The 114,188-nt window shown below is 71.1% G+C and carries 103 protein-coding genes and 2 pseudogenes; 66 read left to right on the forward strand and 39 right to left on the reverse strand.

What is annotated here, in order from left to right:
- Window positions 1-196 precede the first annotated feature (196 nt).
- The gene (locus tag ACTWQC_RS23120; protein WP_443317698.1) at window positions 197-769 is read right to left on the reverse strand and encodes a DUF6542 domain-containing protein; all 573 of its coding nucleotides are present in this window, start codon (window positions 767-769) and stop codon (window positions 197-199) included.
- Between the two features lie 243 nt (window positions 770-1,012).
- Here ACTWQC_RS23120 and ychF point away from each other — a divergent pair, with 243 nt between their 5' ends.
- From ychF to ACTWQC_RS23150, 6 genes are all read left to right on the forward strand, one after another.
- Entirely contained in the window at window positions 1,013-2,101 is a 1,089-nt protein-coding gene (ychF, locus tag ACTWQC_RS23125) for a redox-regulated ATPase YchF (RefSeq protein WP_443317699.1), read from the forward strand.
- 1,750 nt (window positions 2,102-3,851) lie between these two features.
- Entirely contained in the window at window positions 3,852-5,162 is a 1,311-nt protein-coding gene (locus ACTWQC_RS23130; protein WP_443317700.1) for a helix-turn-helix domain-containing protein, read from the forward strand.
- Window positions 5,159-5,539 (forward strand): MFS transporter, encoded by a 381-nt coding sequence (locus ACTWQC_RS23135; RefSeq protein ID WP_443317701.1) that lies wholly within the window; start codon window positions 5,159-5,161, stop codon window positions 5,537-5,539. Before ACTWQC_RS23130 ends, ACTWQC_RS23135 begins: the two co-directional genes overlap by 4 nt.
- Window positions 5,500-6,399 carry an MFS transporter gene (locus tag ACTWQC_RS23140; RefSeq protein ID WP_443317702.1) on the forward strand — a complete coding sequence of 300 codons (900 nt, stop codon included), beginning with the start codon at window positions 5,500-5,502 and terminating at the stop codon, window positions 6,397-6,399. Before ACTWQC_RS23135 ends, ACTWQC_RS23140 begins: the two co-directional genes overlap by 40 nt.
- An 82-nt stretch (window positions 6,400-6,481) precedes the next feature.
- The gene (locus ACTWQC_RS23145; protein WP_443317703.1) at window positions 6,482-7,366 is read left to right on the forward strand and encodes a fumarylacetoacetate hydrolase family protein; all 885 of its coding nucleotides are present in this window, start codon (window positions 6,482-6,484) and stop codon (window positions 7,364-7,366) included.
- A gap of 215 nt (window positions 7,367-7,581) precedes the next feature.
- Complete coding sequence (locus tag ACTWQC_RS23150) at window positions 7,582-8,355, forward strand: SDR family oxidoreductase (protein WP_443317704.1); 774 nt, start codon at window positions 7,582-7,584, stop codon at window positions 8,353-8,355.
- Between the two features lie 172 nt (window positions 8,356-8,527).
- On the opposite strand, the gene ACTWQC_RS23155 is transcribed toward ACTWQC_RS23150, so the two are convergent.
- Window positions 8,528-9,553 (reverse strand): hypothetical protein, encoded by a 1,026-nt coding sequence (locus ACTWQC_RS23155; protein ID WP_443317705.1) that lies wholly within the window; start codon window positions 9,551-9,553, stop codon window positions 8,528-8,530.
- 346 nt (window positions 9,554-9,899) lie between these two features.
- Here ACTWQC_RS23155 and ACTWQC_RS23160 point away from each other — a divergent pair, with 346 nt between their 5' ends.
- From ACTWQC_RS23160 to ACTWQC_RS23170, 3 genes are all read left to right on the forward strand, one after another.
- Window positions 9,900-10,820 carry a phytanoyl-CoA dioxygenase family protein gene (locus ACTWQC_RS23160; protein ID WP_443317706.1) on the forward strand — a complete coding sequence of 307 codons (921 nt, stop codon included), beginning with the start codon at window positions 9,900-9,902 and terminating at the stop codon, window positions 10,818-10,820.
- Between the two features lie 141 nt (window positions 10,821-10,961).
- Complete coding sequence (locus ACTWQC_RS23165; protein ID WP_443317707.1) at window positions 10,962-11,744, forward strand: alpha/beta fold hydrolase; 783 nt, start codon at window positions 10,962-10,964, stop codon at window positions 11,742-11,744.
- Window positions 11,745-12,132: 388 nt separating this feature from the next.
- Window positions 12,133-13,299 (forward strand): MFS transporter, encoded by a 1,167-nt coding sequence (locus tag ACTWQC_RS23170; RefSeq protein WP_443317708.1) that lies wholly within the window; start codon window positions 12,133-12,135, stop codon window positions 13,297-13,299.
- A gap of 89 nt (window positions 13,300-13,388) precedes the next feature.
- Here ACTWQC_RS23170 and pdhA read toward each other — a convergent pair whose 3' ends face one another.
- From pdhA to ACTWQC_RS23220, 10 genes are read right to left on the reverse strand one after another with little or no spacing between them, the layout of a single operon-like run.
- Window positions 13,389-14,537 carry a pyruvate dehydrogenase (acetyl-transferring) E1 component subunit alpha gene (gene pdhA / locus ACTWQC_RS23175; RefSeq protein ID WP_443317709.1) on the reverse strand — a complete coding sequence of 383 codons (1,149 nt, stop codon included), beginning with the start codon at window positions 14,535-14,537 and terminating at the stop codon, window positions 13,389-13,391.
- Entirely contained in the window at window positions 14,518-15,699 is a 1,182-nt protein-coding gene (locus ACTWQC_RS23180; protein ID WP_443317710.1) for an LLM class flavin-dependent oxidoreductase, read from the reverse strand. Before ACTWQC_RS23180 ends, pdhA begins: the two co-directional genes overlap by 20 nt.
- A gap of 53 nt (window positions 15,700-15,752) precedes the next feature.
- Window positions 15,753-16,661, reverse strand: a complete 909-nt coding sequence (locus ACTWQC_RS23185; RefSeq protein ID WP_443317711.1) for an arylamine N-acetyltransferase family protein — start codon at window positions 16,659-16,661, stop codon at window positions 15,753-15,755.
- Between the two features lie 5 nt (window positions 16,662-16,666).
- Entirely contained in the window at window positions 16,667-17,917 is a 1,251-nt protein-coding gene (locus tag ACTWQC_RS23190) for an FAD-dependent oxidoreductase (RefSeq protein WP_443317712.1), read from the reverse strand.
- A gap of 5 nt (window positions 17,918-17,922) precedes the next feature.
- Entirely contained in the window at window positions 17,923-18,411 is a 489-nt protein-coding gene (locus ACTWQC_RS23195; RefSeq protein WP_443317713.1) for a PaaI family thioesterase, read from the reverse strand.
- On the reverse strand, window positions 18,408-19,169 hold the full coding sequence (locus tag ACTWQC_RS23200) for a ketosynthase (RefSeq protein WP_443317714.1): 762 nt from the start codon (window positions 19,167-19,169) through the stop codon (window positions 18,408-18,410). Before ACTWQC_RS23200 ends, ACTWQC_RS23195 begins: the two co-directional genes overlap by 4 nt.
- Window positions 19,166-20,374, reverse strand: a complete 1,209-nt coding sequence (locus ACTWQC_RS23205) for a beta-ketoacyl-[acyl-carrier-protein] synthase family protein (protein ID WP_443317715.1) — start codon at window positions 20,372-20,374, stop codon at window positions 19,166-19,168. Before ACTWQC_RS23205 ends, ACTWQC_RS23200 begins: the two co-directional genes overlap by 4 nt.
- The gene (locus ACTWQC_RS23210; RefSeq protein ID WP_443317717.1) at window positions 20,364-20,627 is read right to left on the reverse strand and encodes a hypothetical protein; all 264 of its coding nucleotides are present in this window, start codon (window positions 20,625-20,627) and stop codon (window positions 20,364-20,366) included. The genes ACTWQC_RS23205 and ACTWQC_RS23210 overlap by 11 nt, the downstream gene beginning before the upstream one ends.
- Window positions 20,624-20,896 (reverse strand): acyl carrier protein, encoded by a 273-nt coding sequence (locus ACTWQC_RS23215; RefSeq protein ID WP_443317718.1) that lies wholly within the window; start codon window positions 20,894-20,896, stop codon window positions 20,624-20,626. Before ACTWQC_RS23215 ends, ACTWQC_RS23210 begins: the two co-directional genes overlap by 4 nt.
- A 60-nt stretch (window positions 20,897-20,956) precedes the next feature.
- Window positions 20,957-21,796 (reverse strand): 2-amino-3,7-dideoxy-D-threo-hept-6-ulosonate synthase, encoded by an 840-nt coding sequence (locus ACTWQC_RS23220; protein ID WP_443317719.1) that lies wholly within the window; start codon window positions 21,794-21,796, stop codon window positions 20,957-20,959.
- Between the two features lie 423 nt (window positions 21,797-22,219).
- Here ACTWQC_RS23220 and ACTWQC_RS23225 point away from each other — a divergent pair, with 423 nt between their 5' ends.
- From ACTWQC_RS23225 to fabG, 7 genes are all read left to right on the forward strand, one after another.
- Complete coding sequence (locus ACTWQC_RS23225) at window positions 22,220-22,798, forward strand: flavin reductase family protein (RefSeq protein WP_443317720.1); 579 nt, start codon at window positions 22,220-22,222, stop codon at window positions 22,796-22,798.
- A gap of 22 nt (window positions 22,799-22,820) precedes the next feature.
- Window positions 22,821-23,861 (forward strand): 3-oxoacyl-ACP synthase III family protein, encoded by a 1,041-nt coding sequence (locus ACTWQC_RS23230; protein WP_443317721.1) that lies wholly within the window; start codon window positions 22,821-22,823, stop codon window positions 23,859-23,861.
- A gap of 121 nt (window positions 23,862-23,982) precedes the next feature.
- Window positions 23,983-24,366, forward strand: a complete 384-nt coding sequence (locus tag ACTWQC_RS23235) for an SRPBCC family protein (protein WP_443317722.1) — start codon at window positions 23,983-23,985, stop codon at window positions 24,364-24,366.
- A 123-nt stretch (window positions 24,367-24,489) separates the two neighbouring features.
- Complete coding sequence (locus ACTWQC_RS23240; protein ID WP_443317723.1) at window positions 24,490-25,605, forward strand: 3-dehydroquinate synthase II family protein; 1,116 nt, start codon at window positions 24,490-24,492, stop codon at window positions 25,603-25,605.
- Between the two features lie 168 nt (window positions 25,606-25,773).
- Complete coding sequence (locus tag ACTWQC_RS23245) at window positions 25,774-26,202, forward strand: MaoC family dehydratase N-terminal domain-containing protein (protein WP_443317724.1); 429 nt, start codon at window positions 25,774-25,776, stop codon at window positions 26,200-26,202.
- Entirely contained in the window at window positions 26,202-26,645 is a 444-nt protein-coding gene (locus tag ACTWQC_RS23250) for a MaoC/PaaZ C-terminal domain-containing protein (protein WP_443317725.1), read from the forward strand. Before ACTWQC_RS23245 ends, ACTWQC_RS23250 begins: the two co-directional genes overlap by 1 nt.
- A gap of 40 nt (window positions 26,646-26,685) precedes the next feature.
- Complete coding sequence (fabG, locus tag ACTWQC_RS23255; protein WP_443317726.1) at window positions 26,686-27,390, forward strand: 3-oxoacyl-ACP reductase FabG; 705 nt, start codon at window positions 26,686-26,688, stop codon at window positions 27,388-27,390.
- Window positions 27,391-27,517: 127 nt separating this feature from the next.
- On the opposite strand, the gene ACTWQC_RS23260 is transcribed toward fabG, so the two are convergent.
- Window positions 27,518-28,483: a zinc-binding dehydrogenase gene (locus ACTWQC_RS23260; RefSeq protein WP_443317727.1), complete on the reverse strand. Its 966-nt coding sequence runs from the start codon at window positions 28,481-28,483 to the stop codon at window positions 27,518-27,520.
- Window positions 28,484-28,844: 361 nt separating this feature from the next.
- Here ACTWQC_RS23260 and ACTWQC_RS23265 point away from each other — a divergent pair, with 361 nt between their 5' ends.
- From ACTWQC_RS23265 to ACTWQC_RS23340, 16 genes are all read left to right on the forward strand, one after another.
- Window positions 28,845-29,891, forward strand: coding sequence for a 3-oxoacyl-ACP synthase III family protein (locus tag ACTWQC_RS23265; protein ID WP_443317728.1), 1,047 nt, complete (start codon window positions 28,845-28,847; stop codon window positions 29,889-29,891).
- The gene (locus tag ACTWQC_RS23270) at window positions 29,892-30,671 is read left to right on the forward strand and encodes an SDR family NAD(P)-dependent oxidoreductase (protein WP_443317729.1); all 780 of its coding nucleotides are present in this window, start codon (window positions 29,892-29,894) and stop codon (window positions 30,669-30,671) included.
- Window positions 30,672-30,684: 13 nt separating this feature from the next.
- Complete coding sequence (locus tag ACTWQC_RS23275; protein WP_443317730.1) at window positions 30,685-32,091, forward strand: class I adenylate-forming enzyme family protein; 1,407 nt, start codon at window positions 30,685-30,687, stop codon at window positions 32,089-32,091.
- Between the two features lie 129 nt (window positions 32,092-32,220).
- Window positions 32,221-33,120, forward strand: coding sequence for a hypothetical protein (locus tag ACTWQC_RS23280; RefSeq protein WP_443317731.1), 900 nt, complete (start codon window positions 32,221-32,223; stop codon window positions 33,118-33,120).
- Window positions 33,121-33,347: 227 nt separating this feature from the next.
- Complete coding sequence (locus ACTWQC_RS23285) at window positions 33,348-34,043, forward strand: response regulator transcription factor (protein WP_443317732.1); 696 nt, start codon at window positions 33,348-33,350, stop codon at window positions 34,041-34,043.
- Window positions 34,036-34,707, forward strand: a complete 672-nt coding sequence (locus tag ACTWQC_RS23290) for a 4'-phosphopantetheinyl transferase family protein (RefSeq protein ID WP_443317733.1) — start codon at window positions 34,036-34,038, stop codon at window positions 34,705-34,707. The genes ACTWQC_RS23285 and ACTWQC_RS23290 overlap by 8 nt, the downstream gene beginning before the upstream one ends.
- A 77-nt stretch (window positions 34,708-34,784) precedes the next feature.
- Window positions 34,785-35,252: a pyridoxamine 5'-phosphate oxidase family protein gene (locus tag ACTWQC_RS23295; RefSeq protein WP_443317734.1), complete on the forward strand. Its 468-nt coding sequence runs from the start codon at window positions 34,785-34,787 to the stop codon at window positions 35,250-35,252.
- A 99-nt stretch (window positions 35,253-35,351) separates the two neighbouring features.
- On the forward strand, window positions 35,352-36,575 hold the full coding sequence (locus ACTWQC_RS23300) for an MFS transporter (RefSeq protein WP_443317735.1): 1,224 nt from the start codon (window positions 35,352-35,354) through the stop codon (window positions 36,573-36,575).
- A gap of 148 nt (window positions 36,576-36,723) precedes the next feature.
- Entirely contained in the window at window positions 36,724-38,982 is a 2,259-nt protein-coding gene (locus ACTWQC_RS23305) for an MMPL family transporter (protein ID WP_443317736.1), read from the forward strand.
- Between the two features lie 137 nt (window positions 38,983-39,119).
- Entirely contained in the window at window positions 39,120-41,765 is a 2,646-nt protein-coding gene (locus ACTWQC_RS23310) for a SpoIIE family protein phosphatase (RefSeq protein WP_443317737.1), read from the forward strand.
- Between the two features lie 165 nt (window positions 41,766-41,930).
- A complete protein-coding gene (locus ACTWQC_RS23315; RefSeq protein WP_443317738.1) occupies window positions 41,931-43,124 on the forward strand; it encodes an alpha/beta hydrolase fold domain-containing protein in 1,194 nt (397 codons plus the stop codon).
- Between the two features lie 99 nt (window positions 43,125-43,223).
- Window positions 43,224-43,979: a GntR family transcriptional regulator gene (locus ACTWQC_RS23320; RefSeq protein WP_443317739.1), complete on the forward strand. Its 756-nt coding sequence runs from the start codon at window positions 43,224-43,226 to the stop codon at window positions 43,977-43,979.
- A 459-nt stretch (window positions 43,980-44,438) separates the two neighbouring features.
- Complete coding sequence (locus ACTWQC_RS23325; RefSeq protein ID WP_443317740.1) at window positions 44,439-44,621, forward strand: SPOR domain-containing protein; 183 nt, start codon at window positions 44,439-44,441, stop codon at window positions 44,619-44,621.
- Between the two features lie 52 nt (window positions 44,622-44,673).
- Window positions 44,674-45,063, forward strand: a complete 390-nt coding sequence (locus ACTWQC_RS23330) for a (deoxy)nucleoside triphosphate pyrophosphohydrolase (protein ID WP_443317799.1) — start codon at window positions 44,674-44,676, stop codon at window positions 45,061-45,063.
- A gap of 176 nt (window positions 45,064-45,239) precedes the next feature.
- Window positions 45,240-45,686: an ATP-binding protein gene (locus ACTWQC_RS23335; protein ID WP_443317741.1), complete on the forward strand. Its 447-nt coding sequence runs from the start codon at window positions 45,240-45,242 to the stop codon at window positions 45,684-45,686.
- A 272-nt stretch (window positions 45,687-45,958) separates the two neighbouring features.
- Window positions 45,959-48,544, forward strand: coding sequence for a SpoIIE family protein phosphatase (locus tag ACTWQC_RS23340; RefSeq protein WP_443317800.1), 2,586 nt, complete (start codon window positions 45,959-45,961; stop codon window positions 48,542-48,544).
- 95 nt (window positions 48,545-48,639) lie between these two features.
- Here ACTWQC_RS23340 and ACTWQC_RS23345 read toward each other — a convergent pair whose 3' ends face one another.
- From ACTWQC_RS23345 to ACTWQC_RS23360, 4 genes are all read right to left on the reverse strand, one after another.
- Window positions 48,640-49,425: a succinate dehydrogenase/fumarate reductase iron-sulfur subunit gene (locus ACTWQC_RS23345; protein ID WP_443317742.1), complete on the reverse strand. Its 786-nt coding sequence runs from the start codon at window positions 49,423-49,425 to the stop codon at window positions 48,640-48,642.
- Complete coding sequence (locus tag ACTWQC_RS23350) at window positions 49,422-51,368, reverse strand: fumarate reductase/succinate dehydrogenase flavoprotein subunit (protein ID WP_443317743.1); 1,947 nt, start codon at window positions 51,366-51,368, stop codon at window positions 49,422-49,424. Before ACTWQC_RS23350 ends, ACTWQC_RS23345 begins: the two co-directional genes overlap by 4 nt.
- A gap of 31 nt (window positions 51,369-51,399) precedes the next feature.
- The gene (locus ACTWQC_RS23355; RefSeq protein WP_443317744.1) at window positions 51,400-52,242 is read right to left on the reverse strand and encodes a hypothetical protein; all 843 of its coding nucleotides are present in this window, start codon (window positions 52,240-52,242) and stop codon (window positions 51,400-51,402) included.
- Window positions 52,243-52,348: 106 nt separating this feature from the next.
- The gene (locus ACTWQC_RS23360) at window positions 52,349-52,645 is read right to left on the reverse strand and encodes a hypothetical protein (RefSeq protein WP_443317745.1); all 297 of its coding nucleotides are present in this window, start codon (window positions 52,643-52,645) and stop codon (window positions 52,349-52,351) included.
- Window positions 52,646-52,953: 308 nt separating this feature from the next.
- Between ACTWQC_RS23360 and ACTWQC_RS23365 the strand changes: the two genes are divergently transcribed.
- The 8 genes from ACTWQC_RS23365 to ACTWQC_RS23400 all read left to right on the forward strand — a co-directional run bounded on the left by ACTWQC_RS23365 (window position 52,954) and on the right by ACTWQC_RS23400 (window position 64,459).
- Window positions 52,954-54,981: an ABC transporter family substrate-binding protein gene (locus ACTWQC_RS23365; protein ID WP_443317746.1), complete on the forward strand. Its 2,028-nt coding sequence runs from the start codon at window positions 52,954-52,956 to the stop codon at window positions 54,979-54,981.
- Window positions 54,982-55,149: 168 nt separating this feature from the next.
- Window positions 55,150-57,051, forward strand: a complete 1,902-nt coding sequence (gene typA, locus ACTWQC_RS23370; protein ID WP_443317747.1) for a translational GTPase TypA — start codon at window positions 55,150-55,152, stop codon at window positions 57,049-57,051.
- Between the two features lie 116 nt (window positions 57,052-57,167).
- On the forward strand, window positions 57,168-57,761 hold the full coding sequence (locus tag ACTWQC_RS23375) for a DUF397 domain-containing protein (protein ID WP_443317748.1): 594 nt from the start codon (window positions 57,168-57,170) through the stop codon (window positions 57,759-57,761).
- A 1,178-nt stretch (window positions 57,762-58,939) separates the two neighbouring features.
- The gene (locus tag ACTWQC_RS23380; protein WP_443317749.1) at window positions 58,940-60,562 is read left to right on the forward strand and encodes a peptide ABC transporter substrate-binding protein; all 1,623 of its coding nucleotides are present in this window, start codon (window positions 58,940-58,942) and stop codon (window positions 60,560-60,562) included.
- Between the two features lie 5 nt (window positions 60,563-60,567).
- A complete protein-coding gene (locus tag ACTWQC_RS23385; RefSeq protein WP_443317750.1) occupies window positions 60,568-61,491 on the forward strand; it encodes an ABC transporter permease in 924 nt (307 codons plus the stop codon).
- Window positions 61,484-62,425, forward strand: coding sequence for an ABC transporter permease (locus ACTWQC_RS23390; RefSeq protein ID WP_443317751.1), 942 nt, complete (start codon window positions 61,484-61,486; stop codon window positions 62,423-62,425). Before ACTWQC_RS23385 ends, ACTWQC_RS23390 begins: the two co-directional genes overlap by 8 nt.
- An 11-nt stretch (window positions 62,426-62,436) precedes the next feature.
- Window positions 62,437-63,420, forward strand: coding sequence for an ABC transporter ATP-binding protein (locus tag ACTWQC_RS23395; RefSeq protein ID WP_443317752.1), 984 nt, complete (start codon window positions 62,437-62,439; stop codon window positions 63,418-63,420).
- Window positions 63,413-64,459 (forward strand): ABC transporter ATP-binding protein, encoded by a 1,047-nt coding sequence (locus ACTWQC_RS23400; protein ID WP_443317753.1) that lies wholly within the window; start codon window positions 63,413-63,415, stop codon window positions 64,457-64,459. The genes ACTWQC_RS23395 and ACTWQC_RS23400 overlap by 8 nt, the downstream gene beginning before the upstream one ends.
- Window positions 64,460-64,535: 76 nt before the next feature.
- Here the strand turns inward: ACTWQC_RS23400 and ACTWQC_RS23405 are convergent, their stop codons facing one another.
- The 5 genes from ACTWQC_RS23405 to ACTWQC_RS23425 all read right to left on the reverse strand — a co-directional run bounded on the left by ACTWQC_RS23405 (window position 64,536) and on the right by ACTWQC_RS23425 (window position 70,749).
- Window positions 64,536-65,645, reverse strand: coding sequence for an ABC transporter ATP-binding protein (locus ACTWQC_RS23405; RefSeq protein WP_443317754.1), 1,110 nt, complete (start codon window positions 65,643-65,645; stop codon window positions 64,536-64,538).
- Between the two features lie 11 nt (window positions 65,646-65,656).
- Window positions 65,657-66,718 (reverse strand): ABC transporter ATP-binding protein, encoded by a 1,062-nt coding sequence (locus ACTWQC_RS23410; RefSeq protein ID WP_443317755.1) that lies wholly within the window; start codon window positions 66,716-66,718, stop codon window positions 65,657-65,659.
- An 11-nt stretch (window positions 66,719-66,729) separates the two neighbouring features.
- A complete protein-coding gene (locus ACTWQC_RS23415; protein WP_443317756.1) occupies window positions 66,730-67,707 on the reverse strand; it encodes an ABC transporter permease in 978 nt (325 codons plus the stop codon).
- 99 nt (window positions 67,708-67,806) lie between these two features.
- Window positions 67,807-69,603: an ABC transporter substrate-binding protein gene (locus tag ACTWQC_RS23420; RefSeq protein ID WP_443317757.1), complete on the reverse strand. Its 1,797-nt coding sequence runs from the start codon at window positions 69,601-69,603 to the stop codon at window positions 67,807-67,809.
- A 117-nt stretch (window positions 69,604-69,720) separates the two neighbouring features.
- Window positions 69,721-70,749 carry an ABC transporter permease gene (locus tag ACTWQC_RS23425; protein WP_443317758.1) on the reverse strand — a complete coding sequence of 343 codons (1,029 nt, stop codon included), beginning with the start codon at window positions 70,747-70,749 and terminating at the stop codon, window positions 69,721-69,723.
- Window positions 70,750-71,238: 489 nt separating this feature from the next.
- On the opposite strand from ACTWQC_RS23425, the gene ACTWQC_RS23430 reads away from it, so the two are divergent.
- A complete protein-coding gene (locus tag ACTWQC_RS23430) occupies window positions 71,239-72,291 on the forward strand; it encodes a hypothetical protein (RefSeq protein WP_443317759.1) in 1,053 nt (350 codons plus the stop codon).
- 76 nt (window positions 72,292-72,367) lie between these two features.
- Here the strand turns inward: ACTWQC_RS23430 and ACTWQC_RS23435 are convergent, their stop codons facing one another.
- Complete coding sequence (locus ACTWQC_RS23435; protein ID WP_443317760.1) at window positions 72,368-74,506, reverse strand: prolyl oligopeptidase family serine peptidase; 2,139 nt, start codon at window positions 74,504-74,506, stop codon at window positions 72,368-72,370.
- A gap of 492 nt (window positions 74,507-74,998) precedes the next feature.
- On the opposite strand from ACTWQC_RS23435, the gene ACTWQC_RS23440 reads away from it, so the two are divergent.
- The 4 genes from ACTWQC_RS23440 to ACTWQC_RS23455 all read left to right on the forward strand — a co-directional run bounded on the left by ACTWQC_RS23440 (window position 74,999) and on the right by ACTWQC_RS23455 (window position 79,026).
- A complete protein-coding gene (locus ACTWQC_RS23440) occupies window positions 74,999-75,193 on the forward strand; it encodes a hypothetical protein (RefSeq protein WP_443317761.1) in 195 nt (64 codons plus the stop codon).
- 103 nt (window positions 75,194-75,296) lie between these two features.
- Entirely contained in the window at window positions 75,297-76,202 is a 906-nt protein-coding gene (gene mshB, locus ACTWQC_RS23445) for an N-acetyl-1-D-myo-inositol-2-amino-2-deoxy-alpha-D-glucopyranoside deacetylase (protein ID WP_443317762.1), read from the forward strand.
- Window positions 76,199-76,567, forward strand: coding sequence for a DUF6113 family protein (locus tag ACTWQC_RS23450; RefSeq protein ID WP_443317763.1), 369 nt, complete (start codon window positions 76,199-76,201; stop codon window positions 76,565-76,567). The genes mshB and ACTWQC_RS23450 overlap by 4 nt, the downstream gene beginning before the upstream one ends.
- A gap of 155 nt (window positions 76,568-76,722) precedes the next feature.
- On the forward strand, window positions 76,723-79,026 hold the full coding sequence (locus ACTWQC_RS23455; RefSeq protein WP_443317764.1) for a hypothetical protein: 2,304 nt from the start codon (window positions 76,723-76,725) through the stop codon (window positions 79,024-79,026).
- Window positions 79,027-79,108: 82 nt separating this feature from the next.
- Here ACTWQC_RS23455 and ACTWQC_RS23460 read toward each other — a convergent pair whose 3' ends face one another.
- Window positions 79,109-79,540, reverse strand: a complete 432-nt coding sequence (locus ACTWQC_RS23460; RefSeq protein ID WP_443317765.1) for a DUF2000 family protein — start codon at window positions 79,538-79,540, stop codon at window positions 79,109-79,111.
- Between the two features lie 62 nt (window positions 79,541-79,602).
- On the opposite strand from ACTWQC_RS23460, the gene ACTWQC_RS23465 reads away from it, so the two are divergent.
- Entirely contained in the window at window positions 79,603-80,424 is an 822-nt protein-coding gene (locus ACTWQC_RS23465) for an AraC family transcriptional regulator (RefSeq protein WP_443317766.1), read from the forward strand.
- A gap of 52 nt (window positions 80,425-80,476) precedes the next feature.
- On the opposite strand, the gene ACTWQC_RS23470 is transcribed toward ACTWQC_RS23465, so the two are convergent.
- Window positions 80,477-81,316 (reverse strand): transglutaminase-like domain-containing protein, encoded by an 840-nt coding sequence (locus ACTWQC_RS23470; RefSeq protein WP_443317767.1) that lies wholly within the window; start codon window positions 81,314-81,316, stop codon window positions 80,477-80,479.
- Between the two features lie 17 nt (window positions 81,317-81,333).
- The gene (locus ACTWQC_RS23475) at window positions 81,334-82,392 is read right to left on the reverse strand and encodes a GNAT family N-acetyltransferase (RefSeq protein WP_443317768.1); all 1,059 of its coding nucleotides are present in this window, start codon (window positions 82,390-82,392) and stop codon (window positions 81,334-81,336) included.
- 137 nt (window positions 82,393-82,529) lie between these two features.
- On the opposite strand from ACTWQC_RS23475, the gene fdxA reads away from it, so the two are divergent.
- Entirely contained in the window at window positions 82,530-82,850 is a 321-nt protein-coding gene (gene fdxA / locus ACTWQC_RS23480; protein WP_018089397.1) for a ferredoxin, read from the forward strand.
- Between the two features lie 200 nt (window positions 82,851-83,050).
- Entirely contained in the window at window positions 83,051-84,172 is a 1,122-nt protein-coding gene (dapC, locus tag ACTWQC_RS23485) for a succinyldiaminopimelate transaminase (protein WP_443317769.1), read from the forward strand.
- A 168-nt stretch (window positions 84,173-84,340) separates the two neighbouring features.
- On the opposite strand, the gene ACTWQC_RS23490 is transcribed toward dapC, so the two are convergent.
- Window positions 84,341-84,868, reverse strand: coding sequence for an ATP-binding protein (locus ACTWQC_RS23490; protein WP_443317770.1), 528 nt, complete (start codon window positions 84,866-84,868; stop codon window positions 84,341-84,343).
- Between the two features lie 385 nt (window positions 84,869-85,253).
- Complete coding sequence (locus ACTWQC_RS23495) at window positions 85,254-86,225, reverse strand: hypothetical protein (RefSeq protein ID WP_443317771.1); 972 nt, start codon at window positions 86,223-86,225, stop codon at window positions 85,254-85,256.
- Window positions 86,226-86,282: 57 nt separating this feature from the next.
- Between ACTWQC_RS23495 and dapE the strand changes: the two genes are divergently transcribed.
- Both dapE and ACTWQC_RS23505 read left to right on the forward strand, forming a co-directional pair.
- The gene (gene dapE, locus ACTWQC_RS23500) at window positions 86,283-87,353 is read left to right on the forward strand and encodes a succinyl-diaminopimelate desuccinylase (protein ID WP_443317772.1); all 1,071 of its coding nucleotides are present in this window, start codon (window positions 86,283-86,285) and stop codon (window positions 87,351-87,353) included.
- A gap of 95 nt (window positions 87,354-87,448) precedes the next feature.
- Window positions 87,449-88,273: a TIGR00730 family Rossman fold protein gene (locus ACTWQC_RS23505; protein WP_443317773.1), complete on the forward strand. Its 825-nt coding sequence runs from the start codon at window positions 87,449-87,451 to the stop codon at window positions 88,271-88,273.
- A 93-nt stretch (window positions 88,274-88,366) separates the two neighbouring features.
- Here ACTWQC_RS23505 and folP read toward each other — a convergent pair whose 3' ends face one another.
- Window positions 88,367-89,179: a dihydropteroate synthase gene (folP, locus tag ACTWQC_RS23510; protein ID WP_443317801.1), complete on the reverse strand. Its 813-nt coding sequence runs from the start codon at window positions 89,177-89,179 to the stop codon at window positions 88,367-88,369.
- Between the two features lie 240 nt (window positions 89,180-89,419).
- Here folP and ACTWQC_RS23515 point away from each other — a divergent pair.
- Both ACTWQC_RS23515 and ACTWQC_RS23520 read left to right on the forward strand, forming a co-directional pair.
- Window positions 89,420-89,785, forward strand: a pseudogene (locus ACTWQC_RS23515) (DivIVA domain-containing protein); the annotation flags it as partial.
- A 212-nt stretch (window positions 89,786-89,997) separates the two neighbouring features.
- A complete protein-coding gene (locus tag ACTWQC_RS23520) occupies window positions 89,998-90,591 on the forward strand; it encodes a DNA-3-methyladenine glycosylase I (protein WP_443317774.1) in 594 nt (197 codons plus the stop codon).
- A 73-nt stretch (window positions 90,592-90,664) separates the two neighbouring features.
- Here ACTWQC_RS23520 and ACTWQC_RS23525 read toward each other — a convergent pair whose 3' ends face one another.
- Window positions 90,665-91,465 (reverse strand): enoyl-CoA hydratase-related protein, encoded by an 801-nt coding sequence (locus ACTWQC_RS23525; protein WP_443317775.1) that lies wholly within the window; start codon window positions 91,463-91,465, stop codon window positions 90,665-90,667.
- Window positions 91,466-91,823: 358 nt separating this feature from the next.
- Between ACTWQC_RS23525 and ACTWQC_RS23530 the strand changes: the two genes are divergently transcribed.
- The gene (locus tag ACTWQC_RS23530; RefSeq protein WP_003966491.1) at window positions 91,824-91,991 is read left to right on the forward strand and encodes a DUF3117 domain-containing protein; all 168 of its coding nucleotides are present in this window, start codon (window positions 91,824-91,826) and stop codon (window positions 91,989-91,991) included.
- A gap of 209 nt (window positions 91,992-92,200) precedes the next feature.
- Here the strand turns inward: ACTWQC_RS23530 and ACTWQC_RS23535 are convergent, their stop codons facing one another.
- Complete coding sequence (locus ACTWQC_RS23535; protein ID WP_443317776.1) at window positions 92,201-92,866, reverse strand: O-methyltransferase; 666 nt, start codon at window positions 92,864-92,866, stop codon at window positions 92,201-92,203.
- Between the two features lie 139 nt (window positions 92,867-93,005).
- Between ACTWQC_RS23535 and sigE the strand changes: the two genes are divergently transcribed.
- The 5 genes from sigE to ACTWQC_RS23560 all read left to right on the forward strand — a co-directional run bounded on the left by sigE (window position 93,006) and on the right by ACTWQC_RS23560 (window position 98,631).
- Window positions 93,006-93,800 (forward strand): RNA polymerase sigma factor SigE, encoded by a 795-nt coding sequence (sigE, locus tag ACTWQC_RS23540; RefSeq protein ID WP_443317777.1) that lies wholly within the window; start codon window positions 93,006-93,008, stop codon window positions 93,798-93,800.
- A complete protein-coding gene (locus tag ACTWQC_RS23545) occupies window positions 93,797-94,681 on the forward strand; it encodes an anti-sigma factor family protein (RefSeq protein WP_443317778.1) in 885 nt (294 codons plus the stop codon). Before sigE ends, ACTWQC_RS23545 begins: the two co-directional genes overlap by 4 nt.
- A 419-nt stretch (window positions 94,682-95,100) precedes the next feature.
- Entirely contained in the window at window positions 95,101-97,068 is a 1,968-nt protein-coding gene (locus ACTWQC_RS23550) for a trypsin-like peptidase domain-containing protein (RefSeq protein WP_443317802.1), read from the forward strand.
- A gap of 243 nt (window positions 97,069-97,311) precedes the next feature.
- Window positions 97,312-97,776 carry a sec-independent translocase gene (locus ACTWQC_RS23555; RefSeq protein WP_443317779.1) on the forward strand — a complete coding sequence of 155 codons (465 nt, stop codon included), beginning with the start codon at window positions 97,312-97,314 and terminating at the stop codon, window positions 97,774-97,776.
- A gap of 117 nt (window positions 97,777-97,893) precedes the next feature.
- Window positions 97,894-98,631: a hypothetical protein gene (locus tag ACTWQC_RS23560; protein ID WP_443317780.1), complete on the forward strand. Its 738-nt coding sequence runs from the start codon at window positions 97,894-97,896 to the stop codon at window positions 98,629-98,631.
- A 133-nt stretch (window positions 98,632-98,764) separates the two neighbouring features.
- On the opposite strand, the gene ACTWQC_RS23565 is transcribed toward ACTWQC_RS23560, so the two are convergent.
- On the reverse strand, window positions 98,765-99,922 hold the full coding sequence (locus ACTWQC_RS23565) for an Mrp/NBP35 family ATP-binding protein (protein WP_443317781.1): 1,158 nt from the start codon (window positions 99,920-99,922) through the stop codon (window positions 98,765-98,767).
- Window positions 99,923-100,163: 241 nt separating this feature from the next.
- Between ACTWQC_RS23565 and ACTWQC_RS23570 the strand changes: the two genes are divergently transcribed.
- Window positions 100,164-100,922: a hypothetical protein gene (locus ACTWQC_RS23570; RefSeq protein WP_443317782.1), complete on the forward strand. Its 759-nt coding sequence runs from the start codon at window positions 100,164-100,166 to the stop codon at window positions 100,920-100,922.
- Window positions 100,923-101,001: 79 nt separating this feature from the next.
- On the opposite strand, the gene ACTWQC_RS23575 is transcribed toward ACTWQC_RS23570, so the two are convergent.
- Complete coding sequence (locus ACTWQC_RS23575) at window positions 101,002-101,532, reverse strand: hypothetical protein (RefSeq protein ID WP_443317783.1); 531 nt, start codon at window positions 101,530-101,532, stop codon at window positions 101,002-101,004.
- Window positions 101,533-102,129: 597 nt separating this feature from the next.
- On the opposite strand from ACTWQC_RS23575, the gene ACTWQC_RS23580 reads away from it, so the two are divergent.
- Window positions 102,130-103,035 carry a DMT family transporter gene (locus tag ACTWQC_RS23580; protein WP_443317784.1) on the forward strand — a complete coding sequence of 302 codons (906 nt, stop codon included), beginning with the start codon at window positions 102,130-102,132 and terminating at the stop codon, window positions 103,033-103,035.
- Window positions 103,036-103,069: 34 nt separating this feature from the next.
- On the opposite strand, the gene ACTWQC_RS23585 is transcribed toward ACTWQC_RS23580, so the two are convergent.
- Entirely contained in the window at window positions 103,070-104,179 is a 1,110-nt protein-coding gene (locus ACTWQC_RS23585; protein ID WP_443317785.1) for a magnesium and cobalt transport protein CorA, read from the reverse strand.
- A 503-nt stretch (window positions 104,180-104,682) separates the two neighbouring features.
- Between ACTWQC_RS23585 and ACTWQC_RS23590 the strand changes: the two genes are divergently transcribed.
- The 4 genes from ACTWQC_RS23590 (at window position 104,683) to ACTWQC_RS23605 (ending at window position 107,724) form a co-directional block, all read left to right on the forward strand.
- Window positions 104,683-105,279, forward strand: a complete 597-nt coding sequence (locus tag ACTWQC_RS23590) for a suppressor of fused domain protein (protein WP_443317786.1) — start codon at window positions 104,683-104,685, stop codon at window positions 105,277-105,279.
- A gap of 107 nt (window positions 105,280-105,386) precedes the next feature.
- The gene (locus ACTWQC_RS23595; protein WP_443317787.1) at window positions 105,387-106,025 is read left to right on the forward strand and encodes a DUF6758 family protein; all 639 of its coding nucleotides are present in this window, start codon (window positions 105,387-105,389) and stop codon (window positions 106,023-106,025) included.
- A gap of 148 nt (window positions 106,026-106,173) precedes the next feature.
- Complete coding sequence (locus ACTWQC_RS23600) at window positions 106,174-107,031, forward strand: PHP domain-containing protein (RefSeq protein ID WP_443317788.1); 858 nt, start codon at window positions 106,174-106,176, stop codon at window positions 107,029-107,031.
- An 87-nt stretch (window positions 107,032-107,118) separates the two neighbouring features.
- Window positions 107,119-107,724, forward strand: coding sequence for a MarC family protein (locus tag ACTWQC_RS23605; RefSeq protein WP_443317789.1), 606 nt, complete (start codon window positions 107,119-107,121; stop codon window positions 107,722-107,724).
- 108 nt (window positions 107,725-107,832) lie between these two features.
- On the opposite strand, the gene ACTWQC_RS23610 is transcribed toward ACTWQC_RS23605, so the two are convergent.
- On the reverse strand, window positions 107,833-107,985 hold the full coding sequence (locus ACTWQC_RS23610) for a hypothetical protein (RefSeq protein WP_443317790.1): 153 nt from the start codon (window positions 107,983-107,985) through the stop codon (window positions 107,833-107,835).
- A 258-nt stretch (window positions 107,986-108,243) separates the two neighbouring features.
- On the opposite strand from ACTWQC_RS23610, the gene ACTWQC_RS23615 reads away from it, so the two are divergent.
- The gene (locus tag ACTWQC_RS23615) at window positions 108,244-109,215 is read left to right on the forward strand and encodes an NYN domain-containing protein (protein ID WP_443317791.1); all 972 of its coding nucleotides are present in this window, start codon (window positions 108,244-108,246) and stop codon (window positions 109,213-109,215) included.
- 32 nt (window positions 109,216-109,247) lie between these two features.
- On the opposite strand, the gene ACTWQC_RS23620 is transcribed toward ACTWQC_RS23615, so the two are convergent.
- Together ACTWQC_RS23620 and ACTWQC_RS23625 are read right to left on the reverse strand one after the other, a co-directional pair.
- Window positions 109,248-110,186, reverse strand: a complete 939-nt coding sequence (locus ACTWQC_RS23620) for an alpha/beta fold hydrolase (protein ID WP_443317792.1) — start codon at window positions 110,184-110,186, stop codon at window positions 109,248-109,250.
- Between the two features lie 402 nt (window positions 110,187-110,588).
- Window positions 110,589-112,392 (reverse strand): annotated as a pseudogene (locus tag ACTWQC_RS23625) (DEAD/DEAH box helicase); the annotation flags it as partial.
- Window positions 112,393-112,651: 259 nt separating this feature from the next.
- Here ACTWQC_RS23625 and ACTWQC_RS23630 point away from each other — a divergent pair.
- Window positions 112,652-113,410, forward strand: coding sequence for a ferritin-like fold-containing protein (locus ACTWQC_RS23630; RefSeq protein ID WP_443317793.1), 759 nt, complete (start codon window positions 112,652-112,654; stop codon window positions 113,408-113,410).
- Window positions 113,411-113,501: 91 nt separating this feature from the next.
- Here the strand turns inward: ACTWQC_RS23630 and ACTWQC_RS23635 are convergent, their stop codons facing one another.
- Together ACTWQC_RS23635 and ACTWQC_RS23640 are read right to left on the reverse strand one after the other, a co-directional pair.
- Window positions 113,502-113,771 carry a hypothetical protein gene (locus ACTWQC_RS23635; RefSeq protein ID WP_443317794.1) on the reverse strand — a complete coding sequence of 90 codons (270 nt, stop codon included), beginning with the start codon at window positions 113,769-113,771 and terminating at the stop codon, window positions 113,502-113,504.
- Between the two features lie 178 nt (window positions 113,772-113,949).
- Window positions 113,950-114,177: a DUF3107 domain-containing protein gene (locus ACTWQC_RS23640; protein ID WP_443317795.1), complete on the reverse strand. Its 228-nt coding sequence runs from the start codon at window positions 114,175-114,177 to the stop codon at window positions 113,950-113,952.
- Window positions 114,178-114,188: the final 11 nt, after the last annotated feature.

Raw genomic sequence — 114,188 nt, forward strand, 5'->3', positions numbered from 1 at the left:
GGGACAACGAGGGCCTCCTGTGGACCGGTGAGAGATGTCGCAATCCACACCGAAACCAGAAGGCCCTCGCCCCATTCAAGGACCACTCAAGGCGTGTCGTCTGTCACCAACGTCCCCGGACAACACAGCTAGAGCCGGGTACGGGCACCGGCAGGCCTGCCCTGGCCAGGCGCGCTGAGGGAACGGCCGGGGGCTGTTACGCGCGCTGGGGGCGGTCGGCGGCCGACGCGCTCGCGGGCGTGCTCTGCGCGCGCCGGGCCGCCCGGTCCCCCAGCATCAGCACCTCCCGTACGGCCACCGTCGCGCCGGCCGCCAGCGTCCCGCCGTACAGCCACCCCGCCTGCAGCGCGAGCTGCGTGAACACCGCCACCACCGCACCGCCGAAGCCGCCCTCGCCACCGCTGATCGGCTGCAGCCCGGCGGTGAACGCGATCGGCGCGCTGATCGGCGCGGTGATCAGATCGGTGGGGCGCACCCAGAGCCCGCAGGCCACGCAGAGCAGCAGGAACAGCAGCCCGTACACGAAGGGCGAGCCGTCCAGCAGCCATGCGTCCAGCACGCCGACGACAAGCATGACCAGCATGGAGAGCAGGCCGCAGCCAAGTCCGGTCAGGCGGGGGCCCGGCACCCGCTCGAGCCGCCGCAGCCGGCGCAGGGTGGCCAGTACGGGAGGTGCGGACCGGCGGGGCGAGGCGCGGTAGACGGTCGCGGACTCCTGCTCGGGCGGTCGGGGCTTGCCCTGGGGCTTACGGGTGCTGGGATGCTCCACTGGACCAACCTAGGTCGCGGAGGAGCGGAAAACCGGCGATGGACACGCCGTTCGCCTGGCCGTGGTGTCTGTTCGACCGCGCCGTCCGCGCGGCGCGCTCGTGGCCGCCGGGGTGGCGGCTGTCAGCTCGCGCCCGCTGTGGCCTCACCGCGTACGGGGCCCGGCGCGCCGCCCGTAGACTGGATGACCGGTCCACCTGCGGGCCGGCCCCTTTCACACATGCTCGCTACGGGAAGTCGCCACGTGTCGCTCACGATCGGAATCGTCGGTCTGCCGAATGTCGGCAAGTCGACCCTGTTCAACGCCCTGACCAAGAACGACGTGCTGGCGGCCAACTACCCGTTCGCCACCATCGAGCCCCACGTGGGCGTCGTCGGCCTCCCCGACCCGCGTCTGGACAAGCTGGCCGAGGTCTTCGGCTCGGAGCGCACCCTCCCCGCCACCGTGGACTTCGTCGACATCGCGGGTCTCGTGCGCGGCGCCTCTGAGGGCGAGGGCCTGGGCAACAAGTTCCTCGCGAACATCCGCGAATCCGACGCGATCTGCCAGGTCATCCGCGCCTTCGAGGACGAGAACGTGGTCCACGTCGACGGCAAGGTCTCGCCCAAGGGCGACATCGAGACGATCAACACCGAGCTGATCCTCGCCGACCTCCAGACCATCGAGAAGATCCTCCCGCGCCTGACGAAGGACGCCCGGCTCCAGAAGGACAAGGTCGCGGTCCTCGCCGCCGTCGAAGCCGCCCAGAAGATCCTCGAGGCGGGCCGCACCCTCTTCTCCGCGGGCATCACGAAGGAGACCGAGCAGGGCGCGCTGCTGCGCGACCTCTTCCTGCTCACCACCAAGCCCTTCCTCTACGTCTTCAACGTCGACGAGCAGGAGCTCACCGACGAGGCCTTCAAGGAGGAGCAGCGCGCCCTCGTGGCCCCGGCCGAGGCGATCTTTCTCAACGCCAAGATCGAGTCCGAGCTGATCGAGCTCGACGACGACGAGGCGCTGGAACTGCTCCAGGCCATGGGCCAGGACGAGCCGGGCCTCGCCACCCTCGCCCGCGTCGGCTTCGAGACCCTCGGCCTCCAGACGTACCTCACGGCGGGCCCGAAGGAGGCCCGCGCCTGGACCATCAAGAAGGGCGCCACGGCCCCCGAGGCGGCCGGTGTGATCCACACCGACTTCCAGAAGGGCTTCATCAAGGCCGAGATCGTCTCGTACGACGACCTCCTCGCATGCGGCTCCGTCCAGGAGGCCCGCGCCAAGGGCAAGGCGCGCATGGAGGGCAAGGACTACGTGATGCAGGACGGGGACGTCGTCGAGTTCCGCTTCAACGTTTAGAGCACATTCAAGTTTCATCTTGGGTGGAGTCGCAATTCAGGGGCGGTCGATCACTTTTTGGTTGGCCGCTCCTGTTGCGTTCCGCTGAATTTCGCGGATTGCCCTGATGGTTCGTCAAGTGGGTCGGTGCAGGCCCGAGCCACGAGCCCAGGCTCTGGGGATGGTGTTCGGAAAACGGCGCTGGATCCGTGCTGGATGCCAACGATCTTTGCGGGAGGATTGGCTGAGCGCAGGCCGATGCCAGAATCCTGCCGTTGGCACTCGTCCGCCAGCGCGGCCACGCCGAATACGGCCAACACCGTACCCCGGCGTGAAGTACTGCTCCCGTGACTGTGTCCGCGCGCAAGCCCAGCGGGCCTTGCGCCGCCGACGCAAACAGGAGACCAACCGCTCGTAGGGGGTGGTACCCCCTCCCTGCAAACAGCAGCTGGGTGTCCAAATTGGAACAGCCCGCAGCGACATCAGCGACATCAGCGACATCGCACCGGAAGCCTTTACCCGCTACGGCGTCACCCGAACCGACGTCGAAACGGCCTTTGCGGCCTACAACGCGCTCCGCGCGGACGTCGACGGCCCGTGAGACCCCCGGCGCCCACCTCAGAGAGACAGAACCTGCATCACCGAACTGGGCCATGCCACCTCGGACCGCACCACCATGCGGAAGCACCGAGCTGCGGTTCGATGCCCCACCGCGGGACGATCCCAGCGAACCAGCCGCAGCCCGCGCCCGCCTTCCGTGAGCAGCCCGCTGCCACAGCAGCTGAGCGCTGGCGGCCGTGAAGGCAAAGCCAGTACGGCACGCCGAGGAACTTCCGGTCGGCGAGCACCAGCATGCCCTTACCGGTGGAACGCACCAGGCGGGCGGCCGTTGTCAGCTCCCCGATCCGGCAGGCGTCCAGAGTCGGGCTGTACCAAGCGCATGAACGCGGCCGGGCCGCCGATCTCGACGATGATCACCGAGGCGCTGGCCAGGCAGGTGATGACCTGGCAGACGCGGCCATCGACTTGCACAACCGTCAGGCGACGGCGCCGTGCCTATGCCCAGCTGAGAACTGGAATCGCGGGGTGATCGCGGAGCTACAGGGACCGAGCTCGCACGCCCGGCGAGGCTCGAAGCGTTTCGGCCCCGGCTGTGCGCCCACTCCCCGTTGTTGTGATCGGGCGTGCGGCTCCGGGTCGTGGGACCCCAGGCCCCGGCGCCGACAACAGGACCGTAGGCCCGTCCGTCAACCTGCAGGAATGGCCGCCGACGAAATCTCCGTACCATCGAGGCTTTCGAGGTAAAAATGATAGCAAGTCCAAATCTGCGTACGTGAACATGCTGACCGACAAGCCGGCCGGACTCTTGTCCGAAAACAATCCGCCCATCAAGAGTCCGTTGTTGACACATCGAAGAGCCGTGTCAAGAATGGTTGCTGCACCGAAAAGGTTGAATCCATTCTCTATTGGCAGGCCCGCATGTCCGATGTGGGTCCAGTGCGAACGACGCGGTGGTGCGCAGGCCTCTGAGGTCAGAGCGCGGGTTCCAGGCTCGGTTCGTGGCTGCAGTCCTCACCGTTTTCCTATGGCCCAGATTTCCGGCTGCCGGATGGCCACAGGTGGGTGTCCCGGCCGTGCTCGGCGGGGCTCGATATGACTTTGCCGGTACGACGTGACCGACTCTTGCACTGTGATGAGACATGGCGCCCGCTCGCCCGGCGCGATCAAGATGGGGGAAGTCCGTATGCATGCATGGGAAGTATGTGCCTCAATGGACAGGGACTCGGGGGCATTCGGGCCATCACTTCGTTCCCTTCGACTGCAGGCCGGGCTTTCCCAGAAGCAACTCGCGGACTTCAGCACGCTGAGCGTGCGGGCGATACGCGATCTCGAGAACGGAAGAGTCAAAAGCCCGCGCCGAGATACCATCCAGCTGCTCGGGAAGGCTCTCAACCTCGATGCCGTTCAACAGGACTGCTTGCGCGCGCTGGGCTCCATGGGCGCGCCGAGTGTGAGCATCGTCCCGCCGCTTGGCCCGGATCCCGTGCGTCCGCCGGTCGCCACTGGCCCGCTCATCGGAAGGGATCACGAGCTCGACACCCTGATGAACTTGTTCGGTGCCGAGCACCGTCGCTTGATCACCATCACGGGACTCGCGGGGGTCGGCAAGACGCGGCTCGCGCTCGAGTTTGCACGGGCGTTACATGTGCAAGAAGGCTCGTCGGTCCTTTGGGTCCCCCTGGCCGAAGAGTCGCGGCGGTGGAACAAGCAGTCGGCGGATACCGCGCTTCTTTCGGCCCGCATCCGCGATCTGATCCTTGCCGAGCGCAATGACGTGAAGTCCATCAGGGAACTCATAGGTCACGGAAGCACGTTGATCGCCCTCGACGGCAAAGAGGATACATTCGCGTTGACGGACGTCATCGCTCAACTTCTTGCCGAATTCCCTAGGTTGCGGATATTGATCACCGCGCGGAATTCCACGGGGGTGACTGCCGAATCGCTGTTCCCGCTGGCTCCCCTGCCCCTGCCAGAGGCCGACCCCGACATGGACCCGTCGAAAGCGGATCGCGTGGCCTCCGTAAAGATGTTTCTCATGCACATGAAGCAAGTGCGTCCCGACTTCGAGCTGAGCACCGGGAATGTAGCGGCGATCAGCCGTATCTGCCGGGCTCTCGACGGGCTGCCCGCCGCTTTGGAGCTCGGCGCGCGCTGGAGCCTGATGTACTCACCGCAGCAGATGGCGGATCTACTGGTCAATGACCCGATGATGGTGGCCACGCCATTGGACGGCGAAAAGCGGGATGTTTTAGGAATGTTCGCATCCATCCGCTCGATTATCACCTCCCTGACACAGCGCCAGCGGCGCTTGTTGTCCGTCATGGCACAACGTCCGGGTTACTGGTCGATCACCGACGTCGCGGCGTCGACCGGTATGGAAGTGGCAGATTTTGCAGACGACATGTACACCCTGCTGATGCATGGTCTGCTCCGTCGCAGGGATGAGACGGGCCAATCACGCTTCGAGGCGCTGAACATCGTGCGCAGTCTTCGGGGAGACGACGAGAGGGGGTTCTCGTGAGCCCACCTCAGAGCCGTCCCCTCGATCCGCCGACAAGCGGCTATCGCTGGGTGGTCCTGGCCATCGGGGCGAGTGCCCAGGGCGCCAACGCGATGATCTTCCTGGGACTGCCGGCAATCCTTCCCCAGCTCCGTGAGCATTTCAGGCTGGGCCTGCCAGCGGTGGGGCTCCTGCTGGGCTCCGTCAGCCTCGGCAACATGCTCGCCCTCATCGCCTGGGGGGCCGCGACGGACCGCCTTGGCGAGCGGCCGGTCATGGTCGTGGGACTGGTCGGAGCGGCCGGCTGTCTCTCGGTGCTGCCGCTCTGTGCCCTCGTGACTCCGCGATGGTCGCGGGTGTGGCTCTGCTCGGTGCCGGCGTCATGGGTGCGGCAGTGAACGGCGCCAGCGGACGAGCGGTGCTGACCTGGTTCGCGAGCGGTAAGCGGGGCATGGCCATGGGCATCCGGCAGACCGCGACACCGGTCGCGGCCGCCGTCGCGGCGGCGGTGCTGCCTGCGGTCGCGGTGGGCGCGGGGATCCCTGACGCCTTCTGGATCCTGGCGGCGCTCCACCTGTCCGTGGCCGTGGCCGTGGTCCTCTGGGTGCGCGACCCGCCGGGGGCAAGGCAAAAACGGGCGACCCGGGGTAGTGCCCGGGAACTCCTGAGGGACGGCCGACTGCTGCGGATGAGCCTTGCCAGCGGCCTGCTCATCGTTCCGCAGTTCACCGCGACGAGCCTGATGGTCGAACTGCTCTACGATCACCGGGGTTTGGGGGCCTCGTTAGCGGCGGCGCTGTTGGGCGTGGCGCAGATACTGGGTGGGGTGGGGCGCCTCGCCGCAGGTGCGTGGTCGGATGCCGTACGCAGTCGGTTCGGGCCCCTGCGGTTGATCGCGGTGGCTGTCGGCGTGGGCTTCGCCGCGTGTGCCGCGCTGGACCATGCACCCATCTGGCTCCTGTGCGCGGTGCTCCTCCCCACGGCGGGTCTGGCGATCTGCTGGACCGTGCTGCCCAACACCGCGGCAGGTGAGATCGCCCCGGCCGGCCTCAGCGGCATGGCCCTCGGTATCAACAACACGGCCATCTACCTCGTCGCGGCGATCACCCCGCCGGCCATCGGCTGGGTGGCGGTCGAAGTAGCTTGGCCCGTCGCCCTGATGGTCGCTGCGGCCAGCGCCGTCGTCGCTCGCCTCGTGTTGCGGGACCTGACTGAAGAAAGCCCCACTCGCGCCGCCGTGGCCCGTGTCCCCTCATGACGCCGACGCCTTCCGCGCCTCGGCACGTGTCCCGATGCATGGCACGGCCGAACCCTGACCATTGAACTCCAGACGAATACCTATGAAGGAGGACAACGTGAGACTGTGCAGCCTCAGGCTCGACAGCGGCGAGGACGTCGGTATCGCGGTGACCGAGGGAATCATTCTGCTGAGCTCAATCAATAAAGTGGCGGGGACGGATTTCGGTCCAAGCCTCCTCGAGATCATCACCGAAGGACAGGTCCATGGGCTGAACGCCGCACTGACGGATCCGGCCGTGCTGAGCACGGCCATCCCCGCAGAAGGGCTGTCCTTCGCTCCCCTCTACCGCAACCCGCCCAAGCTCTGGGGGGTGGGCCTGAATTACACCCGACATGCCGACGACCTCGAGGTGAAGCAGCCGACCGGCGCCCCCGGCTCGTATCTGAGGCCAAGCAGCACGGTCATCGGGGACGGGGACGATATCTTGCTCCCCAGCCAGTCACAGCGGGTCACCGCTGAGGCCGAGCTCGGCGTCGTCATAGGAACGACCTGCAAGGACGTATCAGCTGAGGCCGCACACTCGGTGATCTTCGGCTTCACCACAGTGCTCGACATGACTGCGGAGGACGCCATCCGCATCAATCCGCGCTACATCCCGTGGGCCAAGGCGTTCGATACCTTCTGCAGCCTCGGCCCGTGGGTGGTCACGCCTGATGAGATCCCGGACCTGTCGTCGGTTCGCATCTCCACTGTCGTCAACGGGCGGACGATCGCGCACAACCGGGTGTCCGCCATGATGCGCGATCCGTATTGGCAGGTCAGCTATTTCTCCGGCGGGATGGTGCTCGACGCCGGATCCGTCATCGCCACGGGCACCCCTGGTGCGGGTGTCATCCAGGACGGCGACACGGTCGAGGCTCTTGTCGAAGGCGTCGGGCGGCTCTGTAACGGGGTCAGGCTCGCGGCAGGGCCGTCCGGTAAGTGACCTTGTCCTGCGTCCGGGTCCGCCGTCAGACATCCGCTCGTCAAGAGCGGGCGGACCTGGACGCGGACGCAGACCATGGATCGGTCACATCCGTGATCTCCGCGGGGTTATGACGGTGCGCCCCGGTCGCGTGCGCCGGGTCGAGAGCCGACACCTGAACCCGTGGTCGGCCGCCCGCCGTCACCCCAGACATCATCACGAGGCAAGGACGAACCTTGGAGCTCGGAATACGAGGAAGGACGGCCATCGTCTGCGCGTCGACAGCCGGCCTGGGCAGGGCAACCGCCGAGTCGCTGGCGGGCGAGGGCGTGAACGTGGTTGTCTGCGGGCGGCGAGGAGAGCTGGCCGAAAGGATCGCCGCTGAGCTGCCCAGGGCCATTGGGGTGGGTGTGGATCTCCTGACCGCCGACGGGGCCGCTCGCCTCATGGAGGCGGCCACGGCCGCGTTCGGCTCGGTAGACATTCTTGTCCTCAACGGTCCGGGGCCACGGCCGGCCCGGGTCACGGAGATTCACCAGGCAGAGATCGGCGATGCCGTGGAATCGCTCGTGACGGCCCATCACGGACTGATCTCGATGGCCCTACCGACCATGCGCGAGCAGCGGTGGGGGCGAGTCCTCGCCATCGGATCGAGTGCCGTCGTCGCTCCCATCAGGGATCTCGCGCTGTCCGGGATCGGACGTACGGCGTTCGCGGCGTACCTCAAGATGCTTGCGGCAGAGGTTGGGGCCGATGGCGTCACAGTCAATATGCTGCTACCGGGCCGCGTCGCCACTGAGCGCGTCCGGCATCTCGACGCCGCGCGCGCAGCTCGGTCCGGGCGCGACGTCGAAGCCGTGACGGCGGCGTCGGTGGCGGACATTCCGATGAACAGATATGGCATGCCGAAGGAGTTCGGCGCCGTCGCGGCGTTCCTGTGCAGTGACCGTGCCTCCTACTTGACCGGAAGCGCGGTGCGTTGCGACGGCGGACTCTCGCCGGTTCTGTGATGCCGTCGGTTCTGTGATGCCGTCCGCGGCGACGCAGGCTCCAGGCCCGAGGCCGAGGACCTCGAAGGTGAGGCCCTCGGCCCTGCTGCCTGTCGGGTCAGATCGGCTCAACGCCCCCCGCCACTCCGGGCGGAGGCGGGCGAGGAAAGCCGTGAGGACCGGGAGCCTTCGCTCACCGCGTCGCCAGTGTCGCGGCGATTCCCATGGTCAGCTCTTCTGTCGGCTTCACCCGCTCGACGTCTGCCACCGCCGCCATCAGCTCGAAGACGTCAACGCCCTGGGCCTCGGCGCACTTGGTGATCAGCGGGAAGAAACTGGAGTGCGTCTGGGTCAGTCCACCGACTACCTGGTAGGTGCGGTCGTCGTGGAGCCGGGACAGCGGACGTACGACGGTCTCACTGAGCCGGGCCAGAGCCTGGTAGTCATATTCCGTGTCAGGGGTCTGGCTGTGCAGGATCGTGGCGAACACCTCGGTGACGGTGTTGCCGGCTCCCCTGCCGATGCCGTCGAGTGTCGCGTCGATGTACCTGGCTCCACCATGCGTCGCCGCGAGCGCGTTGGCATTGGCCAAGCCCAGGTTGTCGTGGCCGTGGAAGCCCAGGGGCACGCCGACCGATTGGCCGACCCGGCCGAACAGCTCCGTCACCTCGGATGGCAAGTAGCCTCCGACAGAGTCGACGAGATAGACGCTGTCGGCGCCGTACGCCGCACACTGACGGACCGCCGACGCGACGCCCTCGATGTCGAGCACGTTGGTCTTCATGAGGTTGGCGAATGTCTTCAGGCCGGACTCCTTCGCCAGCTTGATGAATTCCTCGGCTGGCGCCACGTCGGTGATGTCTACCCCGACACGGACGAGCCGCATGCCACCTGCGATAGCGCGCTTCAAATGGGACAGCTCGGCGACGCCGGGGATGCAGAACATGCCCCAGTCCGCGGCCCGGAGGGAGTCGACCGCGATCTCGAAGCATCGTTCGTCGGAGACCAGGGTCGGCTTGGATAAAGCCTCAGCAGCGTTGAGGCCGAGCCCGTGCCCGAGTTCGATGATCCGTATTCCTGAATTCTCGAGCCCGGTCAGCACCCTCCTGATGGTCTCTTCCGTGAACTGGAAGCCCACGGAATAGCTACCGTCCCTGAGCGTGCAGTCGAGGATCTCGACCGCATCCAGGCTCGTATTGGCGAGGGTCTCACGCGACAAACTTGTCATTGAACACCACCAATCTAAAGTCTCGGCGACCGAGGCGAAGAGAAAAGGACCAGTGCTGGGATGCAGCAGAAACAACGCCCCGTTGCTTGCGGATGCACCCTCCCTTGAGGCGACTTAGCCGGGAGGCAGTCTGCATATCAAGACTAGCTCGGCGGATAGAGGCCGAACGGCAGAAGGAGGGGCAGAAGGAGGGGCAGAAGGAGCAGATCAGAGGAAGTTGCGGCAGTTCAAAACTTCCTCCTGCGGGAGAGAGCAAATCCTTGTGCTTCTCCAGGGGTAAGTGCCACACTCCCTGTCAGCATGTCATTCAGTCGCTTGTCGGAAGGGAGTGGAATTGATGGGCAAGAGCCTCACCGATGATCAGGTGGAGTTCTATCGGGAGAACGGATTCTGCATCGCAGAGGGAATCATTGACAACAGTCTCGTCGAAAAGGCGCGGAATGTCATCGACAGGTTGATCTCGTCCCCCGAGGTCGGAGACGTTGCCGAACTGGAACCAGGGGATCAGACGAAGGCCCGTCGTATCTGGTCTCCGACCACGCGGGACGAGGTCTTCGCCCAGATCGCGGAGGACACCAGGCTGCTCGACGCCGCAGCCCAGCTGATCGGCGACGACATCGTCCTCCAGTACTCGAAGCTGAATGTCAAGCCGCCGCATGTGGGAAGTGTGGTCGAATGGCACCAGGACTTCTCGTACTACCCGCACACGAACACCGACCTGCTTGCCTGCCTCATTTACCTCGATGACGCGACTCGTGAGAATGCCTGCCTGAAGGTGGCGGCCGGGTCCCACCGCCGGGGTATTCTCAGTCACGATGTAGATGGATTCTTCGGAGGAAAGATCACATCCCTGGCGGACGTGGGTGTCGACGAAGCCACGGTGGTCGACTGCGAAGGTACCGCGGGAACGGTGGTCTTCCTGCATCCCCTCGCGGCACATGCATCGGCGAGGAATACATCGGACCGGTATCGTCGAGTGTTCATTCCCGCCTACCGCAGTGCGGACGCTCTGCCCATCTACTATGGTCCGCACGCCGCGCACAACGAGCCTACGGCGAAATTGGTGCGGGGAAAGCCGGCGATGACCGCGCGCTGCGAGAGCGGAGTGTGGCGCCTGCCGCTCGCCGCAGCTGAATTCAACTCGCTGTATGAAATACAGGAAGGATCTCATCTCGACGCGGACAAAACATCCACGGGATACTTCTCGCACGAGGTGAAAGCGGCCTCGGACGAGAGGGAGGCAAGTCCGGCCCGGTAAGCGCCCGACGGCCCGCGGCTTACCGAACAGGACAGGTCACACCCCTGGTAGCGATGGTCGGCGATTGTGGCACACCATGGTTCCTTACGATCGCCGACCATCGCCGACCATCGCCGAGCCCGGGCCGGAGGAACACACGCAGTGCCGCACGCCAAGACCCTGGACGGAACCCGTATCGCCTACCAGGCTCGGGGGAACGGTGCCCCCCTCGTCCTGCTCGCCGGTCAGGCCAACAGTCACCACTGGTGGGACACCGTCCGTGACGACTTTCACGGCTCTCGCCGCACCATCACGCTCGACTACCGCGGCACCGGCGACAGCGACAAGCCCGACGAGCCCTACAGCACCAAGTTGTTCGCGCAGGACGTGATCGCGGTCCTGGACGATCTCGGTGTTGACCGGGCCGATGTCTACGGCACTTCCATGGGCGGACGCGTCGCCCAGTGGCTCGCCGTCCACTACCCGCACCGTGTCCGCAGCCTCGTTCTCGGCTGCACATCGCCCGGCGGCTTACACAGCGTCGAACGTGACCACGACGTGCGCCGATCGCTGGCCCAGCCGGAGCCGACCGCGGCCAGGCGCGCCCTGCTCGAATTGATGTACACCCCGACGTGGGTCGCGACCCACCCCGGTCCGTACACCACGCTCGGTGACTCCGCCATGCCGGCCCACGCCAAGCGTCGGCACCTGGCGGCCAGCAATCGGCACGACGCATGGGACGCACTGCCCGACATCTCCGCGCCCACCCTCGTGATCCACGGCAGCGACGACCGCCTCAACCCCACCGCGAACGCGCCCCTGCTCGCGGACCGCATCCCCGGCGCCGGTCTGCGGCTGATCTCCGGTGCGCGGCATGCCTACTTCGAGGAGTTTCGCGCCATCGCCAGCCCACTCGTCCTTGCCTTCCTGAAGGAGCACCAGTGAGCCTGCCCACCATCGCTCATCCGACAACCGTAGGACCGGAAGACGTGTCACGTGCGTACAGGGTGAGCGAAGAGATGACCTTGATGTGTGAGCTCGCCGCCCCGCCCGCCGCGATCCGGGGTGGCGCCGGAAGGGCCGACCGCGTCGCTCTCATGAACCGTGCGCGAAGCGGCCACCCTCTCCCGTCCGGCGGCTCCACCGGCCGAGCCGACGGCGTCGCCGAGGGCCGCGCCCCGGCAGACTTCCGCTTCCGGGTCCGAACCCCCCACCGTTCTCCCCGCGCCTCCGCCGACCGCTGATCACAGCCTTGTCCCCGTCCCCCCGTCACCCTCACCCGGGCCCCGCGGTGGCCCGCACCGCGGCCACGGCGGGGAGCACCCGCCCAGCAGTGCCGCGAGCCGTTCTGCCCGCCCTGTGCGCCACCCAGATCACTAGCTGGGGCGTCCTTTATTACGCTTTCCCCGTCCTGCGGCCCGACATCACTGCCGACACCGGCTGGTCCTCCACCGCCATTACCGCGGCATTCTCCGCCGCGCTCCTCACTTCCGCCGCGGTCGGCATCCCCCTCGGCCGGGTCCTGGACCGCAAGGGCCCCCGCACCGTGATGACCAGCGGCTCCGTCATGGCGGTACTCGCTCTGCTGGCCGTAGCATTTGCCCCGGTACTCGGTGTCTTCATCGCTGCCTGGTTCGCCGTCGGCGCGGCCATGGCCGCCACCTTCTACCAGCCCGCGTTCGCCGCCGTCACCCGTTGGTGGGCGGAAGACCGCGTCAAGGCACTGACCGCCATCACCCTCACCGGTGGGTTCGCCTCCACCGTTTTCTCCCCCCTCACCGCGGCCATGGCCGGACCGCTGGGCTGGCGCACCACCTACGTCGCCCTCGCCGTGGTACTCGCCGCAGTCACCATTCCCGCGCATGCCCTCGCGCTTCGCGCCCCCTGGCCACCGCCCCCCGAGCCCATGACGCCGTCGCAGCGGCCCGAGGGGGCCAGGATCGCTCGTTCCCGCCCGTTCATTCTCCTCACGTGCGCCATGACACTGTCGGGATTCACCATCTGGGCCGTCCTCATCGGGCTGGTGCCGCTGATGATCGAACGCGGTGCCAGTACGTCGACCGCCGCGTGGGCCCTCGGCCTCTGTGGCGTCGGCCAGGCCCTCGGCCGTGCGTGCTACGCCACCGTCGTCCGTCGGACAGGTGTGACGGCCCGTTCGGTCGTCCTTATCGCTGCGGGGGGAGCCTCCACGGCTGCCCTCGGCCTCATCCCCGGCCCGCTGTGGCTCCTTGTGGTCCTCGCCGCTCTCGCAGGCATGGTCCGCGGCAACCTCACGCTCCTGCAGGCCACCGCCGTTGCCGACCGCTGGGGCACCGCCGCCTACGGCCGCCTTTCCGCTCTCTTGGCCGCGCCCGTAACCATTACCAGCGCCGTCACCCCCTTCGCCGCTGCCGCCCTCGCCCCGCCCCTGGGCGGGTACCCACAACTCTTCACCGGCCTGGCTCTCGTCTCCGCCCTTGCCGCGGTCCTCGCCACCGGGGCGAGCGCGGCGCGGCGGTGAGCTATGGGCGGGGCGGCCGACCTCGTTGGCGAGGCAGCGGGTCGGCGAGGTTGCTGGATCCATGCTGGATCGCGCCTCACGAGGGGTAATCAGCGCAGGTCACAGCGGAGCCGTCGATGTTCCGCTTCAACGTCCAGTGCGCGGCACGCGTTTTTACGCGATGTGGTCGCAGCCCACTTCGGAACGGACGCCCTACCATCGCGCCCGTCCGCGTACACGTTCTCGAAGATCTGCGTCGGGACGGGGGCCGGCATGGCGCGCCCGGACGCCCGGACGCGGTGGGCGAGTCGGTCGCTCTCCTCCTCCAGGGAGTCCAGGTACGCGCGGTCGGCCACGCCCCGCGAGGTGAGGTGGGCGGCGAGACGGCTGATGGGGTCTCTGCGCGCCCATTCCTCCACTTCCGTTGAGGTGCGGTAGCGGGTGGGGTCGTCGGAGGTGGTGTGGGCGCCCATGCGGTACGTGTACGCCTCGACGAGCGTCGGACCCTCACCGCTGCGGGCGCGTTCCAGCGCCCACTTGGTGACCGCGAGGCAGGCCAGCACATCGTTGCCGTCCACCCGTACGCCCGGGAAGCCGAAGCCCTGCGCGCGCTGGTAGAGCGGCGCACGGGTCTGGCGCTCGGTCGGCACCGAGATCGCCCACTGGTTGTTCTGGCAGAAGAACACGACTGGCGCGTTGTAGACCGCGGCGAAGTTGAACGACTCCATGGTGTCGCCCTGGCTGGAGGCGCCGTCACCGAAGTACGCGATGACGGCGGTGTCGGCGCCGTCCTTGGCCACGCCCATCGCGTAGCCCGTCGCGTGCAGGGTCTGGGAGCCGATGACGAGCGTGTAGAGATGGAAGCCGTTGCTGTTCGGGTCCCAGCCCCCGTTGTTCACGCCGCGGAACATCCCGAGCAGGTTGGTCGGGTCCACTCCGCGGCACCAGGCGACCCCGTGCTCCCGGTAGCTCGGGAACACGTGGTCGCCCGGCAGGACGGCCCGGGCCGAGCCCACCTGCGCGGCCTCCTGGCCGAACGAGGAGGGCCACAGGCCCAGCTCGCCCTGGCGCTGCAGGGAGGTGGCCTCGGCGTCGAAGCGGCGGGTGAGCACCATGTCGCGGTACAGGCCGCGCAACTCCTCGCGGCTGACGTCGAGTCCGTACGCCTGATGTTCGGTCCGCTCGCCCCGCGGAGTGAGCAGCTGGACGAGGTCCGGCTCTCCCGCCCTGGTCATCGTCTCAGCCACCCACCCGCACACTGCCGCTGTCCTCGATGGCCTTCTGCTGCGCCGCGAAGGCCGCGCCGAGGAACTCCTGACTGCGCTCGGCGGTCCACGCCTGTGACGCCTCGAGGCCGCGCACCGCACCGGTGAACCGCGGGGCCACGTACCGGGCGAGGAGTTCGAAGCTGCGCTTCACCTGCTCGTGGGAGGCCCAGTCCTGGACGTTGACAAGGAGCCGGCCGAAGCCGCCGGTGACCTCCTGGACCTGCTGGATCGCGGCGATGGCATCGTCCACGGAGCCGATGATCGCTCCGAGGTTGTCGACGGTCGACTCCAGCGCCTTGCGGGCATCCCCCGGGGACAGCGCGACCGGCAGGCCGAGGGTGTCCGCCCAGTACTCGTTGCGGTACCGCAGCCACCCGTCGAGCACCTGGCGGAAGGCCTCCTCGCGGGTCTCCGCGACGTGCAGCGGCAGCGTGACGCGCCACTCGGAGCGGTCCGGGGTGCGCCCGTGCGCCTCGGCGGCCTCTTCCAGGTGGCGCCACTGTTCCCTCAGGTCGCTCGGCCCGCTGCCGGGCCTGGGCGCGCCGAAGGAGAGCGGGGTGATGCCGTGCTGCCCGGCCAGCCGCATGCTGAACGGAGAGGTCGCACTGGACAGCGCGACCGGCACGCCGCCGCGCGACCAGGGCCGCAACTGCAGCCGCGCGTCCCGCAGCCGGTACCAGCCGCGGTCGACGGTCAGCGGTTCTTCGGAGCGCAGCAGATGCAGCACCGTCTCCAGCGCCTCGGCGGTCCGCTGCCGGGTCTCGGCCGGGGCGACGCCGAGCTGGTGCATGTCGGAGGGCAGGGAGCCCGCGCCCACGCCCAGGAGGAAGCGGCCCCGGGTCTGGTGGTCGAGCTGCACGGCACGCGCGGCCACCATGTACGGATGGTGGTACGGCAGGCTGATCACGCCCGTGCCCAGGTTGATGTGCCGGGTGCGTTCCGCCGCCGCCGCGATGAACAGCTCGGGGGAGGGGATGACCCCCCAGCCCGCGGAGTGGTGTTCCCCGACCCAGAACTCCTCGTACCCCAACTGATCGAGCCACTCGATGAGTTCGAGGTCCCGCCACATGGTCAGGGTGGGATCCTCGCCCAGCGGGTGCAGCGGGGAGAGGAACGCTCCGAACCCGAGGCGTCGTGAGGCTTCGGCTGTCATGTCTCTTCCTTCCGGGGGTGCTTCGGTTGTTCCGGGCAGTGGCCGCGGGGAGCTCACCAGTCGGAGGCGGCCACAGCCGGCGTGTCCGGCGCCGGGGCCGGTTCGGCCGCCTGTGCCGGGTCCGTGTCTTCGCTGAAGCGCTCCCGCCAGATCCGCCGGGCGCGGGCGGACAGCGGCGCGTGGCCCTCGAAGATCCGGTCGAGGAAGTCCGACGCCTCCTCCGCGTTACGGAGCCTGCGTACGGACTCCTCGCCCGGACGGGAGGTGATCAGCAGGTCGTTGATGACGGTGAGCTTGCCCTCGGGCAGCGTCCGCGCGCAGATGAGGGTGTTCATGATCTGCGAGCGGGAGTCCGGCCCCGACAGGTAGTCCAGGCACTCCTGGAACTCCCGTACTTCCCGCGGCTCGTCGGCGAACTTGTACAGCGGCACCCACTGGCCGTCCGCCCCGCGGCGCTCCACCACGTCGCAGTCGCCCTCGACACCCTCGCCGCCGGTGACGCCCGGCGCACTGACGATGCGGAAGTGCCACCCGCGCTGCTCGAACTCCCCGTAGGCGTGGGGGACGGGCTCGATGAACGTGTCGTGCGAGAAGCTCACGTCCACCAGCCAGTCCGTCTCCTCCAGACGGACCTTGAGCAGCATGTGCGCGAAGACCCGTGAGTACTCGTTGTGGTGCGGGCGCCACATGTACGCGCCGAGGAACGAGACCTCGAAGCCGATCTCGCGCAGCACCCGCTGGAAGAGGGTGTGGTTCTCGAAGCACGCTCCGCCGCGCCGGTCGGTGACGACCTTGTCGAAGAGCGAGTCGTCCTGGAGGAGCAGCCTGCCCCCTATCGCGTCCAGCGACTCGAACGGCACGCTCAGCGCGTGCGCGCGGCAGATGTCGCGCAGGACCGTGAGCGTCGGAGTGAGCGGACCCGAGTAGCCGATGCGCTGCGCATAGGCGTCCAGACGGAACACGTCGACTACCTCCCGTGCGGGGTGTCGTGCGCGGCCAGAAAGGCCGCGGCGTCGGAGATGCGGGAGCGTATGTGTGGCTGGCCGAGGGCGAGCACCTCGAACTCGGGGGCGCGCTCCTCCTCTGCGGCCGCCCTGGGAGGGGGCTGCTGAGTGTTGCTGACCTGGAGCGACTGGAAGGCCTCGATGAACGGGCGGCGTACGGACTCGTACTTCTCGATGCCCGCGCCGGAGCCGCCGCTCAGCGCCTCGTCGACCAGCCGGGCCAGGCACGCGGCGTCCTGCAACGAGGTGTTGAGGCCCTGGCCGCCGAAGGCGTGCATGCCGTGTGCGCTGTCGCCGACCAGGACGACGTTGCCCTGGCTCCACACCTTGGTGCGGACGAAGTGGTGCTGTACGCGGCGGACCTGCTCCCAGTCCGTGACGTGCTGCGCGATCCAGTCGGCCAGCCGGGGCACCACCCCGGACAGCGTCTCCACGAGGCGTTCGACGGGGCCCTCGGTCACCCGGGCCGCGGTCGCCGCGTCGGTGATCCACACCAGGACCAGGCCCTCCTCGGCGCGGCGGGTTTCCAGCAGGTAGCCGTGCGTCCCGAAGTACGCGCGTGCCATCCCGTCCCAGCCGGGCGGGCTCGGCACCACGACGTCCAGGTACGAACCGGTGGAGGGCACCACCTCGGCCGGGATGCCGGCCAGTTCGCGGATGGTGGAGGAGCGGCCGTCGGCGGCGAGCACGAACCGCGCGTCGACAGCAACGGTCTCGTCACCGGTGCGGACCGTGAGCGTGCTGCGCTCGCCCCCTTGGCCGGCGGTGAGCGTGTGTGTCTCCGCTTCCCAGAGCACCGTCACGTTCGGCAGTGCGGCGAGTTCGGCGAGGAGCAGCCGCACCAGGTCGAAGGACCGGATGGACAGCGCGTGCGGTACGGGGCAGCCGTCGAGCTCGTCGTAGCGGTGACGGGCCGCCAGATGACCGCCGAAGTAGATCTCCGCTCCGGGGATGACGCCTGCGCCCTCGGTCAGCCGCTCGAGCACTCCGAGCTGGTCGAGCAGGTGCAGGGTGACCGGCTGGACGATGTTCACCACGGCCGGGCCTGCGGGCGGCGGGCCGTCGGTGGCCGGTTCTGCGCGGCGTTCCAGCAGGGTGACTTGTCGGCCCCGGCGGCCCAGGGCCAGGGCGGCGAGCAGGCCCACGGGGCCGGCGCCCACCACACAGGCGTCCGTCGTGATCGTGCGGTCGGCAGCCGCTGACTCATCGGCCATGGGTGCTACCCCTTCTTCTCGGAGTCCGGGCCACGTACGCTGCGGCGCCGCAGTTGACAGGTGATGCGTCCGGTGGCGATGCGCCGGTCGCGCTGGTCGTGCACGGCGACCTCGTACGTCGCGACCGATGTGCCCACGAACAGGGGGGTGCAGATTCCGGTGACCGAGCCGGAGCCGCGTGCCGCCCGGTGATGGGTGACCGACAGCTCCTGTCCGAGGACCATGCCGCCGGTGCCCGCCTCCAGGACCGCGGCCAGGGAGCCCAGGGTCTCGACGAGGGCGGCGCTGGCCCCTCCGTGCAGGAAGCCGTAGTACTGGCGGCTGCCCTCCAGCGGCAGGCTGCCCACGAGTCGTTTCGGGTTCCAGTCCTCGACGACGATGCCGAGGCTGGTGGTCAGCAGATCCGGCCGGGTCAGCGTCTCCATGTCGAAAGGCGGCTCGAAGACGGCTCCGTCCTGGCGGAGTTCAGCGCCCTGTGCGGCGGTCGGGCTCATGCGGCCCTACCTGCTTTCGCACGGCCCGCGGCCACCAGACGGCTGAGCCAGCCGTACTCGGGTGCCGCGGGGCCGTCGGGTTCCGTGACGGCAGAGGCGAGCATTGCGGAGGGATCGGCGCCGGTTCCGGCCTTGCGCAGCAGTACGACGGCGGCGGCGTCGGAGACGGGCAGCGCACCCAGCGGCTCGCGGGCGTCCGTCAGACGGTCCTGCACCGAGCGGGCACGCTCGTTGGCCGCCGTCTCGACACCCACGACCACGACCTGGTCGGCGGCGTCCGCCTCGAGCAGCGAGTCGGCCAGCAGGAGCGCCTCGCCGCCGGGGTCGGTCAGATGGGACAGCGACGTCAGCGGGCCGGTGATCCCGTACTTCTTGGTGAGATGGCCGAGGATCGACGTGGTCACCGACTGGAAGAACAGCAGGGGACTGTGCACCTGCCCCTCGACCATCCGCGCGGTCGCCGTGTCGCCGGTGACGGTGTCCCCGTACATGGTGGCCAGCACCATCGCGGTGCGGTCTCCCGCGGAGCCGATCAGATTGTCCGGTGCCGCGGGGTCACCCAGGCACTTCACGACGGCCGCGTTGACGACGGGGCTGAACCGGGACAGGACGAAGCCGACGACCTTGGGGAGTTCCTCGGGGGCACCTCCCCGCACGCCCGCGGCCCGCTCGCCCCACGGCGCCAGACAGACGGCGCCGGCGACTTCACGGGGGCGGACGAAATCCTTGGCGGGTGGGATGTTCCTGGGTGCGCTCATGCTGTGTCCTCCGATGCGCGCTCCAGCACCAGGGCCGCGTTCACACCGCCGAAGGCGGCGTTGAGCGAGAGCGCGTACGTGATGTCGGCGGGCCGGGCGACGCCCGGTATGTAGTCCAGGTCGCAGGCCGGGTCCGCCTCCTGATAGCCGAGCGTGGGCGGCAGCAGCCCTTCGCACAGGGCCAGGATGGTGATGACGGCCTCGACCGCGCCGGTGGCCTCCAGCATGTGCCCGGTGCCGCTCTTGGTGGAGCTGACGGGCACCTTGGACGCGTGCGCGCCGAAGATACGGTGCAGTGCTGCGGTCTCGGCCACGTCGTTGAGCGGTGTGCCCGTGCCGTGCGCGTTGACGTAGCCGATCTGCTCCGGGGCGATGCCGGCCCGTCGGATGGCCGCGCCGGCGGCCGCGGCCATGCCCTCGCCCTGCGGGTGCGGCTGGATGACGTGGTACGCGTCGGCGGCCATGCCCCAGCCGGCCACCCTGGCCAGGACGTCGGCGCCCCGCTCGCGGGCGTGCCGTGCCGACTCCAGGACCAGGACGGCGACGCCGTCGCCCTGGAGGAGGCCCTTGCGTCCCTTGGCGAAGGGGCGTACGACGCCTTCCCTGCTCAGGGCCTTGCCCGAGTCGAACTTGGCGAAGACGTCCTCGGTGACGAGATACGCGCCGCCCGCCACGGCCACGTCGGCGCCGCCCCGGCTGATGAGTTCGGCGCCGTGTGCGATGGCGTTGGTCGACGCGACGCAGGCGTTCACGAACGACAGCCGCTGCCGGCCCAGGCCGAGTTCCTCGCCGAGCCGCTCGGCCAGGCGCGCCGGCAGGCTGTCGAGCACGCGCGGATCGACCGGCGTGCGGTCCGCGGCGACGTCCTCCCAGAAGCCCCGGTTGGCGGAGTGGTCACCCGCCGTGCCCAGGAACACCGGCGCGTCCGCTCCGTCGTGCCGAGCCATGGCCAGAGCGGCCAGGGCGCACGCCCGCAGGACTTCCGCCTGGCCGGGGGTGACGCCGGGCTTCACCGGGACGCCCGGGATCTCCGGCCCGTCTCCCTCGTACGTCGCCGCGCGGTCCGCGTGGTACGGCGTCGAGTCGAACCGGGTGACCGGGGTGAATCCGGCGCGGCCGGCGAAGAGCCCGTCACGCAGGGCCTGCGCACCGAAGCCGTACGCGGTGAAGACTCCGTATCCGGTGACGACCACGTCATGTGCCATGGGTTGCCTCTCCCTGTTCCACCCGGTCCGGGAAGTGCCGGGCCAGTACGGTCTGGGCGCCGCTCACCGAGGTGAATTCGACGAGATCCGCCTCCTCGGGCTCCCACGGGATGCCGTGCCGCTCCTCGAGGAGGTGCAGCATCCAGACGAGAGTGAGCGAGTCGACGACGAACTCGTCGGAGCCCTCGGGGCCGGGTTCGGGTGTGATTCCGCTTTCTGCGAGGAGCCGTTCGATGTCACCGCGCGTGATCAACGCCCGGCTCCCGCCACGGCCGTGCGACGGTCGACCACCACCTGGACCAGCTGGCCGAGGGTGCGCACTGTCTCGGGATCCACGTCCTCCTCCGGCAATTCGACGCCGTACTCGCCCTCCAGCTGCAGCAGCAGCTCGATCATGGCGAGTGACTCGATTTCGAGGCCGTCGGCACCGAGCGGCGTGTCCGCGTCGGCGCCTTGGGGGACGGGGAGGTTGATGACGTCGCGGATGACGGCGAGGACGAAGTCCCGGGTCTCTTCGTGCATGGTTTCGGCTCCCTTGCGGGTCATGGGGTTGGACGATCGAGGTGAGGGCCGGGGGCGGGCTCAGAGGGCGGGAACGCTCGCCCGGGAGTGCACTGAGGTGAGCGGCGGCAGTACCGGCGCGTGTGCGCCTGCCGGCCGGTGGCCGTGCACGACGGCCGCGACCTCGCGGACGGCGGCTCCCGGGTCATCGCTCCGGAAGACGCGGCGGCCCACGGCGAGGCCGCGGCAGCCGGCGTCGAGGGCGGTGGCCGCGTAGTCGGCGAGGCTCCCGCCGTCGCTGGGACCGCCGGCGACGAGGACCGGGATCGGGCAGCTCTCGGTGACCTCGGCCATGGCTTCGGCGGGCACTGCCCACGTGGTCTTCACCAGCGTGGCGCCGAGGTCGGCGGCGATGTTGACGACGTGCGAGAGCAGCGCGGGGACGTGGGGGTCGGCGATGCGGGGGCCGCGCGGATAGACCATGGCGAGGAGCGGGAGGCTCCACTCCTGGCAGGCCCGGGCCACGGTACCGAGGTCCGCCAGCTGCGCGGCCTCGGTGTCGGCGCCGATGTTCACGTGCACGCTCACCGCGTCCGCGCCGGCGCGCACGGCGTCCGCGACGTCACCGACGAGGATCTTGGCGTCGCCGTCGGGCGCGTGCGGGGTGCTCGCGCTGAGATGGACGATCAGCCCGCAGTCGTGCAGCAGTCGGGGGTCGATCGCCCGGGCCCGGCCCTTGTGCACGACGATCGCGTCGGCGCCGTTGTCCGCGACGGTGCTCACCAGCGCGTTGAACCGTGCGGCGGTGGTGATGGGACCGTCGGCCACGGAGTGGTCCATGGGCACGAACAGGAAGTGCCCGGCGCGATGCCGGGAGAGCCGGGCGAGCCTGACGTCCAGCCCGGTGGTCAGCGCAACCATCTTCGATCTACCCCCAAGTGGCGGAAACTCTGAGGGGATTCTTTCGGCGGCCCGGTGGTCGCAGAATCCTCGAAAGAGCTGCTCCTGCGGGGCGGGGAAACACGACATCCGAGGTAGCCGCACAGACAGTCCACCAGGATGTCGTCGCTGGTCAGCGGCGTACGGCGAGGGTGTCCCGCCCTGCTCCCGCCGCCCTGCCGCCCATGCTTCGGCGGACCTCGCCCGCGCCCCGGAACAGGCCGCTGACCTGGGCGTTTCGCCGACGGCCCCGACTCGGCCCGCCAACCCGGCATGCGGCCCGTGCTCTTTGGTCGAGCCCAATCGTGCTGTCCCGATGAGCGTTCCGGCCCCGCCGCTGCGACGACAGGCTTCGGAGCAGGCCGCCAGCCCGTGGACGCGGCCCGGCTCAGGAGGAGGGATTCGATGCCCGACAAGGGGGCAGTGACGCTGCCCGCCGTGGGTGCCAGGGAATTCAGGCAGGCGATGGGCCTCTTCCCCACGGGCGTCGCGGTCGTGGCGTCCGGAGCGGAAGCGAGCACCGAGGCACTGACCGTGAACTCGGTGACCTCCGTGTCGCTGGACCCGCTGCTGGTGTCGGTCTGTCTGCGGCCCGAGGCCCGTGTCTGCCGACGGATCGCCCAGCGACGGGAGTTCACCGTGAACTTCCTCGCCGCGGGCCAGCGCCACCTCTCCGCCCTCTTCGCCTCCCGCAGCCGCCCGGTCGGCAGACAGGCGCAGTGGCAGCTCGGCGATCTCGTCAGCCCGCGCGGCTCGGTGCTGGTCCACGGAGCCCTGGCGTCGCTGGAGTGCGCGGTGGAGACGCTGGCCGAAGGCGGGGACCACGTCATCGTCCTCGGCCGGGTCGAGGCCCTCCACCTGGGCGATACGGACCGGGATCCGCTGGTGTTCCACCGCGGGGACTACACACGGCTCGCCTCGTACGCGGACGCGCCAGGGCTGCGCGGGTCATCGGTCGACCGAGCAACGACTCCAGGCCGCTGAGGCGGTCGGAAAGGTGCAGAACATGGCGCAGGCCGTCGCCGGAAGCAGGGCGGGGATCACCGCCGGAATCCGGGAGATCGGTGTCTACGTCCCCGAGCGCGAGGTGACGAATCAGGAACTGGAACAGACCCTCGACACCACCGACGCGTGGATCCGGGACAACATCGGTGTGGAGACCCGCCGTTATTCGGACCCCGACGACTGGACCTCGGACCTGGGGGCGCGCGCCCTGCTCGACGCCTGTGCGCGGGCCGGCGTCTCACCCGGCTCCGTGGACCTGGTGATCTGCGGGACGTACACCCCCGACCGTATGCTGCCGAGCACCGCCGTGACCCTCATGGAAAAGGCGGGCATCAGCGGCACGCCCGGCTTCGACGTGAACAGCGGAGGCTGCCCCGGTTCGGTCTTCGCGCTGGAGATCGGCGCCAACTTCATCGCGTCGGGCGCCTACCGCCGGGTGGCCGTGGTCCTCGGCGACGTCAACACCAAGATCTTCGATCCACAGGACCGTACCGTGGCGGTCATCTTCGGCGACGCGGCCGCCTGCTATCTGCTGGAGCCCGTCGTCTCGGGCCTCTCCGGGCTGTCCCCGGCGCGCCTGGGCAGCGAACCGTCCGGCCAGTCGATCGGCTACGTGACGCGTGAGCCCCGCTTCGACGAGAACGGCGAACGGCGACACTCCGGCTTCGGCGACAACTTCACCGTCATGGTCGGCCGCGGTATCCGCGACTTCGTGCTCGGCACCGTTCCCGGACTCATCGAGAAGACCGTGGCCGACGCCGGACTCAGCCTCGGCGACATCGACTTCTACGCGCTGCACCAGGCCAACCGGCACATGGTGCACACGATTCTGGACACGCTCGGCCAGCCGCGCGACAAGACGCTGACCAACATCCAGCGCATCGGGAACACCTCCGGGGCCTCGGTCCCCCTGGTCCTGCGTGACGCGCTCGACACCAACAGGATCAGGCGCGGTGACCGGCTGGTGCTGGGCGCCTTCGGCGCCGGACTCAACTACGGGGCGATGGTGGCGCGTTGGTGCGGCCCCGAGGACTTCTCCTGATCCCGGCCCGCCCGGCCCGCCCGGCCCGCCCGGCCCACGCCCGGCCACCGCCCGCCGACACGCTCCACGCGCGTCAGTTCCACGCAATGCACGCACCACACAACGCACCGAGGGAGTCCGCATGGGAAGCGTGACAGGAAGTATCAGCATCGAGGCGCCGGCCGCCGACGTGTTCGCCGTCGTCTCCGACCCGGAGCGGCTGCCCGACTGGTGCACCGACTTCGCGCGGGCGTCGCGCAGGGAGGGCGACCACTGGATCGTGGACACGCCGTTCGGCCCGGTCGAGGTGCGCTCCTCGGCCGATCCCCCGACGGGAGTAGTCGACTTCCGCGTCGTCTCCGAGCACGGTGACCACCAGGCGTTCACCCGTCTCATCGCGGTGTCCGACCGGACCACCGAGTACGTCTTCACCCGGCTGTTCGGCGCCTCGGAGGGCGAGTCCGACGCACCCCAGCTCCTCTCCGTCATCGAGGCGCGGCTCAAGAACCTCGCCGCCCTGTTCTGAACGGGATTCACCGGTACCGGTCATCGGCCGACCCGACCCGCTCCCCACCTGCCCGCATCCCCGCATCCCCACATCCCACATCCCTGCATCTGCGCACTCCCGCGTTCCCGGAAAGGAAAGTCCGTGAAGTTTGCCTGGATCGATCTGCGTTCGGTGAGCTCCGAGCAGCGAGAGGCCGTGGTCGACGCCGCCGTCCACGCTCGCCTCGAAGGCGTCCTCGACGACAGCCTGGAGGTCCTCGCCACGCTGCCGCCGACCGTTCTCAAGGTGCTGCTGCCGGCCGCGGGCGCGCCGCTGCCGCCCGAGGCCGCGGACGTCGCCGACATCGTCCTGACCCCCATCTCGACCGTCGAGGAGCTGGACAAGCTCAAGCTCACGGCGGACGGCGACACCTCCGTGGGCGCCTTCGTCGACGTGGTCGACGACCCGACTCTGCGGCTGGCCTGCGCCGCGGCGATCGCCCTGCCGAACACCCTGGTCAAGTTCCGCGATCCGACCAAGATCCCGCTGGAGATCGTCATCGCCGCGGCCGACAAGTCCCCGGGCCGGCTGGTCTGCGAGGCCGGCGACCTGGAAGAGGCCGGCATCATCGTCGACGTCCTGGAGAAGGGCTCCGACGGTCTGCTGTACGGCCCGAAGGACGCGAACGGGGTCTTCGGCCTGGTCGAACTGCTCGGCAGCCAGACCCCGGACCTGGACCTGACCACGCTCACGGTCCAGTCGATCGAACACAACGGACTGGGCGACCGCATCTGCGTCGACACCTGCACCCACTTCGGCAAGGACGAGGGCATCCTCGTCGGTTCGTACGCCTCGGGCTTCATCCTGGGCGTGAGCGAGACCCACCCGCTGCCGTACATGCCCACCCGCCCGTTCCGGGTCAACGCCGGTGCGCTGCACTCGTACGTCCTCGGCGCGGACAACCGCACCAACTACCTGAGCGAGCTGCGCGCGGGCAGCACGATCCTGGGCGTCACCGCGGAGGGCAAGACCCGCCGGATCGTGGTCGGCCGGGTGAAGCTGGAGTCGCGTCCGCTGCTCACCATCCGTGCCGTGTCGCCGGAGGGCGTCGAGGTCAGCCTCACCGTGCAGGACGACTGGCACGTCCGGGTCCTCGGTCCGGGCGCCGCGGTGCTCAACGTCACCGAGCTCAAGGCGGGCGACCAGCTGCTCGGCTACATAGCCACCGACAAGCGGCACGTGGGCTGGCCGGTCGCCGAGTTCTGCATCGAAAAGTAACCCGGGAAGCTGCCGGCACACGTCGGCGCGCACGATCCCGATCCGCCAGGACCTGCCCCGGAGAGTCCTCCCCCGGCTCTCCGGGGCATCCGCGCACCGAATGGGGAGTACTACCTGATGGCCGACACCAGCCAGTTGACGCAAGACCCCGCCCGGGGGGTGACACCCATGCGCCTTGCGCCCTTCACGGCCACGGTGGAACGCGGCAGACTGCGGTTCTTCGCGAGCGTCATCGGCCTGGAGGACAGCGAGTTCACCAGCCTGGAACGGGCCCGGGCGGCCGGACACCGCGATCTGCCGGTGCCTCCCACCTTCCTGTTCGGCCTCGAACTGGAGCACCAGCAGGGGGAGTCCGGTCCGGACGGCCCCCGGGTGGACCCGAGCCGGGTCCTGCACACCGAGCAGTCGTTCACGTACCACGAGACCGCACACGCGGGCGATGAGCTCGTCTTCTCTCCCGTGATCACGGACGTGTACCACCGGCGCGCCGGAACCATGGAGTTCGTGGTCAGGGACACGACCGTCACCCGGCCCGACGGGACTCCTGTCGCGGATCTGCACCAGGTGATCCTCGTGCGGCACGAGGGCGGTGCGTGATGGCCGAACCGACCCCCGACCCCCTGCTGGGGGCCGGCCTCCCGGACCTGCGTCCGGAGGCGGTCACCCGGGCGACGCTCGCCCTGTTCGCCGGTGCGTCCGGTGACCACAATCCGATCCACATCGACACCGACGCGGCCCGCGCGGCCGGCTTCGACGACGTCCTGGCGCACGGCATGCTCTCGATGGCCTTCCTCGGCAGACTCGTGACCTCCTGGGTCTCCGTCGACGCCGTCCGCTCCCTCAAGGCGCGCTTCTCCGCCATGACTCCCGTGCACGCGCGGCCGCACTGCACCGGACGCGTCACCGCCGTCGAGGAGGGAGCCGACGGCGAGCGCCTCGCCAGGATCGCGCTGGCCGTCCGGCTCGAGGACGGCACGCTGACGGTGCGCGGCGAGGCCGTGGTGGCGGCCGACGCGCTTCCCGCGGGCACGGCGCCCTGACCCGTACGACCTCATCACGTCCCTAAGGAGGACACGAACGATGGCACGTTCCGTGCTGGTCACCGGAGGAAACCGGGGCATCGGTCTCGCGGTCGCCCGCGCGTTCCTGGAGAACGGCGACAAGGTCGCGGTGACCCACCGTGGCACGCCACCGCCCGACGGCCTCTTCGGGGTGCGGTGCGATGTGACCGACACCGAGCAGGTGGAGACGGCGTTCAAGGAGGCCGAGGACGCTCACGGCCCCGTCGAGGTCCTGGTGTCCAACGCCGGGATCACCGACGACGCGCTGCTGCTGAGGATGTCCGAGGAGCGCTTCACCTCGGTTCTCGACACCAACCTGACCGGCGCCTACCGGTTCGCGCGGCGCGCTGCGCGCAGCATGCTCAAGGGCCGCTGGGGACGGGTGATCCTGATGTCCTCGGTGGCCGGCATGACCGGCACGGTCGGCCAGGTCAACTACGCGGCCAGCAAGTCGGGGATGATCGGCATGGCCCGCTCCATGGCGCGTGAGCTCGGTTCCCGGGGGATCACCGTGAACGTCGTGGCGCCCGGCCTGGTGCTCACCGACATGGCCGCGAAGCTGCCCGAGGAGCGTCGCGAGCAGATGCGCGGCCAGATCCCGCTGGGCCGGCACGGCGACGTCGGGGAGGTGGCCGCCGCGGTCCGCTGGCTCGCCTCCGACGAGGCCGGTTATGTCACCGGCGCGGTGCTGCCGGTCGACGGGGGCCTCGGCATGGGGCACTGATCCGCCGACTGCGAACGGGGTCGGGGCGCGCCAACAGACAAGCGGCGCGCCCCGACCCGTTTCCGTGACTGTCCCTCGTATCGCAACCCGCGTATCGCAAGGGGCATGTTCGCCACGGGATGGCTCGCTACGGAATCGTCAGGACGATCTTGCCGAAGAGGTCGCCCCGCTCCATGCGCGCGAAGGCCCGGTGGATCTGCCGCATGGGGAACACCGAGTCGACGATGGGCCGTACGCCCTTGGCCACGCAGAAGTCGAGGAGCGCCGCGAGCTCCTTCTTGGTGCCCATCGTCGAGCCGATGACCCGCAACTCACGGTAGAAGATGTGCTGCAGCTCGCCCAGCGGCGGGTTCGGGCCGCTGGTGGCGCCGGAGATGACGAGCCTGCCGCCGTTCTTGAGCGCGCGGACCGAGTGGGACCAGGTCGCCGCCCCCACCGTCTCCAGGACCGCATCCACCCGCTGCGGCAGGCGCGCCCCCACCTCGAACGCGGCCTCCGCGCCCAGGGCGACGGCCCGCTTGCGCTTGACGTCGTCACGGCTGGTGACGAAGACGCGGAAGCCGGCCGCGGAGCCGAGCACCACCGCCGCGGTCGCCACTCCGCCGCCGGCGCCCTGCACGAGAACGGTGTCCCCCGGGCGGAGTTCCGCGTTGGTGAACAGCATCCGGTACGCGGTCAGCCACGCCCCCGGCAGGCACGCGGCCTCCTCGAAGCCGAGCTCGGGCGGCATCGGGAGCAGGTTCCAGCGCGGTACGGCGATCCGCTCCGCGAACGTGCCCGGGTACCGCTCCGAGAGCATGGAGCGCTCCTCGTCCGGCTCGATGCCGTGACCGCTCTCGCCGATGACGGAGTGGATGACGACCGCGTTGCCCTCGGCGTCCTCGCCGGCGCCGTCGCAGCCCAGGATCTTCGGCAGGCTCTCCTCGCTCAGCCCCACTCCGCGCAGCGACCACAGGTCGTGGTGGTTGAGCGAAGCGGCGCGCAGCCGGACGGTCGTCCATCCGTGGGGTACCGAGGGCTCCGGCACCTCGCCCAACTCCAGTCCCTTCAAGGGGTTCTCGGGATCGATACGGGCGGCGTAGGAAGCGATCATGGCCCGAGGCTAATCCTCTGGAGCGGTCAACCGGCTGCCCGGCAGGAGTCCCTCTTCGGCTGCGACGAACGGGCACTGCCAACGGGCGTTACCCCGGCGCGGACCGGGCGCGACGCTGGCAGGGCAGTACGGGGCATTCGCACACACCCCCGTGCACTGACCGGGCGAGTGAGCTCTCGCGCGCCGCCGCCGGCGGGATCCGCCTGCGCGTCGGCGCCGGGCGACTCGGGGCCCCGCAAAGCCACTCGTCCGCCCCGCACTGGCTGGTGGTGGCGGTGCAACAGCGGCCGCCACCACCAGCAGCACAGCCATCCATCCAGCCGCCGCGCCGGCGGCGCTCGCCAGAGGAGAGTCCCGACCAATGACGAAGGCTCCCAGTCCCGCTTCCCATGGTGTCGGCATCCGGGCCATCGGAGGGTATGTGCCGGACCGTGTGGTGACCAACGCCGACCTCGAGAAGACACTGGACACCACGGACGCGTGGATCAGCGAGCACATCGGAATCACCTCCCGGCACTGGTCCGCGCCCGAGGAGCGCACCTCCGACCTGGGCGCCGCCGCACTGCTCGACGCCTGCGAGCGCGCCGGCGTCAGCCCCGACTCGGTCGACCTGCTGATCTGCGGCACCTTCACCCCCGACCACATGCTGCCCGCTGCCGCCGTGGCCATCGCCCGGAAGCTCGGGCTCACGGGGGTCCCCGGGTTCGACGTGAACAGCGGGGGCTGCCCCGGCGGTACCTTCGCGCTCGACGTCGGTGCGAAGTACCTGATGTCGGGCCAGTACCGGCGGATCGCAGTGGTCCTCGCCGACACCACCAGCAAGACCCTCGACCCGGAGGACCGCACCGTCGGTGTGATCTTCGGTGACGCGGCGGCCTGCTACCTGCTGGAACCGTGCGCCCTGGGAACGGGCATGACGCCCGCACTGCTGCGCAGCGACCCGAACGCCTACGAGACCGCCTTCGTCAAGCGGGAGCAGCGCACCTGGTCCACGGACGGCGGCGGCAAGCTGTCGGGCTTCGGCAACAACTTCATGCACATGCACGGCCGTTCGGTGCGCAACTTCGCGCTGGACACCATGCCGAACTTCGTCCTCGAACTGCTCGAGCACCACGCGATGACGGTCGACGACATCGACCTGATCATCTTTCACCAGGCCAACTACCACCTGATCCACCTCCTCATGGAGAAGATCGGGCTGCCCGCGGAGCGCACGCTCACCAACGTCGAGCGGCTGGGGAACACCTCCGGAGCGGGCGTGCCGCTGGTGCTTCGCGAAGCCCTCGACACCGGACGGATCAAGCCGGGTGACACCGTCGTACTCGCCTCGTTCGGGGCCGGGATGAGCCATGGCGGCACGGTCATCAAGTGGACCGCGCAGGACGACTTCCTGGCGCCGGCCGCGTAAATGGACGTCCAAGGAACGACCGCGCTCGTCGCCGGCGGCACCTCCGGCCTCGGCCTCGCCGTGGCCGGGCGGCTGCTGACGGCGGGCGCCGGCGTGGTGCTCATGGGGCGCGACGCGGTCCGCGGGCAGCAGGCCGTCGCGGCACTCGGCCAGGGCGCCTCGTTCGTGGCCGGCGACATCACGCATCCCGACGACGTGGCCGCGGCGGTCGCCGAGGCCGAGCGCAGGGGCGGCCCGCAGGTGGTCGTCAACTGCGCGGGAACCACCGGAGCCGGGCGCGTCGTCGGCCGCAGGGGCCCGCTGCCCCTCGCGGAGTTCCAGCGTCTCGTCCAGGTCAACCTGGTCGGCACCTTCGACCTGGTCCGGACAGCCGCGGCCGCGATGCTGCGGCGCCCGGAGCGCGACGGCGACGCGGGCGGCCCCGGGGAGCGCGGTGTCATCGTCTGCACCTCCTCCATCGCGGCCTACGACGGTCAGCAGGGCCAGGCGGCCTACGCGGCATCGAAGGCGGGCGTCGTCGGCATGACCCTGCCGCTCGCCCGCGACCTCGCCGAATACGCGGTGCGGGTGGTGACCGTGGCGCCCGGCCTGTTCGAAACCCCGATGTTCGCCGGACTGCCCGACCGGGTGCGCGATGCGCTGGTGAGCGGCACCCCGTATCCGCAGCGCCTGGGCCGCCCCGAGGAGTTCGCGGCCCTGGTCCAGCACATCGTGGAGAACCCCATGATCAACGGCGAGGTGGTCCGGCTCGACGGGGCCTCGCGCCTCGCGACTACCTGAGGAACGGACGGAAATGGCGGACAGCACTCAGTTCAGGTCCTGGCTCGAGTCCCGTTTGACCGGGCCCGGCAATGACGACATATGGGCCGTCGGGGAGACGGTGGTCACCCGGCGGCAGCTGACGGAACGCGTCGCGTTCGAGCGGGAGGCGCTCCGGGCGCGCAACATCACCGAGGGCAGCGCGGTGGCCGTGCAGATGATGCCGAGCTTCACCATGCTGTCGACGCTCTTCGCCCTGTGGTCGGCGGGTGCCCAGGTGCAGCTGCTCGACCCCCGGCTGACCAGGGTGGAGACCGTCCGGTTACGCGAACTGTGCGAGCCCCAGTTCCACATCACCTCCGGCGACCTCGGCGGGGTGTTCAGCTCCTTCCGTGACGAGACGTCCGTCGAGGTGGTCCGGCTGCGGACCGGGCGCCCCGCCCAGTTGGCCCATCCCCTGGTGCAGTTCAGCTCCGGATCGACGGGTCTGCCGAAGGTGATCGGACGCACCGGTGCGTCGTTGCGCGCGGAGCTGGAGCGCTTCGCGCGTCTGCCCGAGATGCCGCGCACCGGCGAGCGGGTACTCCTGCTGAGCTCGATCATGCACTCCTTCGGTCTGATCGGCGGCGTGCTGCACAGCCTCGACGTCGGTGCGCCCGTGCACTTCAGCAGCCGGCCGCAGGCGCGGGAGCTGGTGCGGCTGCTGGCCGAGCGGGAGATCACGGCAGTCTTCGGCGTGCCGCTCCACTTCAGCCTGCTCAGCCGCGTACCGGAGCTGCCCGAACTCCCGGCCCTTCGCCTGGCGGTCAGCGGCGGCGAGGTGCTCGACGCCAAGGTGTACGAGGAGTTCAAGACCGCCTACGGCATCGCCATCGGCCAGGCGTACGGCATGACGGAGACCGGCATCATCGCCACCGACCTGGGCGGCCGCTACGGCCCGCCGGTTGTCGGCGAGGTCGTGCCGGGTCTGGAGACCGAGGTCCGCGAGGGCACCCTGCGCGTCCGGTTGCCCGAGTCCCCGTACCTGTACGCGGACCGTGCGGACCGCTACCAGGACGGCTGGCTCGACACCAAGGACCGGTGCTCGGTGCGGCCCGGCAGCGGGGCGCTGGAGATCGCGGGCCGCGCGGACTCCCTGGTCGCCGTGGGCGGCTTGAAGGTTGACCTGACGGAGGTGGAGCAGGTCCTGACGGAACACCCGCTGATCGATGAGGCCGTGGTGGTGTTCGGCGACTCGATCGAGGCCCATGTGGTCACGGCCGGCGAACTGTCCCGCCGGGAACTCCTCGGCTGGTGCCGGGAACGACTCGCGTCGTACAAGGTGCCGCGCGCCTTCCACTATGTCGCCACGCTGCCGCGCACCCCGAACGGAAAGCTCGTACGCAACCGTGAGCTGTTGCACACGGCCCATGGACGACGTCCGAGAACGGTGGTTTCCTGAGCTGTCGCGAGATTGCGGAACTGTTACTTCCGTGCCAAGAGACCTCTAAGGAACCCCCTGAGTGCTCTGGGTTTGAGTTTGCTGTGAACAGTCCGCCGCCGTGCGGATGTGAACAAGGGGGACCACGTCGTGCGATCGGTACGAGACGGTTACGAACGCGCACCACAGGAGGTGACCGCCGGAGGCGACAGCGAGGTGGTCGCCGAGGACACGCGAGGCGGCCCGGAGCCGGGCGGCACCGAAGCGCTGGAACAGCTGGCCCTGGAAGCCGAGGCGGCGATCGCCCGGCTGCGGCAGTCCCTCGAGGCGCTGCCGCAGCCGGGCTTAGCCGTCGGCCAGGGACAGCGCCTGGCCGACAGGGACCTGGAGAGCTTCATGGCCCAGGCCGCCGGCACCGTTTCCGGGCCGGTGCTGGAGATGCAACCGGGCGCGGGCGAGCGGCCCGGGCCACTCAAGCGGCTGCCCGCGCTCGCCGCTGAACTCTTCGAGCGCCGCCTGGAGTTCCATGTCCTGTGTCAGCACGTCACACATTTCGATCCCGAACTGAGGGAGGAACTGCGGCTGCTGGAAGAGCAGGGCGGCCTGGTCAGGACCATGGAGACCCTGCCGGGCTGGTTTCTCGTCTTCAGCGACTCGCTCGCCCTGGTCCCCGCTTCCGACGGGGAAGGGGTGTCCGCGGTGCGTGACCCCGCGGCGGTCGGGGTCCTGCAGGCGGTCTTCACCGACTACTGGCTCCGGGCCCGCCCGTTCTCGCAGGGCGGCTGGCGCAGGACGCACATCGAGGTCGTCTCGCAGGAGGTCAACGCCGTCATCGTCAGGATGCTGTGCACGGGTGCCAAGGACGAGCTCGTCGCCAAACGCCTGGGCATGTCCGTACGCACCCTGCGCCGCCGCATCGCCGAAATGCTGGACGGGCTGGGTGCTGCGAGCCGTTTCCAGGCCGGATTCGAGATCGGCCGTTCCCTGGGGGACGAGGTCATCTGTGACGCCGAACGCCCCCTGGAGGATCGATTCGGCGCATCGGCTTGAGGCCCGGCACATCAGTTTGATGCCAGTCAGGAACCTGAGGTTCGTAGAAGTGGATTGAGCCGCATGGTTCGACCAGGATGTACTTCGGAGCGTCCCGGTCCTGGCCGATGAAGTCCTAGCGTCCTATACGCGAGAATCCGCTGCTCCACAAACAAGGAGCCGCGGATTCTCGTGTGTAGCGCTCCACGTCTCACGAAGATTCGATGAAGTGCTTACAGGGGGTTGGCATGTCGGATTCGGTGATGCTCAAGGAATACTCCGCCGCCGATACGGATTCGGCGGCGGCAAGAGGTGTTCTCGTCTCCTTGTCGAGCGAGATCATACGCTGGGGTATCTGCAACATGCTTGAGCGGCTGGATCCGCCGCGCCCTGTCGAACCGCACAGTGATGTCGCGTCCGCGGCGGAGGTGCTGCGCAGCGGCCGGTACTCGCTGGTCATCGTCGACGCGGCCGACGGCGAGGACGCCCTGCTGCGGCTGACGGAGGACGCCGGGCGGCTCGGCGTGAAAGTACTCGTTCTGCTGGACCGCGCCGACGCGGCCACGGTGGAACGGATCGCGGCTCTGCCGGCCGACGGGTTTCTCGTGCAGTCCGACCTCACGCTGGACTGCATGAGCGAGGCGCTGGAGGGCCTCGACCGGGGCGATCTGCCGATTCCGGCGAACCTGGTGCGCCAGCTCATGGCCCGGGCCCGCACCGGCACCCGCGCCTACCAGGCGCAGGTGCGGCTGACCCCGCGGGAGCACGACGTCCTGCACCTGATGGGCGAGGGGCTGAGCAACAAGCAGATAGCCAGGCAGTTCGGGATATCGGTGCACGGCGTGAAACGGCATGTCACCAACGTGCTGGCCAAGCTCAACTGCCCCAACCGCACGCAGGCGGTGTCGATCGCGATCAAACAGGGCCTGCTCGGCAATGGCTGACCTGCCCGACGTCCCGGCCGTCCACCTCAGCAGGGTGCACGCGCCGGGACCCGGCACCGGTCCGGAACGGGACCGGGCGCTCCTCAGCCCGGCCGAACGGGCCCGGGCCGACTGCATGCCGCAGTGCGCACGCGGGGTGTGGATCCGCTCCCGCGCGCTGCTGCGAACGGTGGTGGCACGGTACCTGGGCTGTGCCGCCCACGAGGTGCGGCTGGCCCGCGACGGGCAGGGCCGTCCGGTGCTGCCGGACGAGCCCGGCGTGCACATCAGTCTGGCGCACACGACCGGCTGTTGTGCGGTGGCGGTCAGTACGGCGGGCCCGGTGGGCGTGGACGTCGAGTGGGTCCGGCCGGTGAGCCTGCCCGACGGACTGGCCGGGCGCATCCTCGGACCCGCCGAGCTCGAGGAGTGGGACCGGGTCGCCGGCCCGGACCGCGCGCGGTGGCTGCTGCGCCGCTGGACCTGGAAGGAAGCACTGCTCAAGGCCGAAGGCACCGGACTGCGAGGCGGCTTGCGGTCCTTCGAGGTGGGGCGGACATCGGCCGGGCTACGGGTCCACACCGCCCGCCACCGGCCGGAGTGCTGGTGGGTCGGGGAGGTCCCCGCGGGTCCGCTGCACATCGCCGCGGTCGCCCGTGACCGGCGGAGAACCGCTCTGCCCTGACGGACACGAGCTCTCCGCGCACCCGGCTTCCAAAGGGGCTCCAACAGTATCTCCCGCTCGATCGAAAGGAATTCCCTATGGCGAGAGATGTGAAAGGCCGGATCGTGCGGCCCGTACACGCGGTGCTGATAACCCGGCGTCTTGACGACGGAATTCAGGCGTCGCCCGTCTCCGCGCTGGCGATCGGCGAGGAGTGTTTTCTCGTCACGACCAGTGAGGTGACCGCCAAGACACGGAACATTCAGCGCGATCCCCGGGTGGCGCTCTGTGTGGTGTCCGAGAACTGGTACGGGCCCTGGCAGACGATCGAGGGCAAGGCGGAGATCCGTACCCTGCCCGACGCATTCGAGGACCTCAAGGAATTCCACCGCGTGCGCGACGGCGGATCCCTGGGCGCGGGAGCGGACTTCGACGGCAGACTGCTCGCAGCCTGGGAGGCCGAGGCCAAGGTGCTGATCGCGGTGCGCGCCGAGCGCATCGCCCGCGCCCCCTCGCTGGACGAACTGGCCGCCACCATCGCGTCCCGGCCGCGCAGGAGTCGTTGACGCCCTTCCCCGCTCAACCTCTCCTTCCCTCCACACAGTCCGTCCCCTTCCGCACCCTCGGTTTCGAATATCAGTTCGAATCATTCCCAGGGAGAAGAGATGAAACGCATCGCACCCCTAGCCCTCGGCATGTTCGCCATCGGGCTCGACGCCTTCGTCCTGTCCGGGCTGCTTCCGGGCATGGCCGACTCCTTCGACGTGTCCCTGGCCGCCGTGGCCCAGGTCGTCACCGGATTCACCTTCGCTTTCGCGCTCAGCGCCCCCCTGCTCGCCGTGGCCACGGCGAAGATCGGGCGCAAGAAGCTGGCCCTCTACGCGCTCGCCATCTTCGGGCTCGCCAACGCGGCCAGCGCGCTCGCGCCCTCGCTGTGGGTGCTGGTGCTCGTTCGCGTACTGGCCGGTGCCATCGGCGGTGTCTACTCACCGGCCGCCGTGGGCACGGCCGTTCAGCTCGTGCCGCCGGCCCAGCAGGGACGTGCGCTCGGCACCATCATGAGCGGTCTGTCCGTGTCGACGATCCTCGGTGTGCCGGTGGGCGTACTGGTCGGCACCCAGATCGGCTGGCGTGCTGCTCTGTGGGTCGTCGTCGGCGTCATCGTCCTCGCGATCGTCGCCATCGCGGCGCTCGTCCCGTCGGTCGGCGCCACACCGACGCCCAGCCTCAAGGACCGCTTCGCCGTCCTGGGCGACGGCCGCGTACTGGTGCGGATGTTCGTGATGTTCCTGTACGGCGTCGCGCAGATGGGCCTCGTCTACACGTTCCTGCCCGCGATCCTCGAGGACAGCGCCGGCGTCTCCACCAAGAGCCTGCCCATCTATCTGCTGGTCGCCGGTGTGACCTCGTTCGTCGGCAACGCCCTGGCCGGCGCCCGCCTCGACAAGGGCACCTCGCCCAAGGCCATGCTCGGCGTGGCGCTCGCGGCCGTGGCGGCCATCATCGCCGTCTTCCCCTACGGCGCGTTCAACGCCGTCGCCGCCGGAGTCGTCATCCTCTTCTACGGCTTCGCCGTGGCGCACGTCCAACTGCCGCTGCAGTACCAGCTGATGCGCATCGTGCCGCAGCACACCAGCATCGTGGTCTCGCTGCTCAACTCCGCCCTGTACCTGGGCACCGCGGCCGGTGCCGCGCTCGGCGGCGCCGTGCTCGCGGGCGCCTCGACGACGGCGCTCACCTGGACGGGTGCCGCCGTGGTGGCCCTGGCCCTGGTCATCGGCGTCGCCACCAAGCAGGGTGCCGCGCCGCAGGCCGCACCGGGCGCCGAGCCCCCGCGCGGCGCACAGCAGCCGGGCTCCGTCGGCGCCTCCGCGGACGCCGCTTCCTGACCCGCTTCGCGCCGCACCGTCCCGTACGCAGGATGCCGCGGCACGCCCGCGGCCGGGGCGACGTCCGTACTGACCCCCTGAGCCGATGCGCGTGCCGCACGCGGTCACCCGACGCACGCCTCAACGACTGTCTTGGGAGTACCCCTTCGTGGCCACGTTTCTGTACCGGCTCGGCCGGCTCGCCTTCCGGCGACGACACCTCGTCCTCCTGATCTGGGTGACGCTGCTCGCGCTCGCAGGGTTCGGCGCGTCCTCCGCGCCCCCCGCCGCGTCCAGCTCGTCCACCGTTCCCGGCACGGAGGCCCAGAAGGCCTTCGACCTGCTCGACCAGCGCTTCCCCGGCTCCAGCTCCGGCGGAGCCACCGCCCGGATCGTCTTCCGGGCCGACGGCGGCGGGAAGATCACCGACACCGCCGACAAGAAGAAGATCGGCGAGATCGTCGCCGGCCTCAAGTCCGGCTCGAAGCAACTGGAGTCGGCCACCGACCCGTTCGCCGCGGGCGCCGTCAGCAAGGACGGCTCGACCGCGTACTCCTCCGTCACGTACAAGGTCACCTCGGCGGAGCTGACCGACACGACCCGTGAGTCCCTGAAGGAGACGGCCGTTACGGCTGGGCGCTCCGGGCTCGTGGCGGAAATCGGCGGTGACGCGCTGGCGGCGCGGCCCGAGACCGGACCGTCCGAGATCATCGGTGTCGCGGTCGCCGCGGTCGTCCTCGTCGTCACCTTCGGCTCGCTGGTCGCGGCCGGGCTGCCGCTGCTGACCGCGCTGATCGGGGTCGGCATCGGCGTCTCGACCATCGCCGCGCTCGCCCACGCCCTCGACCTGGGGACCACGACATCGACGCTCGCGATGATGCTCGGCCTCGCGGTCGGCATCGACTACGCGCTGTTCATCGTCTCCCGCTACCGGGCCGAGCTGGCCGAGGGCCGCGAGCGCGAGGAGGCGGCCGGCCGGGCCGTCGGCACCGCCGGAGCGGCGGTGGTCTTCGCCGGCCTGACCGTGGTCATCGCGCTGGTCGGCCTGGCTGTCGTCAACATCCCGATCCTGACGAAGATGGGCGTCGCCGCGGCGGGCACGGTCGCCGTCGCCGTTCTCATCGCGCTCACCCTCATCCCGGCGCTGCTCGGCTACGCGGGCAAGCGCGTCCATGGTCGCAAGGCCCGCAAAGCCATGGCCGGGTCGGCCCAGTCGTCGGCCCAGTCGTCGGCGAACTCCGCGACGAAGCTCAACGCGGGTACGCGCTGGGCCCGGTTCGTGCTGCGCCACCGGGTTCCGCTGCTGCTCGTGGGCGTGCTCGGTCTGGGGGCGGCCGCCGTACCCGTGGCCTCGCTGAAGGTCGGCATGCCGGACGGTAGCTGGCAGGCGCCTCACACCACCCAGCGCAAGGCCTACGACCTGCTCTCCGATGCCTTCGGGCCCGGCTTCAACGGTCCGCTGGTGACGGTTGTCGACGCCCGGGGCTCGCGCGACCCCAAGGGCGCCGTCGCCGAGGTCGAGCAGCGGATCAAGACGCTGCACGGTATCGCCGCCGTGACCCCGGCGGCCTTCAACGAGGCGGGCGACACCGCGACGATCACCGTGGTGCCGTCGTCGAAGCCGAGCTCGGCCGAGACCGAGGACCTGGTTCACACGCTCCGCGGCGAGGGCGGCAGGATCAGGTCGGACACGGGAGCCCAGATGCTCGTCACGGGCGCCACCGCGATGAACATCGACGTCTCGCAGAAGCTCAGCGACGCGCTGCTGCCCTACCTGGCGCTGGTCGTGGGCCTGGCGTTCCTGCTCCTCATGGTGGTCTTCCGTTCGGTGCTCGTCCCGCTGAAGGCGGCGCTCGGCTTCCTGCTGTCGGTGGTGGCGGCACTCGGCGCGGTCGTCGCGGTGTACCAGTGGGGCTGGCTCGGCTCCCTGTTCGGCGTCGAGCAGACCGGCCCGATCATGAGCATGATGCCGATCTTCCTGGTGGGTGTCGTCTTCGGCCTCGCGATGGACTACGAGGTGTTCCTTGTGACCCGGATGCGGGAGGCATACGTCCACGGCGAACGCTCTGACGAGACGATCGTCACCGGCTTCCGGCACGGCACCCGGGTGGTGACGGCCGCAGCCGTCATCATGATGGCCGTCTTCGCCGGCTTCATCGGATCCAGCGAGCAGATGGTGAAGATGATCGGTTTCGGTCTTGCGACCGCCGTCTTCTTCGACGCGTTCGTCGTCCGCATGACGATCGTGCCGGCGGTGCTCGGCCTGCTCGGCGAGCGGGCCTGGTGGCTGCCGAAGTGGCTGGACCGCGGGCTGCCGAACGTGGATGTCGAGGGCGAGGGGCTGCGCAGGCGGCTCGCCGCCGAGGCGGGCACCGCCGTCGGCGCGGGCGGGGATCCCGGCCGGGACAAGGAGCTGATCCGGGGCTGACCGGCTTCGGGGTCCGCACGGCGGTTGCCGTGCGGGCCCCCATCCCCGGCTTCCCCCGCCGCCCGGCGCGCCTTTGGGCGCGGGTTGGCACATGCTGGTGATACGAGGTGCGGGCGTCCGTAGCGGGAGGACGCGACATGGTGGGCGAGGAAGCCCCGAGGGCGGCCGGGGCCCGGCAGTCCGGCATCGGCGCCGCGACCCGGCGCCGCCGGACCGGGGACGAGGACGCCCTGGTCACGTCGCTGGCGCCGGTCCTGACAGGAGCCATACGGGTCGGCGGCGGGTACGGCGGCGCGGTCTACCTGCGCTCGCGCGACCGCCGCTCCCTCGTACTGGCCCTGGTCGCCGGGATACCGCGCTCGCTGATCAAGGCGTGGTGGCGGATGCCGGTCAGCGGGGCACTCCCGACCTCCGAGGCGTACCGCACCGAGCAGCCCGTCCACCTGGCGGACGAGGGCGAGACCATGCGCCGCTTCCCGCAACTGGCGGCCGGGCTGCCCTATCCGTTCGCTTCCTCCTACCTGCCCGTCCGCGCGGGCGACGAGGTCGCGGGCATCCTGGTCGTCCTCAGATCCACCACGCACCACGTCGGCGGCGAGGGTCACCAGGACACCGAGGCCCCCGCGGCGGGCGGCGCGGCGCTGCTCGAGGCCGTCGACGCGATCAGCGGCGCCCTGGGGGACCTGGAGGCGAGCGGCTTCCGGGTCGAGTACGACGACGAGCCCGTGAGCGTACGGCCGCCCGCGGCCATCGTCACCGGCGTACGGGTCGGGCTGATCGACTGGGACCTGGGAACGGGCGCGTTCGCCGCCGACGACGAGGCCTGCGCCGTCCTCGGCGCCGACCCGGCCACCTTCGGCGGGACGGTCGCCGACGTCGAGGCTCTGGTCTACCCCGACGATCTTCACGAGCTGCGCTCCTGTGGCACGGAGGCCGGTGAGAACGGCTGGGTCCGGGCCCGGAAGTTCCGGGTCAGGGACGTGCGCGACGTCCGGGATGTGTTCGAGGGCGAACGCCGCTACCGGCCGGTCGAACTGTGGGGAGAGATCGTGGAGGGCCCCGGCTCCCCAGCAGTCGACCTCCCGGAACCCGGCTCTCCGGCAGCTGGCTCCCCGGTCGGCCGCCCGGAACCCGGCCGCCGCCGCCGCCTCGTCGGCGTCGTCGTCGACGCCGCCTCTGGCACCACCGCCGCAGAGGCCGCCGAGCGCCTGCCCGACGGCGTCTTCTCGCTCGACCAGGACGGCCGCGTCACCTACGCCAACCACCGCTGCGAGGAGCTGCTGCGCCTCGACCGCGACGATCTGCTCGGCCGCTACCCCTGGCACGCGATGACCTGGCTGTCCGACCCCGCCTACGAGGACCGCTACCGCGCGGCGATGCTCTCGCAGGAGCCGACCTCCTTCCTCGTGCACCACCCCGCGGGCGAGTGGCTCGGATTCGTCCTCTACCCGGACGTGCACGGCCTGACCGGCCGGGTCTTCCCGAGCAAACCGCCCCCGCAGGCCGAGGGCGAGGCTCCGGAGCGGGCGGTCCCGGAGCCGAAGTTCCCCGCCGCGGTCGCCGTCCCCGCCGCCCTGACCCGCCCTGGCGCGCTCTACCACGTCGTGCAGATGGCGAGCGTGCTCACCGAGGCCGTGAGCGTACGCGAGGTGTGCGTCGCCGTCGCGGAGCAGCTGCTGCCCGCGTTCGGCGGCCAGGAGCTCGCGCTCTACGTGGTCCGCGACCGGCGCATGTACCTCGCCTGGGAATCGGGTTACCCGGAGGGCTTCCTCGACCGCTTCGAAGGCGTGTCCCTCGACGCCCACCTGCCCGGCGTCGAAGCCCTGACCTCCGCCGTCCCCATCTTCTTCCAGTCCCCGGGCGACCTGTCCGCCGCCTACCCGGGCATCGCCCTGGACCGGATGCAAGCCTGGGCCTTCCTGCCGCTCATCGCCTCCGGCCACCCCGTCGGTTCCCTCATCCTCGGCTACGACGGCCCCCACGGTTTCACCGCCGACGAGCGGGCCGCGCTGACCGCCCTCGGCGGCCTGGTCGCCCAGGCACTCGAGCGGGCCCGGCTCTACGACGCGGAGTTCACGCTCGCCCGCGGCCTGCAGGACGCGCTCCTGCCGCACCGGCTGCCGCCGGTCGACGGCCTGCGGACGACCGGCCGCTACCTCCCCGGCACCCAGGGCATGGAGATCGGCGGCGACTGGTACGACGTGATCGAGACGGGCCGCGGGGTCGCCCTCGTCATCGGCGACGTCGAGGGGCACAGCGTGGCCGCGGCCGCGGTCATGGGGCAGCTGCGCAGCGCCGTGCACGCCTTCGCCGCCAGCGACAGCACCCCCGAGGAGGTCCTCAGCCGGACCAACCGGCTGCTCGCCGAACTCGACGCGGGCGTCTTCGCGACCTGCTGCTACATCGAGCTCGACCCGCGTACGGGCCGGGCCAGAGGGGTACGCGCGGGCCACCCGCCGCCCGTGCTGCGCCACCTCGACGGCAGAACCGAGGTGCTGAACCTCGCAGGCGGCACGCTGCTCGGCGTGGACCCGGACGCCGGCTACCCGGTCACCCGGCTGCAGCTGCCGCACGGCGCCGTTCTCGCCCTCTACACGGACGGGCTGGTCGAGCAGCCGGGCCACGACATCGAGGCGGGCGTCGATCAGATGCGGGACGTCCTCGCCCGTACCGGGCCCGACGCCCTGGAGACCATGGCGGACCGGCTCGTCCAGCAGGCCCGCCGCGCCCCGGACCGGCCCGACGACGTCGCCCTGCTGCTCACCGCGTACACCGGGACCTGAGCCGCTGCACCATCCCCGAACCCGAGGCGAGGACCAGCCTCGGCCTCCGGCCCTCCACCCCTCCTGCCCGCCGGCCCCGCTGCGCCGAACGGCCCAGTCCGCGGGACGTCTTCGGTCCGCCCGGGAAGTCCTGGGCCGTGGTGGGCCTGTGCGAGGAGGACGGTCATGCCAGTGGCGCGCGGCATCGGGCGGTGGCTGATCGTCACGATGCTGCTCCTGCTCGCCGCGCTGGAAGTGCTGCTGCTCGTGCTGGTGTTCGTCCCGCTGCCCCGGCGCCCCCTGATCGCCGCCGGCTCCGTGCTGGCCACCTCCTGGTGCACGCCGGTCCTGGGCGCGCCCGCCCTCCTCGGCCTCCTTCTCGTACGGGCCCTCTGGCGCACCCGGGCGGTGCGGTCCGCACGCTGGGCGGGCTGGGTCGCGCTGACCACCTCGGCCGTCGCCCTGGCGAGCGCCCTCGCGCCGTACGCCGCGGCCTGGGAGACGGCGCGCGATCGCGGCGAAGGCCTGTCCCTGGCCGGGCAGTTCGCAGGACTGAACTACTCCCGCGGCCCGGAGCGCGACCGCACCCTGGTGTACGCGCGCGTGGGCAGGCACCGGATGAAGATGGACGTGTGGCTGCCGGACGGCCGTGCGCCCCGGGGCCCGCGCCCCGCCGTGGTCTGGGTGCACGGCGGCGGCTGGGAGTCAGGCCACCGCAGCCAGACCCCGCGCTGGAACGAGTGGCTCAACGACCGCGGTTACGCCGTCTTCGACATCGAGTACCGGCTCGCGCCCCGGGCCACCCAGCTCCAGCAGATCGGCGACGTGAAGTGCGCGATCGGCTGGGTGCGCCGCAACGCCGCGCGGTACGCCGTCGACCCGGCCCGGATCGTCCTCGCCGGCACCTCGGCGGGCGGGAACCTCGCGCTCTCCGCCGCCTACACCGCCCGCGACAACCGGCCCCGCCCCACCTGCGGCAGCGCCCGCGGCACCGCCGTACGGGCCGTGGTGTCGTTCTACGGGCCGACCGACATGGCCGGGATGATCGCGGGCGGCGCGAACCGTGCCGACCCCAGGGTCCGCGCCTTCATGGGCGGTTCGCTGATGACGGCGTCCGACGGTTTCCGTCTCGGCTCGCCGACCCGGCTCGTACGGGCCGATGTGCCGCCGACCCTGCTGCTGCACGGCAGCCACGACCGGCTCGTACCGGTGGCCCAGGCGCGTGAGCTGAACGCCCGGCTGACCCGGGCCGGCGCGGTGCACGAGTACGTGGAGATCCCGTGGGCGGACCACGCGTTCGACTACAACTGGGGCAACTGGGGCACCCAGATCGCCCGCCCCGCCCTGGCCGACTTCCTGCGCGTTCATGCAGGCCAATGACCAAGTCCACCACATTGAGTGAATCTCTGGCCCGCACTTGCGGCCGACGACCCACGGTTGCCACTCTGTTGCAGTCTGTCAACCACATGGGAGGGGCACGTGCCTTTCGGTGAGCAGCCTGCGTACCTCCGGGTCGCGGGCGACCTGCGGCAGAAGATCGTCGACGGCTCCCTGCCGCCTCACACCAGGCTCCCGTCCCAGGCCCGTATCCGCCAGGACTACGGCGTTTCGGACACCGTGGCGCTGGAGGCCCGCAAGGTGCTGATGGCCGAGGGCCTCGTCGAGGGGCGCTCCGGATCCGGGACGTACGTCCGGGAGCGGCCCGTGCCCCGCCGTGTCGCGCGGACCGGCTATCAGGCCGGTCCCGGCGACTCCACCCCGTTCCGGCAGGAACAGGCGGATGAGCGGGTCAAGGGCACCTGGGAGTCCAGCAGCGAGCAGGAGGAGGCGAGCCCTGCGGTCGCGCAGCGGCTGGAGATCGAGCCGGGGGAGCGGGTGATGCGCACCCGCTATCTCTTCCGGGCGGACGGCGAGCCCTCGATGCTGTCCACGTCGTGGGAGCCGCTGGCCGTCACCGGCCGTACGCCCGTGATGCTGCCCGAGGAGGGACCGCTCGCCGGACGCGGGGTCGTCGAGCGGATGGCCGCGATCGACGTGGTCGTGGACAACGTGCTGGAGGAGATCGGCGCCCGGCCGGGGCTCGCGGAGGAGACCCAGGCGCTGGGCGGAGTGCCGGGCCATCCGGTGATGGTGGTGGCCCGGACGTTCTACGCCTCGGGGCGGCCGGTCGAGACCGCGGACGTGGTCGTCCCGGCGGACCGGTTCCGCATCGCATACCACCTTCCGGTGCGGTGACCGATACCCGAAGCTCGCCGTTCGCCAGCCATGATTCGAAGTTGACGCCGGGTCAGGACGATTGACTCCGGGGCAATCACGCTCCGCGGCAACCTGTCACGCGCGCCGTGCATGAGGAACTCGCGGCCCTGTGCGGGTCCGCTGGTCCCGCGCGCTGCCGTCCGTGCCGTCCAGGAGCGGGAGCCGGTCCTGATGCCCCTGCCGACGGTCCGCAGCTGACGCTTCCCTCCATGACTCCGCGACTGCGCGGGTCCGGGCGCACAGTGTCCGGCCCGCGCTGTCATGAAGGGGGAGTGGAAGTCCAAGTTCGAACATGTGGCCGGATGCGTACCTCTTTGTAAAAACCCGTATCCGTTGAGTGAAGGTCGGGCGTAGGCTCAGGCATATGCGGACTGCGTTTTCCTCAGGGGCCGGGACGTCGTGCGCGCGGGAGCGCGCGATGGCGCGAGGGGTGAGTCGATGAGCGAGAGCGGCGCCGTGCTGCCTTGGCTCGTCATACGCCAGGACGAGAACGGCAATCGCTACCGCGTCGGCCGCTACGCCACCAGGGCGGAGGCCGAGCGGGTCGCCGACCGGCTGGACGCGAAGGGACACAAGCAGCTCTACACGGTCGAACGAGTGAGCCGCAGGACGTCTTCGTAGCCGGAGCGCACGCCGTCGTAGGGTTTCCCGGGTGACGGGAGACGAGACGCGGATCGTGGTCGGCGCGGCGGTGCTGGACGGCGGAAGGCTGCTGGCCGCCAGGCGCAGCGCCCCGCCCGCCCTGGCCGGCCGGTGGGAACTGCCGGGCGGCAAGCTGGAGCCCGGTGAGACGCCGGAAGAGGGCCTGGTCCGCGAGCTGCGCGAGGAGCTCGGCGTCGAAGTGGAGCCGCTCGCGCGGATTCCGGGCGAGTGGACGCTGAAGCCGGGTTACGTACTGCGGGTCTGGACCGCGCGTCTGGTCGCGGGTGAGCCGCGGCCCCTGGAGGACCATGACGAGCTGCGCTGGCTCACCCCGGACCGGGTGGACGAGGTCGACTGGCTCGACCAGGACCGCCCGGCGGTCGCAGAAGTGGTCCGGGTGCTCCGGCGGCTCGCGCTCTAGCTCCAGCCCCGGCTTCGGTTCCGGTTGCGGTTCCGCCCTGACGCCAGCTTCTGAGCTCTTTCATGGCACAGTGCGCCAAATGTCGCGATAGCGGCCGCGCGTAACGGGTATGTCCACATTAGCCATCCCGAAAATCCCCCCGAAAACGGACAGCGGGGTCTGTCATCGGTCTGGAAGTGGTCGGCGTGAGCGACACTGCGGGGGCCTCCGAGTCGACACCCCCTGCGGCGCGCACCTCATCGGACGACCACCGCGCCGAGTGGAGCTTCCCGGCCGATCCGGGAGCCGTACGAGCCGCGCGCGCCGTGGTCCGTTCGACGCTCAATGAGTGGGGTCTGAACGCAGTCGGCGACCTGACCGTATTGCTGGTCAGTGAACTCGTCACCAACGCGCTGCGCCACGCGACCGGCCCCATCGGCGTCAGCGTCCAGCGCATCCGCAACGACGCACTGCTCGTAGAAGTGTCCGACCCGCTGCCCGAGCTGCCCCTGGCCCGGGACGCGCGGCCCGAGGACGAAGGGGGGCGCGGCCTGCAACTGGTGGCCCGTACGTCCCGTCGCTGGGGCACCCGGCGCGGGAGCGCGGGCAAGACGGTGTGGTTCGAGCTCGGCCTGCCCGGTTAGAAGAAAGAGGGTAGTGCTGATCACGGGACTGGGTCAGGCCGCAGGTCCTCCGACGAGAAGCATGGCTGTGTGGTGCACGGCTGTGACCATCCGGGGGAGGTCCGCAGACCCCCGAATGAGACAGTGCTGTGATCGTGAAGGCCGTGTCCCGGATGGCTGAGGTGCTGGATACTCAGCTGAGGCCGGTCCGGGCAAGGTGAGCTGGAGGGGACGGGCGCGTGAGCGACATACCAGCGGGGGCGGGGACGCCCGACGAGACCTTTTCTGCCCCCATGTGGCAGAGCAGCCCGCCCGGATCGATCTACGACTACATCCGGGTCGCCTCCTTCTCCCTCGGCTCCGACGGCCGCATCGACCAGTGGAGCCAGCGGGCCGCCGAGCTCCTGCACATCCCCGCCTCCGCCGCCATCGGCAAGGACCCCATCGAGGCCTTCGTGCCCCCCGAGCTGCGCGATCTCGGGCACCGCAAGATCGCGGAGATCCTGGACGGCCGTGACTGGGTGGGCCTGGTGCCCTTCCGCTCCATCGAGGCGGAACTCCACGGCCTGGCCGAGGTGTACGTCATGCCCACCGAGACCGAGGGCGGCGGCCGTGGCGCGGTCTGCATCGTCGTGGACGCGCGCATCCTGCGCCGGATCGAGACAGACCTGGCCGCCTCGCAGGCGGTTTTCGGCCAATCTCCCATGGGATTCCTGCTGTTCGGCCCGGACCTGAAGATCCTCCGCGTCAACGAGCGCTTCGCCGCCGTCTTCGGCGGCAGCGCGGATTCCCACCGCGGCCGCGGGCCCGGCGACTACCTCACGCGCGGCGAGGCCGACCGGCTGAACGCGGCCCTGCGCCAAGTTCTCGCAACCGGCAGCCCGGTGACGGAGCTTCAGCTCACCGGCTCGGCCGCCGGCGACCCCGAGCGGCGCCGGTGGTCCGTCAACCTCTTCCGGCTGCACAGCGGCAGCGGACGGCCGATCGGCGTCGCCGGGCTCGGCACCGACGTGACCCGGCGGCGCAACGCCGAGCTCGAGGCCGCCAGCGCCCGCCGCAACCTCGCGCTCCTCAACGCCGCGGGCGCCCGGATCGGCAACTCGCTCGACCTCGAGACCACCGCACGCGAACTCCTCGACGTCGCCGTGCCGCAGTTCTGCGACCTGGCCTCCGTCGACCTCTACCAGGGGCTGCTGTCCGGCGACGAGACCCCGCCGGGCCTCGCCGACGGCAGCGCCGAGCTGCGCCGGGTCGCCTTCGCCAGCGCCGTGGCCGACGCCCCCGTCCCCGCCCGCGCCGCCGACGACAACGGCGAGCCGCACGCCATCGAGGTCGGCGCCGTCCACCGCTTTCCGTTCAACTCGCTCTGGGCCGACGCCCTGCGCACCGCACGGCCCAAGGTCGTCCCCGGCCAGGACGGCGTCGAGGGACCCGAACTGGGCGCCGCGATCGTGCAGTCCACCCTCGCCGTCCCCATGGTCGCCCACGACACCGTCGTCGGCCTCGCCCAGTTCTCCCGTACGAAGGGCAGCGAGCCCTTCGGCGAGCGCGACACCGCGCTCGCCGTCGAGCTGGCGGCCCGCGCCGCCGTCTGCATCGACAACGCCCGCCTCTACCGCAGGGAGCACGAGCGCGCGCTGATCCTCCAGCGCAGCCTGCTGCCCCCGGGCGACCCCGAGTCCGCGGGCCTCGACATCGCCTGCCGCTACCTGCCGGGCAACACCGCGACCGAGGTCGGCGGCGACTGGTTCGACGTCATCCAGCTCCCCGGCCACCGCACCGCCCTGGTCGTCGGCGACGTGATGGGCCGCGGCCTGCGGGCGGCCGTCGCGATGGGCGAACTGCGCACCGCCGTACGGACGCTGGCGCTGCTCGACCTGGAGCCCGCGGAAGTGCTCTCCCAGCTCGACGAGATCGCCCGCGGCCTGGGCGCACCCGCGGGCGCGTACGGCGGCGCGCGCCCCTCCCGTAACGGCGCGGCCGCGTCGCGCTCCTCCGACCTCGCCGAGGTCTACCTCGCCACCTGTGTGTACGCGGTCTACGACCCGGTCACCCGGCGCTGTACATTCGCCAACGCCGGCCATCTGCCGCCCGTGCTCGTCGAGCCCGGCGAGTCCGCGCTGATGCTCGAGGTCCCCACCGGAATGCCGCTCGGCGTGGGCGGCGAACCCTTCGAGGAGATCGAGGTCGAGCTGCCGGACGGCGCGCTCCTCGCGCTCTACACCGACGGCCTCGTCGAGTCCCGCGACCACCCGCTGGACGAGGGCCTCCAGGCCTTCCGTACGGCCCTCACCGACCCGCCCCTGCCGACTGCCGACGCGGAGGACTCCAGCCCCCTCGAGGACCTCTGCGACCGCGTCCTCGGCACCCTCGACACCCGCCACGGCGAGGACGACATCGCCCTCCTCATGGCCCGGGTCCAGGGGCTGCCCGCGGAGTCGGTCGGCGACTGGAAGCTGGCCCCCGAGCCGCGGTCCGTCGCCCGCGCCCGCGAACTGGCTCGCGGACAGCTGATCTCCTGGGGCCTGGAATCACTGGTGGACACGACCGAGCTGCTGGTCAGCGAGCTGGTCACGAACGCCCTGCGGTACGGCGCGGGTTTGCCCACGGGCGAGCCGGGCGGAGAGATACGGCTGCGGCTGCTGCTGGACAGCACGCTGGTCTGCGAGGTGTGGGACGGCGGACTGGTCCAGCCGCGGCGCAGGCGCGCCCGCGCCACGGACGAGGGCGGCCGCGGGCTGCAGCTGGTGGGCCTGCTCAGCGCGGGCTGGGGAAGCCGGAGGACGCCGCGCGGCAAGACGGTCTGGTTCGAACTCGCCCTGCCGGACGGCGAATCCGCCTCCGCGGACCCGGTAGAGGCTCTGCTGAGCCTCTACTAGAGCGAGATTTTTCCTGCCGCTACGGCGCGGGGCTCCGCGGCGCGGCCCGGCGGTGCCGAGCCGGCCGCAACCCGACGGGGCACCGCGGGCGGGACCTAGGGGGCGCCGCGCCTGCGGATCTTGTTCCCCAGCCAGACCAGTGGATCGTACTTACGATCCACTGCCCGCTCCTTGAGCGGGATCAGCGCATTGTCGGTGATCTTGATGCCCTCGGGGCAGACCTCGGTGCAGCACTTGGTGATGTTGCAGTAGCCGAGGCCGTGCTCCTCCTGGGCCGTGGCCTTCCGGTCGACGCCGGACTCCGCGGCCGAGTCCAGCGGGTGCATGTCCAGCTCCGCGATCCGCATCAGGAAGCGCGGGCCCGCGAACGCGGTCTTGTTCTCCTCGTGGTCGCGCACCACGTGACAGGTGTCCTGGCACAGGAAGCACTCGATGCACTTCCGGAACTCCTGCGAGCGCCCCACGTCCTCCTGCTGCATCCGGTACTCGCCCGGCGCGAGACCCGGCGGCGGCACGAAGGACGGCACCTCGCGCGCCTTCGCGTAGTTGAAGGACACATCCGTCACCAGGTCCCGTACGACGGGGAAGGCGCGCAGCGGTGTGACCGTGATCGTCTCGTCCCGGTCGAACACCGACATCCGGGTCATGCACAGCAGCCGCGGCCGCCCGTTGATCTCCGCGCTGCACGAACCGCACTTGCCCGCCTTGCAGTTCCAGCGGACCGCGAGGTCGGGCGCCTGGGTGGCCTGGAGCCGGTGGATGATGTCGAGGACGACCTCGCCCTCGTTCACCTCGACCTTGAAGTCCTCCAGGCCGCCGCCGTCGATGTCGCCCCGCCAGACCTTGAAGTGGGCCAGGTAGGCGCTGGTGCTCGTGGTCACTGGGTCAGCTCCTCGTCCGTCAGGTACTTCACCAGCTCTTCCTTCTCGAAGAGGCCGAGCAGGTCGGCACGGATCGGCGGCACCTCGCGGCGCTCCAGACGGATCTGCCCGCGCTCCGGGTCCGCCGCCGCGATCCCGCCCGTGGGGTCGATGAGCGAACAGACCAGATTGATCCGCCGCCACTCCCGGTCCATCTGCGGATGGTCGTCCCGGGTGTGGCCGCCGCGGCTCTCCGAACGCTCCAGCGCCGCACGCGCCACGCACTCGCTGACCAGCAGCATGTTCCGCAGGTCGATGGCGAGGTGCCAGCCCGGGTTGAACTGGCGGTGGCCCTCGACCCCCGCGTTCCGGGCCCGGACCCGCAGCCCGCCGAGACGGTGCAGCGCCTCCGTCATCTCGCCCTCCCGCCGGATGATGCCGACGAGGTCGTTCATCGTCTGCTGGAGCTCCTGGTGGAGGGTGTACGGGTTCTCGGCGGGCCGGCCCTCCGGGTGCTCCGCGTCCGGGCCCTCCGCGCTGAACGGGCGCAGCGCCTCGGCCTCCGCCGCCTCGATGTCCAGGCCGGACGGCGAGGGGCGGTCACCGGTCTTGAGCCCGGCCGCGTACTCCGCCGCGTACAGGCCGGCGCGGCGCCCGAAGACCAGCAGGTCGGAGAGCGAGTTTCCGCCCAGGCGGTTCGAGCCGTGCATGCCGCCCGCGACCTCGCCCGCCGCGAAGAGGCCCGGCACGCCGGGCGCGGCCGCCGTGTCGGGGTCGACGTCGACGCCGCCCATCACGTAGTGGCAGGTCGGGCCGACCTCCATCGGCTCGGCCGTGATGTCGACGTCCGCCAGCTCCTTGAACTGGTGGTGCATGGACGGCAGCCGGCGTTTGATGACCTCGGCGGGCATCCGGGTCGACACGTCCAGGAACACCCCGCCGTGCGGGGAGCCGCGGCCCGCCTTCACCTCGGCGTTGATCGCGCGGGCGACCTCGTCGCGGGGGAGCAGCTCGGGCGGGCGGCGGTTGTTGTCCGGGTCCTCGTACCAGCGGTCGCCCTCGTCCTCGGTCTGCGCGTACTTCTCCTTGAAGACGTCCGGGATGTACTCGAACATGAACCGCTTGCCCTCGCTGTTGCGCAGCACCCCGCCGTCGCCGCGTACGGACTCGGTGACGAGGATGCCCTTCACGGACGGCGGCCAGACCATTCCGGTGGGGTGGAACTGCACGAACTCCATGTTGATCAGCGGGGCTCCGGCGAGCAGCGCGAGGGCGTGCCCGTCGCCGGTGTACTCCCAGGAGTTCGAGGTCACCTTGAAGGACTTGCCGATGCCGCCGGTCGCGAGCACGACGGACGGGGCCTCGATGACGAAGAAGCGACCGGACTCGCGCTCGTAGCCGAAGATCCCGGCCACCTTCCCGTTGGCCTTCAGGACGCGGGTGACCGTGCACTCCTGGAAGACCTTGAGCCGGGCCTCGTAGTCGCCGAACTCCTTCTCGTCCTCCTGCTGCAGCGAGACGATCTTCTGCTGGAGCGTGCGGATCAGCTCCAGGCCCGTACGGTCACCGACGTGGGCGAGGCGCGGGTACTCGTGGCCGCCGAAGTTGCGCTGCGAGATCTTCCCGTCGGCGGTGCGGTCGAAGAGCGCACCCCAGGTCTCCAGTTCCCACACCCGGTCCGGCGCCTCGCGCGCGTGCAGCTCGGCCATCCGCCACTGGTTGAGGAACTTGCCGCCGCGCATGGTGTCGCGGAAGTGGACCTGCCAGTTGTCCCCCTCGTTGACATTGCCCATGCTCGCCGCGATGCCGCCCTCGGCCATGACCGTATGGGCCTTGCCGAACAGCGACTTGCAGATGACGGCGGTGCGCATGCCCTGCTCGCGGGCCTCGATGGCGGCGCGCAGGCCGGCGCCTCCCGCGCCGACCACGACCACGTCCCACGCCTGCCGGTCGACTTGGGTCATCGTTACTGCATCCCTCTCCGAAGCTGTGCGGCTAGAAGATCTGCGGGTCGGCGAAGGCGCCGGTGGCGAGCAGATACACGTAGAAGTCGGCGAAAGCCACGCTGATCAGCGAAGCCCAGGCGAGCAGCATGTGCCGCTCGTTGAGCCGGCCGACCAGGCCCCAGAGCCGGTAGCGCACCGGGTGCTTGGAGAAGTGCTTCAGGCGGCCGCCGACGATGTGCCGGCACGAGTGGCAGGACAGCGTGTACGCCCAGATCAGCACGATGTTGACCAGGAAGACCAGCGTGCCGAGGCCCATGTGGCCCCACTCGTACTCGGCGTTCCGGAAGCCCAGCACGGTGTCGTACGTGAGGATTCCGGCCACCGGCAGCGCCGCGTAGAAGAAGTACCGGTGGATGTTCTGGAGGATCAGCGGGAAGCGGTTCTCGCCCGAGTACTTCCGGTGCGGCTCCGCCACCGCGCACGCCGGGGGCGACGCCCAGAAGCCGCGGTAATACGCTTTCCGGTAGTAGTAGCAGGTCAGCCGGAAGCCCAGCGGGAAGATCAGGATCAGCAGGGCGGGCGACAGACCCCACCAGCTGCCGAAGATCTCCCAGTTCGGTCCGCCCCGCATCGTCTCGCAGTTCTCCGCGAGGCAGGGCGAGTAGAACGGCGAGACGTACGGCGCCGCGTAGTAGTCGGCGTTCGCGAAGGCGCGCCAGGTCGAGTAGACGACGAACGCGAGAAGCCCGGCGGCGGTGATCGCAGGTCCCAGCCACCAGCGGTCGGTCCGCAGGTGGCGTGCCGGGATCGCGGCGCGCGTGGCGGACTGCACTCCGCCGCGCGCGTCACTGGGTTCGTCGGTGCCCGTTCGGGGTTCGGTACCAGTGGCCAATTCAATGACTCCGGCTCGGAGTGGGGTTCGGCTGCGGACACGGTGCGGCGGTGGCGCGGGGCGTGACGCTCTCTTCCGTAGGGTCGTACGTCCCGCGTGGTCCGCGCTAGGGCGCGTGCCGGTCGCGGGCGCCGAGACCCTCGTCCTCGGCGTCGGTCCACAGGGCGCTGTTGTAGGGCGCGTCGGGGATGGTGACCATCTCGTGGTGGCGGGCCGGCGCCTGGGTCCGCTCCTGCGCCGCGCTGTCACGCAGCAGGGCGAGGCTCTCGCGCAGATGGTCCGCGTCGGTGCGCACGCGGCGGATCTCCAGGCCGGCGCTCACTTGCTGTTCCAGCCGGCCCAGGGTGCGGGTCAGCTCGTCGAGTGTGCGCTGTGCGGCTGTCAGATCGTCCTGAACGGACATGGCTTGCCCTCACCTCCGCGCTTGCGGGCCAACGCTTGCCAACGCTGATGCGCATGTGAGTGTCGCGCGTCACATCCTACCTTGGCTAGGGATCTACCACGATTGGCGCTTCGTGTCGGAGGCGCGCGCCCTCACGCGCCCCCCGCGGCCGCTGGGACACATGTGCGCGCTGCCGCCGTACGGGTGGGAATCCGGGCTTCCGTGTCGTGTCTTCGTGCCCGGGTGGAACGAGTCGATTTCAGTTGTCCAGGAATAGGTGTGATGAGCGGCATAAGCGCCCAAATGTGTGCAGCCCGGAGGTTTCAGTCATGTCCATCGACGGCGTCAGCGGCGGCCGGGCGGCATCGCGTACACCACGCACACCATGTGCACCACACTCCTCAGGCCGGCGTCGGCTTCGCTGCACCGCGCTGCTCGCGGCCGGTGCGCTCCTCCCGCTGCCCGTCCTGGCCGGGTGCAGCACCTCCGAGAGCGAGCCGATCGCCACCGCCGTACCGAAGGACGTCGCCACCACCTCGCGCGGCGCGACACGGGGCGGCGGCACCGTGCGCTGGGCGATCGACGCGGTGCCCGCGACGCTCAACACCTTCCAGTCCGACGCCGACGCGGGCACCGACCGCGTCGCGGGCGCCGTCCTGCCCGCCCTCTTCACCCTGGACGACCGAGGCAGGCCGCAGCGCAACGAGAACTACCTCGCCGCGGCCGACGTCACCGAGCGCGAGCCCAAGCAGATCGTGACCTACCGGCTCAACCGCGCCGCCACCTGGAGCGACGGCCGCAAGCTCGGCGTCGCGGACTTCACCGCTCAGTGGAAGGCACTGAGCGGCAAGGACAAGGCCTACTGGACCGCCCGCAACGCCGGGTACGACCGGATCGAGAAGATCGAGAAGGGCGAGAAGCCGCAGGAGGTGCGCGTCACCTTCGCCAAGCCCTACACCGACTGGCGGTCGCTCTTCACGCCGCTCTACCCCAAGAGCGTCATGGGCAGCGCGGGCGCCTTCAACGACGGCGCCCGCAAGACCCTCAAGGCCACCGCAGGGCCCTTCGCGCTGAAGAGCAGGGGCAAGGGCGCGGTGACGCTCGTACGGAACCCGAAGTGGTGGGGGAACAAGGCCAGGCTGGAGAAGCTGGTCTTCCAGGCCGTACCGCGCGACAAGCGGGCGGTGGCGCTCGCCCAGGGGCGGCTGGACATCGCCGAGGTCGACCGGCAGGCCGTGGAGCAGATCGAAGCGGCGTCGGAGCGCAAGGGCGAGGGCCAGAAGATCCCGAAGGCCGACCGGGGTGCGGCCGGGAGCGTGGCGCTCGAGGCGCGCCGGGCCGGGGCCCGGGAGGAGCGGAAGGCCGAGGGAGCGGCCGAGAAGGCGGCCCGCAAGCGGGCCGAGAAGGCAGCCGAGAAGGCACGGCGGGCCGTGGAGGCCCGGCAGGCCACCCTCCGCGGCTACACCGTCCGCAAGTCGCTCGAGCCCGCCTACACCCAGCTCGCGCTGAACGGCTCCGCGGGACCGCTCGCCGACGAGCGCGTACGGCGCGCGGTCGCCCGTACGATCGACCGGCAGGCCATCGCCAAGGCCGTGCTCGAGCCGCTCGGGCTGCCCGCCCAGCCGCTCGGCAGCCACCTGATGGTGGCCGGGCAGCAGGGATACAAGGACAACAGCGCCGCGCTCGGCAGCCGGGACACCGCGGCCGCGCAGGCCCTGCTCACCGCCGCCGGCTGGCGCGAGAGCGGCGCGGGGCTCGCGGGGCACCGGGGGAGCGAGAAGGGCGAGCGGGGCGGCGGCCAGGCCAAGTCCGCCGAGGTCGGCACCCTCCAGAAGGACGGCAAGCCCCTGACCCTCCGCTTCGTCCTGCCCTCGGGGCCGGGTACCGAGCCGCTCCGTACGGCCGGGGACCGTATCTCCCGGATGCTGGCGAAGATCGGCATCCGCTCGGAGATCACCAAGGTCGGTGACGAGAGCTACTTCAAGGACCACATCGCCTCGGGCGACTACGACCTCGCGCTCTGGTCCTGGCCCGCCAGCGCCTACCCGGCCACCGACGCCCGCCCGATCTTCGCCAAGCCGCAGCCCGCGCCCGACGGCTCCCTGATCGTCGAGCAGAACTACACCCGGGTCGGCACCGACCACATCGACCAGCTCTTCGACCAGGCGGTCACCGAGCTGGACGGCGCGGCCTCGCGCGCGCTCGTACGCCGTGCCGACGCCCGCATCTGGGCCGCGGCCGGCTCGATCCCCCTCTACCAGCGGCCGCAGATGGTCGCGGTCAGGTCGAACCTGGTGAACGTGGGCGCCTTCGCCTTCGCGACGCCGCGCTACGAGGACATCGGCTTCAAGAAGTAAGCGGGATCCGAGCAGGTGCGGAGGGCCTCGGCGGCCCTCCGCACCGGTCTCCGGGACCGGTGTCGCGCGAGCCCCGTACCATGGACGGAGCCGAGGCGGGTCCGCCCGGCGGGGCGTACGAGGAACGAGACGCCGCATCCCACGATCCGAGAGAAGCGCTAGCCACCCATGCCCACGCGCCACGACATCCGTAACGTCGCCATCGTCGCCCACGTCGACCACGGCAAGACGACCCTCGTCGACGCCATGCTCAAGCAGGCCGGCGCGTTCGCCGCCCACCAGCAGGTGGACGACCGGGTGATGGACACAGGCGACCTCGAGCGCGAGAAGGGCATCACCATTCTCGCCAAGAACACCGCCGTCAAGTACCACCCCAAGGACGGCGGCGACCCGGTCACGATCAACATCATCGACACCCCCGGCCACGCCGACTTCGGCGGCGAGGTCGAGCGCGGCCTGTCGATGGTCGACGCGGTCGTCCTCCTCGTCGACGCCTCCGAGGGCCCGCTGCCGCAGACTCGCTTCGTGCTCCGCAAGGCCCTGCAGGCGCGCCTGCCGGTCATCCTCTGTATCAACAAGACGGACCGCCCGGACTCCCGGATCGACGAGGTCGTCAACGAGGCGTACGACCTCTTCCTCGACCTGGACGCGGACGAGGAGCAGATCGAGTTCCCGATCGTCTACGCCTGCGCCCGCGACGGCGTCGCCTCGCTGACCAAGCCGGAGGACGGCACCGTCCCCGCCGACAGCGACAGCCTCCAGCCGTTCTTCACCACCCTGCTCGAGACCGTCCCGGCGCCGCAGTTCGACGACGCGGGCCGGCTCCAGGCGCACGTCACCAACCTGGACGCGGACAACTTCCTCGGCCGGATCGCGCTGCTCCGCGTTGAGCAGGGCGAGCTGATGAAGGGCCAGACCGTCGCGTGGATCAAGCGCGACGGCTCGATCCAGAACGTCCGTATCACCGAGCTGATGATGACCGAGGCGCTCACCCGCAAGCCCGCGGAGAAGGCGGGCCCGGGTGACATCTGCGCGGTCGCCGGTATCCCGGACATCATGATCGGCGAGACCCTCGCCGACCCGGAGAACCCGGTCGCGCTGCCGCTGATCACGGTCGACGAGCCGGCGATCTCGATGACCATCGGTACGAACACCTCGCCGCTCGTCGGCCGCGGCGGCACCGGCAAGGGCGCGGACGCCAAGGCCGCCGTCAAGGACCGCAAGGTCACCGCCCGGCTGGTCAAGGACCGCCTCGAGCGCGAGCTGATCGGCAACGTCTCGCTGCGCGTGCTGCCGACCGACCGCCCCGACGCGTGGGAGGTCCAGGGCCGCGGCGAGCTGGCGCTGGCGATCCTCGTCGAGACGATGCGCCGGGAGGGCTTCGAGCTGACCGTCGGCAAGCCGCAGGTGGTCACCAAGGACGTCGAGGGCAAGACGTACGAGCCGGTGGAGCGCATCACGATCGACGTGCCCGAGGAGCACATGGGCGCGGTGACCCAGCTGATGGGCACCCGCAAGGGCCGGATGGACAACATGTCCAACCACGGCTCCGGCTGGGTCCGGATGGAGTTCGTCGTCCCGTCCCGCGGCCTGATCGGCTTCCGTACGGAGTTCCTGACCCAGACCCGCGGCACCGGCATCGCGCACTCCATCCATGAGGGCCACGAGCCGTGGTTCGGCGACCTGCGCACGCGCGCGTCCGGCTCGCTGGTCGCCGACCGCTCCGGCGCGGTGACCGCCTTCGCGATGATCAATCTCCAGGAGCGCGGCACGCTTTTCGTGGAGCCGGGCACCGAGGTGTACGAGGGCATGGTCGTCGGCGAGAACTCGCGCTCCGACGACATGGACGTGAACATCACCAAGGAGAAGAAGCTCACCAACATGCGGTCCTCGACCGCGGATGTGACGGAGTCGATCGTCCCGCCGCGGAAGCTGTCTCTGGAGCAGTCGCTGGAGTTCTGCCGGGACGACGAGTGCGTCGAGGTGACGCCGGAGTCGGTCCGCATCCGCAAGGTGAACCTGGACGCGCGCGAGCGCGCCCGCGCGGCGTCGCGAGCGAAGCACGGCTGACGTACGGGCCGCTGAGGGCCGTATGCACCGCCTCGTTGTGGGCCCGCCCGACACGACACCGTGGGGGCGGGCCCCGGGCTTCACGCGAGGAGCAGGACCTCGATGTCGAGTTCCGCATGCAGCGGCAGAGCGTGCTTACCGGTGAGCAAGCCCCAGCGTTGCATGCGATCATCCATGAGGCCGCGCTACATGCCTCCTTCGGCAGTCCGGAGATCATGCGCGATCAACTCCTGCGACTCATCGAGCTGTCGCGACTGCCGAACGTGACCATCCAGGTTCTCCCGTTTCACGGCCCCGTGGCCTTCGGCTCGTCGTTCACGCTCGTCGAGCCGAACATACGGGAGTTGAGCACGGTGATCGTGGCGCACGTCGAGGAGTCGTTGTACCTGGGGGACGTTGATGCCCTTGCCCGGTACAACGAGTGGTTCGATAGGATGAGCGAGTTGGCATTGCCTCCGGTTGACGCGACGATCTCGCCGGAGAGGCACGGCGTAATGGATTCGCTCGGGCTCATCCAGCGACTCCTCTGGCAGAAGTCGAGCTTCAGTGAGGGCCATACCGAGACCTGCGTCGAGGTCGCCTCCATGCCCCACGCCGTCGCAGTTCGCGACTCCACGGACCCCGACGGGCCCGTCCTCACCTTCAGGCCAGAGGCCTTCGCCGCCTTCGTCGCGGCCGCGGCGACCGGCGAGTTCCGCGCGGCGGAGTAGGTAGCGCGGGGCGGCATTCGGCTCGGCCGTCTGTGGCTTTCGTCTCGCGCCTCCGGCGCAAAGCGGCGGGCTACGGGAAGGGGGAGGGGCGGCCCGGGCCCGGTTCGCGGCCTGGCGGGCCGGTGACCGGCCGGGGTTCAGGCGGCCTTGACGGAGATCCCTGTCCGCCTCCCGCACGTTTCAGTGCCGTCCAGCACACACCCGCTGGTGCAGACGCCCACTCCGGGCGGTGGGCTGAGGTGTTCACGCGCGCGTGCGGGTTGTCGACCCGGCCGGGATCCGGGGTTCCGGGGGCATGGTCGGCCTGAGGGGTGCCCCGTACGACCGGGCGGGCGCGGGTGAGTGCCGTGGTGGGATGGTCGCGCTCCTGGAGGTGGGGCTGAGGGCGGATGGGACTTTACTGCACCAACGGCCCAAATTTTCACCGCATATGTCCGATTCTCGTGGGCCGATGGTGCGGCAAAGTGATCACCTAGGCCTCAGGGGGTGCCTCGGGTACCCAATGCCGCTGCCGGGCTGTTCGGTTCAGCTGGGCACGGCGGGAGCCCGGCGCGCAACCCAGCTGTCCCGTCCGGCCGAACGCCACCGCCCGCCGCCCACCTGGGGTGAGGGGATACGACCCGCACGCGCGCGTGAACACCTCAGCCCACCGCCCGGAGTGGGCGTCTGCACCAGCGGGTGTGTGCTGGACGGCACTGAAACGTGCGGGAGGCGGACAGGGATCTCCGTCAAGGCCGCCTGAACCCCGGCCGGTCACCGGCCCGCCAGGCCGCGAACCGGGCCCGGGCCGCCCCTCCCCCTTCCCGTAGCCCGCCGCTTTGCGCCGGAGGCGCGAGACGAAAGAGAAAGGCGGCCGAGCCGAATGCCGCCCCGCGGCGCTTGCCCGCCGTACCCGCCCCGCGTCACTCGCGGCGCCCGCCGCGCTCCGGCGCTTGCCCGCCATGCCCGCCCCCGCGGTACCCGCGGCACCCGCCGCCGTGCGTCGCTCCGCTGCCGCGTGCCTGCGGCACCGGCGCCCGCGGTGCCTTGTCGCTCGTCTCTGTGAGGGATGTGCGCTCCCGCATCCGGGGGGTTCTGGGGTGCGAACCGCGCGTAGTGCCGCGGCGAAGAGGTCCTATGCCCCAGCTTGGGGTGTTATTTGGGTCCCTGTGAGACCCGGCACTCCAAGGAGGCACCGCATGCGCCGAGCCACCTATGCCACGCTCGCCGCAGGCACGGCCGCCCTCGTTCTCGCCGCGACCGCGACCGCCTGCGGCGGCGGTGGCGGCTCCGGGGGCTCGGCCTACCTCAGCTCCTCCTGGGGCGACCCGCAGAACCCGCTCGAACCGGCCAACACCAACGAGGTGCAGGGCGGCAAGGTCCTCGACATGATCTTCCGCGGACTGAAGCGGTACGACCCGCGGACCGGCCAGGCCGAGAACATGCTCGCCGAGCGGATCAGCACCGCCGACGCGCGGAACTTCACCGTCACGGTCAAGGACGGCTGGGCCTTCAGCAACGGTGAGAAAGTGACGGCCCGTTCCTTCGTGGACGCGTGGAACTACGGCGCGCTGATCGACAACAAGCAGAAGAACGCGTACTTCTTCGAGTACATCGAGGGCTACGACCAGGTGCACCCGACGTCCGGGAGGCCGACCGCGAGGACGATGTCCGGGCTCCGGGTGAAGGACGAGCGGACCTTCACCGTCAAGCTCACCCAGAAGTTCTCGACCTGGCCCGAAACCCTCGGCTACCCGGCCTTCGCACCGCTGCCCCGCGCCTTCTTCGACGACCACGACGCCTGGCTGAACAAGCCCGTCGGCAACGGCCCGTACACCGTCGAGTCGTACGCCAAGGGCTCCGCGATGCGGCTCCGCAAGTGGGAGGGCTACCCCGGTCCCGACCAGGCGCGCAACGACGGCGTGGAGCTGAGGGTCTACACCGACAACCAGGCCGCGTACACCGACCTCCTGGCCGGCAACCTCGACCTCGCCGACGACATTCCGGCCGCCCAGCTGAAGAACGTGCGGCGCGACCTCGGCGACCGGTACATCAACCAGCCCGCCGGCATCATCCAGACCCTGTCCTTCCCCTTCTACGACAAGAAGTGGGGCGCCGGGAAGGAGAAGCTCCGCATCGGGCTGTCCAAGGCGATCAACCGCGAGCAGATCACCGAGCAGATCTTCCAGAAGACCCGGACCCCCGCCAGCGACTGGACCTCGCCCGTCCTCGGCGGCCAGGGCGGCTACAAGGCGGGCCTGTGCGGCGACGCCTGCGACTACGACCCGGCGGCGGCCAAGAGGCTGATCAAGGAGGCGGGCGGCCTCCCCGGTGGCAGGGTGACCCTCACCTCCAACGTCGACACCGGCTCGCACCGGATGTGGATGGACGCCGTCTGCAACAGCATCAACAACGCGCTGGGCCATGACCGGGCTTGTGCGGTCAACCCGGTCGGGACCTTCGCCGATTACCGCAACCGGATCCACAGCGGCAAGATGACCGGCCCGTTCCGCACCGGCTGGCAGATGGACTACCCGCTGATCCAGAACTTCCTCCAGCCGCTCTACTACACCGGCGCCTCCTCCAACGACGGCAAGTGGAGCGACAGGACGTTCGACCGGCTCATCAACGACGCCAACGCGCAGGGCGAGCAGGGCCGAGCGGTCACCACCTTCCAGGACGCGGAGAAGATCCTCGCCCAGCAGATGCCCGCCATCCCGCTCTGGTACCAGAACGGCAGCGCCGGCTACACCGACCGCCTCTCCGGCGTCCTCCTCAACCCCTTCAGCGTCCCCGTCTACGAAGAGATCGAGGTCGGTTGAGCCGCATGGGACGCTACGTCATCCGGCGGCTGCTGCAGCTGGTCCCCGTGTTCCTCGGCAGCACCTTCCTGATCTTCTTCATGGTGTACGCGCTGGGCGACCCGGTCGCGGCGCTCTTCGGCGACCGGGCCCCCGACCCCGCCACCGCCGACCGGATCCGTGCGGAGCTCCACCTCGACCAGCCGCTGTGGCAGCAGTACCTGCACTACATGGGGCAGATCTTCCAGGGCGACTTCGGCACCGCCTTCAACGGCCAGCCGGTCACCGAGCTGATGGCCGAGGCCTGGCCCGTGACCGTACGGCTCACCCTCGTCGCCGTCGTCATCGAGTTGGCCATCGGTGTCGTCCTCGGGGTCGCCGGCGGGCTGCGGCGCGGCCGGGCCACGGACACCGGCGTCCTCTTCCTCACCCTCGTCGTCATCTCGGTCCCCACCTTCGTCACCGGCTATCTGCTGCAGTTCCTCTTCGGCGTCCGATGGGGCCTCATCAGGCCGTCCGTATCCCCCGAGGCGCCGCTCGGCGAGCTGATCCTGCCCGGCACCGTCCTGGCCCTGGTGTCCCTGGCGTACGTCACCCGGCTCACCCGCACCTCGATCGCCGAGAACGTCCGCGCCGACTACGTACGGACGGCCGTCGCGAAAGGGCTGCCGCGACGGCACGTCATCACCCGGCATCTGCTGCGCAATTCGCTGATCCCGGTCGTCACCTTCATCGGCACCGACATCGGGGCGCTGATGGGCGGCGCGATCGTCACCGAGCGGATCTTCAACATCCACGGCGTCGGCTTCCAGCTCTACCAGGGCATCCTGCGCAACACCGCGCCGACCGTCGTCGGCTTCGTCACCATCCTCGTGATCGTCTTCCTGCTGGCGAACCTGCTCGTCGACGTCCTCTACGCCGTACTCGACCCGAGGATCCGCTATGCCTGAGGAGACGCTCGAGCGGCAGCCGGCCGGCACGGACCGCGGCTCCGGCCGAGCGCCCGAGCCCGGACCGGAAGCCGCCGCCACCGCCGTACCGGCGCGCAGCCTCTGGTCCGACGCCTGGCGCGAGCTGCGCCGCAACCCCGTCTTCCTCGTCTCCGCGCTGCTCATCGCCTTCCTCGTGCTGATCGCGGTCTGGCCGCAGCTGATCGCGAGCGGCAACCCGCTCCAGTGCGACCTGTCCAAGTCCCAGCAGGGCTCCGGGCCCGGACACCCCTTCGGCTACGACACCCAGGGCTGCGACGTCTACACCCGTACGGTCCACGGGGCCCGCGCCTCGCTCACCGTCGGAGTCTGCGCGACCCTCGGGGCGGCCCTGCTCGGCGGCCTTCTCGGCGGGCTCGCGGGCTACTTCGGCCGCTGGGGGGACGCGCTGCTCTCCCGGACCGCCGACATCTTCTTCGGCATCCCGGTCGTCCTCGGCGGCCTGGTCCTGCTGTCCGTCGTGACCAGCTCGACCGTGTGGCCGGTCGTCGGCTTCATCGTGCTGCTCGGCTGGCCGCAGGTGTCCCGGATCGCGCGCGGCGCGGTCATCACGGCCAAGGAGAACGACTACGTGCAGGCCGCCCGGGCGCTCGGCGCGAGCAACACGCGGCTGCTGCTGCGGCACGTTGCCCCGGGCGCCGTGGCCCCGGTCATCGTCGTGGCCACCATCGCCCTCGGCACGTACATCTCGCTGGAAGCCACGCTCTCGTACCTCGGCGTCGGCCTGCGCCCGCCGACCGTCTCCTGGGGCATCGACATCTCCCACGCCGCGCCCCAGATCCGGAACGCCCCGCACATGCTGCTGTGGCCCGCGGGCGCGCTGAGCATCACCGTGCTGGCCTTCATCATGCTCGGCGACGCGGTCCGCGACGCCCTCGATCCGAAGCTGCGCTGAGGAGCCGTCCCATGACCACCGCACTGCTCGAAGTGCGCGATCTGCGCGTGGAGTTCCGTACGAGGGACGGTGTCGCGAAGGCCGTCAACGGAGTGTCGTACAGCGTCGGCGCGGGCGAGACCCTGGCCGTGCTCGGCGAGTCGGGCTCCGGCAAGTCCGTGACGGCGCAGGCGGCCATGGGCATTCTCGACAGCCCGCCGGGCCGTGTGACGGGCGGTCAGGTGTTGTTCCAGGGGCGGGACCTGCTGACCGCGTCCGCGGAGGAGCGGCGCAGGGTGCGGGGCGCCCGGATGGCGATGATCTTCCAGGACGCGCTGTCGTCGCTGAACCCCGTGCTGAGCGTGGGCTCTCAGCTCGGCGAGATGTTCCGCGTCCACCAGGGCCTGTCCCGCAGGGAGGCGAAGGCCAGGTCGGTCGAGCTGATGGACCGGGTGCGGATTCCGGCGGCGCGGCAGCGGGTGAACGACTATCCGCACCAGTTCTCGGGCGGTATGCGGCAGCGCATCATGATCGCGATGGCGATGGCGCTCGAGCCGGACCTGATCATCGCGGACGAGCCGACGACGGCGCTGGACGTGACGGTCCAGGCGCAGGTGATGGACCTGCTGGCGGAGCTGCGGCGGGAGTACGCGATGGGGCTCATTCTGATCACCCACGATCTGGGTGTGGTCGCGGATGTGGCGGACCGGATCGCGGTGATGTACGCGGGGCGGATTGTGGAGACCGCCCCGGTGCACGAGCTCTACAAGCGCCCGGCCCACCCGTACACCCGCGGCCTGCTGGACTCGATCCCACGCGTGGACCGGAAGGGCCGGGAGCTCTGCGCGATCAGGGGCCTGCCGCCGAACCTGCTCAGGATTCCGCCGGGCTGCCCCTTCAACCCCCGCTGCCCCCGCGCCCGCGACGCATGCCGCACGGACGTCCCACCGCTGCACGACGTGGCCGAAGGCCGCACCAGCGCCTGCCACTTCTGGAAGGAGACGCTCGATGGATGAGGCAATCCTCCGGGTGCGCGACCTGGTCAAGCACTACCCGCTCACCCAGGGCCTCGTTTTCCGGCGCCGGGTCGGCGCGGTGAGGGCCGTGGACGGGGTCTCCTTCGACCTCGCGCGGGGCGAGACGCTGGGCATCGTCGGCGAGTCCGGCTGCGGCAAGTCGACCGTGGCCAAGCTGCTGGTGAACCTGGAGCGGCCGACGGAAGGGGAGATCCGGTACCGCGGCGAGGACATCACGAAGCTGTCGGGGAGCGCGCTGAAGGCCGTGCGGCGGAACATCCAGATGGTGTTCCAGGACCCGTACACCTCGCTCAATCCGCGGATGACGGTCGGCGACATCGTCGGCGAGCCCTTCGACATTCACCCGGAGGTGGCGCCCAGGGGCGACCGGCGGCGGCGGGTCCAGGAGCTGCTGGACGTCGTCGGGCTCGACCCGGAGTACGTGGGCCGCTATCCGCACCAGTTCTCCGGCGGGCAGCGGCAGCGCATCGGCATCGCGCGCGGCCTCGCCCTGCGCCCGGAGGTCATCGTCGCGGACGAGCCGGTCTCGGCGCTCGACGTCTCCGTGCAGGCGCAGGTCGTCAATCTGATGGAGCGGCTCCAGGACGAGTTCGGGCTCTCCTACGTCTTCATCGCGCACGACCTGTCCGTGGTCCGGCACATCTCGGACCGGGTCGCGGTGATGTACCTCGGCAGGGTCGTGGAGACCGGCACCGACGAGCAGATCTACGAGCACCCCACCCACCCGTACACCCAGGCCCTGCTCTCGGCCGCCCCGCTGCCCGACCCCGGGGCGCGCGAGCGGCGGACACGCATCCTGCTGGACGGCGACGTCCCCTCGCCTGCCGACCCGCCGTCCGGCTGCCGCTTCCGTACGCGGTGCTGGAAGGCGGCGGAGCGCTGCGCGCTGGAGGAGCCCCGGTTGGCGGTCCCGGCGGACTTCCGTGGCGTCACGGGACCGGTCGCGCACCCGTCGGCCTGCCACTTCGCCGAAGAGAAGCCGCGGGCCGGCCTCCCGGCGGGGGCAGCGCACGCGTAGCCCCCGGACACTCCCGGCCGGTGCCGGTGCGTCCGGGGGCTGTTGAACTCGGACCCGTGGGGGCCTGGTCCGGGGCCTAGTCCGCGTCCTCGAGCGCGGCCAGCGCCGGGTCGAGGATCACGTCCTCGTCGCGCGCCGCGATCGTCGGCTCCTCCGGGAAGTGGCACGCCGTCAGGTGCCCTTCCCTGTTCCCGCTGATCCGGACCAGCGGCGGCTCCTCCGTCGCGCACTTGTCCTGGGCCTTCCAGCACCGCGTACGGAAGCGGCAGCCGGACGGCGGGTTGATGGGCGAAGGCACGTCCCCGGCGAGGCGGATGCGCTCGCGGGAAGGCGTCTCCTCGTCCAGCTCGACCTCGGGGACGGCGGAGAGGAGCGCGTGCGTGTACGGGTGCCGCGGCCGGTTGTAGATCGAGTCGCGGTCTCCTATCTCCACGACCTTGCCCAGGTACATCACCGCGACACGGTGCGAGAAGTGCCGTACCACCGCGAGGTCGTGGGCGATGAAGAGGAACGCGATGTCCAGCTCCCGCTGGAGCTCCTGCAGCAGGTTGACGACCTGCGCCTGGATGGAGACGTCCAGCGCCGAGACCGGCTCGTCCGCCACGATCAGCTTCGGCTCGAGCGCGAGCGCGCGGGCCACGCCGATGCGCTGCCGCTGGCCGCCGGAGAACTCGTGCGGGAAGCGGTTGTAGTGCTCCGGGTTGAGGCCCACGGTCTCCAGCAGCTCGCGCACCCGCTTCTCGCGGCCGCCCGGCGGGTTGATCCCGTTGATCTCCATCGGGCCACGGATGATCGTGCCGACCGTCTGCCGCGGGTTCAGCGACGAGTACGGGTCCTGGAAGATCATCTGGATCTCGGAGCGGACCCGCGCGAGCTGCTTGCGGTTCGCCCGCGTGATGTCCTGGCCCCGGTAGGTGATCCGGCCGCTGGTCGGCTCCAGCAGCCGGGTCAGCAGCCGTCCCGTGGTGGACTTGCCGCAGCCGGACTCGCCGACCAGGCCGAAGCTCTCGCCCGCGTGCACGGTCAGGTCGATGCCGTCCACGGCCTTCACCGCACCGACGGTGCGCTTGATCGGGAAGCCGCCCCTGATGGGGAAGTGCTTCGTCAGACCCTCCGCCGTCAGCAGGGGCTCGGCCGACGCCGGATCGGCGTCGCGCGGGGTGGGCAGGGTGAGTTTGTCGGTCACGGTGAATCTCCCTAGCCCAGCCGGGGCTTGATCTGCTCGATGAAGAAGGTCTCCTTCTGCTCGCCCGTCAGGTGGCAGGCTGACCCGCGGCCCTCGGGGAGCACGGGCCGCTCGCCGGAGCACCGGCCCCCGGCGACCTCGGAGACGAAGGCGCAGCGCGGGTGGAAGGGGCAGCCGCTCGGCGGGTTCAGCAGACTCGGCGGGCTGCCGGGGATCGACAGCAGCTCCTCGTCGGTCCCGGAGGAGATCCGCGGCATCGAGCCGAGCAGCCCCCAGGTGTACGGGTGCCGGGGGGAGCGCAGGACCTCCTTGACCGTGCCGCGCTCGACGGCCCGGCCGGCGTACATCACCAGGATGTCGTCGGCCGTGTTGGCGATGACCCCGAGGTCGTGGGTGATGAAGATGATCGCCGAGCCGAACTCCTGCTGCAGGTCCTTGAGCAGGTCCAGGATCTGCGCCTGCACGGTGACGTCCAGCGCGGTCGTGGGCTCGTCCGCGATCAGCAGTTCCGGGTTGCAGACGAGCGCCATCGCGATCATCGCGCGCTGCCGCATGCCGCCGGAGAACTGGTGCGGATAGTCGTCCACCCGCAGCTTCGGCTGCGGAATGCCGACCTTCTCGAGCATCTGGATCGCGCGCTGCCGCCCCTCGCGCCGGGAGGCGCCGGTGTGCTTCATGTACGGCTCGGCGATCTGCCGGCCCACCGTGTAGTACGGCGAGAGCGCCGTCAGCGGGTCCTGGAAGATCATCGCCATCTTGTTGCCGCGCAGCTTCTCCAGCGTCTTCTCCGGCGCGCCGGTCAGCTCCTGGCCCTCGAGCAGGATCTCGCCCGAGACGGTCGTGCCGACCGGGTTGTGCAGGCCCAGCACCGTGAGGTTGGTGACGGACTTGCCGGAGCCCGACTCGCCGACGATGCCGAGCGTCTTGCCCCGTTCGAGGTCGAAGGAGAGGCCGTCGACCGCCTTGACGATGCCGTCCTCGGTGGAGAACCGCACGTGCAGGTCGCGCACGGACAGGAAGGCGTCGGAGCCGGTCGGCGCGGGCTCGCCCTCGGTCTTGGTGAGAGTGGTCACGGGGGGTTCTCCTAGGACAGGCGCACGCGCGGGTCGATGAAGGCGTACGCGGCGTCCACGATGATGTTGAACAGCAGGATGAAGGCGGCGCTGACGAGCATCACGCCCATCGTGAGCGGCAGGTCCTTGTTCTGCACCGACTGCACCGCGAGGCGCCCGATGCCGGCGAGGCTGAAGGTCTGCTCGGTGACGATGGCGCCGCCGAAGAGCGCGCCGAGGTCCATGCCGAGGATGGTGACGATCGGGGTCAGCGAGCCGCGCCAGGCGTAGCGGTAGAAGACGTAGTTCCGCGACATGCCCTTGGCGCGCGCGGTGCGTACGTGCTCCTCCTGCAGCTGCTCGATCAGCGTGGAGCGCGACATACGCGTGTACTGCGCGGTGAAGATCGCCGCCATGACGCACCAGGGGATCAGCAGGCCCATGAACCAGCCCGCCGGATTCTCGGTGATCGGTACGTACTTGGGGTTCTCCAGCCAGCCGGTGCTGTAGACGAAGATGCCGAGCACGATCGGGCCGAGGAAGTAGATCTGCATCGAGCTCAGCACCAGCGAGACCGAGCTGACGGTCTTGTCGGTCATCGTGCCCTTGCGGCGGGCCGCGACGATGCCGGCGCCGAGGCCGACGGTCAGGAAGACCGCGAGGCCGCCCGCGGTGAGGGAGACCGTGGTCGGGAACCGGTCGACGATCGTGTCCCAGACCTGCTGGTTGTTGTTGAAGGACACCCCGAAGCAGGGGGCGTCGCAGCGGCCGACGGCGAAGTCGCGGCCGACGAGGATGCCCTTCATGAACTCCCAGTACTGCACGGGCACCGGCTGGTCGAGCCCGAGGTTCTTGTGGATGACCTCGAGCGCGGGTGCGGTGCAGTTCTTGCCGCACGCCAGGGTGGCCGGGTCCTGGGGGATGGCGAAGAAGAGGAAGAAGGTGAACGCGCTGATCAGAATCAGGATCGCGACGGCGCCGAACGTCCGGCGAATGAGGAACTGAAGCATGACGATTCGCTGCTCTCGGGACGGCGGCTGGGAGGGGGGCGGCTGGCCGGAGGGTGCCTGCTCCGCCTGGCAGGCACCCCCCGGTTCAGTGCTGTGCTGTTACTTCTTCAGGTACAGCCGCGTGACGTCGATGTAGCTGGTGTCCGCGTTGTACCGGGCGCCACCGACGTTGGAGCCGTAGATCTGGAACTGCTTGGTGAAGTACATCGGGGCGGCCGGGTTGATCTCCTCCACGATGTACTTGTGCAGCTTGACCCACTCGGCAGTCGCCTTCGCCGGGTCGGTGATCTTCGCGATGCGGGAGATCTCGGAGTTCACGTGCTTGTCGTTGAGGTGCGCGTAGTTCGCCGAGCCGTCCTGGATCTGGCTGCCGTCGAAGGACGGCGGGATGACGGTGCTGGCGGAGGACCAGTCCTGGCCCCAGCCGGTCATGTAGATGTCCAGGCCGTTCTTGACCTTGCCCACCTGCTCGTACCAGGTGGCGTTGTCGATGTCCTTCTTCTGGACGTCGAAGCCGGCCTTCTCCAGCGCATTGGCGATGATCACGGCCTGCTGCTGGCGGATCTCGGTGTTGGCGTAGGCGTAGACGAGCTTCATGCCCTCCTTGCCGGCTTCCTTGAGCAGCTTCTTCGCCTTCTCCGGGTCGCCGTTCGGCTTCTTGAGCTTGCCGTACGGGTCGTAGCCCTTCTCATAACCCGGGAGGGTCGGCGCGAGCAGACCGCCGGCCGGCTCACCGCCGTAGGTGCCGCCGTCGGGGCGGATGATCTGGATGCTCGGAAGCGCGTAGGTGATCGCGTCGCGGACCTTCTTGTCCTTGATGCGGTCCAGATTGAAGTTGAGCTGCCAGACGTACGGCTGGTAGCCGCGGATGGTGCGGGCGAAGGCCGCCTTGTCGTTGACGACCTTCTTGGCCTGGCTGATGTCGACGGCGCCGGTGAACTGGACGGCGTTCTTGGCCTCCTCGCGGTCGGCCAGGATGCGCTTGGTCTGCTCGGCGTCCTGGACGTTGTACGTGATGTCGAAGCCGTCGACGTACTGGTGGCGGACCGAGTCGGTCTTCGGGTCCCAGTTCGCGTTCTTGACGAGTTTCATGACCTTGCCGGGCTTGAACTCGCTGATCTTGTATGGGCCGAGGGCGACCGGCTTGGTGTCGTACTTCTCCTTCGTGTCCGCCTTCTCCGGAACGATGGAGTAACCCCGCATGGCCAGCGCCTGCGGCAGGTCGGGCTGCGGTTCCTTGAAATGGAAGACGATGGTCTTCTCGTCCGGGGTCTCCAGGACCGAGTCCGGAAGGTGCTTGCCCTTGTAGGGGCCGTCGGGCAGCGCCTTGCGGTACGTGGTGCCGGCGCCGGACAGCCACTGCTGGAGGTAGGTCGGCCCGTCGCTGATGAACGGCGCGTACAGGCGCTCGACGGTGTGGCGGACGTCCTTGGACGTGATGGCGTTGCCCTTCTCGTCCTTGATGCCATCCTTGAGCGTGTACGTCCAGGTCTTGCCGCCGTCGGACGACTTGCCGGAGTCGGTCGCCATGTCACCGACGACTGTCTTGGCACCGTTGTCGTCCTCCTCGAGCTGAGTCAGCCCGCGGTGGATGAGGCGGCCGAGCAGGGTGGCGTCGCTGACGTAGCTCTGTCCGGGGTCCAAGTGCGAGAAGTCGTCCGTCTGCCAGACCGTGATCGTGCCGCCGGGCTTGGCACCGGGGACCTCCTTGGCCGGGCCGGTGGACGCGGCGGCGTCACCGAGCGCGACCGCCTCGGACTGGGACTTCGCGTCCTCCTGCGTGCTGGACTTGTCCTTCTCGCTGCTGCTGCCGCTGCTGCAGCCGGCGAGCGCCAGCGACCCTGCCGCGAGCGCAACCACGATGGCGCGCGCTCTGCGCGAAGAGGCGGTGTTCATGACGTCGGGTGCTCCTGCCTGTCGGTTGTGATCCATGTGTGCTACCGGGTGCGGACGGGGTCCGGCTGGTGCGGACGGTCCGGCGAAGGGTCGGCAGCCACCCCCCTCGAATGGAGGTCACCGTCCGGACTTCGGATCGAAGGCATCCCGGACCGAGTCGCCCAAGAGGTTGAAGGCGACCACGAAGATCACCATGGCGATGCCCGGGAAGAACATGTAGGTCGGGTTCGTCTCGTAGATCCGGCCCGCGATGGCGAACATCCGGCCCCAGTCGGGCGTCGGCTCCTGGAAGCCGACGCCGATGTAGGACAGGAACGCGACCGACAGGATCGTGGAGGGCAGCATGTACGTGGCCTGCACCAGGATCGGCGTGACCAGGTTCGGCAGCAGCTCCTTGCGGATGATCCGCCAGGGCGAGGCGCCGGTGACCTTCGCGGCCTCGATGAACTCCCGCTCCCTCAGGGACAGGGTGGAGCTGCGGACCAGGCGGCTCATGCCCATCCAGCCCAGGAACCACAGCACGATGATGATGGCCGCTGCCCGGATGTAGGTCGGGGTCTCCTCCTGCGGATTCACGAAGACCGCGACGACCACGGGCATGGTGGCGATGAGGAACAGCTGCTGGGGGAAGGCGAGGAGGAAGTCGGTGATCCGGCCGAGCCAGTAGTCGACCTTGCCGCCGTAGTACCCGCCGACGAGGCCGATGACGACACCGGTGACCACCATCAGGATGGTCACGACCACCGAGGTGTAGAGGGACGTGCGCATGCCGTAGAGCAGCTGCGTGAACACATCGCGGCCGAGGTTCGGTTCGAGGCCGAACCAGAAGTCGCCGGAGATGCCGCCGTTCGCGCCCACCGGGTCGCCGAAGTCGTCCAGCAGCCCGATCTGCTCCTGGCCGTACAGCGTGTACGGGTCCTTGCCGTAGAGCCACGAGATGACCGGGGCGAGCGCGGCGATCGCGAAGAAGAAGAGCACCACGAAGGCGGAGAGGACGCCGGTGCGGTCGCGCTTGAAGCGCAGCCACATCAGCTGGCCGGGGGAGCGGCCGGTCAGCGACTGGTCCGGTCCGGATCCCTTGGTGGGGGTCTCGGGAACCACTGCTGCCTCAGCCGCCGTACCAGCCGCTTGGGTTGGGCTCGTCATTTTGGCTACCTGCCCCCGAGGCGAAAAATTGTTTGACACGTAAGCAGCGGGTCTGCGCTGCTGATTGAGCGGAACTCTTACGAGCGAATCAACGCGCGTCAAGAGGCAAAGCGGCGGGGAGCGGCCGACTCTGTGCTTCTTGAGCGAAGATTTCGCAGATTGAGGTGCGCGCGTGCTTGACAACATCCGCACGTGGGGGACATGAGTGATTTATGCGGACCAAGTTCGTTAACAAGCAAGCAACTTGACTGACGCAACACCGATATACGGACGCGTCACGCTGGACAGCGTACGGCCGTGCGGGTGCCGTAGACCGGCCGGGGAGGGCTTTGCCGCCGTCCCCGGCCGGTCGCTTGTCGGTTCGGTGTCACGCGGGGTAGAACCGCCACCATGGGCGCTATGGGGCAGAGTCGCACACTGATGCGCGGAGCGCGCTTATTCGGGGCAATTGCCTTCGCTCTGCTCGCGCTGGTCGAGTTCGTATGGATCATGCATGACGCCCACGCGGCGGTGGAGACCGCGGACGTGTGGTGGCTCTGGGCGGGGATGCCGTCGCGGGCGGAGGGCGGCATCTGGGGTACGTCGCTGGCGGACCCGGTGCTGGTCTGTGTGCATACGGGGGCGGCGATCGCCGCGCTCCGGTCGGCCCCGGCTTCGGCTTCCGCTTCTGCTCCCGGATCTGCTGCCGGATCTGTTTCCGCCGCTGGAGCGCTTGGTTCCGCGGCGGTCGTCACCATCGCGCTGCGGATCCCCAGCCTGTGGACGCTCCAGTCCGGCTGGATGCGCGTGGTCGACGAGGACCTTCGGTCCCGGGCGACGCTGACGGCGGGGACGGGCGTGCTGACCGGCGTCGCGCTGCTTGTCGCCGTCGCGGCAGGGCGCCGGCGCATGGACGGGGGCGAGGGCAGAGGCGTGGGCGGCGAGGGCAGAGGCGTGGGTGGTGTTGTGCGCCCCGGCCGGGCCGCGTCCGTCATCGCCTTTCTCTTCCTGGGCGTTGCGGCGGGGGCCGTGGCCGCCTGGCAGATCCACTGGGCGCGGGAGTGGGGTTGGCGGACCTACGGGAAGCTGCTCGTCGGCGACGGCCCGCAGAACGTCTACGCGCTGCTCCAGCCGCCGTTCGGATGGCTCGCCTGGACGGTGGTCCTCGTGAGCCTGGCGGCGGCGGTCGCGGCCCTCGCGCGTACGGCCTTCTCCCGGCCGCTCGGCATGACGGCGGCCACGATGCTGCTCGCCCGCGGGCTGACGGGCGTATCGGCGCAACGGCGGACCGGGCTGCTGGCGCACGTCTGGGACCTGCCGGTCCGGGACCAACTGAGCGTGGCCACGGCGGTCTTCGAGCTGCTGGCCGGGGTCGTGGTGCTCGCGGCACTGGGACGGCGCGGCCGCCGACCGGAGGCAGAGCCGTACGGGGGCGAGCGGTACGGGAGCGAGCCGTATGGGAGCGAGCCGCACGGGGGCGGACAGTACGGGAGCGCGCATGGCTACGCGGGCGGGAGCCGCGGTGGCGAGTATCGGCCGCCCCCGCCCCCGCCCGGCCGGTGAGACGCACGGCCGCTGCGCACCCGCGGCTCCGCCCCGGTGGCTGCGGTCGGCTCGGCCGCGGCCGGGGGAGAGTCCGTCAGGCCATGCCCAGCGACCGCTTCAGGAAGGCCACCTGAAGCAGCAGCAGGTTTTCGGCCACCTGCTCCTGCGGCGTCATGTGGGTGACCCCGGACAGCGGCAGCACCTCGTGCGGCCGGCCCGCGGCGAGCAGCGCCGAGGACAGGCGCAGGGTGTGTGCGGCGACCACGTTGTCGTCCGCGAGTCCGTGGATGATCATCAGCGGGCGGTGCGTCTCCGCCGCGCCCGACAGGCCCTCGTCCGTCACCAGTGAGTTTGCCGCGTAGACCTTGCCCTGCTCGTCCGGGTGGCCGAGGTACCGCTCCGTGTAATGGGTGTCGTACAGCCGGAAGTCGGTGACCGGCGCACCCGCCACGCCCGCGTGGAAGACGTCGGGGCGGCGCAGCACGGCCAGGGCGGCGAGATAGCCGCCGTACGACCAGCCGCGGATGGCGACGCGGGACAGGTCGAGGGGGTGGTTTCCGGCCAGCCCCTGAAGGGCCTCCACCTGGTCGTCGAGGGTCGCGCCCGCGAAGTCGTTCATGACCCCCTTCTCCCAGGCGGGTGAACGGCCGGGCGTACCACGGCCGTCGGCGACGACCACCGCGAAGCCCTGGTCGGCGAACCACTGGGACGTGAGGTGCGGATTGTGGGCGGCGACGACGCGCTGGCCGTGCGGACCGCCGTACGGGTCCATCAGGACGGGCAGCGGCCCCTGGTCCTCGCGGTAGTCCGTGGGCAGCAGAACGGCGCACGGGATACGGCGCGTGCCCGCCTCTGTCAGCCGCGCGCGGGCCGTCAGCACCGGTTGTTCCGCGTAGGAGGTGATGGTCGCCACGGACTTGCCGTCGCTCAGGACGCGGGCCGTGGCACCGCTCGCGCCGAGCGTGGCCGAGGAGAGCACGGAGACGGTGCCGGAGCGGACGGCGGAGTGCACGCCCTGGCCTTCGGAGAGGCGCTCGGTGCCGAGTTCGTTGACGCGGTGCACGTGGATCTCGCCGATGGCCGGATCCGACGCCTCGGGACCGGCGGACGCCGAGATCAGGATGTCGGCCTGCGAGACGTCCAGCACGGCCCGTACGTGCAACTGGGGCCCGGTGAGCGGCCGGGCTCCCACGACCAGCACGCGCGCCCCGCCCTCGTCGGCGATCCGTACGAGCCGGCCGTCCGGCGTCCACGCGGGCACGCCGGGGAAGAGATCGAGCCAGACCGGGTCCTCGTCGGCGTGCAGCATCCGCGTCCGGCCGGTCTCCGTGTCCACGGTGAGGTAGAGCTGGCCGCGCTGGTCGCGAGCCTGCACGAGGAGCAGCGGCGGGCCCGCGGGAGACCAGTGCACGCGCGCGAGGTACGGGTACGCGGCGCGGTCCCACTCGACCTCGGTGCGGGAGCCGTCGAGGCCGATGAGGAGGAGCCGGACGTCGGCGTTGGGCGTCCCGGCGGCGGGGTACGCGACCTCCTGCGGCTCGCGGTCCGGATTGGCCGGGTCGGCGATCCACCAGCGCTGGACGGGGGACTCGTCGACGCGGGCGACGAGCAGCCGCTCGCTGTCCGGCGACCACCAGAAGCCGCGGGAGCGGTCCATCTCCTCGGCGGCGATGAACTCGGCCAGGCCGTACGTGACGCCGTCCGCGTTCTCGCTCTCGCCGCCGCCGGGTGCGGCGAGCGCCCGGTCGCCCGCGCCGTCGGCGTCCACGACGCGGAGGGCGCCGCCGGCGACGTACGCGACGCGCCGCCCGTCCGGCGAGGGCCGCGGGTCCACGACCGGGCCGGGGACGGGGAGTTCGCGCGCGGTGCCCGCCCGGAGCTCGGCGGTGAAGAGGCGGCCGGAGAGCGCGAAAGCGGCCAATTCGACGGCCTCGTCAACCGCGTAGCCGACGACGCCCGCGGACCCCTCCCGGCTGCGTTCGCGCCGGGCCCGCTCCTCGGCGGAGAGCTCCTCGGAGGCGCCGCCGAGCAGCGCGGCGGGATCGGCGGCGATCCGCTCCTGTCCGGATTCGAGATCGCGCACCCAGAGCAGATTCGCCCGGTCGGTGCCGCTGCGCGAGCGGAGGAAGACGACCCGGGTCCCGTCCGGCGACACGGTGAAGGCGCGGGGGGCGCCGAGGGTGAAGCGCTGGGTGCGGGCGTACTGGCGCGGAAAGGAGATCTGTCCGGTCATGGACAGACCCTATGCGCGCCTGCCACCCGGCACACCGCAGTCGACCACCCCAGCTGTGCTTTCCGCCACGCCGCCGGTGACGGCCCCGCCTGCGGGCTCCGCCGACAGCCGCCGCGGCCCGGGGCCCTGCGGGGTGGGGGTCGCCTTGGTGGAAGGTGTGCTCTGCGGTGTGCATACGTACGCACTCCGTCGGCCGGGCCGCGCGGTCTCCTGCGAGCGGGTCTCACTCGCGCGTCGAGCGAGGGCCGCCTTGCGGCAGCGAGCGGCCGCCCCGCTCGGCGGCGATGGGACCGCCGCGCGCAGGGCGGGCTGCGCAGGCACGACGCGGCCGCGCCGACGAGGCGACCCGTGCGCCCCTCGTCTGCTCCCGTGCACCGATTCGTGCTCGGGAGCGGAAAGTTATGATCAGTTGCGCATAGTGGGTTCGACGCCCGCGGTACAGCGAAGTTGTGCGCTCCTTGTCCTCGGCCGCGTCTTTGGAGGTGAACCGCCGTGGCACTTTCGATTTCGGCGGTGGTGCTGCTGGCGATCATCGTCTTCCTGCTGATCCGGAAATCCGGGCTGAAAGCCGGACACGCGGTGGTCTGCATGCTGTTGGGCTTCTATCTGTCGAGTTCCTCCGTCGCCCCGACGATCAACGAGCTGACCACGAACGTCGCCGGCATGATCGGCGGCATCAAGTTCTGACGGCTCCCGGGCCCCGGCAGCGTCCGCGGCAGGGGCCGCTCCGGCAGCGGCCAGGCCGGCCGCCGCCACGGCTCGTACGCTCCCTGGCTCGTACGCTGTAGCCATGACCGATCTTCCCGGCCGCCGTCTCCTGCTCGTGCATGCACACCCGGACGACGAGACGATCAACAACGGCGCCACGATGGCCAAGTACGCGGCCGAGGGCGCCCTTGTCACCCTCGTGACCTGCACGCTCGGCGAGGAGGGCGAGGTGATCCCGCCAGGGCTCGCGCATCTCGCCGCCGACCGCGAGGACGCGCTGGGCGCCCATCGCGTCGGCGAACTCGCCGCCGCCATGGCCGAGCTCGGCGTCACGGACCACCGCTTCCTCGGCGGCCCGGGCCGCTACCGCGACTCCGGGATGATGGGCACCGAGCAGAACAACCGTCCCGGCTGCTTCTGGCGGGCCGACGTCGACGAGGCCGCGACGCACCTGGTCGCGGTGGTGCGGGAGGTACGGCCGCAGGTGCTGGTGACATACGACGAGATCGGCGGCTACGGCCACCCCGATCACATCCAGGCCCACCGCGTCGCCATGCGCGCCGCCGAACTGGCTGCCGAGCCCGCCTACCGCCGGGACTTCGGCGAAGCGCACGCCATCGACAAGATCTACTGGAACTGTCTGCCGCGTTCGGCCGCGGTGGCCGGTTTCGCGAGGCTGCGCGAGGCGAATCTGACCTTCGGCGGGATCGCCACGGCGGACGATCTGCCGGGTGTCGTCGAGGACTCCGAAGTGACGGCCCGGATCGACGGACGCGAGTACGCGGCGGCCAAGACGGCGGCCATGCGTGCCCACGCCACCCAGATCGCCGTGGACGGGCCCTTCTTCGCGCTGTCGAACGACCTCGGACAGCCGCTCCTCGTCGAGGAGTTCTACCGCCTGGTCCAGGGCAAACCGGGCGGCGAGGTGCCGGAGGACGACCTCTTCGCCGGAATCGCCGGGCCGGCCACGCCGGGGGCGGACCGGTGAGCGCCGGTCGCCTCGCCGGTTACGCGGCGCTGGCCGTGCTCGGCGTTCTCGTCGGCGCGGCGGGCGCACTCGCCCAAGCGGCCTGGTTCCCGGGCGGGTTGCTGCTCGCGCTGCTCGCCATCGGCGGGCTCTGCTACGGCGGCGTCAAAGCCCTCGGCACCCGGATCGGTGCCGCCGCGGCGGCCGCCGGCTGGCTGCTCGCCGTACTGCTGCTGACCACCACCCGTCCTGAAGGAGACTTCGTCTTCGGTGCGGGCGCAGGCTCGTACATCTTCCTGCTGGGCGGGATGATGGTCGCTGTGATGTGCGCCACCCTGCCTCATGTGCCACCACCGGGCGTGCAAGCCGCCCGACTTGGCAAGTGACGTGACAAAACTCCCCGTGCCGGTCAGCCGCCGTCGGAGTGGGCATTGCGGCCGTCCATGGGTCGATGTCGGCACTGCCCAGTATGGTGGAGCGCGCCGCCGAGCCGCCCGAGCGAGGTCATGACGGGCGGCGGAGCTAACCGGGAGAGCCTGCCTTGAGCCGAGAAACTGACAGTTCGTCCTCCGGTCCCCAGGGGCGCGGTGGAGCCGCATATCCCTCGGGGACCCCGCCGTACGGAACCCGCCAGTACCCGTCGCTGCACCCCCCGCAGGACGCCGCGCGCGAGAACAGCAGGGCGGCTGACAACGGCGCGGACGACGGCGAGGCCCCGAAGCCGGAGGAGCCCAGGACCGAGACGACGCTGACGACTCGGATCCGGATCAACATCCCGGGGTCCCGGCCCATCCCGCCGGTTGTCGTGCGCAAGCCGGTCGAGGAGGGGGACGCGGAAGCCGCGGCGGCCACGGGCCCGACGTCCTCCACCACGGGCACGTCTCCCGCGGCGTCGCCGACCCTTTCGGTACCCGCGCCCAAGGACGAGCAGCAGCAGGCCAGGTCCCGCGGCAGCGGCGAGGGCAGGGAAGAGCCGAAGGCCACGAGCGACTGGTTCGCGCCGCGCAAGGCGCCGACGTCGACGCCGGCATCCGCGCCGACACCGCCGACACCGCTGGCGGCTCCGGCCCCGCGCGGCGCCGGGGAGCGAAAACGCTCCGACATGCCGTACTTCTCGAACGGATCCGGCGCCGGGCCCGCATCGGGGCATGGCTCGGGTCCGGGCGCTGGTCCGGGTGAGTCCACCGGAGGCACGCCCGCGTACGGCACGGGCCGCCCCGACTCCGGGCCGTACGCCGGTCGTCCTGGCAGCGACCCGGGCACCGGGCCCACCCCCCCGTACGGCAGGGGTCCGGGCCCAGGACCCGCCGGGCCCACCGCCTCGGCCGGTGCAGGGCCCGCCGGCCCCGCCGGGCCGACCGGTGCCGGTCCCGCCGGGCCCACCACCGGGCCGATGACCGGAGACCTGCCGGTCCCGCCGCCCGGATTCCGGCGGCCTGAGGGCCCGGGAGGTCCCGGTCTCGGCGACGATACGGCGCGGCTCACCCCGCAGGCCCCCTCCCCAACCGACGGTGATCACCGCTCGCCGGCTTCCGGCATCGGCGCGGTCGGTGCGGCTCCCGGCGGCCCCGCCTCCGGCGGTCAGCTCCCGTCCGGCCTGGCAGGTCCGGGCGGTCCGGGCGGTCCGGGCAGCCCGGCCGGTCCTCCCGGCCCAGGTGGTCCGGCCCGGCCCGGCGGTCCCAGTGGACCCAGCGGTCCCGAAGGACCCGATCACATCTCGGGCGACACCCTGGTCAGTGGCGTTTCTCGGGTCCCGTCGTCCGGCGACTTCGCGTTCCCCGGCAGCCCGGCGGCCGGCGACCGGGCCTTCCCGCCCGGGCCGCCGATCGGAGAGGCCGCCGAGCCCCGCCCGGCGCCCGCCCCCGCGGCGAGCTCACCGGCGCCCGCTCCGCCCGGCAAGAAGGGCCGCTCCAAGCTCGTCCTCGCCGGAGCCGGGCTCGTCGGCGTGGCCGTCGTGGCGTACGGCGCGGGGCTGCTGCTCGATCACGCGGATGTGCCCAACGGCACGACCGTCCTCGGCGTGGACATCGGCGGCCTGTCGAAGGAGGACGCCGTCGCGAGGCTGGACGACGCTCTCGGCGGGCGCGTCAACGGTCCGCTGACCGTGGCCGTCGACGGCAAGGAGGAGCAGCTCAAGCCCTCCGCCGCGGGTTTGACCCTCGACACCGAGACGACCGTCCGCGGTGTCGCGGGGCGCGACTACAACCCGGTCTCCGTGATCGGCTCCCTCTTCGGCGGCGCCCGCGAGGGCGAGCCGGAGATCGAGATCGACGAGGAGAAGCTGGCGGCCGCGCTGAAGACCCTCTCCGGGGAGGTCGGCGGCAACCAGGACGGGACCATCAAGTTCGTACCGGGCAAGGCCGTCGCCGTACCGGGCAAGACGCACAAGGCCGTTGACGTGGAAGAGGCCGTCGCCGCCGTCGAGGACGCGTACTGGGAGCGGGCCGAGACCGGCCAGAGCGAGACCGTCGAGCTGCCCGTCAGCATGCAGAAGCCGACGATCAGCCGGGCCGAGATCGACCGGAAGATGAAGGAGTTCGCCGAGCCGGCGATGTCCGGCCTGGTCACGATCAAGGCCGGCGGCAAGTCGATCCCGTTCGGCCCGGACAAGTCGCTGCCGAAGGTCCTCTCGGTGAAGCCGGTGAACGGCCGTCTGGTGGAGGTCTACGACCGCGAGGCGCTCAAGAAGCTGTACGGCAGCACCTTCGACGGCGTCCTGATCACGAAGGGCGACGGCAGCAGGAAGCCGGTCTCGCCCGAGGACGTCGCCGCCGCGCTGGCCAAGGCCCTGCGCGGCAAGACACCCGCGGAGCGCATCGGCGTCATCCCGCTCGAGCCCAGCTAGGCCGCGGCCGGCCGAGTCCGGTGGTTCCCCCCCGGCCCGCACCTTCCCGGAAGGGCGGGTCAGGGGAGGAACCCGCCGCGCATCAGGGATGCATCCTGGCCCCCTTGAGGACCTTGTCCACGGCATTGCGCGGCCCGTGCACGGCCAAGCCGACCAGGTCGAGCTGATCCTTCGGCACCGCGCGCACCGCGGCCCGGTTGTCCCGGTCGTTGCCCGTGGTGAACAGGTCGGAGGTGAACACCGCCAGCGGCAGGGAGCGGCCGAGGGCGCGGGCGTGCGCGGCGGTCAGCGTCTCCTTCGTACCGGCGAAGACCAGGACGGGCTGGCGGAACATCGGCAGATAGCTGGTGCCGTCGGCGTCCTCGTACGCTTCGCCGATCACTTCGGGGATCAGCGTACCGACGCCGCTGACCAGGAACGCCGTCGCATTGAGCCGCTGCCAGGGCAGCAGGTCGTCGCGCAGCAGGACGGCGATCTTGGTGTCGAATCCGATCGGCTCTCGCTCGTCATTCATGCCTCGATCCATGCCTCGCAGACTGCCGACCGGGCACTGGCGGGGTCTTGTACGTTCTTTGCATGGTGGCCCGGCCGGAGATCTCGGCGTGGCGCCCGCCGGTGGCGGGTGTGACGGAGGTCTTCCACGCCCATTTCACCGATCACGCGTATCCCATGCACGTCCACGACGCCTGGACGCTGCTGATCGTTGACGACGGCGTGGTCCGCTACGACCTCGACCGGCACGAGCACGGGACGCCCAGCGACGTGGTGACCCTGCTGCCCCCGCACGTCCCGCACAACGGCTCCGCCGCGACACCACAGGGATTCCGCAAGCGGGTGGTGTACCTGGACATGACGTACCTGGGGGAGCGGCTCATCGGTCCTGCGGTCGACAGTCCCGATCTGCGCGACCCGGTGCTGCGCCGGCGGGTTCACCAGTTGCACACGGTCCTGCGGCTCAGGGGCGATGAGCTGGAGGCGGAGAGCCGGCTCGCGCTGATCGGCGAACGGCTGCGGCAGCGCCTGCGGAGGCAGCTGCGGAAGCGGACGGCATCGGCGACGGCATCGGCGCCGCCCCGGCGCGACCGGAGCGTGGCGCACCGCATGCGCGAACTTCTGGATGAACGGGTGCTTGACGGAGTGACCCTGGCGGAGGCCGCCCAGCTGGTGCACGCCCACCCGACGCACCTGGTCCGGGCGTTCAGCGGCGCGTTCGGCATCGCGCCCCACCAGTATCTGATGACGCGGCGCGTCGATCGTGCCCGGCGGTTGCTGCTCGACGGGCAGCCGCCCGGTGCGGTGGCGGCCGCCGCGGGGTTCTACGACCAGTCCCATCTGACGCGCCACTTCAAGCGGATCGTCGGCGTCGCCCCGGGCCGCTACGCCCGCGCCCGCCCGTAGGCCCGTAACCCTGCGGCCCCACGGCCCCACGGCCCCGCCCGTAGCCCGGGGCTCAGTTCAGCATGGCCCGCGCGGCGAGCGCCTGGCGCTGGAGGGACTCGGCCGCGCCCGGGTCGACGGGCGCGATCACCTCCGCGTACGCCTCCAGTTCCGCCGCGCCGTCCCTGAAGTCCCCGCGCTGTACGAGCAGTTGCGCGTGCTCGTACCGCAGCCGCGCCGGGTGGCTCGGCAGCAGCAGCGACAGCTCCACGGCCCACAGCTGCACATCCGACCGCTCGGGCCGTGCCGCCGCCCACGCCCGGATGTTGTTGAGGATCCGCAGGACGATCTCCAGCGGCGGGGCCGGGGAGAGCATCGCGGGCGTCGGCGGCGACCCCGTCGCGCCCACGACCAGCAGCTCCGCATCCGCACCCGTGAGCACCCGCCCCCCGTCGAAGGGGTCGGCGAGCACATGCCCGTCCGAGGCGGCGGGATCGCCGAAGCCGACGACGAAGTGACCGGGCAGCGCCACCCCGTACACCGGTCCGCCCGCCCGCCGGGCGACCTCCATCCACACCACCGACAGCAGGATCGGCAGGCCGCGCCGCCGCCGCAGCACATGCGTCAGCAGCGATGACTCCAGGCGCCGGTAGTCGGCAGGAGAACCGTGGAAGCCGCAGCGCCGGCCGAGCAGATCGGCGACGGCCCGCGCCCACCCGGCCGCCCCGTCGGCGGGCCGGAAGGGCAACAGCCCCGCCAGCCGGTCCAGTTCGATCTGCGCCTCGTCGATCCCGGCCTCGCCGATCTCCGGCTCGGCCTCGGCGGCGACCAGCAGGCACAGCAGCGCGAGGTCCGGGCGCTCGGCGCGGGCCGCCTCGGCGAACCGCTGCCGCCTGTCGGTGATATCGGGCATACGTGCCTGGTACCCGCTCAGCGGCCCTCACCCTTCGGGGCGCGGAAGTGGTGGTAGAGGTGGTGCGTGGTGAAGCCCATGCCGTCGTAGAGCGCTCCGGCGCCGCCGTTGTCCGACTCGACCTGGAGGTACGCGGCGGAGGCGCCCTCGTCCAGGGCCCTGCGGGCGAGCGCGGCCATCACGGCGGTGGCCAGGCCCTGACGGCGCCGTTCCGGGACGACCTCGATGGCCGTGAACCCGGCCCAGCGCCCGTCGACCACGCAGCGCCCGATCGCGTCCGGCGGGGTGCCTTCCGCATCGCCCGGCACGGTCGCGAACCACACCGAAGGACCGCCGCCCAGCACCTTCAGCACCTCGGGGGCGGGCTCGACGGACCGCTGATAGCGGGCCAGCCACGCCTCGTCGATCCCGCGGGAGAGCACCACGCGCGACGCGTCCGCAGCGGCGTCGGCTCCGGCACCGCTACCGGCACCGGCACCGGCACCGGCGTCTGCGATGGGCGCGAGCGCCGCGACCCGGATCAGCGCCGAGACCTCCCGCGTCCAGCCGCGCTCCCCGAGCTCGGCGGCCAGCCGCTCCTGCGAGCCCTCCGCCCCCGTGCTGACCTGCATATACGCGGGGCGGCCGCGCTCGCCGTACCACGCGGTGACCCGCTCCAGGGCCTCGTCCAGCGGCAGGCCGGGATCGCCGATCGGCAGGACGGAGTTGGCACGCCGGGTGAAGCCCCCGGCCCAGCGCAGTTCCCAGTCCCCGAGCCGCTCGCTCTCGACCGGCGGCCAGGCGCGGGCGGCGACCCGGTCGAGCTCGTCCCAGCTCGCCGCGGGCCCCCTCCTGCGGACCGGCGCGGCGGGGATGACCTTGCCCGCGACCAGCGACGATTCCACGATGCGGACGGTCGCCCCGTCCCGCCGTGTGATACACAGCACACCGCTGTCCCATGATGTGAGCACACCGACCGTGTCGGTGAATTTCTCGCCGGGCGCTCCAGCCTCCGTCAAGCGCCGGACCGATACCCTTTTGCCCACGTCAGCGCTGGTGATCCGGACCTCGAATCGTCCGCCAGTGGTGAAATCCACAGCTCGGTCAGCCCCTCCTGTTCGTCTCGCGCCCCGGAACGGAGATACTAGGTGCGGGCATCGACGACGCCGCGCTCCCGCGCGCCCGTGGCGGAGCCGCGAAGGGACCGCCAGCCCTACCGAGGAGGAACGACAGCGTGACCTACGTCATCGCGCAGCCTTGTGTCGACGTCAAGGACAAGGCGTGCATCGAGGAGTGCCCCGTCGACTGCATTTACGAGGGCTCCCGGTCCTTGTACATCCACCCGGACGAGTGCGTCGACTGCGGGGCCTGCGAACCGGTCTGCCCCGTCGAGGCGATCTTCTACGAGGATGACACGCCGGAGGAGTGGAAGGACTACTACAAGGCGAACGTCGAGTTCTTCGACGAGCTCGGCTCCCCCGGCGGTGCGTCGAAGCTCGGCCTGATCGAGCGCGACCACCCCTTCATCGCAGCGCTGCCGCCGCAGAACCAGTAAGTCGTAGGTTCCCCGGCTACTGCTGGGTGGGGGCGCCCACGGCGAAGCCAGGGCCGGGGGGTGCCCCGGCTCAGCCAGGGGGACCCCAAGGCCCGGCGCAGCGCCGCCTCGGTCCCGTACGGCTCAGGGCCGTGCGGGACCGAGGCGTTTTCCGCCCTCCCCCTCCGCACCACCTGCCCTGTCCGAGAGAAGTGAGCACCGTGCCCGCAGTCTCCGCCCGCCTCCCCGTCTTCCCATGGGACCGGCTCGAGCCCTACAAGGCGTCCGCCGCCTCCCACCCGGACGGCATCGTGGACCTGTCGGTGGGCACCCCCGTCGACCCGGTCCCCGAACTGATCCAGGCCGCGCTGGCGGCCGCGTCCGACAGCCCCGGCTACCCGACCGTGTGGGGCACTGCGCAGCTGCGCGACGGGATCACCGGCTGGGCGGGCCGGCGTCTCGGCGCGGTGGGCCTGGAGCACACCAACGTCCTGCCGGTGGTCGGCTCGAAGGAGCTGGTGGCCTGGCTGCCCACGCAGCTGGGCCTCGGCCCGGCCGACCGCGTCGCGTACCCGCGGCTGGCCTACCCGACGTACGAGGTGGGCGCGCGGCTCGCGGGCGCCGAGCCGGTCGTCTACGACGCTGAGACATTTGCGGCCGGCGCCGCGGGGCTGGACCTCGACCCGGCCGGTCTGAAGCTGCTGTGGCTCAACTCCCCGTCCAACCCCACGGGCCGGGTGCTCTCGAAGGACGAGCTGCGGGCCGCGGTCGTCTGGGCGCGCGAGCACGGGGTGCTGGTGTTCAGCGACGAGTGCTACCTGGAGCTGGGCTGGGAGACCGAGCCGGTGTCCGTGCTGCACCCGGACGTCTGCGGCGGCTCGTACGAGGGCATCGTCGCGGTGCACTCGCTCTCGAAGCGCTCGAACCTGGCGGGCTACCGGGCGGCCTTCCTGGCCGGTGACGCGGCGGTGCTCGGCGAGCTGCTCCAGATCCGCAAGCACGGCGGCATGATGGTCCCCGCCCCGGTACAGGCCGCGACGATCGCGGCGCTGGGCGACGACGCACACGTGGCGGAGCAGCGCGCCCGCTACGCGGCCCGCCGCACCGCGCTGCGCACCGCGCTGGAGGGGTGCGGCTTCCGCATCGAGCACAGCGAGGCGAGCCTCTACCTGTGGGCGACGCGGGACGAGCCGTGCTGGGACACGGTCGGGGACCTGTCGAAGCGGGGCATCCTCGTCGCGCCGGGCGACTTCTACGGCTCGGCCGGAGAGCGGTTCGTGCGCGTGGCGTTCACCGCGACCGACGAGCGGGTGGCGGAGGCGGTCCGCCGCCTCGCGGCCTGACGAGGACGGACCGTTCCGCACCTGTGCTCGGCGATACGAAGGGGCCCGGGGAGCAGGGAACTCCCCGGGCCCCTTCGCGTACGGATGTGCCCGCGTACGGATGTGCCCGCGTACGGATGGATGCGCCGAGCGGGCCGAGTGCGCCGAGCGCTTCAGACGCGCTCGGGGTCAGCCGCCGAGCGGCAGACCGCCCTGGAGGGGCAGACCGCCCTGGAGCGGCCGTCCCTGGGCCGTGGCGCCGCCGGGCAGCCCGGTCTTGCCGCCGGCCAGACCGCTCGTCGCCGGGGTCGCCTTCGTGGCGGCGCCGAGGACGGTGTGGGAGGCGCCCGCCGCGCGACCGGAGGCTCGCTGGACCACCGGCATGGCGGTCCTCCCGACCTTCGGCACCGGGGTCTTGTTGACCGCCCCGCCGACGGCCTTGCCGGCCGCGTTGCCGACCGTCTTGCCGGCCTGAGGCAGGGAGGACTTCACGGCCTGGCTGCCGGTGTCTCCCGCCTTGTTGCCGAACTGCTGCGCGGCGCCGTCGACGGTGCCACCGACGCTGGCACCGTCGAGGTTGGTGAGCCCGCCCGTGGGGGTGGGGGTGCTCGCGAGGTCGGCGGCGCTCGCCGTGCCGGCCGCGCCGACGATGGGAGCGGCGCCCGCGGCGACCAGCAGCGCGGCTCGGGCGATCCGACGCGTGAGGGGGAGGGACATTGTGCTCCTTTGGCGGAGAGTGAGGCTTGAGCTTCTGCTTGAGCTTCTGTCGGGTGTCTCATGCCCGCGGTGCGGACGCTGTGACTACCGCGTGAGGAGCGGGAAGGTTGCGGCGAACGGGGGTAAAGAGTTGGTAATGCGTCGCATTATCCGCTGTGGAGAAAAACGGGTAAACGCGAATCCCCGTATGGGCCTGATGTATCGTCACTCCCCCTGATCTGCAAGGAAGTTGGGGGCAAACGGGGAATGCGGCGGCGAGCGTCGGAATTCGAAGGCGGGAATTCGGGCCGCGCTCCCGCTATCGAGTGGACGCTCGCACGATTGCGCGGTCCGAGACGGGTTTTGGCCCGGTCTATATGCGGTCTCTGCGCCGGCTACGAGCGGTCTATTGCACGGTTCTGATGAGAACCGTGCCCGAGCCCCGGGCCTTTGACGCGGCGGAGTTTCCCTCCGCAGCCTCCGCCGTGCGCCAGCCCTCCCCGGATTCCTCCGCGCTCCACACCCGGTTCCCGTAGGAGACCTGTGCGATGCGCAGCTCGGAGGCCTGGGCCACCGCCCAGTGCGCGAGTTCCCAGCCGCGCCGCCCGGGACCACCCCGGTCCGGCTTCCTGCCCACCGGGACGGCCACCACCGCGTCGGAGCCCGCCCGGCTCTTCCCGCCGCCCGCTGCGGCGGTCCGCTCGAGGCCCGCGGACTGGGCCCGGGGCAGCACGTCGGGGCCGAACTCGCGGATGAGTTTGGCCCGCACGCGCGCCGGGTCGCCGGGACGCCCGCCGGCCGAGGCGGCCGTACAGCTGAAGGCGCCGGGCGTACGGCCGGTGAGCGCGGACGCGAGCAGCGAGGCCTCCTGCTCGTGCTTGGCGTACGCCTGCGGGTAGCCGCTGCGCTGCACCTTCTGCGCGGCCACGGTCAGCGGCAGCCGCTCGTACCCCGGAACCTTCACCAGGTGCTCGTAGAACTTCCGCGTCGCGTAGACCGGGTCCCGGATCTGCCTGGCCTTGCCCCAGCCCTGCGAGGGGCGCTGCTGGAAGAGGCCGAGCGAGTCCCGGTCGCCGTAGCCGATGTTGCGCAGGCCCGACTCCTGCATGGCGGTGGCGAGCGCGATGGCGACCGCCCGTTCCGGCAGTGCGCGCGAGGAGCCGACGGCCCCGATCGTCGCCGCGTTGACCGCCTGCTCCGGGTGCATCTCGTAAGTGGCGCCGTCCTTGCCGGGGCCCCTTACCGCGCAGCGCGGCGCTCCCGGGCCGCTGCTGGAGAAGTGCACGATCAGATAGCCCGCCAGCGCCAGCAGTACGGCACAGGCTGCGACGATGCGCAGCAGGCGGCCGCGACGGCGGGTTGAGGTCGGGTGGGACACGGGCCCACCGTACCGGCAGGGAACTTTGCCGTGCTGTCACGGGCTATCGTCGGCCGTATGGACCAACCGACGCTCGATCTGTCCCTGGACGCCGCGGCCCTGACCGCGCAGCTCGTCGACTTCCGCTCCGAGAGCGGCCAGGAGAAAGCACTGGCCGACGCGGTCGAGGCGGCCCTGCGCGGGCTGCCGCACCTGACCGTCCACCGGGACGGGGACGCGGTCGTGGCCCGTACGGACCTGGGGCGCGCCGAGCGGGTCCTCCTCGCCGGGCACATCGACACCGTGCCGATCGCCGGCAACGTCCCCTCCCGGCTCGACGAACACGGCGTGCTGTGGGGCTGCGGCACCTCCGACATGAAGTCCGGAGTCGCCGTCCAGCTGCGCATCGCCGCCACCCTGCCCGCGCCCAACCGCGACCTCACCTTCGTCTTCTACGACCACGAGGAGGTCGAGGCCGAGCTCAACGGCCTGAAGCGGCTCGCCGAGAACCACCCCGAGTGGCTGGCAGCCGACTTCGCCGTGCTGCTCGAGCCCACCGACACCAAGGTCGAGGGCGGCTGCCAGGGAACCCTGCGGGTCCGCGTCGAGACCACGGGCCGGCGCGCCCACTCCGCCCGCAGCTGGCTCGGCGAGAACGCCATCCACAAGGCTGCTCCCGTGCTCGCCCGCCTCGCCTCGTACGAGCCGCGGCGCGTGGACATCGACGGCCTCACCTATCGCGAGGGCCTGAACGCCGTGATGATCGAGGGCGGTCACGCGGGCAACGTCATCCCCGACGCCTGCGCCGTGATCGTCAACTTCCGTTTCGCGCCCGACCGCAGTGAGGCGGAGGCGCTCGCCCACGTACGGGAGGTCTTCGACGGCTTCGAGGTGGTGCTGACCGACTCCGCGCCCGGCGCGCTGCCCGGCCTGTCCGACCCCGCGGCCGCTGCGTTCGTCGAGGCCATCGGCACCGAGCCCGCGCCCAAGGACGGCTGGACCGACGTGGCCCGCTTCTCGGCCCTCGGCGTGCCCGCGGTGAACTACGGACCCGGCGACCCCAAGCTCGCGCACACCCGCGAGGAGCATGTCGCGGTCGCCGCCGTCCTGGAGGCGGAGGAGAACCTGCGCGCCTGGCTGACCAGCTGAATTCCGCTGTTCGTCACCTCCGGGTGCGTACCCTGCACTGAACGATCCTCGCCAGGCCCGCCGGCGGGGAGGCCCGATGCGGAGGGAGAAACACCATGAACAACGCTGAGGGAGACCGCGAGACCCGGGAGCGGCAGGGCGAGCCGGAGCGCCGGCCGGATGAGCCGGAGCGGCAGGACGGGGAGCCGGGCGCGTGGCACGAGCAGCGGCTGGGCCCTGTCGTACGCCGCCGCGGGCAGATGCAGCCCACCACGACCGACCAGCGGCTGCTGGACACCCAGGGGCCGTCGGACTGGGTGCACCAGGATCCCTGGCGGGTCATGCGGATCCAGTCGGAGTTCGTCGAGGGCTTCGGCGCGCTCGCCGAACTCGGGCCCGCGATCAGCGTGTTCGGCTCTGCACGTACCCGGGAGGGCTCACCCGACTACGAGGCCGGGGTGCGGCTCGGCAAGGCGCTGGTGGCGGGCGGCTTCGGCGTGATCACGGGCGGCGGGCCCGGCGCCATGGAGGCGGCGAACCGCGGGGCATGCGAGGCGGGCGGTGTCTCGGTCGGCCTCGGCATCGAGCTGCCCTACGAGCAGGGGTTCAATCGCTTCGTCGACATCGGCGTCAACTTCCGCTACTTCTTCGTCCGCAAGACGATGTTCGTGAAGTACGCGCAGGGCTTCGTGGTGCTGCCCGGCGGCTTCGGCACGCTGGACGAGCTGTTCGAGGCGCTCACCCTCGTCCAGACCAAGAAGGTGACCCGGTTCCCGATCGTCCTGTTCGGCACGGACTACTGGAAGGGCCTGGTCGACTGGGTGCTCAGCACGGTGGTCGCGGAGGGCAAGGCGGGCCCGCACGACCTGGACCTGTTCCACCTGACCGACGACGTGGACGAGGCCGTGGCTCTGGTGAGCAAGGAGTCCGGGGCGCTGTGACGCCGGCGTCCGGGGGCGCGGCGCTGGCTTACGCGAGCCCCCGGCGCTGGGGGCGTTGCGCGAGCCCGGCGTCCGGGGCGGCGGGCGCCTGACCTAGACGACGCCCCGGCGGGCCACCGCTGGGGGCCGGTGGCCCTGGATCGAGGCGACCATGTCGAGCACCTGCCTGGTCTCGGCCACCTCGTGCACCCGGTAGACCTGCGCGCCCAGCCAGGCCGAGATCGCGGTCGTCGCGAGCGTGCCGGTCAGCCGCTCCTTGACGGGCCGGTCGAGGGTCTCGCCCACGAAGTCCTTGTTCGACAGCGACACCAGCACCGGCCAGCCGGTGGCCGTCATCTCGCCCAGCCTGCGGGTCGCCTCCAGCGAGTGCCGGGTGTTCTTTCCGAAGTCGTGCCCCGGGTCGATCAGGATGCCGTCGCGCCGCACACCGAGCCCGACCGCGCGCTCCGCGAGCCCTGTGGTGACCCGCAGGATGTCCGCCATCACGTCGTCGTACGCGATCCGGTGCGGGCGGGTGCGCGGCCGGACACCGCCCGCGTGCGTGCAGACCAGGCCCGCGCCGTGACGGGCGGCGACCTCGGCCAGCCTGGGGTCCACCCCGCCCCACGCGTCGTTGAGCAGGTCCGCGCCCGCCTCACAGGCCGCCGCGCCCACCTCGTGCCGCCAGGTGTCGATGCTGATCACCACGTCCGGGTAGCGCCTGCGGACCTCCGCCACGAAGCCGACCGTGCGGCGTGTCTCCTCCTCGGCGGTCACCTCCTCGCCGGGGCCTGCCTTGACGCCGCCGATGTCGATGATCGCCGCGCCCTCGGACACCGCCTGCTCCACGCGCGCGAGGGCGGGCTCGTCGCGGAAGGTCGAGCCCCGGTCGTAGAAGGAGTCCGGAGTCCGGTTGACGATCGCCATGATCACCGGCTCGTGCTCACCGAACTCGCGCGTCCCCAGCCGCAGCGCCACGCGTAACCTCCTCGGGGCCTTCCCGGGCCGCCCGATGATCGAGGACCGGCCCGCGAGAGACCCTAACGCCTGCTCGCGAGGGCTGCCCGGCAGGTCCGCCGGGGCGGACCGGGCCCGGCTGTCAGCCGGGCGTGGCACGATCGTCCCTACAGGTTCGCTACGGATTGGTACGGCCCCGGGGAGATCGTCGTGTTCTGGTTCCTGCTCATCGCGCTGGTCGCGGTGGTCGCCGCGGTCACGCTCATCGTGGTCGGCGGAGACGACGGCGTGGCCCTGCCGGACGCGCAGCCGGACCGGCTCGACGACCCGCTGCCCGCCGACCGGCCCGTCGCCCGCGCCGATGTGGAGGCGCTGCGGCTGCCGATGACCGTGCGCGGCTACCGCATGGCGGACGTCGACGACGTGCTTGGCAGGCTCGGCGCGGAGCTCGCGGAGCGCGACGCCCGTATCGCCGAGCTGGAGGCGGCCCTCGCGGGCGCCCAGGCTTCCGCCATGGGCGGTTCCTCGCTGCTCAAGGATCGTGGTGGGCAGGGGGAGTACGGGGAGGACGGCCGCCGCGAATACGGCGGGCCGCGTGGTGGGTACGACGCCGGGCGCGGTGAGTACGGCGCCGGTGAGTACGGCGCCGGGCGCGGTGAGTACGGCGCCGGTGAGTACGGCGCCGGGCGCGGTGAGTACGGCGAGTACGGCGACGAGTACGGCGGGCAGGGTCCGTACGGCGCGGGCGGGGCGCGGGACGAGCGGCCCGGCCCCGAAGGGACCCGCCCGTGAGCGCCGAGACCGGCGCCGTGCCGGGACACGACGGCCGCCTGCGCTGCCCGTGGGGCCTCTCGGCCGAGGAGTACGTGACGTACCACGACACCGAGTGGGGCCGTCCGCTGCACGGCGACGACGCGCTCTTCGAGCGGCTGTGCCTGGAGGCGTTCCAGTCCGGGCTGTCCTGGTTGACCATCCTGCGCCGTCGCGAGGGCTTCCGTACGGCCTTCAAGGGCTTCTCGATCCCGGCCGTCGCCGCCTTCACCGAGACCGACGTCGAGCGGCTGCTCGCGGACACCTCGATCATCCGGAACCGGGCGAAGATCGAGGCGTCCGTCTCCAACGCGCGCGTGGCGGCGGAACTGGCCGAGGGCGAACTCGACGCGCTGATCTGGTCGTACGCCCCCGACCCCGCGGGCCGTCCCGCGCCCCGCACGCTCGCCGACGTCCCCGCGATCACGCCGGAGTCCACGGCCCTGTCCAAGGACCTCAAGAAGCGCGGTTTCCGCTTCGTCGGCCCGACCACGGCATACGCGCTGATGCAGGCCTGCGGCCTGGTCGACGATCACTTGGCGGACTGCGTCTCCCGCCGGACCCACCCCTGAGCCGGCCCCCCACCGGGGCTCCGGACCAGATCCCCGAAGGAGCTTGGGCGGAGCCTGTGGTTGTGGCCGGGCCCTAGCGTCCCAGGAAGACCGGCTTCTGCTTCTTCACGAAGGCCTCCACCGCGATCCGGTGGTCTTCGGACGCACCGGCCCGCACCTGGAGTTCGTCTTCCTTGGCCAGGGTCTCGCGCAGCGAGTGATCGGCTCCGTGGGCGAGGGAGGCCTTGAGCGCGGCGTACGCGGCGGTCGGCCCCCCGGCGAGGCGGCGCGCGATCGCCGTGGCCTCGGCGGCAAGGTCGGCCGCCGGGACGACCTTGTTGGCGATGCCCAGCTCCAGCGCCTCCTGCGCGCTCACATTGCGCGGGAAGAGCAGCAGGTCCGCCGCCCGGCCGGCGCCGATCAGCCGCGGCAGGGTCCAGGAGACGCCCGAGTCGGCGGTCAGGGCGACCCCGGCGAAGGAGGTGTTGAAGGCGGCGGTGTCCGCGACGACCCGGTAGTCCGCGGCGAAGGCGAAGCCCGCCCCGGCGCCCGCGGCCACCCCGTTGACGCCCGCCACCACCGGCTTCGGCATCTCCGCGATCGCCGTGACGATGGGGTTGTAGTGGTCGCGCACCGTCGTCATCGTGCTGCCCGAGCCCGTCTCGTGGGCGGCCGCGAGCAGGCCGATGTGCTCCTTGAGGTCCTGGCCCACGCAGAACGCGCGCCCGCTGCCGATGAGCAGGACGGCTCGTACGGCGGGGTCGTCAGCGGCCTCCCGCAGGCTGTCCCGGAGGGCGACCTTGGTCTCGATGTTCAGCGCGTTCATCGCGTCGGGGCGATTCAGCGTGATCGTCGCGAGTCCGTCGGTCACCTCGTGGAGCACGGTGTCGGCCATTGCGTCGTCCCCTTCGTAGCGTTCGTGGCGTTCGTGTACTTCGTAGCGATGCGTGGCGGCTCGGTGCGCTGAGCTCGGTGATCGGGCAGTCACGGGACAGCATGGCGGAGATCACCGGCGGCGGACATGTGACCTGCGTCAAACGAAGGGCCGTCGCGTGGACGCAGCGGGCCGCGCAGTATCGCAGCTGGATCGCCGAATTGGGTGGTTTTGCGAGAGCGCGTTGCAGAAGGGATGCAGACCGATGTTGGTCATCGGGTCCCGCCATGCGGGATAATGGCCTGGAAGCAATGTGTTCGATGCCGGTGACACCTGGGTTGTCGGCTGCGATGAGCTGGTTTCAGGAAGGGGAACGAGCATGGCGGCCATGAAGCCGCGGACGGGCGACGGCCCGCTCGAGGTGACCAAGGAGGGGCGGGGCATCGTCATGCGCGTTCCGCTCGAAGGCGGCGGTCGACTCGTCGTCGAGCTGACACCGGACGAGGCCGACGCGCTCGGCGACGCCCTGAAGAAGGTCGTCGGCTAGGCACAGGGCCCACACCACTTCCGCTGCCCCGGCGGATGCCGCGCACACGCACCTCGCGCAGCATCCGCCGGGGCAGCGACGTGTCGGGAGACCGTGCGAGGTCCGGGGACCGCGCGAGGGTCGGGAGACGGCGCGAGGTCCGGAGACCGTGCGAGGGTCGGGAGACCGCGCGAGCCGCGTGGCGCACCCGCCGGGTACACCGGGCACGCTCAGCCGCGCTTGACCGCGCAGAGCAGGCCGTCGCCGACGGGCAGCAGCGACGGCAGCAGCGCGTTGCTCTCCCGTACCGCCCGCAGCAACTCGCGCAGCCGCTGGATCTCGGCGGGCTGGGCCGCGGAGTCCACGGTCCTGCCGTCCGCGAAGACGCCCTCGAAGACCACGAGCCCTCCGGGCCGTAGCAGGCGCAACGATTCGGCGAGGTAGTCCAGGCACTCCATCCGGTCGCCGTCGCAGAACACCAGGTCGTAGCCGCCGTCCGCGAGGCGGGGCAGGACGTCGAGGGCGCGGCCGGGGATGAAGCGTGCGCGGTTCCCGGCGAAGCCCGCGGCCCGGAAGGCCTGGCGCGCGAACTGCTGCCGCTCGGGCTCGGTGTCCACGGTGGTCAGGACGCCGTCGGGCCGCATGCCGTACAGAAGATGGATTCCGGACACCCCGGTACCGGTGCCGATCTCGGCCACGGCCTTGGCGCCCGCAGTGGCCGCGAGCAGGCGCAACGCGGCGCCGGTGCCGGCCGACACCGAGCGCAGGCCTGTCTCCCTGGCCCGGTCGCGGGCCCAGCGCAGCGCCTCGTCCTCGGCGACGAACGCATCGGCGAACGCCCAGCTCGTCTGCCGGTTGCCGGTAATGGTCCTCTCCTGTCCCCGTAGTTGACGCAACCGTGACTGTATCCGCTGGATCGGGAACCCGCAGATGGGACCGGGCGTTACAAGAGGCGGGGAAATGAAGAGGGGCGGGGGAGCAGTGGCAAAAAAGAGGGTCAAAGATCCTTATGCGGAGCTAACGGGCGAGGCGGATATGGTAGGGGCTCTACTGGACACCACCAGAGCCGACAGGGGAGGTGCGGCTGCGGCGGGTGACCGAGGAGTGCTGAGGCGCTTTCGCAGGTCGGCCGACGAGCCGAAATCCGTGACCAACACTGCTGACCGTTCCGGCGCCACCACCGACTCCGTACCGACGACCGCGACTTTCTCCTCTGCCGCGTCTTTCGGTGACGAGGCGGATGCGCAGGCGTGGACCCCTCCCACCTGGGAGGAGATCGTCAGCACACACAGCGGACGGGTCTACCGCCTCGCCTACCGCCTCACCGGTAACCAGCACGATGCGGAGGACCTCACCCAGGAGGTTTTCGTCCGCGTCTTCCGCTCCCTGTCCACGTACACGCCCGGCACCTTCGAGGGCTGGCTGCACCGGATCACCACGAATCTCTTCCTGGACATGGTCCGGCGCCGCCAGCGGATCCGGTTCGACGCGCTCGGTGACGACGCCGCGGAGCGCCTGGCCAGCCGCGAACCGTCCCCGCAGCAGCACTTCCACGACAGCCACTTCGACGCCGATGTGCAGCAGGCGCTGGACACGCTCGCGCCGGAGTTCCGTGCCGCGGTCGTGCTCTGCGACATCGAGGGTCTGTCCTACGAGGAGATCGCCGCGACGCTGGGCGTCAAGCTCGGCACGGTGCGCAGCCGGATCCACCGCGGCCGCTCCCACCTGCGCAAGGCGCTTCAGCACCGGTCGCCCGCGGCCCGTGCCGAGCAGCAGCGCTCCCTGGCCGCCGCCTTCCCAGGGCTCGCAGAGGAGGGCGGGACGGCGTGACCGGATCAGGCGGCTCGAGCCATGTCGAGCAGCACCTGGGCGACCGACTCGCCGCGCTGGTCGACGGAGAGCTCGAGCACGACGCCCGCGAGCGGGTGCTGGCACACCTGGCGACCTGCGGGAAATGCAAGGCGGAGGCCGACGCGCAGCGGCGGCTGAAGAGCGTTTTCGCGGAGACCGCCCCGCCACCGCCCTCGGAAGGCCTGCTGGCCCGGCTGCAGGGCCTGCCGGGCGCGGATGACGACGGTCCGGGTGGCCCGGATGGCCCGGGTGGCCCGGGTGGCGCGGGGAACCCGTTCGGTTCCGGCGGTGTCTTCCGCGTACAGCAGGGCGGCTTCGCGTACGTCCCGTCGGGGAACCACGGGCGCTCGAGGGAGAGCGGGTTCCGCATACACGACGTCGAGCGGTCGGGCTCTCGCGGGCGGCGGTTCGCGTTCGCCGCGGCCGGCGCGGTGTCGCTGGCCGCGATCGCGCTCGGCGGCGCGCTCCCGCTGGAGGCGGCGATCGAGTCCGCCGCCGCGCGGGGCGAGGGTCCGGGCGCGGCGGCGACACCGGCTCGTACGGCCCAGGCGGGCGGCGCCGCATCCGTGAGTGGCGGTGACGCACTGCTGGCGGCGTCCGGTTCGGACATCCGCCCCTTTCTTCTGAGCGCATCGGCGGGCGCGGGCGACGCGTCGGCCCCCAAGCCGACCGCCCACCCGCCGTACGCGCTGCCGCACCACTACGTCCCGCGGATGCTGCCGACCGCGGCGGCCCCCCCGCTGCTCCGGCAGGCGTCCGCCGGTCCGCAGAACGCCTTCTTCGGCGGAGTGCCGGCCGCCATCGACCCGGCCCCGGCGCCGACCCAGCTCGCCCTGCCGTCCGCGTCCCCGGAGCACTGAGCGCCCGAGTCCCGGCGGGGCCGCGGCGGGGTCGCTGCGCCCGCGCGGGCGGACCTGATTGAATCGCCACTGGGCCGCCGGTGCGGACCAGTTGGCGACACAGCCCGCGTTGGCCGCGGGCGAACGGTGGGGAGAACATGGACGAGGGGAAGGCCGCCGGGCCGAAGCCGAAGTGGTGGAGTCGACCCCGGCGCGCCCAGAGCGCCCCACCGCCCAACGGCGCACCACCGCCTGCAGAATTGCCCGCCGCCACCGACGCCGAGCGGCCCGCGGAAGAAGTGCCCGCCGCCGACCTCCCGCTGCCCGCGGACGTGCCCGCCCCGGACACCCCGCCCGCGGTCGACCCTCCGGCGTCTCCCACGACGACAGCCGACGAGCCGCCGAGCGCCCCCGGCGCCGGTGCGCAGGGCAGTGCGTCCATGAACTCGGCTTCCGCGCGGGCCGGTCGTTTGCCCGCCCGCTCATCGCGTGCTCCGTTGCCCGGAGTCGGCGCGCCGGGCAGCGATGCCGCTTCGGCGGCCGAGCGGCCGCCGAGCGCGTCCGGCTCCCCCGGCGCACAGTCGGATGGCGCCGCTGCGCCGCGCTCCGGGGAGAGCGTCGCCACGGCGGGTCTTGAGGCCCCTGGCCCGGAGGCGTCGGGCAAGGCGTCAGCTCAGGCTGGACAAGCGACTTTTGCTCCGGCAACCGTCTCCCCGGCAGGAGGAGGTTCGGCGAGCGGCGGCGGTTCCGCTGCCGCAGAGCAGCCGACGACCGGCCCAGATGCCGGTGCCGCCGGGGAGCAGCCGGGCGGTGGGGCCAGGGCGGGGGCCGGGGCCGGGGGTGATGTGCCGCAGCCGCGGCATGCGCCGGATCCGTACGGGACGCCGCCGTACGGGGAGCCCGGGCCGTGGGCGCCGGCGCCGCCTGTCCAGCGGCCCGTGGCCACGCCCGCGCACGGGACGCCGGTGCCTCCGGCCGTGGCGCAGTCCGCCCCGGGGCAGGCGGCCACGCCCGCGCATGGCACGCACATGCCGCCCGCGCCCGTGGGCGGCCCGCCGCCGCACCACCCCACGCCCGCGCATGGCACCCGGCTGCCCGCGCACAGCCAGATGCCGGCCCCCACCCCAACCCCCGCCCATGGCACGCCACTTCCCGCGTCCGCGACGAGTGGGCAGTGGCGGCAGTACGATCCGTGGTCCGCGTCGCCCACCGGGGCCGCCGGACCCATCGGAGCCGCCGGGGCTGCCACTCCGCCCGGGGTGCTCGAGCCGCCGCCGCGACGGCGGCCTCGGCGGGGGAGCATGCTCCTCGGGGCGCTGCTGCTCGCGCTCGTCTCCGGCGGCATCGGCGGCGGGATCGGCGCGTACGTCGAGCGCAACGGCGGCATCACCGAGGTCGAGCTGCCGCAGGCCTCCGCCGAGCCCGGCGACCGCGCCCGCGACCCGGAGAGCGTGGCCGGAATCGCCGCAGCCGCGCTGCCCGGCGTCGTCACCCTCCATGTCGAGGGTTCGGACGGCCAGGCGACCGGCACCGGCTTCGTGCTCGACAAGCGGGGCCACATCCTCACCAACAGCCACGTCGTGGAGCCCGCCGCCTCGAGCGGCGACATATCGGTGACGTTCAGCGGCGGCGAGGTGGCCCGTGCCGAGATCGTGGGCCGCGACACCGGCTACGACCTGGCCGTCGTCAAGGTCAGCGGCGTGTCCGGGCTCAGGCCGCTGACCCTCGGCAACTCCGACTCCGTACGCGTCGGCGACCCGGTCGTCGCGATCGGGTCGCCGTACGACCTGGCGGGTACCGTCACGTCCGGCATCATCAGCGCCAAGGAGCGGCCCATCACCGCGGGCGGCGAGCAGGCCGACGGCAGTGACATCAGCTACGTGGACGCGCTGCAGACCGACGCCCCGATCAACCCCGGCAACTCCGGCGGCCCGCTGGTCGACTCGGAGGGTCGTGTCATCGGCATCAACAGCGCCATCAAGGCGGCCGACAGCGGCAGCGGGGGACTGGACAGCGCCCAGGGCGGCAGCATCGGCCTCGGCTTCGCGATCCCGGTCAACCAGGGCAAGCGGGTCGCCGAGGAGCTGATCAACACGGGCAGGGCGACGCACCCCGTGATCGGCGTCACGCTCGACCTCGAGTACACCGGCGACGGCGCCCGCGTCCGCACCGGGCGCAGCGGCGTCGGCAGCGGCGCCCCGGTCAAGCCCGGTGGCCCCGGCGACAAGGCCGGGATCGAGGCCGGCGACGTCATCACCGAGGTGGACGGCGCGCGCGTCCACAGCGGGGAGGAGCTGATCGTGAAGATCCGCAGCCACCGCCCCGGCGACCGCCTGGAGCTGACGCTGGAGCGGGACGGCAAGGAGCGCACGCTCAAGCTGACCCTCGGCTCGGCGAGCGGCGGCTGATGCACCACCCCGCGCACCACCCCGCGCACCGGCCCACCCACAGGCCGGCGCACCACCCCATGCGCCACCCCGCGCAGCGGCGCACCCACCGGTCCACCCTCCGGCCCGCCCCACCGCCCGATGCGGTGCATCGGGCCTCGTACCCCCCACCGTGGTACCGGCCCACCCGGGCGGCCCGGTACCGTGGAGCGGGCCCGGACCCTCATCGACTTGCGGGCCGTGGACATCTCAAGGAGCTGCAAGGTGTTCAATGACATAGGCGCACTCGAGCTGGTCGCGCTCGTGATCCTTGCGGTACTCATCTTCGGTCCCGACAAGCTCCCCAAGCTCATCCAGGACGTCTCGCGCTTCATCCGCAAGGTGCGCGACTTCTCCGAGAACGCCAAGGCGGACATCCGCAGCGAGCTCGGTCCCGAGTTCAAGGACTTCGAGTTCGAGGATCTCAACCCCAAGACGCTCGTCCGCAAGCAGCTCATGGACAACGACGAACTCGGGCTCAAGGAGATCCGCAACGGCTTCGACTTCCGCAAGGACGTGTCGGAGGTCGCCGACGCCGTGCACGGCCGCGAGAGCGCTTCTTCGCACGCGTCGGGTGGCGCGTCAGGCGGCTCGTCGTCCGGCTCGCCATCCAGCGGCTCCGATCTGCTGCGCAAGCGCGATCAACTCGACCAGGGCGAGCGTCCGCCCTTCGACTCCGACGCCACCTGATCCCCCCGTATGTCCGACTGGACCGACCGGTGTGGCTATCCTCCCTGTGTCCGGGGTGAGATCGCCCGAGGGGCGGGTGGCCCTAAGACAGAGGGGCAACAAGGAGGCGCCACGCAGATGGACACGACGGGTCGGGTAGGAGCGCAGGGGGCGCTCGGAGCGCCCAGCACGTCCGACGATGTGGAGGCCGGAAGAGCGCCCCAGGAGGAGGTGGCGGGCGTTCGCCGCGGTCTCGAGGGCTATCTGCTCGCCGATTTTCCCTGGTACGGGCTGGACGAGGCCTTCACGGGGCCGCGCTGGCTGATGCAGGTGGGTGCGGCGGCGGACGGCACGGTCGAGCACGGCTCGACGGGCCATGGCGATGAGCCGACCGTCCGGGTCGAGAGCGAGCACGACCAGCAGCGCTTCGCCGTGGTCGTGACGGTCGCGAGCCGCCCGGTGCGGCGCAGCGCGGACGGCACGGGCGTCCTGGAGGCCACCTCGGTCTCCTCGGCGGCCTGGCTCGCCGGTTCCGGACTGCTGTCGTGCACCTGGCCCGCCCAGATGGAGCGGGTGCTCCGCGACGACTGGCTGGAACAGCAGACGGCGATCGCCTGGGAGCTGGCCGACGACCTGGACGGCCCGTCGTGGACGACGCTGACCCTGCCGGTGGACGGCGTGCCGACGCCGTTCCACTACCGCGAGTCCGAGTACGGCTGGGTGCTCGCCGGTTCGGCGATCGAGGGGCGCGGCGACAGCCGCTCCAGTGGAGCCGGTGCCTGCACCGGGGTTCACATCGGGGCGTACGGGCGGGGGATGAGCGCTTACGGTCTGGGGTTCTCGGTGGTCAAGGACATCTCCGAGTACGGCAACTGAGCCCTGACGGCGGCCTGACATGAGGGGCCCGGGTCCTGCCAGGACCCGGGCCCCTCACGACGTACGAGCAACCGCCGCCGACACCTCAGAACTTCCGCCGAAGAACTTCCGCGTGAGAACTGCCGTCGGCCCCTCAGAACTTGTTGCGCGGGGTGATCCCCAGCGACATCCCGGCCAGGCCGCGCTCGCGCCTGCCGAGCTTGCCCGCGATGGCCAGCAGCGCGCTGCCCGCAGGCGAGTCCGGGTCGGTGATGACGACCGGCTTGCCCTCGTCGCCGCCCTCCCGCAGCCGTACGTCGATCGGGATGGCGCCCAGCACCGGCACCTCGGCGCCCGTGGTCCTGGTGAGCCCCTCGGCCACTCGCTGCCCGCCGCCCGTGCCGAACACGTCCACGATCTCGTCGCAGTGCGGGCACGGCATCCCCGACATGTTCTCGATCACGCCGACGATCTTCTGGTGCGTCTGTACGGCGATGGAGCCCGCGCGCTCGGCGACCTCGGCCGCAGCCTGCTGAGGCGTCGTCACCACGAGGATCTCGGCGTTCGGCACCAGCTGGGCCACCGAGATCGCGATGTCGCCCGTTCCCGGCGGCAGATCGAGCAGCAGCACGTCCAGGTCACCCCACCACACGTCGGCCAGGAACTGCTGGAGCGCGCGGTGCAGCATCGGCCCGCGCCACACCACCGGGGCGTTGCCCGGGGTGAACATGCCGATGGAGATGACGCTCACGCCGTTCGCGGACGGCGGCATGATCATGTTCTCGACCTGGGTGGGACGGCCCTCCACGCCGAGCATGCGGGGCACCGAGTGGCCATAGATGTCCGCGTCGACGACGCCGACCTTGAGCCCGTCCCGCGCCAGGGCCGCCGCGAGGTTGACCGTCACCGAGGACTTGCCGACGCCACCCTTGCCGGAGGCCACCGCGTACACCCGGGTCAGCGAGCCGGGCTTCGCGAACGGCACCTCGCGCTCGGTCTGCCCGCCGCGCAGCGACGCCGCCAGCTCCCGGCGCTGCTCGTCGCTCATCACGTCCAGCTCGACGCTGACCCGCGTCACGCCCGCGACCTCGGACACCGCGGCGGTGACCTCGCGGGTGATCGTGTCGCGGAGGGGGCAGCCGGAGACCGTGAGATAGACACCGACCGCCACCGCTCCATCGGCCGCGATCTCCACCGATTTGACCATCCCGAGGTCGGTGATGGGGCGGTGGATCTCCGGGTCGTTCACCGTCGCGAGCGCGGCGCGCACCGCCTCTTCGGCGGGGACGGAGTCGTGCGTGTCGGTAGCCATGCCCTGATGGTACGGCGACCGAGGCGGCCTCCGGAAAGAGCCGTGAGCGATCGGCGGGCCCATATGGCGAGCGTCACGCTCACGCGCGCGTGCGTCCGGAGCAGGCACGCGTCGTCGAGGTGCCCGCGAAGCCGGTCACTCCCGCGCGCGTGGGACCGGACGGCTGCCCTCCGCCTTACCGGAACCCCCCGGTACGCTGCGTCTGCTGTCGAGGCCACCTCAACCTGGAGGCAGAACAAACGTGGCTGCATACCCCCGCACACGGAACGCCGCGCTCGTCGGAGCGGTGTGCACGGCGCTCGCCGTGGGGCTCGTGGGGTGTGGAGCCGAGGAGGACCCGGACGCCGGTACGAACGGCCTGGGGAAGCTCTCTCCACGGAAGATCGAGAGCAGGGCCCTCAAAGCCGTCGAGGGGGCGGGCGCGGTGCGGCTCTCGGGCAGCGTCGTCACCCGGGGGCGCACGTACACGCTCGATATGCGGCTCAAGCAGGGCAAGGAGGGCGGCGGAATCGGCCAGCTCTCCACCAAGGGCAAGACCTTCGAGATGCTGCGGGTCGGCGACGACCTCTATCTGAAGGCCGACGCGGACTTCTGGGCCAGCCAGGGGGGCGGCAAGCAGTCCAAGTCTGACGCGGAGGCGGCCAGCAAGCTCGATGACAAGTACGTCAAGGTGCCGACCGGCGACCCCGCGTACAAGCAGCTCAGCGGCTTCACGGACATGGACCTGCTGCTGGACGGGCTGCTCGACCTGCGCGGCGGCCTCGGCACGGGCGAGCGCGGGACGGTCGGCGGGGTCCGTACGATCCGGATCACCGGCGGGGACGGGTCCGGCGGGGCGGTGGACGTGTCCCTGGAGGGGACGCCGTATCCGCTGCGGCTGGAGCGGGCGGGGGACGCGGGAGTCCTCGAACTCGCCGACTGGAACAAGGACTTCACCCTGAAGGCGCCCAGCAAGGACCACATCATCGACTACGGCAGGCAGATCACGGCGGGCAGCTGAGACCCGCTTGCGGCGCGGGCTGGGGCGGCCCGGACTCGGGCGGCCCGGGCTCGGGCGGCTCTGGCTCCCCGCGCGGGTACTAGGCGCGCTTCTTCCTGCCCCTGCGGAGCAGCTTGGGCAGGGCGGCCGGGATCGGGCGGCGGGTGGTGGCCGGGGTCGCCACGGGTGCGGCCGCCAGCGAGCCGTCCGGGAGCTCGGCCGTGGAACCGGCGGGCTCCAGCCGCAGGACGCGGCACTCGCGCGCCCAGCGCTCGGCGACGTGCTCCGCGTCCGGGGTGTTCAGCCGCTTCGCCTTGAGCTCCGCTACCGCCGCCTCCCACGGCTCGCTGCCGGGCGCGAGCTCCGCCACGCGCGCGTGCCAGGTGACGAGGCGGCCGCCCTTGTCCTTGCTGCGCACGGTCACGGACGCGGACGCGCTGTCGTCCAGGGCCAGGCCGTCGAACGGCTGCTCGCCAGGTCCGTCGCCCACGAGGCAGACGGCCCCCTCGTGCCATACGTGCCACAGGGCGCGGGCGGGTACGGCAGCACCGTCGCCGCGGACCCAGATGAGGCCGGACTTCTTGGTGGCCTCCTCGATGAGGGCGCGGTCCATGAGGGTCGTCTGCGTCATGGCCCTCAGCTTAGGCCTCGCCGGCCGGGCCGCTCCGCGCCGGAGGGCCTCCCCCCTCCGGGCCGGGGTGTGTTCGCCCGCCCGTTGCTGTAGGTGCCCGAGCCTTGGGCACCCGCTCACCCCGCGCGGCCCCGCCATGCTCCGCAGGGGTCGGCCGGATCGGATCTCAGAGGGCTGCCCTGGCGGACACCGCCGGGCCGCCACCCGGCCCCATGGCAGGGCAGGCACGGACCGTACCGGGTTGTGTGGGAGCGCGCTGGAAGGCCAGAACCTCGCCGCCGGAGGGCGGATTCGCCGAATACGGCGCGGCCTGTTGCAGCCGCGCCGGAGCGCGTCGTTCGGCGGTTGCGAGCGGGCATGCGCCTGGGCCTCGCAGCTCCAGGCCCTGCGGGCGGCCGCACCGTGCTCCGCAGGCCGTCCAGCGGCTGGATGGTCAGTTCCATGGGCTTGTCATGCGCCTTACGCTGGTGAGGTCCGCCACCGCCCGTCCGCCCGCCCTCACCGCCGTCCTGCGAGGATTCCGTGCCGCGAACCACACCAGCCCGGCAGCGCGCTCACGCGCCCGCCGGAGGCGGATCTGCGCGGGATGCCGTGAGCGTGAGGTCGCCTCAGGCGCGGCTCGATCTGCTGTTGCTCGCGGTCGCGATCTCCGGGATCTCGCTCTCCGCGCCGCTCATCGCCGCCACCGCGGCCCCGGCCCTGGCCATCGCGTTCTGGCGGAACGCGATGGCGGTCGGGGCGCTGTCGCCGTTCGCGCTCGTACGGCACCGGGCCGAGCTGCGCGGAATGGGCCGCAGAGCGCTGCTGCTGTCCGCCGCGGCCGGGGGGCTCCTGGCGCTGCACTTCGCGCTCTGGCTGCCCAGCCTGCATCTGACCTCGGTGGCGTCGTCCACCGCGCTGGTGACCACGACGCCGATCTGGACCACGCTCGTGCTGCGGATGCGCGGCCACCGGCCGCCCGCGCTGGTCTGGGCGGGTACGGCCGTCGCGTTCCTCGGAGTCCTGCTGCTCACCGGCGTCGACCTGTCGCTGTCGCCGCGTGCGCTCGCCGGCGACGCGCTCGCCCTGGGCGGCGGCATCGCGGCGGCCGGCTATGTGCTGATCGGGTCCGAGGTGCGGCGGAGCGTGAGCACGACCGCGTACACGTACGTCTGCTACGCGACGACGTCCGTGCTGCTCCTGGTCACCTGCCTGGTGTCCGGCTCCGCGCTCGCCGGGTACAGCGGCGAGACCTGGCTGAAGCTCGGCCTGCTGACCGTCGCCGCCCAGCTGCTCGGCCACACGCTGATCAACCGGGTCGTTGGCGGCCTCGGCCCGTCCATCACCTCGACGGCCATCCTCCTCGAGACCCCCGGCGCCGCCCTCATCGCGGCGCTCTGGCTCGGCCAGACCCCGCCGCTCGCCGCGTACCCCGCGCTGGCCGTGATCCTCGCCGGCCTCGCCCTGGTGATCACGGGAGACCGGCGCAGAACCGCGGTGTCGGCCCCGCCCGTGGAGGTCTAGGGGCCTGTTCGGCCCTGGAGCCGGCCGTTGCGGCCTAGAGCCAGCCGTTGCGCTTGAATCCGCGGTGGATCGAGAAGCAGATCGCCACGATGGCGCCCATGACCAGCGGATACCCGTACTTCCAGTGCAGCTCCGGCATGTGGTCGAAGTTCATGCCGTAGACCCCGCAGATCATGGTCGGTACGGCGATGATCGCCGCCCACGCCGTGATCTTGCGCATGTCCTCGTTCTGCGCGACGGTCGCCTGCGCCAGGTTGGCCTGCAGGATCGAGTTGAGCAGATCGTCGAAGGACACCACCTGCTCGTTGACCCGCGCCAGGTGGTCGGCGACGTCCCGGAAGTACTTCTGGATGTCCGGGTCGACCAGCCGCATCGGCCGCTCGCTCAGCAGCTGCATCGGACGCAGCAGCGGTGAGACGGCCCGCTTGAACTCCAGGACCTCGCGCTTGAGCTGGTAGATGCGGCCCGCGTCGCCGCCTCGCGCGGTGCCGCCGCCCGGAGCCGAGCTGAAGACGTCGATCTCGACCTCGTCGATGTCGTCCTGTACGGCGTCGGCGACGGCGATGTAGCCGTCCACGACCTGGTCGGCGATGGCGTGCAGGACCGCGGAGGGCCCCTTGGCCAGGAGCTCGGGGTCGTCCTCCAGCCGGTGCCGCAGCGCGCGCAGCGAGCCCTGGCCGCCGTGCCGGACCGTGATGATGAAGTTCCGGCCGGTGAAGCACATCACCTCGCCGGTCTCCACCACCTCGCTGGTGGCGGTCAGCTCGGCGTGGTCCACGTAGTGGATGGTCTTGAAGACGGTGAAGAGCGTGTCGTCGTAGCGCTCCAGCTTGGGCCGCTGGTGGGCGTGGACGGCGTCCTCGACCGCCAGCGGGTGCAGCCCGAACTCCTGGGCGATACCCGCGAATTCCTGCTCCGAGGGCTCGTGCAGCCCGATCCAGGCGAAGCCGCCGTCGGAGCGGACGCGCTCCATGGCCTCGGTCGGGGTGAGGTGGTCCTTGACGCGGCGGCCGTCCCGGTACACCGCGCAGTCCACGACGGAGGTCAGGGCACCGGACGGGTCGGCGGCACCGGGTCCGTAGCCGGTGTGGCCCTTCCGCAGGGCAGGGCGGACGGCGGCGCGCAGTTCGCGGATCATCGACATGGGCAGGCTCCTTCACGGGCCGGCCGTCGGCGGCAGGCGTGCACCGCCGCCCGGAATGCGGACGTACGGCACTGTACGTCGGCAAAGCGGGCGGCACTGCCATGCGTACCGCGGTGACGGCTTGACGCTCAAGACGGGTCAGGATGAGACGAAGGTCGCTCTTCCGGCGTCCGCGCATCGCCTGGAATCCCGGCGAAAACTCAGTGGTTTCGCCGCGGGACGGCGGGGTACGTCAGGCTCCAGGCGCCAAAACAGGGCAGGCCGCGGAAGAGCTGCTGATACTGCACGGTCGACTGGGATCCACCGCAGCCCCACCTCCTCCGGCCGGTCCCCCGTGGGGGAAGCACCGATCGCGGCACGGCGCGCGCCGCGAGACTGACTGGTCGGCAGGGCGAGAAAAGAGTGGTGATGCACCCTGCCCTGAACCAGCGGCCAAGACTATCAGCCGACCGCAGCGTCAAGTCGCTGCTTTGCCTCTTGGATACGCGTTCTATGCTCACGCCATGTCAGACGTTCTTGAGCAGGTCGAGGCCCGGCTGCTGACGGCGCTCGGCGAGCCGGACGCGCGGGCCGCCGTCACCTTCCTCGGCACCGACCGCATCGAGGTCCTCCGTTTCCTCGACGACTCGGGCGACGGCGATGTGGTGCGCTACGCCACACTCGGCATGTCGGCCCAGCCCATGACCGACCCGGCGGCCGCCCTCGCCGACCCGGTCCGCGGGCCCCGCGCCGAGTTGCTGCTCTCCGCGCGGGCCGGCCGCGCCGACACCGACAAGGTGCTCAGGACTCTCGCAGTCTTCGCCGCGTCACCGCAGGTCGAGGGGGTCGTGGTGGCGCCGGGAGCCTCGCTCGACCTCGTTGAGCCGCTCTGGCCCGGGGCGCCCTTCACCTCGGTTCTCGTGGCCGAGTCCGGCGGTCTGGTCGCGGACCTGGAGCTGCCCGCGCCGATGGACCCGGTCCGCTTCCTGCCGCTGCTGCCCATGACCCCGAACGAAGCGGCCTGGAAGCGGGTGCACGGCGCGGGCGCGCTGGAGAAGCGCTGGCTGACGTACGGCACTGACCTGCGGGATCCGCTGCGCGGCGGCGTACCGCTGGACTGAGTCCGTACCGGGCGCGGGGGCCCGGATGCGGGGCCTTCCCGGAACGCGGCCTCCGGACGGGTGATCGTCCTTGACGCGACGACGGAGCGGTAGGACCGTTGGGGCCTATGAGGGGCGAACCCAGTTGCCCGAAGTGCGGTGGCCGGGTCAGGGCGCCCGGCCTCTTCTCCGACTCGTGGCAGTGTGATGTGCACGGCACGGTGCACCCTCTGCAGCCGGTCATTCCGCCGAGCGTCGAAGCGCTCGGCGTCGTCGTGAACCGGGCCAAGGTGCCGGTGTGGATGCCATGGCCGCTGCCGATCGGCTGGCTGTTCACCGGCGTGGCCTGCGCGGGCGACGACCGCAGCGGCGGCCGCGCGACCGCCGTCGCGTGCTCGGGCCCGGGCCCGGTGGGGGGCATGGGTGAACTCCTGCTGGTCGCCGAGGAGTTGGGCGTCGGGCTCGGCGCGCGCTACGCGGGCATCCCCGGCCCCGACCCCGGCCCGTACATGTCCGTGGACCAGTCGCCCCACGTGAAGGTCCTCGCCGCAGGCCGGCCCACCCCGCTCTGGCACGTCGAGGGCGTGCCCGCGAACCGCGCGGTCTTCGCGGGCGAGGCGCGCGGGCTGTGGCTCTGGGCGATCCTCTGGCCCGAGCAGTCCGGGCTGCTGCTGTACGACGAGCTGGTGCTCACCGATCTGCGGGACGCCGGGGCCGAGGTGGAGATGGTCCCCTGCGGTGCCCTGACCCCGCGCATCCTCTCCTGAGGCGTGCGGCCGAGGCGTCCTGAGGCGTCCTGGGCGGCCCTGCCCCCTCCTGGCCTTCCTGCCCCGGGCTCTCGTGACGGGAGAGGGATTCGGCGCGGTTATCCTGGAGCGTCCCCCTCGTCCGACGACCGCAGCTTGGAGCCGTGCCGTGCGCATCGATCTGCACACCCACTCCACTGCCTCGGACGGTACGGACACCCCCGCCGAGCTCGTACGGCACGCGGCCGCGGCCGGGCTCGACGTCGTCGCGCTCACCGACCACGACACCGTCGGCGGCCACGCGGAGGCGACCGCTGCGCTGCCCGCCGGACTGACGCTCGTCACCGGCGCCGAGCTGTCCTGCCGCCTCGAGGGGATCAGCCTGCACATGCTGGCGTATCTCTTCGACCCGGACGAGCCGGAGCTGGCCCGCGAGCGGGAGCTCGTACGCGATGACCGGGTGCCCCGCGCGCAAGGCATGGTCGCCAAGCTGCGCGAGCTCGGCGTGCCGGTCACCTGGGAGCGGGTGGCCGAGATCGCGGGGGACGGCGCAGTGGGGCGGCCGCATGTGGCCACCGCGCTCGTCGAGCTCGGCGTCGTCGACAGCGTCTCGGACGCCTTCACCCCGGACTGGCTGGCCAACGGCGGCCGGGCGTACGTCGAGAAGCACGAGCTCGACCCGTTCGACGCGATCCGCCTGGTCAAGGCGGCGGGCGGGGTCACCGTCTTCGCGCACCCGCTGGCCGCCAAGCGCGGCGAGACCGTCCCCGAGAGCGCCATCGCCGAGCTGGCGTCCGCGGGCCTCGACGGCATCGAGGTCGACCACATGGACCACGACACGGCGGCGCGGGCGCGGCTGCGCGCCATCGCCGCCGACCTGGGCCTGCTGACCACGGGCTCCAGCGACTACCACGGCGGGCGCAAGGCCTGCCGCCTCGGTGAAAACACCACCGACCCCGAGATCTACGGCGAGATCGTGCGCCGCGCGACCGGCGCGTTCCCCGTGCCCGGCACGGGCGGCAGCTGAGCCGGAAGTCCGCCCCCGTCCCCCTTCCGCCCGAGGTGTGCTCGCGCCGCGTACGCGTACGCCCCTGTCACGCAAGGCCTCATCACCGTGTTCGACTTCGCCGTATTCGGATCTCTCTTCGTCACCCTCTTCGTCATCATGGATCCGCCGGGGATCACGCCGATCTTCCTCGCCCTGACCTCCGGCCGCCCCGCCAAGGTCCAGCGCAAGATGGCCTGGCAGGCCGCGGCCGTCGCCTTCGGCGTCATCGCCGTCTTCGGCATCTGCGGACAGCAGATCCTCGACTATCTGCATGTCTCGGTGCCCGCGCTGATGATCGCGGGCGGTCTCCTGCTGCTCCTCATCGCGCTCGACCTGCTGACGGGCAAGTCGGAGGAGCCGACGCAGACCAAGGATGTCAACGCCGCGCTGGTGCCGCTGGGCATGCCGCTGCTGGCCGGTCCCGGCGCGATCGTGTCGGTGATCCTGGCCGTGCAGCACGCGAAGGGCTTCGGCGGACAGCTGTCGGTCTGGCTGGCCATCGCCGCGATGCACGTCGTGCTGTGGCTGACCATGCGCTACTCGCTGCTGATCATTCGCGTGATCAAGGACGGCGGGGTGGTGCTGGTGACCAGGCTGGCCGGAATGATGCTCTCGGCCCTCGCGGTGCAGCAGATCATCAACGGCGTCACGCAGGTGATCAACGGCGCCTGAACGTCCGGTCGGCGAACCTGTGACGAAAACCACGAGCGCCCCCATACATCGGTGTACGGGGGCGCTGTCGTCTTCGCGCGCTGAGCGTCGGGTTCGAGCCCTGAAGCGTTACCGGGCCGCGGTTTGGGCCGGGCGGATGTAGATGCGCTGGCCGGTTGCGGCCGCCTGGTGCACGATCCGGTTGACGGAGGCGGCGTCCACGACAGTGCTGTCCACGGCGGTGCCGTCGATGTCGTCGAGGCGCATGATCTCGAAGCGCATGGCTTCTCCCTTCGTCTGATCCTCCTGCAAGGAGAACTGCTGGTGCGGGTTCCACACTGGTCCCGCGCTGGGTCACGGCCGTTGCCCGACCGTTAAGAGTGGATTGCGACGTTCAGTGACGCAGGTTCCATATGAGTCAACCGAGGTGGACCCTGAAAACATTCCCTACGCTAACGAAAATTTTTGGACACCTAACTACCCGCGGGTAGGGCGACCAGGTTGTGCCCTCTGGAGGGCCACCCGGACAATGAGGCCGGTATGAACGAAGCACAGCCCCCGGGGCCGCCCGCCGACCGCGCCGTGGCCGACCGTGCCGTGGTCGACCTCGCCGCGGTCGCGGCCGGCATCGAGCAGACGAACGAGCTGCTCCAGCGCGTGCTGGCCAAGGTCGCGACCACGCCCTCGATCCACGCGGTCTTCGCGGACGCGGGCTATGTGTACGCGGCCGTGGGCCGGCTGGTCGCGGGAACCGAGGACCGGCGGGCCTTCGACCTCGACGCCGAAGGACTCATCGAGGCGTTCATCGACAAGACCCGGACGATCTTCCCGGACAGCAGGCTGCTGCGCGTCTACTGGTACGACGGCGCCCGGCGCCGCCTCCACACCACCGAGCAGCAGCGCATCGCCGAGCTCCCGGACGTGAAGGTCAGGCTCGGCAACCTCAACGCCAACAACCAGCAGAAGGGCGTCGACTCCCTGATCCGTACGGACCTGGAGACGCTCGCGCGGCATCGCGCGATCAGCGACGCCGTGCTCATCGGGGGCGACGAGGACCTGGTCTCGGCGGTCGAGGCGGCCCAGGGCTACGGCGCGCGGGTGCACCTGTGGGGCATCGAGGCGCTCACCGGCCGCAACCAGGCCGATCCGCTGCTCTGGGAGGTCGACAGCCAGCGGACGTTCGACCTCGACTTCTGCAAGCCGTACGTGACGCGGCGGCCACTGCTGTACGAGACGTACGGCGAGGCCTTGGCGGGCGGGGCGGCGTGTCCCCCGCCGGGCCGCGACGACGTGCGCTTCGTCGGGGCGCGGATCGCCGCGCAGTGGCTGGTGGAGCGCGGCCGGGAGACGCTCGCCGAGCTGCTGCCCGGCCACCCGTATCTGCCCGGCTCGACCGATCAGGAGCTGCTGATCGAGGCCGAGGGGCTGCTCCAGCACTCGCTGCGCGGCCATGCCGACCTGCGGCGGGTACTGCGGGACGGCTTCTGGGACCACCTGCAGGCGCAGCTCTAGCCGCGCGGCGTCCTGGTCGCCACGGCACACGCTCAAGCCACAGTCGGGTACTCCTGCTCCCAGAAGTCGGCGAGCGCGCGGGCGGTGGGCTCGGGGCGCTCGGCGGCGGGGGAGTGTTCGGCGTCCTGGATCACGGTGCGGCGGGCGCCGAGGCGTACGGCCATGTCGTCCATCAGCGGCACCGGCCACGCGTAGTCGACCGCCCCGGACAGCACGTGCTTCGGGAGCGGTACGGCCGCCAGCTCCGGCACCCGGTCGGGCTCGCCCATCAGTTGCCGTCCGGCCGCGATGAGCTGCTCGGGGACCGTGCTGAGCCAGCGGCGGTGCAGGAACTCGGCGACGTCCGGCGGTGTCGACGCCTCCGCGGCCTCCGGCGGGTCGAGCTCGCGCATCGCGCGCCAGACGGCCTCCATGTCGGCGCGGGTGGAGACGAGCGCGTCGATCAGCATGCTGGTGCGCTTCTGCTGGGTCTTGGCGATGGATGCGGGACCGGAGCTCATGAGGGTGAGGGAGGCGAAGGGGGAGGGGTCCTTGATCACGGCGGCGCGGGTGATCAGGCCGCCGAGGGAGTGCCCGAGCAGATGCAGCGGGCTGCCGCCGGTGCCGCCGTCGATGCCGCCGGCGGTCGTGCCGTCCGTGCTGCCGCTGCCGCCGAGCGCCGCGGCGGCCTGCGCGAGGACGTCCTGGGCCAGCTCCTCCTGCGCGTAGCCGCTCTCGTCGCGCGGGCCGCCGGACTCGTGCTGCCCGCGGCCGTCGACCGCGAGGACCCGGAACCCGCGCTGTGCGAGAGGTTCGAGGAGAGCGATGAAGTCCTCCTTGCTGCCGGTGAACCCGGGCACGAGCAGCGCAGTGCCGCGCTGCAGGGCCCCGGCGGGAGGCGCGGCCTCGTGGACGGCGAAGTCGCCGCGCGCGGTGTGGAGGGTGTGCGCGCGGGCGCACGGGGGGAGGGCGAGGAAGGGCGGCCTGCTCATGCGGACGAGGCTATCCGCCGCACACGCCAAGCCGCTGCCGCCGGGCCGTTCCGCCTGCAACCAGCCCTCCCTTCGGCCTCTGGCCCCCGTTCCCGTGGGTGCCCGGCGGTTGGGCACCCAGGGTTCCCGCGGGCGGAGCGGATTGGTACGAGCCCACGGCCACGCCTCGGGCCAACAGGTTTCAGTTGGCGCCCCGGGCCGGGGGCTGCGGTTCCTGCGGGCGGGGCGGGGTGGTGCGAGGCCGCGGGGGCCGGCGGCGTTGGCCTGGTGGCCGCACCCCTGCGGCAGGGTGTCGGCCTCTGGGCGCGATGGGTTCCACGCGGGCGGTCATCGGAAACGCCGGTGGCCCGCCCCCCCACGTGGGGGGCGGGCCACCGGCGTTGTTGCTGTGGAGGGTCAGCTCTCCGGGGTAGGCTCCGCAGCCGTCGTGCGGGAGCGGGTGCGGCGGCGACGGCGGGGCTTGGGGGTTTCGCCACCCGAGTCCGCCGAGTCCGCAGAGCCCTCCGCTGCCGCGGGCTGCGCCTCGGACTGGGCCGCCGACGCGGCCTCCGGAGCCGCCCCGGCACCGCCGCGCGTACGGCGCCGGCGTCGCGGACGCTTCGGGGCGTCCGCCGGAGCCTCGGCGGCCTCCGCCGTTTCGGCCGTGGTCGCCGTGGCCGTGGTCGCGGCCTCCGCCGCGTCCCCGTCCACCGGTACGCCGCCCCGCATCCGGCGGCGCTCACGCGGCGCGCGGGTGCGCTTCGGCCGGTCCTCCGACTCCGCGGAGGAGGACCGCCCGCCACGCGCGCCGCGCTTGCCGCGGCCGCCCGTCTCGCCGAGGTCCTCGATCTCCTCCGCGTCGAGCCCCGCCCGGGTCCGCTCGGCACGCGGCAGGACGCCGGTGATGCCCTCGGGGATGCCCAGCAGCTCGTAGAGGTGCTCGGAGGTGGAGTACGTCTCCTCCGGCTCGTCGAACGGCAGGTCCAGCGCCTTGTTGATCAGTTTCCAGCGGGGAATGTCGTCCCAGTCGACGAGCGTGACCGCGATACCCGACTTGCCCGCGCGGCCGGTGCGGCCGATGCGGTGCAGGTAGGTCTTCTCGTCCTCAGGGGACTGGTAGTTGATGACATGGGTCACGCCGTCGACGTCGATACCGCGCGCCGCGACGTCCGTGCACACCAGCACGTCCACCTTGCCGTTGCGGAAGGCGCGCAGCGCCTGCTCGCGCGCCCCCTGGCCGAGGTCGCCGTGCACCGCGCCCGACGCGAAGCCGCGCCGCGAGAGCTGCTCCGCGATGTCGGCCGCGGTCCGCTTCGTACGGCAGAAGATCATCGCGAGGCCCCGGCCGTCGGCCTGGAGGATGCGGGAGACCAGCTCCGGCTTGTCGAGCGAGTGCGCGCGGAAGATGTGCTGGGTGGTGTTGGCGACGGTCTGGCCCTCGTCGTCCGGGGCGGTGGCCCGGATGTGCGTGGGCTGCGACATGTAGCGCCGCGCCAGCGAGATGACCTGGCCCGGCATCGTCGCCGAGAAGAGCATGGTCTGGCGCCTGGCCGGAAGGAGCTGGATGATCTTCTCGACGTCGGGCAGGAAGCCCAGGTCGAGCATCTCGTCGGCCTCGTCGAGGACGAGGACCTTGACGGCGGACAGCCGCAGCTTCTTCTGCCCGGCCAGGTCCAGCAGCCGCCCGGGGGTGCCGACGACCACGTCGACGCCCTTCTTCAGGGCCTCGACCTGCGGCTCGTACGCCCGGCCGCCGTAGATCGACAGCACGCGGACGTTACGGACCTTGCCCGCGGTCTGCAGGTCGTTGGTGACCTGCTGGCAGAGCTCGCGGGTGGGGACGACGACGAGCGCCTGCGGGCTGTCGCACAGCTGCTCGGGCTTGGCCCGGCCGGCCTCGACGTCCGCGGGGACCGTGACGCGCTCCAGCAGCGGAAGACCGAAACCGAGCGTCTTGCCGGTTCCGGTCTTGGCCTGTCCGATGACGTCGCTGCCGGAGAGGGCTACGGGGAGCGTCATCTCCTGGATGGGGAAGGGGGCTGTGATGCCAACGGCCTCAAGGGCCTCAGCGGTCTCGGGAAGGATCCCGAGTTCTCGAAACGTAGTCAGGGGTTTCGCCTCTTCTGTGAAACGCGGCGGGGGAGGGCGAGGAGGGTCGTAACCGCGCCCCGGAGTCAATCGGCCGTGGGTGGCCGCCATTGGCGCAGGACCACTGACTCTCGCGCATCCACTCGCGCCGCGAGCGGGCCCCTCGCTCAGCGGCGCGCACAAGACGCACGCTCCGCGGGGAGGGCTGTCGGTCGGAGCCGATCGGGCCAACGACCGGGCATCCGCATTCATCAGATCACCCACCGTGTTCCCGGTGGGCTCATTACCACCATACCCCGGATTCGCGCACATGTGTTGGGTCATTCGTGTGGCCCGGTGCGTCGCGCGTGCCTGACCAGGGACTTCCGTACGGGCGTGAGCGGGCTATTGTGCGCTCCATGGAGACGCCTGACGAGACCACCGCCACCGCCGAGACCGACACCGGAAACGCCGAGAAGCTCACCGGGATCGCTGCCCTGGACTGGGCCCGGGCATCCGCGGAGCCGCAGTACCGGGCGGCCGTCGTGGACCTGCTCGGCGCCCTGGCCTACGGCGAGCTGGCAGCCTTCGAGCGGCTCGCCGAGGACGCCAAGCTGGCGCCGACGCTGGAGGACAAGGCCGAGCTGGCGAAGATGGCCTCCGCCGAGTTCCACCACTTCGAGCAGCTGCGGGACCGGCTCGCGGCGATCGACGTCACCCCGACCGAGGCCATGGAGCCGTTCGCGGCCGCGCTGGATGAGTTCCACCGCCAGACCGCGCCGTCCGACTGGCTCGAGGGCCTGGTCAAGGCGTACGTCGGGGACTCGATCGCGAGCGACTTCTACCGGGAGGTCGCGGTCCGGCTGGACTCCGACACCCGCGACCTAGTGCTCCGGGTGCTCGACGACACCGGGCACGCGTCGTTCGCCGTCGAGAAGGTACGGGCCGCGATCGAGGCCGACCCGCGGGTCGGCGGGCGGCTCGCGCTGTGGGCGCGGAGGCTGATGGGCGAGGCGCTCAGCCAGGCGCAGCGGGTCGTGGCGGAGCGGGACGCGCTGTCGACCATGCTCGTCGGCGGGGTCGCGGACGGCTTCGACCTGGCGGAGGTCGGCAAGATGTTCTCGCGGATCACCGAGGCGCACACGAAGCGGATGGCCGCGCTGGGCCTCGCGGCCTGAGCCGGCGTCCCGTACGGCTTCCGAGCCGGGGTCCTGCTACGGCTCACGAGCCGAGGGCCTCTATGGCTGCGGCCCGGCGGTCCGAGAACCGTCAGGCCGCGGCTGATCGGCGGACCCAGCGTCCTGCGGGCCTGATGAGCAGCGACAGCAGGGCCACGCCCACGACGAGCGCCCCGAGCAGCGTCGCGAGCGGGTATCCCGAGCCCACGACGGTGTACGTGATGAGGCCGCCGAAGAGGGCGGCGACCGCACCGGTGGTCAGCACCAGAGGGCGTGCCGGGAGCCGCTCGGGCAGCCAGCGGGCGGCCGCGTAGGCGGCTCCGAGGCCGATGAGTACCGAGCCGAGCGCTTCCAGGATCATGTTCTCGTCCCTCCCGCACAACAGCCGAACAGCAGGTGCAAACCGGTCCACGGCCGTCGTACCCCCGCCTCTCGGAACGTAATCCTCCGCACTCGGCCAGTGGGGGACACACGTACGGCGGCCCGGTGGTCGAATCCGACCGCCGGACCGCCGGCACACGTTCTGCTGGTCAGCGTGGTTACGCGGCGCCGAAGCCCACCTTGCGGGCAGTCGGCTCGCCGATCTCCACGTAGGCCAGCCGGTCGGCAGGAACCAGGACCTTGCGGCCGTGGTCGTCCACCAGGGTCAGCAGCTGCGCCTTGCCGACGAACGCCTCCGCCACCGCGCGCTCGACCTCCTCGGCAGACTGCCCGCTCTCCAAGGTGATCTCGCGGGGCGCGTGCTGCACGCCGATCTTGACCTCCACGGCTTCGTCCC

It is taken from the genome of Streptomyces sp. 8N616 (genome assembly GCF_052246385.1).
Taxonomy (GTDB): domain Bacteria; phylum Actinomycetota; class Actinomycetes; order Streptomycetales; family Streptomycetaceae; genus Streptomyces.

Bases quoted from the DNA above. Each gene is read 5' to 3' on its own strand.
- ACTWQC_RS23130 (WP_443317700.1), top strand. From the start codon at position 3,852: ATGGACAGGGACTCGGGGGCATTCGGGCCATCACTTCGTTCCCTTCGA.
- ACTWQC_RS23145 (WP_443317703.1), top strand. From the start codon at position 6,482: ATGAAGGAGGACAACGTGAGACTGTGCAGCCTCAGGCTCGACAGCGGC.
- ACTWQC_RS23160 (WP_443317706.1), top strand. From the start codon at position 9,900: ATGGGCAAGAGCCTCACCGATGATCAGGTGGAGTTCTATCGGGAGAAC.
- ACTWQC_RS23180 (WP_443317710.1), bottom strand. From the start codon at position 15,699: ATGACAGCCGAAGCCTCACGACGCCTCGGGTTCGGAGCGTTCCTCTCC.
- ACTWQC_RS23190 (WP_443317712.1), bottom strand. From the start codon at position 17,917: ATGGCCGATGAGTCAGCGGCTGCCGACCGCACGATCACGACGGACGCC.
- ACTWQC_RS23195 (WP_443317713.1), bottom strand. From the start codon at position 18,411: ATGAGCCCGACCGCCGCACAGGGCGCTGAACTCCGCCAGGACGGAGCC.
- ACTWQC_RS23200 (WP_443317714.1), bottom strand. From the start codon at position 19,169: ATGAGCGCACCCAGGAACATCCCACCCGCCAAGGATTTCGTCCGCCCC.
- ACTWQC_RS23205 (WP_443317715.1), bottom strand. From the start codon at position 20,374: ATGGCACATGACGTGGTCGTCACCGGATACGGAGTCTTCACCGCGTAC.
- ACTWQC_RS23215 (WP_443317718.1), bottom strand. From the start codon at position 20,896: ATGCACGAAGAGACCCGGGACTTCGTCCTCGCCGTCATCCGCGACGTC.
- ACTWQC_RS23220 (WP_443317719.1), bottom strand. From the start codon at position 21,796: ATGGTTGCGCTGACCACCGGGCTGGACGTCAGGCTCGCCCGGCTCTCC.
- ACTWQC_RS23225 (WP_443317720.1), top strand. From the start codon at position 22,220: ATGCCCGACAAGGGGGCAGTGACGCTGCCCGCCGTGGGTGCCAGGGAA.
- ACTWQC_RS23230 (WP_443317721.1), top strand. From the start codon at position 22,821: ATGGCGCAGGCCGTCGCCGGAAGCAGGGCGGGGATCACCGCCGGAATC.
- ACTWQC_RS23235 (WP_443317722.1), top strand. From the start codon at position 23,983: ATGGGAAGCGTGACAGGAAGTATCAGCATCGAGGCGCCGGCCGCCGAC.
- ACTWQC_RS23245 (WP_443317724.1), top strand. From the start codon at position 25,774: ATGCGCCTTGCGCCCTTCACGGCCACGGTGGAACGCGGCAGACTGCGG.
- ACTWQC_RS23250 (WP_443317725.1), top strand. From the start codon at position 26,202: ATGGCCGAACCGACCCCCGACCCCCTGCTGGGGGCCGGCCTCCCGGAC.
- fabG (WP_443317726.1), top strand. From the start codon at position 26,686: ATGGCACGTTCCGTGCTGGTCACCGGAGGAAACCGGGGCATCGGTCTC.
- ACTWQC_RS23260 (WP_443317727.1), bottom strand. From the start codon at position 28,483: ATGATCGCTTCCTACGCCGCCCGTATCGATCCCGAGAACCCCTTGAAG.
- ACTWQC_RS23265 (WP_443317728.1), top strand. From the start codon at position 28,845: ATGACGAAGGCTCCCAGTCCCGCTTCCCATGGTGTCGGCATCCGGGCC.
- ACTWQC_RS23270 (WP_443317729.1), top strand. From the start codon at position 29,892: ATGGACGTCCAAGGAACGACCGCGCTCGTCGCCGGCGGCACCTCCGGC.
- ACTWQC_RS23275 (WP_443317730.1), top strand. From the start codon at position 30,685: ATGGCGGACAGCACTCAGTTCAGGTCCTGGCTCGAGTCCCGTTTGACC.
- ACTWQC_RS23285 (WP_443317732.1), top strand. From the start codon at position 33,348: ATGTCGGATTCGGTGATGCTCAAGGAATACTCCGCCGCCGATACGGAT.
- ACTWQC_RS23290 (WP_443317733.1), top strand. From the start codon at position 34,036: ATGGCTGACCTGCCCGACGTCCCGGCCGTCCACCTCAGCAGGGTGCAC.
- ACTWQC_RS23295 (WP_443317734.1), top strand. From the start codon at position 34,785: ATGGCGAGAGATGTGAAAGGCCGGATCGTGCGGCCCGTACACGCGGTG.
- ACTWQC_RS23300 (WP_443317735.1), top strand. From the start codon at position 35,352: ATGAAACGCATCGCACCCCTAGCCCTCGGCATGTTCGCCATCGGGCTC.
- ACTWQC_RS23310 (WP_443317737.1), top strand. From the start codon at position 39,120: ATGGTGGGCGAGGAAGCCCCGAGGGCGGCCGGGGCCCGGCAGTCCGGC.
- ACTWQC_RS23315 (WP_443317738.1), top strand. From the start codon at position 41,931: ATGCCAGTGGCGCGCGGCATCGGGCGGTGGCTGATCGTCACGATGCTG.
- ACTWQC_RS23325 (WP_443317740.1), top strand. From the start codon at position 44,439: ATGAGCGAGAGCGGCGCCGTGCTGCCTTGGCTCGTCATACGCCAGGAC.
- ACTWQC_RS23340 (WP_443317800.1), top strand. From the start codon at position 45,959: ATGTGGCAGAGCAGCCCGCCCGGATCGATCTACGACTACATCCGGGTC.
- ACTWQC_RS23350 (WP_443317743.1), bottom strand. From the start codon at position 51,368: ATGACCCAAGTCGACCGGCAGGCGTGGGACGTGGTCGTGGTCGGCGCG.
- ACTWQC_RS23360 (WP_443317745.1), bottom strand. From the start codon at position 52,645: ATGTCCGTTCAGGACGATCTGACAGCCGCACAGCGCACACTCGACGAG.
- ACTWQC_RS23365 (WP_443317746.1), top strand. From the start codon at position 52,954: ATGTCCATCGACGGCGTCAGCGGCGGCCGGGCGGCATCGCGTACACCA.
- typA (WP_443317747.1), top strand. From the start codon at position 55,150: ATGCCCACGCGCCACGACATCCGTAACGTCGCCATCGTCGCCCACGTC.
- ACTWQC_RS23375 (WP_443317748.1), top strand. From the start codon at position 57,168: ATGCAGCGGCAGAGCGTGCTTACCGGTGAGCAAGCCCCAGCGTTGCAT.
- ACTWQC_RS23380 (WP_443317749.1), top strand. From the start codon at position 58,940: ATGCGCCGAGCCACCTATGCCACGCTCGCCGCAGGCACGGCCGCCCTC.
- ACTWQC_RS23385 (WP_443317750.1), top strand. From the start codon at position 60,568: ATGGGACGCTACGTCATCCGGCGGCTGCTGCAGCTGGTCCCCGTGTTC.
- ACTWQC_RS23390 (WP_443317751.1), top strand. From the start codon at position 61,484: ATGCCTGAGGAGACGCTCGAGCGGCAGCCGGCCGGCACGGACCGCGGC.
- ACTWQC_RS23395 (WP_443317752.1), top strand. From the start codon at position 62,437: ATGACCACCGCACTGCTCGAAGTGCGCGATCTGCGCGTGGAGTTCCGT.
- ACTWQC_RS23400 (WP_443317753.1), top strand. From the start codon at position 63,413: ATGGATGAGGCAATCCTCCGGGTGCGCGACCTGGTCAAGCACTACCCG.
- ACTWQC_RS23415 (WP_443317756.1), bottom strand. From the start codon at position 67,707: ATGCTTCAGTTCCTCATTCGCCGGACGTTCGGCGCCGTCGCGATCCTG.
- ACTWQC_RS23420 (WP_443317757.1), bottom strand. From the start codon at position 69,603: ATGAACACCGCCTCTTCGCGCAGAGCGCGCGCCATCGTGGTTGCGCTC.
- ACTWQC_RS23425 (WP_443317758.1), bottom strand. From the start codon at position 70,749: ATGACGAGCCCAACCCAAGCGGCTGGTACGGCGGCTGAGGCAGCAGTG.
- ACTWQC_RS23430 (WP_443317759.1), top strand. From the start codon at position 71,239: ATGCATGACGCCCACGCGGCGGTGGAGACCGCGGACGTGTGGTGGCTC.
- ACTWQC_RS23435 (WP_443317760.1), bottom strand. From the start codon at position 74,506: ATGACCGGACAGATCTCCTTTCCGCGCCAGTACGCCCGCACCCAGCGC.
- mshB (WP_443317762.1), top strand. From the start codon at position 75,297: ATGACCGATCTTCCCGGCCGCCGTCTCCTGCTCGTGCATGCACACCCG.
- ACTWQC_RS23460 (WP_443317765.1), bottom strand. From the start codon at position 79,540: ATGAATGACGAGCGAGAGCCGATCGGATTCGACACCAAGATCGCCGTC.
- ACTWQC_RS23465 (WP_443317766.1), top strand. From the start codon at position 79,603: ATGGTGGCCCGGCCGGAGATCTCGGCGTGGCGCCCGCCGGTGGCGGGT.
- ACTWQC_RS23470 (WP_443317767.1), bottom strand. From the start codon at position 81,316: ATGCCCGATATCACCGACAGGCGGCAGCGGTTCGCCGAGGCGGCCCGC.
- ACTWQC_RS23490 (WP_443317770.1), bottom strand. From the start codon at position 84,868: ATGTCCCTCCCCCTCACGCGTCGGATCGCCCGAGCCGCGCTGCTGGTC.
- dapE (WP_443317772.1), top strand. From the start codon at position 86,283: ATGGACCAACCGACGCTCGATCTGTCCCTGGACGCCGCGGCCCTGACC.
- ACTWQC_RS23505 (WP_443317773.1), top strand. From the start codon at position 87,449: ATGAACAACGCTGAGGGAGACCGCGAGACCCGGGAGCGGCAGGGCGAG.
- folP (WP_443317801.1), bottom strand. From the start codon at position 89,179: ATGGCGATCGTCAACCGGACTCCGGACTCCTTCTACGACCGGGGCTCG.
- ACTWQC_RS23525 (WP_443317775.1), bottom strand. From the start codon at position 91,465: ATGGCCGACACCGTGCTCCACGAGGTGACCGACGGACTCGCGACGATC.
- ACTWQC_RS23530 (WP_003966491.1), top strand. From the start codon at position 91,824: ATGGCGGCCATGAAGCCGCGGACGGGCGACGGCCCGCTCGAGGTGACC.
- sigE (WP_443317777.1), top strand. From the start codon at position 93,006: ATGGTAGGGGCTCTACTGGACACCACCAGAGCCGACAGGGGAGGTGCG.
- ACTWQC_RS23550 (WP_443317802.1), top strand. From the start codon at position 95,101: ATGAACTCGGCTTCCGCGCGGGCCGGTCGTTTGCCCGCCCGCTCATCG.
- ACTWQC_RS23560 (WP_443317780.1), top strand. From the start codon at position 97,894: ATGGACACGACGGGTCGGGTAGGAGCGCAGGGGGCGCTCGGAGCGCCC.
- ACTWQC_RS23565 (WP_443317781.1), bottom strand. From the start codon at position 99,922: ATGGCTACCGACACGCACGACTCCGTCCCCGCCGAAGAGGCGGTGCGC.
- ACTWQC_RS23575 (WP_443317783.1), bottom strand. From the start codon at position 101,532: ATGACGCAGACGACCCTCATGGACCGCGCCCTCATCGAGGAGGCCACC.
- ACTWQC_RS23585 (WP_443317785.1), bottom strand. From the start codon at position 104,179: ATGTCGATGATCCGCGAACTGCGCGCCGCCGTCCGCCCTGCCCTGCGG.
- ACTWQC_RS23590 (WP_443317786.1), top strand. From the start codon at position 104,683: ATGTCAGACGTTCTTGAGCAGGTCGAGGCCCGGCTGCTGACGGCGCTC.
- ACTWQC_RS23595 (WP_443317787.1), top strand. From the start codon at position 105,387: ATGAGGGGCGAACCCAGTTGCCCGAAGTGCGGTGGCCGGGTCAGGGCG.
- ACTWQC_RS23610 (WP_443317790.1), bottom strand. From the start codon at position 107,985: ATGCGCTTCGAGATCATGCGCCTCGACGACATCGACGGCACCGCCGTG.
- ACTWQC_RS23615 (WP_443317791.1), top strand. From the start codon at position 108,244: ATGAACGAAGCACAGCCCCCGGGGCCGCCCGCCGACCGCGCCGTGGCC.
- ACTWQC_RS23620 (WP_443317792.1), bottom strand. From the start codon at position 110,186: ATGAGCAGGCCGCCCTTCCTCGCCCTCCCCCCGTGCGCCCGCGCGCAC.
- ACTWQC_RS23630 (WP_443317793.1), top strand. From the start codon at position 112,652: ATGGAGACGCCTGACGAGACCACCGCCACCGCCGAGACCGACACCGGA.
- ACTWQC_RS23635 (WP_443317794.1), bottom strand. From the start codon at position 113,771: ATGATCCTGGAAGCGCTCGGCTCGGTACTCATCGGCCTCGGAGCCGCC.